General features: G+C 57.0%; 101 protein-coding genes (2 of these 101 cut by a window edge). 27 read left to right on the top strand and 74 right to left on the bottom strand.

Translation table 11 applies throughout. The features are described from left to right. Both AC6I8C_RS08235 and AC6I8C_RS08230 read left to right on the top strand, forming a co-directional pair. Positions 1–777 carry the 3' portion of an L-cystine transporter gene (locus AC6I8C_RS08235; RefSeq protein WP_497822145.1) on the top strand. Its footprint begins 615 nt before the window's first position, so the window shows 777 of its 1,392 coding nt (coding positions 616–1,392); its start codon lies beyond the left edge, outside the window; its stop codon occupies positions 775–777. A 188-nt stretch (positions 778–965) separates the two neighbouring features. Continuing rightward, complete coding sequence (locus AC6I8C_RS08230) at positions 966–1,355, top strand: DUF6515 family protein (protein ID WP_013357670.1); 390 nt, start codon at positions 966–968, stop codon at positions 1,353–1,355. A gap of 66 nt (positions 1,356–1,421) precedes the next feature. Here the strand turns inward: AC6I8C_RS08230 and osmE are convergent, their stop codons facing one another. Next, complete coding sequence (osmE, locus tag AC6I8C_RS08225) at positions 1,422–1,757, bottom strand: osmotically-inducible lipoprotein OsmE (RefSeq protein ID WP_010245718.1); 336 nt, start codon at positions 1,755–1,757, stop codon at positions 1,422–1,424. A gap of 303 nt (positions 1,758–2,060) precedes the next feature. On the opposite strand from osmE, the gene AC6I8C_RS08220 reads away from it, so the two are divergent. The 4 genes from AC6I8C_RS08220 to cho all read left to right on the top strand — a co-directional run bounded on the left by AC6I8C_RS08220 (position 2,061) and on the right by cho (position 6,085). After that, positions 2,061–3,263 (top strand): multidrug effflux MFS transporter, encoded by a 1,203-nt coding sequence (locus tag AC6I8C_RS08220; RefSeq protein WP_497822144.1) that lies wholly within the window; start codon positions 2,061–2,063, stop codon positions 3,261–3,263. A gap of 118 nt (positions 3,264–3,381) precedes the next feature. Next, positions 3,382–4,206, top strand: coding sequence for an NAD(+) synthase (gene nadE, locus AC6I8C_RS08215; protein ID WP_497822143.1), 825 nt, complete (start codon positions 3,382–3,384; stop codon positions 4,204–4,206). 60 nt (positions 4,207–4,266) lie between these two features. Beyond that, complete coding sequence (gene yddG, locus AC6I8C_RS08210; RefSeq protein ID WP_497822142.1) at positions 4,267–5,157, top strand: aromatic amino acid DMT transporter YddG; 891 nt, start codon at positions 4,267–4,269, stop codon at positions 5,155–5,157. A 67-nt stretch (positions 5,158–5,224) separates the two neighbouring features. Then, entirely contained in the window at positions 5,225–6,085 is an 861-nt protein-coding gene (gene cho / locus AC6I8C_RS08205) for an excinuclease Cho (protein WP_033782915.1), read from the top strand. Between the two features lie 72 nt (positions 6,086–6,157). Here the strand turns inward: cho and spy are convergent, their stop codons facing one another. From spy to AC6I8C_RS08175, 6 genes are all read right to left on the bottom strand, one after another. Next, a complete protein-coding gene (gene spy, locus AC6I8C_RS08200; RefSeq protein ID WP_098050769.1) occupies positions 6,158–6,652 on the bottom strand; it encodes an ATP-independent periplasmic protein-refolding chaperone Spy in 495 nt (164 codons plus the stop codon). A gap of 308 nt (positions 6,653–6,960) precedes the next feature. Beyond that, positions 6,961–7,956, bottom strand: a complete 996-nt coding sequence (astE, locus tag AC6I8C_RS08195; protein ID WP_497822141.1) for a succinylglutamate desuccinylase — start codon at positions 7,954–7,956, stop codon at positions 6,961–6,963. A 50-nt stretch (positions 7,957–8,006) separates the two neighbouring features. Continuing rightward, entirely contained in the window at positions 8,007–9,335 is a 1,329-nt protein-coding gene (gene astB / locus AC6I8C_RS08190; protein WP_497822140.1) for an N-succinylarginine dihydrolase, read from the bottom strand. Beyond that, positions 9,332–10,801: a succinylglutamate-semialdehyde dehydrogenase gene (gene astD, locus AC6I8C_RS08185; RefSeq protein WP_497822139.1), complete on the bottom strand. Its 1,470-nt coding sequence runs from the start codon at positions 10,799–10,801 to the stop codon at positions 9,332–9,334. The genes astB and astD overlap by 4 nt, the downstream gene beginning before the upstream one ends. Continuing rightward, complete coding sequence (astA, locus tag AC6I8C_RS08180) at positions 10,798–11,829, bottom strand: arginine N-succinyltransferase (protein ID WP_497822138.1); 1,032 nt, start codon at positions 11,827–11,829, stop codon at positions 10,798–10,800. The genes astD and astA overlap by 4 nt, the downstream gene beginning before the upstream one ends. Continuing rightward, entirely contained in the window at positions 11,826–13,046 is a 1,221-nt protein-coding gene (locus AC6I8C_RS08175) for an aspartate aminotransferase family protein (RefSeq protein ID WP_497822137.1), read from the bottom strand. The genes astA and AC6I8C_RS08175 overlap by 4 nt, the downstream gene beginning before the upstream one ends. A 930-nt stretch (positions 13,047–13,976) precedes the next feature. Between AC6I8C_RS08175 and AC6I8C_RS08170 the strand changes: the two genes are divergently transcribed. Beyond that, a complete protein-coding gene (locus AC6I8C_RS08170; protein ID WP_497822136.1) occupies positions 13,977–15,050 on the top strand; it encodes a porin in 1,074 nt (357 codons plus the stop codon). Between the two features lie 76 nt (positions 15,051–15,126). On the opposite strand, the gene AC6I8C_RS08165 is transcribed toward AC6I8C_RS08170, so the two are convergent. Then, complete coding sequence (locus AC6I8C_RS08165) at positions 15,127–16,683, bottom strand: putative bifunctional diguanylate cyclase/phosphodiesterase (RefSeq protein WP_497822135.1); 1,557 nt, start codon at positions 16,681–16,683, stop codon at positions 15,127–15,129. Between the two features lie 605 nt (positions 16,684–17,288). Between AC6I8C_RS08165 and AC6I8C_RS08160 the strand changes: the two genes are divergently transcribed. The 4 genes from AC6I8C_RS08160 to AC6I8C_RS08145 all read left to right on the top strand — a co-directional run bounded on the left by AC6I8C_RS08160 (position 17,289) and on the right by AC6I8C_RS08145 (position 20,265). Further along, a complete protein-coding gene (locus AC6I8C_RS08160; protein WP_497822134.1) occupies positions 17,289–18,833 on the top strand; it encodes a methyl-accepting chemotaxis protein in 1,545 nt (514 codons plus the stop codon). Continuing rightward, positions 18,830–19,141, top strand: a complete 312-nt coding sequence (locus tag AC6I8C_RS08155) for a hypothetical protein (protein ID WP_497822133.1) — start codon at positions 18,830–18,832, stop codon at positions 19,139–19,141. Before AC6I8C_RS08160 ends, AC6I8C_RS08155 begins: the two co-directional genes overlap by 4 nt. 335 nt (positions 19,142–19,476) lie before the next feature. Then, entirely contained in the window at positions 19,477–19,971 is a 495-nt protein-coding gene (locus AC6I8C_RS08150; RefSeq protein WP_013357655.1) for a MarR family winged helix-turn-helix transcriptional regulator, read from the top strand. Between the two features lie 93 nt (positions 19,972–20,064). Further along, complete coding sequence (locus AC6I8C_RS08145; RefSeq protein ID WP_226892928.1) at positions 20,065–20,265, top strand: hypothetical protein; 201 nt, start codon at positions 20,065–20,067, stop codon at positions 20,263–20,265. 153 nt (positions 20,266–20,418) lie between these two features. Here the strand turns inward: AC6I8C_RS08145 and AC6I8C_RS08140 are convergent, their stop codons facing one another. The 8 genes from AC6I8C_RS08140 to AC6I8C_RS08105 all read right to left on the bottom strand — a co-directional run bounded on the left by AC6I8C_RS08140 (position 20,419) and on the right by AC6I8C_RS08105 (position 29,508). Further along, on the bottom strand, positions 20,419–21,741 hold the full coding sequence (locus tag AC6I8C_RS08140) for a methyl-accepting chemotaxis protein (RefSeq protein WP_497822132.1): 1,323 nt from the start codon (positions 21,739–21,741) through the stop codon (positions 20,419–20,421). A 254-nt stretch (positions 21,742–21,995) separates the two neighbouring features. Beyond that, positions 21,996–23,429 (bottom strand): YchO/YchP family invasin, encoded by a 1,434-nt coding sequence (locus AC6I8C_RS08135; RefSeq protein ID WP_497822131.1) that lies wholly within the window; start codon positions 23,427–23,429, stop codon positions 21,996–21,998. A gap of 175 nt (positions 23,430–23,604) precedes the next feature. After that, positions 23,605–24,402: an SDR family oxidoreductase gene (locus AC6I8C_RS08130; RefSeq protein WP_497822130.1), complete on the bottom strand. Its 798-nt coding sequence runs from the start codon at positions 24,400–24,402 to the stop codon at positions 23,605–23,607. 11 nt (positions 24,403–24,413) lie between these two features. Then, a complete protein-coding gene (locus tag AC6I8C_RS08125) occupies positions 24,414–25,481 on the bottom strand; it encodes an ABC transporter permease (protein ID WP_497822129.1) in 1,068 nt (355 codons plus the stop codon). 38 nt (positions 25,482–25,519) lie between these two features. After that, positions 25,520–27,052, bottom strand: coding sequence for a sugar ABC transporter ATP-binding protein (locus tag AC6I8C_RS08120; RefSeq protein ID WP_095707295.1), 1,533 nt, complete (start codon positions 27,050–27,052; stop codon positions 25,520–25,522). Between the two features lie 10 nt (positions 27,053–27,062). After that, positions 27,063–27,674: a DUF2291 family protein gene (locus AC6I8C_RS08115; RefSeq protein ID WP_497822128.1), complete on the bottom strand. Its 612-nt coding sequence runs from the start codon at positions 27,672–27,674 to the stop codon at positions 27,063–27,065. 45 nt (positions 27,675–27,719) lie between these two features. Beyond that, positions 27,720–28,655 carry a D-ribose ABC transporter substrate-binding protein gene (locus AC6I8C_RS08110; RefSeq protein ID WP_497822127.1) on the bottom strand — a complete coding sequence of 312 codons (936 nt, stop codon included), beginning with the start codon at positions 28,653–28,655 and terminating at the stop codon, positions 27,720–27,722. Positions 28,656–28,710: 55 nt separating this feature from the next. Next, positions 28,711–29,508, bottom strand: a complete 798-nt coding sequence (locus AC6I8C_RS08105; RefSeq protein ID WP_497822126.1) for a GolD/DthD family dehydrogenase — start codon at positions 29,506–29,508, stop codon at positions 28,711–28,713. 351 nt (positions 29,509–29,859) lie between these two features. On the opposite strand from AC6I8C_RS08105, the gene AC6I8C_RS08100 reads away from it, so the two are divergent. Then, entirely contained in the window at positions 29,860–30,672 is an 813-nt protein-coding gene (locus tag AC6I8C_RS08100) for a DeoR/GlpR family DNA-binding transcription regulator (protein WP_033782898.1), read from the top strand. A 397-nt stretch (positions 30,673–31,069) separates the two neighbouring features. On the opposite strand, the gene cobA is transcribed toward AC6I8C_RS08100, so the two are convergent. The 7 genes from cobA to AC6I8C_RS08065 form a co-directional block, all read right to left on the bottom strand. Further along, complete coding sequence (gene cobA, locus AC6I8C_RS08095) at positions 31,070–31,951, bottom strand: uroporphyrinogen-III C-methyltransferase (RefSeq protein WP_497822125.1); 882 nt, start codon at positions 31,949–31,951, stop codon at positions 31,070–31,072. Further along, entirely contained in the window at positions 31,951–34,569 is a 2,619-nt protein-coding gene (locus AC6I8C_RS08090) for a nitrate reductase (protein ID WP_497822124.1), read from the bottom strand. The genes cobA and AC6I8C_RS08090 overlap by 1 nt, the downstream gene beginning before the upstream one ends. Then, positions 34,566–38,630 (bottom strand): nitrite reductase large subunit NirB, encoded by a 4,065-nt coding sequence (nirB, locus tag AC6I8C_RS08085; RefSeq protein ID WP_497822123.1) that lies wholly within the window; start codon positions 38,628–38,630, stop codon positions 34,566–34,568. Before nirB ends, AC6I8C_RS08090 begins: the two co-directional genes overlap by 4 nt. A gap of 10 nt (positions 38,631–38,640) precedes the next feature. Then, positions 38,641–39,432, bottom strand: coding sequence for an ABC transporter ATP-binding protein (locus AC6I8C_RS08080; RefSeq protein WP_003853115.1), 792 nt, complete (start codon positions 39,430–39,432; stop codon positions 38,641–38,643). Positions 39,433–39,442: 10 nt separating this feature from the next. Then, complete coding sequence (gene ntrB, locus AC6I8C_RS08075; protein ID WP_283545570.1) at positions 39,443–40,315, bottom strand: nitrate ABC transporter permease; 873 nt, start codon at positions 40,313–40,315, stop codon at positions 39,443–39,445. Between the two features lie 11 nt (positions 40,316–40,326). Further along, positions 40,327–41,577, bottom strand: coding sequence for a CmpA/NrtA family ABC transporter substrate-binding protein (locus tag AC6I8C_RS08070; RefSeq protein WP_497823320.1), 1,251 nt, complete (start codon positions 41,575–41,577; stop codon positions 40,327–40,329). A gap of 262 nt (positions 41,578–41,839) precedes the next feature. Next, positions 41,840–43,051: a nitrate- and nitrite sensing domain-containing protein gene (locus tag AC6I8C_RS08065; RefSeq protein ID WP_497822122.1), complete on the bottom strand. Its 1,212-nt coding sequence runs from the start codon at positions 43,049–43,051 to the stop codon at positions 41,840–41,842. Positions 43,052–43,538: 487 nt separating this feature from the next. On the opposite strand from AC6I8C_RS08065, the gene AC6I8C_RS08060 reads away from it, so the two are divergent. The 8 genes from AC6I8C_RS08060 (at position 43,539) to AC6I8C_RS08025 (ending at position 52,545) form a co-directional block, all read left to right on the top strand. Next, positions 43,539–44,030 carry a hypothetical protein gene (locus AC6I8C_RS08060; RefSeq protein ID WP_013357636.1) on the top strand — a complete coding sequence of 164 codons (492 nt, stop codon included), beginning with the start codon at positions 43,539–43,541 and terminating at the stop codon, positions 44,028–44,030. A gap of 85 nt (positions 44,031–44,115) precedes the next feature. Beyond that, positions 44,116–45,333, top strand: a complete 1,218-nt coding sequence (gene icmH, locus AC6I8C_RS08055) for a type IVB secretion system protein IcmH/DotU (RefSeq protein ID WP_135909072.1) — start codon at positions 44,116–44,118, stop codon at positions 45,331–45,333. Continuing rightward, positions 45,333–47,447, top strand: coding sequence for a type VI secretion system membrane subunit TssM (gene tssM / locus AC6I8C_RS08050; RefSeq protein ID WP_497822121.1), 2,115 nt, complete (start codon positions 45,333–45,335; stop codon positions 47,445–47,447). The genes icmH and tssM (AC6I8C_RS08050) overlap by 1 nt, the downstream gene beginning before the upstream one ends. Before the next feature lie 13 nt (positions 47,448–47,460). Then, on the top strand, positions 47,461–48,159 hold the full coding sequence (tagF, locus tag AC6I8C_RS08045; protein WP_013357633.1) for a type VI secretion system-associated protein TagF: 699 nt from the start codon (positions 47,461–47,463) through the stop codon (positions 48,157–48,159). Positions 48,160–48,195: 36 nt separating this feature from the next. Continuing rightward, positions 48,196–49,332, top strand: a complete 1,137-nt coding sequence (gene tagH, locus AC6I8C_RS08040) for a type VI secretion system-associated FHA domain protein TagH (protein ID WP_497822120.1) — start codon at positions 48,196–48,198, stop codon at positions 49,330–49,332. Beyond that, the gene (locus tag AC6I8C_RS08035) at positions 49,329–50,105 is read left to right on the top strand and encodes a PP2C family protein-serine/threonine phosphatase (RefSeq protein WP_497822119.1); all 777 of its coding nucleotides are present in this window, start codon (positions 49,329–49,331) and stop codon (positions 50,103–50,105) included. The genes tagH (AC6I8C_RS08040) and AC6I8C_RS08035 overlap by 4 nt, the downstream gene beginning before the upstream one ends. Before the next feature lie 14 nt (positions 50,106–50,119). Then, positions 50,120–51,073, top strand: coding sequence for a hypothetical protein (locus AC6I8C_RS08030; RefSeq protein ID WP_497822118.1), 954 nt, complete (start codon positions 50,120–50,122; stop codon positions 51,071–51,073). A 44-nt stretch (positions 51,074–51,117) separates the two neighbouring features. Beyond that, the gene (locus tag AC6I8C_RS08025; protein ID WP_497822117.1) at positions 51,118–52,545 is read left to right on the top strand and encodes a serine/threonine protein kinase; all 1,428 of its coding nucleotides are present in this window, start codon (positions 51,118–51,120) and stop codon (positions 52,543–52,545) included. 63 nt (positions 52,546–52,608) lie between these two features. On the opposite strand, the gene AC6I8C_RS08020 is transcribed toward AC6I8C_RS08025, so the two are convergent. Then, positions 52,609–53,283, bottom strand: a complete 675-nt coding sequence (locus tag AC6I8C_RS08020; protein WP_167493432.1) for a gamma-glutamylcyclotransferase — start codon at positions 53,281–53,283, stop codon at positions 52,609–52,611. A gap of 225 nt (positions 53,284–53,508) precedes the next feature. Further along, positions 53,509–53,739 (bottom strand): putative cation transport regulator ChaB, encoded by a 231-nt coding sequence (gene chaB / locus AC6I8C_RS08015; protein WP_135909083.1) that lies wholly within the window; start codon positions 53,737–53,739, stop codon positions 53,509–53,511. Between the two features lie 373 nt (positions 53,740–54,112). Here chaB and chaA point away from each other — a divergent pair, with 373 nt between their 5' ends. Next, positions 54,113–55,204 carry a sodium-potassium/proton antiporter ChaA gene (gene chaA, locus AC6I8C_RS08010; RefSeq protein WP_497822116.1) on the top strand — a complete coding sequence of 364 codons (1,092 nt, stop codon included), beginning with the start codon at positions 54,113–54,115 and terminating at the stop codon, positions 55,202–55,204. Between the two features lie 59 nt (positions 55,205–55,263). Here chaA and kdsA read toward each other — a convergent pair whose 3' ends face one another. Genes kdsA through hemA form a run of 6 tightly spaced genes read right to left on the bottom strand, consistent with a single transcriptional unit; the run spans position 55,264 to position 60,586 of the window. Then, complete coding sequence (gene kdsA / locus AC6I8C_RS08005) at positions 55,264–56,118, bottom strand: 3-deoxy-8-phosphooctulonate synthase (protein WP_033732390.1); 855 nt, start codon at positions 56,116–56,118, stop codon at positions 55,264–55,266. 25 nt (positions 56,119–56,143) lie between these two features. Further along, positions 56,144–56,953: an invasion regulator SirB1 gene (gene sirB1 / locus AC6I8C_RS08000; protein ID WP_033732389.1), complete on the bottom strand. Its 810-nt coding sequence runs from the start codon at positions 56,951–56,953 to the stop codon at positions 56,144–56,146. A 1-nt stretch (position 56,954) separates the two neighbouring features. After that, a complete protein-coding gene (locus AC6I8C_RS07995) occupies positions 56,955–57,347 on the bottom strand; it encodes a SirB2 family protein (protein ID WP_013357622.1) in 393 nt (130 codons plus the stop codon). A 23-nt stretch (positions 57,348–57,370) separates the two neighbouring features. Further along, positions 57,371–58,204, bottom strand: coding sequence for a peptide chain release factor N(5)-glutamine methyltransferase (gene prmC / locus AC6I8C_RS07990; RefSeq protein ID WP_497822115.1), 834 nt, complete (start codon positions 58,202–58,204; stop codon positions 57,371–57,373). After that, positions 58,204–59,286, bottom strand: coding sequence for a peptide chain release factor 1 (gene prfA, locus AC6I8C_RS07985; RefSeq protein WP_497822114.1), 1,083 nt, complete (start codon positions 59,284–59,286; stop codon positions 58,204–58,206). Before prfA ends, prmC begins: the two co-directional genes overlap by 1 nt. A gap of 43 nt (positions 59,287–59,329) precedes the next feature. Then, positions 59,330–60,586: a glutamyl-tRNA reductase gene (gene hemA, locus AC6I8C_RS07980; protein WP_497822113.1), complete on the bottom strand. Its 1,257-nt coding sequence runs from the start codon at positions 60,584–60,586 to the stop codon at positions 59,330–59,332. 216 nt (positions 60,587–60,802) lie between these two features. Between hemA and lolB the strand changes: the two genes are divergently transcribed. From lolB to AC6I8C_RS07960, 4 genes are all read left to right on the top strand, one after another. Beyond that, a complete protein-coding gene (lolB, locus tag AC6I8C_RS07975; protein WP_150015460.1) occupies positions 60,803–61,426 on the top strand; it encodes a lipoprotein insertase outer membrane protein LolB in 624 nt (207 codons plus the stop codon). After that, positions 61,423–62,280 carry a 4-(cytidine 5'-diphospho)-2-C-methyl-D-erythritol kinase gene (ispE, locus tag AC6I8C_RS07970; protein ID WP_497822112.1) on the top strand — a complete coding sequence of 286 codons (858 nt, stop codon included), beginning with the start codon at positions 61,423–61,425 and terminating at the stop codon, positions 62,278–62,280. Before lolB ends, ispE begins: the two co-directional genes overlap by 4 nt. A gap of 136 nt (positions 62,281–62,416) precedes the next feature. Continuing rightward, positions 62,417–63,364, top strand: a complete 948-nt coding sequence (gene prs / locus AC6I8C_RS07965) for a ribose-phosphate diphosphokinase (RefSeq protein ID WP_003850825.1) — start codon at positions 62,417–62,419, stop codon at positions 63,362–63,364. Between the two features lie 211 nt (positions 63,365–63,575). Further along, positions 63,576–64,727 (top strand): GGDEF domain-containing protein, encoded by a 1,152-nt coding sequence (locus AC6I8C_RS07960; RefSeq protein ID WP_497822111.1) that lies wholly within the window; start codon positions 63,576–63,578, stop codon positions 64,725–64,727. Here AC6I8C_RS07960 and ychH read toward each other — a convergent pair. After that, entirely contained in the window at positions 64,724–64,999 is a 276-nt protein-coding gene (ychH, locus tag AC6I8C_RS07955; protein ID WP_497822110.1) for a stress-induced protein YchH, read from the bottom strand. The genes AC6I8C_RS07960 and ychH overlap by 4 nt on opposite strands. A 255-nt stretch (positions 65,000–65,254) precedes the next feature. Between ychH and pth the strand changes: the two genes are divergently transcribed. Together pth and ychF are read left to right on the top strand one after the other, a co-directional pair. Then, positions 65,255–65,842, top strand: a complete 588-nt coding sequence (gene pth / locus AC6I8C_RS07950) for an aminoacyl-tRNA hydrolase (protein WP_135909094.1) — start codon at positions 65,255–65,257, stop codon at positions 65,840–65,842. A gap of 108 nt (positions 65,843–65,950) precedes the next feature. After that, entirely contained in the window at positions 65,951–67,042 is a 1,092-nt protein-coding gene (gene ychF, locus AC6I8C_RS07945) for a redox-regulated ATPase YchF (RefSeq protein WP_013357612.1), read from the top strand. 251 nt (positions 67,043–67,293) lie between these two features. On the opposite strand, the gene AC6I8C_RS07940 is transcribed toward ychF, so the two are convergent. The 42 genes from AC6I8C_RS07940 to tssM (AC6I8C_RS07735) all read right to left on the bottom strand — a co-directional run. Further along, a complete protein-coding gene (locus tag AC6I8C_RS07940; protein WP_497822109.1) occupies positions 67,294–68,202 on the bottom strand; it encodes a LysR family transcriptional regulator in 909 nt (302 codons plus the stop codon). 349 nt (positions 68,203–68,551) lie between these two features. Next, the gene (locus tag AC6I8C_RS07935; protein ID WP_497822108.1) at positions 68,552–69,373 is read right to left on the bottom strand and encodes a M55 family metallopeptidase; all 822 of its coding nucleotides are present in this window, start codon (positions 69,371–69,373) and stop codon (positions 68,552–68,554) included. Then, entirely contained in the window at positions 69,370–70,413 is a 1,044-nt protein-coding gene (locus AC6I8C_RS07930; RefSeq protein WP_497822107.1) for a DmpA family aminopeptidase, read from the bottom strand. Before AC6I8C_RS07930 ends, AC6I8C_RS07935 begins: the two co-directional genes overlap by 4 nt. Before the next feature lie 2 nt (positions 70,414–70,415). Then, positions 70,416–71,300, bottom strand: coding sequence for an ABC transporter permease subunit (locus AC6I8C_RS07925; protein ID WP_110331786.1), 885 nt, complete (start codon positions 71,298–71,300; stop codon positions 70,416–70,418). Beyond that, positions 71,297–72,229 carry an ABC transporter permease gene (locus AC6I8C_RS07920; protein ID WP_442796650.1) on the bottom strand — a complete coding sequence of 311 codons (933 nt, stop codon included), beginning with the start codon at positions 72,227–72,229 and terminating at the stop codon, positions 71,297–71,299. The genes AC6I8C_RS07925 and AC6I8C_RS07920 overlap by 4 nt, the downstream gene beginning before the upstream one ends. 82 nt (positions 72,230–72,311) lie before the next feature. Beyond that, positions 72,312–73,853, bottom strand: coding sequence for a glutathione ABC transporter substrate-binding protein (locus AC6I8C_RS07915; protein WP_497822106.1), 1,542 nt, complete (start codon positions 73,851–73,853; stop codon positions 72,312–72,314). A gap of 25 nt (positions 73,854–73,878) precedes the next feature. Beyond that, the gene (locus AC6I8C_RS07910; protein ID WP_497822105.1) at positions 73,879–75,741 is read right to left on the bottom strand and encodes an ABC transporter ATP-binding protein; all 1,863 of its coding nucleotides are present in this window, start codon (positions 75,739–75,741) and stop codon (positions 73,879–73,881) included. A gap of 15 nt (positions 75,742–75,756) precedes the next feature. Beyond that, complete coding sequence (dgcA, locus tag AC6I8C_RS07905) at positions 75,757–76,722, bottom strand: N-acetyl-D-Glu racemase DgcA (RefSeq protein WP_253421690.1); 966 nt, start codon at positions 76,720–76,722, stop codon at positions 75,757–75,759. A 1-nt stretch (position 76,723) separates the two neighbouring features. Next, positions 76,724–77,731, bottom strand: a complete 1,008-nt coding sequence (gene dgcN / locus AC6I8C_RS07900; protein WP_497822104.1) for an N-acetyltransferase DgcN — start codon at positions 77,729–77,731, stop codon at positions 76,724–76,726. 268 nt (positions 77,732–77,999) lie between these two features. Continuing rightward, positions 78,000–78,581 carry a hypothetical protein gene (locus AC6I8C_RS07895; protein ID WP_253421684.1) on the bottom strand — a complete coding sequence of 194 codons (582 nt, stop codon included), beginning with the start codon at positions 78,579–78,581 and terminating at the stop codon, positions 78,000–78,002. Beyond that, positions 78,581–79,543 (bottom strand): Ssp4 family T6SS effector, encoded by a 963-nt coding sequence (ssp4, locus tag AC6I8C_RS07890; RefSeq protein WP_013357595.1) that lies wholly within the window; start codon positions 79,541–79,543, stop codon positions 78,581–78,583. Before ssp4 ends, AC6I8C_RS07895 begins: the two co-directional genes overlap by 1 nt. Before the next feature lie 456 nt (positions 79,544–79,999). Further along, on the bottom strand, positions 80,000–80,473 hold the full coding sequence (locus AC6I8C_RS07885; RefSeq protein ID WP_497822103.1) for a hypothetical protein: 474 nt from the start codon (positions 80,471–80,473) through the stop codon (positions 80,000–80,002). Beyond that, positions 80,470–84,858 (bottom strand): RHS repeat-associated core domain-containing protein, encoded by a 4,389-nt coding sequence (locus AC6I8C_RS07880; RefSeq protein ID WP_497822102.1) that lies wholly within the window; start codon positions 84,856–84,858, stop codon positions 80,470–80,472. Before AC6I8C_RS07880 ends, AC6I8C_RS07885 begins: the two co-directional genes overlap by 4 nt. Before the next feature lie 3 nt (positions 84,859–84,861). Next, positions 84,862–85,302, bottom strand: coding sequence for a DcrB-related protein (locus tag AC6I8C_RS07875; protein WP_497822101.1), 441 nt, complete (start codon positions 85,300–85,302; stop codon positions 84,862–84,864). Between the two features lie 58 nt (positions 85,303–85,360). Beyond that, complete coding sequence (locus tag AC6I8C_RS07870; protein WP_497822100.1) at positions 85,361–85,723, bottom strand: hypothetical protein; 363 nt, start codon at positions 85,721–85,723, stop codon at positions 85,361–85,363. A gap of 77 nt (positions 85,724–85,800) precedes the next feature. Continuing rightward, positions 85,801–86,235, bottom strand: coding sequence for a hypothetical protein (locus AC6I8C_RS07865; RefSeq protein WP_497822099.1), 435 nt, complete (start codon positions 86,233–86,235; stop codon positions 85,801–85,803). Positions 86,236–86,492: 257 nt separating this feature from the next. Continuing rightward, a complete protein-coding gene (locus AC6I8C_RS07860; RefSeq protein ID WP_497822098.1) occupies positions 86,493–87,053 on the bottom strand; it encodes a hypothetical protein in 561 nt (186 codons plus the stop codon). Between the two features lie 13 nt (positions 87,054–87,066). Next, positions 87,067–89,784, bottom strand: a complete 2,718-nt coding sequence (gene tssI, locus AC6I8C_RS07855; protein ID WP_497822097.1) for a type VI secretion system tip protein TssI/VgrG — start codon at positions 89,782–89,784, stop codon at positions 87,067–87,069. A 192-nt stretch (positions 89,785–89,976) separates the two neighbouring features. Then, positions 89,977–91,041: a hypothetical protein gene (locus AC6I8C_RS07850; RefSeq protein WP_497822096.1), complete on the bottom strand. Its 1,065-nt coding sequence runs from the start codon at positions 91,039–91,041 to the stop codon at positions 89,977–89,979. Positions 91,042–91,061: 20 nt separating this feature from the next. After that, the gene (locus AC6I8C_RS07845) at positions 91,062–91,499 is read right to left on the bottom strand and encodes a hypothetical protein (protein ID WP_033757379.1); all 438 of its coding nucleotides are present in this window, start codon (positions 91,497–91,499) and stop codon (positions 91,062–91,064) included. Between the two features lie 23 nt (positions 91,500–91,522). After that, positions 91,523–92,581 (bottom strand): PAAR domain-containing protein, encoded by a 1,059-nt coding sequence (locus tag AC6I8C_RS07840; protein ID WP_497822095.1) that lies wholly within the window; start codon positions 92,579–92,581, stop codon positions 91,523–91,525. A gap of 24 nt (positions 92,582–92,605) precedes the next feature. Beyond that, complete coding sequence (locus AC6I8C_RS07835; RefSeq protein WP_497822094.1) at positions 92,606–94,576, bottom strand: type VI secretion system Vgr family protein; 1,971 nt, start codon at positions 94,574–94,576, stop codon at positions 92,606–92,608. Positions 94,577–94,592: 16 nt separating this feature from the next. Continuing rightward, complete coding sequence (locus tag AC6I8C_RS07830; RefSeq protein ID WP_497822093.1) at positions 94,593–96,098, bottom strand: serine/threonine protein kinase; 1,506 nt, start codon at positions 96,096–96,098, stop codon at positions 94,593–94,595. A 27-nt stretch (positions 96,099–96,125) separates the two neighbouring features. Next, positions 96,126–98,732, bottom strand: a complete 2,607-nt coding sequence (gene tssH, locus AC6I8C_RS07825) for a type VI secretion system ATPase TssH (RefSeq protein ID WP_497822092.1) — start codon at positions 98,730–98,732, stop codon at positions 96,126–96,128. Between the two features lie 54 nt (positions 98,733–98,786). Continuing rightward, positions 98,787–99,833, bottom strand: a complete 1,047-nt coding sequence (gene tssG, locus AC6I8C_RS07820) for a type VI secretion system baseplate subunit TssG (protein WP_497822091.1) — start codon at positions 99,831–99,833, stop codon at positions 98,787–98,789. Next, a complete protein-coding gene (gene tssF / locus AC6I8C_RS07815; protein WP_497822090.1) occupies positions 99,830–101,701 on the bottom strand; it encodes a type VI secretion system baseplate subunit TssF in 1,872 nt (623 codons plus the stop codon). The genes tssG and tssF overlap by 4 nt, the downstream gene beginning before the upstream one ends. Positions 101,702–101,703: 2 nt before the next feature. After that, positions 101,704–102,279, bottom strand: coding sequence for a type VI secretion system baseplate subunit TssE (gene tssE / locus AC6I8C_RS07810; RefSeq protein ID WP_377794727.1), 576 nt, complete (start codon positions 102,277–102,279; stop codon positions 101,704–101,706). Further along, positions 102,269–103,096 (bottom strand): type VI secretion system accessory protein TagJ, encoded by an 828-nt coding sequence (locus tag AC6I8C_RS07805; RefSeq protein WP_497822089.1) that lies wholly within the window; start codon positions 103,094–103,096, stop codon positions 102,269–102,271. The genes tssE and AC6I8C_RS07805 overlap by 11 nt, the downstream gene beginning before the upstream one ends. Before the next feature lie 16 nt (positions 103,097–103,112). Continuing rightward, complete coding sequence (locus AC6I8C_RS07800) at positions 103,113–104,090, bottom strand: hypothetical protein (RefSeq protein ID WP_497822088.1); 978 nt, start codon at positions 104,088–104,090, stop codon at positions 103,113–103,115. A gap of 10 nt (positions 104,091–104,100) precedes the next feature. Beyond that, positions 104,101–104,892 (bottom strand): PP2C family protein-serine/threonine phosphatase, encoded by a 792-nt coding sequence (locus tag AC6I8C_RS07795; protein ID WP_013357582.1) that lies wholly within the window; start codon positions 104,890–104,892, stop codon positions 104,101–104,103. Next, a complete protein-coding gene (tagH, locus tag AC6I8C_RS07790; RefSeq protein ID WP_497822087.1) occupies positions 104,889–106,751 on the bottom strand; it encodes a type VI secretion system-associated FHA domain protein TagH in 1,863 nt (620 codons plus the stop codon). The genes AC6I8C_RS07795 and tagH (AC6I8C_RS07790) overlap by 4 nt, the downstream gene beginning before the upstream one ends. A gap of 298 nt (positions 106,752–107,049) precedes the next feature. After that, the gene (locus AC6I8C_RS07785) at positions 107,050–107,442 is read right to left on the bottom strand and encodes a lysozyme inhibitor LprI family protein (protein WP_497822086.1); all 393 of its coding nucleotides are present in this window, start codon (positions 107,440–107,442) and stop codon (positions 107,050–107,052) included. Positions 107,443–107,461: 19 nt separating this feature from the next. Beyond that, on the bottom strand, positions 107,462–107,827 hold the full coding sequence (locus tag AC6I8C_RS07780; RefSeq protein ID WP_497822085.1) for a T6SS amidase immunity protein Tai4 family protein: 366 nt from the start codon (positions 107,825–107,827) through the stop codon (positions 107,462–107,464). 153 nt (positions 107,828–107,980) lie between these two features. Further along, positions 107,981–108,394 (bottom strand): hypothetical protein, encoded by a 414-nt coding sequence (locus AC6I8C_RS07775; protein ID WP_497822084.1) that lies wholly within the window; start codon positions 108,392–108,394, stop codon positions 107,981–107,983. 18 nt (positions 108,395–108,412) lie between these two features. Beyond that, positions 108,413–108,826 carry a hypothetical protein gene (locus tag AC6I8C_RS07770; RefSeq protein ID WP_497822083.1) on the bottom strand — a complete coding sequence of 138 codons (414 nt, stop codon included), beginning with the start codon at positions 108,824–108,826 and terminating at the stop codon, positions 108,413–108,415. Continuing rightward, complete coding sequence (locus AC6I8C_RS07765) at positions 108,823–109,815, bottom strand: hypothetical protein (RefSeq protein WP_497822082.1); 993 nt, start codon at positions 109,813–109,815, stop codon at positions 108,823–108,825. Before AC6I8C_RS07765 ends, AC6I8C_RS07770 begins: the two co-directional genes overlap by 4 nt. Positions 109,816–109,916: 101 nt before the next feature. Beyond that, positions 109,917–110,399: an Hcp family type VI secretion system effector gene (locus tag AC6I8C_RS07760; RefSeq protein ID WP_013357577.1), complete on the bottom strand. Its 483-nt coding sequence runs from the start codon at positions 110,397–110,399 to the stop codon at positions 109,917–109,919. Between the two features lie 542 nt (positions 110,400–110,941). Then, the gene (gene tssC, locus AC6I8C_RS07755) at positions 110,942–112,441 is read right to left on the bottom strand and encodes a type VI secretion system contractile sheath large subunit (RefSeq protein ID WP_095707337.1); all 1,500 of its coding nucleotides are present in this window, start codon (positions 112,439–112,441) and stop codon (positions 110,942–110,944) included. Beyond that, positions 112,438–112,971: a type VI secretion system contractile sheath small subunit gene (gene tssB, locus AC6I8C_RS07750; RefSeq protein WP_013357574.1), complete on the bottom strand. Its 534-nt coding sequence runs from the start codon at positions 112,969–112,971 to the stop codon at positions 112,438–112,440. Before tssB ends, tssC begins: the two co-directional genes overlap by 4 nt. Before the next feature lie 79 nt (positions 112,972–113,050). Then, the gene (gene tssA / locus AC6I8C_RS07745) at positions 113,051–114,067 is read right to left on the bottom strand and encodes a type VI secretion system protein TssA (RefSeq protein ID WP_497823319.1); all 1,017 of its coding nucleotides are present in this window, start codon (positions 114,065–114,067) and stop codon (positions 113,051–113,053) included. Between the two features lie 16 nt (positions 114,068–114,083). Then, entirely contained in the window at positions 114,084–114,800 is a 717-nt protein-coding gene (gene tagF, locus AC6I8C_RS07740; RefSeq protein ID WP_098050882.1) for a type VI secretion system-associated protein TagF, read from the bottom strand. Positions 114,801–114,814: 14 nt separating this feature from the next. Further along, positions 114,815–115,343, bottom strand: partial view of a type VI secretion system membrane subunit TssM gene (gene tssM, locus AC6I8C_RS07735; RefSeq protein WP_497822081.1) — the final stretch only. The gene runs 3,101 nt beyond the window's last position; the window shows 529 of its 3,630 coding nt (coding positions 3,102–3,630); its start codon lies beyond the right edge, outside the window; its stop codon occupies positions 114,815–114,817.

The following is a 115,343-nucleotide window of genomic DNA, read 5'->3' as shown; positions in this document are numbered from 1 at the left end:
AAAGATGATGAAGTGAAAGGTCAGCGCGTGCTGGTCGCAATCGACACGCTGCAGTCGTGGGTTATGAAGCTGGTGCGTTTAGTGATGAAACTGACGCCCTATGGTGTGCTGGCGCTGATGACCAAAGTGGTTGCCGGTTCAAACCTGCAGGACATCATCAAGCTGGGCAGCTTTGTGGTCGCCTCTTATCTCGGTCTGGCCATCATGTTCGGTGTCCATGCCCTGCTGCTGTCGGTGAATGGCATCAACCCGCTGCGCTTCTTCCGTAAAGTGTGGCCGGTTATCACCTTCGCCTTCACCAGCCGTTCCAGCGCAGCGAGCATTCCGCTGAGCGTAGAGACGCAGACCCGTCGTCTTGGCGTGCCGGAGTCGATTGCCAGCTTCGCGGCATCCTTTGGTGCCACTATCGGCCAGAACGGCTGTGCCGGTCTCTATCCGACCATGCTGGCCGTGATGGTTGCGCCAACCGTCGGGATCAACCCGTTTGACCCGCTGTGGATTGCAACCCTGGTCGGGATCGTCACGCTGAGCTCTGCAGGTGTGGCGGGTGTCGGTGGCGGTGCCACCTTTGCCGCCCTGATTGTTCTGCCTGCGATGGGCCTGCCTGTCACCCTGGTGGCGCTGCTGATCTCTATTGAGCCGCTGATTGATATGGGTCGTACGGCACTGAACGTCAATGGTTCGATGACCGCCGGTTCTCTGACCAGCCGCTGGTTAGGTCTGACCGATAAGCGCGTACTGGAAAGTGACGACAACGCCGAGCTGGCGCACCGTTAATCTGCTGTAAACCTGGCGCGCCCGCGCCAGGTTATTTCCGCCCTTCCTCTCCATAATCCTCTCCATTGATGGCGACGCCGTTAAGAAAGCGTTAAGCATGGTAAACAGGCGAAAAATCGCCGCTTTAGTGCTTGTCTTTACCCGGTAAAAAGCGAATTCTGCATCCAGTCTTATGAGGAGGACATCCGATGAAAAAAATTATTGCCTCGCTTCTGACGCTGGCGCTGTTGACGCCCGCGCTGGCTTTCGCCCACCCTGGCGACTGGGGCCCGGGTGGATGGGGTCGACATGGCGGACCCGGCCCCCACTGGGGCGGTCCTGGCCCGGTGCGTTTTTTACCTGAAGCCGCTACCGCGGTGCTGATTGGCGGACTGACCTACTACCTGCTGAACGGCAGTTATTATCAGCGTCATGGCGAAGAGTATGTGGTGGTCGAGCCGCCAGCAGAGTCGCGGGTCAGCAGTGAAATGCGGGTACTCGACTTTAATGGTAAACGTTTCTATGTGCAGGACGGCCACTACTACCAGCGGCAGATAGACGGCGATTATGTTGAGGTGCCGCGTCCGGCGGGATTGTAGTCCGCGCCGCAACGAAAAACGGCCCGTCATGACGACGGGCCGTTTGCTATTCAGGGGTGCTACGTATTACTGCTGAACCTGCGGATCGGTGTCATATTCCGCACAGCTCTGGAAGCCGTAGTTCATCACACGGCCAGTGTCGTTATAGCTCACGAAGTAAGTCTGTGCTTTACCGTCGCGCTGACCCAGTACGTAAGTCTGGCAGGTGCCGCGCGCGTGAACCATGGTGATTTCAGTAGACGGCGTACCGGCGATCTGACGAACCTGATCGCGGGTCATACCTTTTTTAACATCCTTAACGACTGGCTTAGTCACGTAGCTTTCAGCACGATCGTAAGTCGTACAACCAGAAAGTGCAGCCAGCGTCAGCGCCGCAGCGATACATCCCATCACTTTATTCATCTTGTTGTTCCTCATTGATTGTCCATGTGGAAACAAGCCTGGAACATAAATGCTGATTTATCAAGTTAATGAGCAATAATTCGTGGCATGGCAAATGTCAGGATATCGTAAAGAAAGCTGTTTTGCTGTCAACGCAGACGTATACTTCCTCGCAAAACAGACACCCCGTAACGATTCGTTGTCAGACTCATCGGCCATCATCAGCGAGGGCGTTGATCAGTGTGATAGCGGCGTTACGGGTCTCTGAAATTTACTGCCTTGCCCGCTTTCTTTTCACCCCACCGCTGACGACTCCGAGGATAAATGACCCCTGTACATTCTAACCGCCTGGTTTACGCCATTACGCTCGGCCTGCTGGCCGCACTGGGTCCGCTCTGCATTGACCTCTATCTGCCTGCACTGCCACAAATGGCGCAGGATCTTCACACTGAAACCGCAACCGCGCAGCTGAGTCTGACCGCCGGTCTGCTGGGTCTGGGCGTTGGCCAGCTGCTGTTTGGCCCGATGAGCGATAAGTTTGGTCGCCTGCGCCCGCTGACCCTGTCACTGGTGCTACTGTTTATCGCCTCGATGGGCTGTGCGCTGGCGCAGGATATTAACCAGCTGCTGCTGGCACGACTGTTTGAAGGGTTAGCAGGTGCGGGCGGCGCCGTGCTGTCACGGGCGATTGCGCGTGACCTGTATAGCGGTCATGAGCTGACGCGCTTCTTCGCGCTGCTGATGCTGGTCAACGGTCTGGCGCCGATTGGTGCACCAGTACTGGGCGGTGTGCTGATGACGATAGTCAACTGGCGCGGCATCTTTATGGTGCTGGGCGGCATTGCCATTCTGCTGATCCTGCTGGCTCGCTGGAAGCTGCATGAAACGCTGCCAGAAGAACGGCGCAGTAAAGGATCGATTTTCTCCGCTTACGCCGCGCTGGGTCAGGTGATAACCCATCGCCCCTTTATGGGCTTCTGCCTGACGCAGGGCTTTATGATGTCCGGGATGTTCGCCTATATCGGTGCCTCACCGTTCGTGCTGCAGCAGATTTATGGCCTGTCGCCTCAGGCCTTCAGCTTCTGCTTTGCGGCCAACGGATTTGGTCTGATCATTGCCTCGCAGACCAGCGCCCGTCTCTGTCCGCTTTGGGGCGAGTATCGGGTGCTGAAAGGCGGGCTGACGCTGGCCTTTGTCGCCTCCAGCCTGCTACTGTTGACTGCGCTGCTCCATGCACCGCTGGCACTGCTGCTGGTCGCACTGTTCTTTACCATCGCCAGTAATGGCGTGATCGCCACCACCGCCTCATCACTGGCGATGCAGAGTCAGGGCCACCGCGCGGGCAGCGCCTCTGCCGTGATTGGCGTCACCATGTTCACGCTGGGCGCGATTACCGTGCCGATCACCGGCATCGGCGGCACCTCGGTACTGAGCATGTGTGCCACCATTTTCGGCTGCTTTATGATGGCAATTCTGATGTTCAGCGTGCTGGCGAAAAAACCGCTGCCGCAGGTAAAAACTCACTGATTTCGCAATGTTAAGGCTTAATCAGTTGCCGCTTAAGCTTGTTGTTTTGGCGAAGGCACGTTAGCTTTATTAAAACGTTCGCATCGAGCCGACAAGCCACTGACCTGAGGAGAAGTTCATGTCACTGCAGCAGGAAATTATTGAAGCACTGGGTGTGAAACCCGCTATCGACGCCGACCAGGAAGTGCGCGTCAGCGTCGATTTTCTAAAAGCCTACCTGAAACGTCACAGCGGACTGAAAACGCTGGTGCTGGGGATCAGCGGCGGTCAGGATTCAACGCTGGCGGGTAAGCTGGCGCAAACAGCGATCAGCGAGTTGCGTCAGGAGAGCGGTGACAACGACTATACCTTCATTGCCGTGCGTCTGCCCTATGGTGTGCAGGCGGATGAGCAGGATTGCCAGGACGCGCTGGCTTTCATCAAGCCTGACCGTTCGCTGGTGGTCAATATCAAAGAGTCGGTGCTGGCCAGTGAGCGTGCGCTGAAAGACGCGGGCATCACGCTTTCCGACTTCGTGCGCGGCAATGAAAAAGCGCGCGAGCGAATGAAAGCGCAATACAGCATTGCCGGCATGACCAAAGGGGTAGTGGTTGGGACCGATCACGCGGCGGAAGCGGTCACCGGATTCTTCACCAAGTATGGCGATGGCGGCACTGACATCAACCCGCTTTTCCGCCTGAACAAGCGCCAGGGCAAACAGCTGCTGAAGCATCTTGGCTGTCCGGAACATCTCTACCTGAAGAAGCCGACTGCCGATCTGGAAGATGATCGTCCAGGCCTGCAGGATGAAGTGGCGCTGGGTGTCACCTACGAGATGATCGATGATTATCTGGAAGGGAAAGCCATCAATCCTGATAACGCCCGCATCATCGAAGGCTGGTATCTGAAAACTGAGCACAAACGTCGCCCGCCGATCACGGTATTTGACGACTTCTGGAAGTAATCCCGCGCCTCCTTTGCCCCGGCAAGGGAGGCTTCTCTCACTCACCTTGTTGATCGCTGTATGCCTGCCACCGTTTCGCGCGCCACCCTTATCGGGCTCATCGCCATTCTGCTCTGGAGCACCACCGTTGGCCTGCTGCGCAGCGTCAGTGAAGCCTTTGGTGCCACTGGCGGCGCGGCACTGATCTACAGCACTACCGCCATGCTACTCTGCCTGACGCGCGGCCTGCCAAAGCCCGGCGCAATGCCTGCAATCTATTTATGGCTGGGCGGCATCCTCTTCGTGGGCTACGAAATTTCTCTGGCGCTGGCTATCGGGCTGGCCAGCGATCGCAGTCAGTCGCTGGAGCTGGGGATGATTAACTATCTCTGGCCCTGCCTCACCATCGTGCTGGCGATCCCATTTAATCAGCAACGTTTCCGCGTCTGGCTCTGGCCCGGACTGCTGCTGTCGCTGCTGGGTATCGTCTGGGTGATGAAAGGCAGCGGCAGCGGCTCGCCTGCGCTGCTATGGCAGAACATGCTGCGTAATCCTGTCGCCTATGCACTCGCCTTTATCGCCGCCCTGGCCTGGGCGCTCTACAACAACGTTACCCGCCGCTTTGCCCGGGGTTCGAACGGCGTTACGCTGTTTTTTATCCTGACCGCGCTGGCGCTGTGGATCAAATATGCCTTCAGCGGTCATTCTGCGCCGATGACCTTTGCACTGGTACCGCTGCTGGAGGTGCTGTTTGTTGGCCTCTCTACCGCCATCGCCTACTCCGCCTGGAACTACGGGATTCAGCAGGGCAACCTGACGCTGCTGGCCACTGCCTCGTATTTCACACCCGTGCTGTCGGCCCTGCTGGGATCGCTATGGCTCGGCCTGAAACCGCCGCTGGTCTTCTGGCAGGGGGTCGCGATGATTACGCTGGGTTCGCTGATCTGCTGGCTGGCGACACGGCGTCTTTAACCAGACGGCTGGCGATCATTTCACCTGCCTGTTATGCTGTATGGACAACCAGTAAATGGAGTCCATTTTGGCCAGACGTGCTGCCATTCTTCGCCCCGAACCCGACGCGAATACAATTTATCAATATCCTGAACACCTGCGTGAATGGCTGGAAGGCCTGCCGAATCATCCTGGCGTCTATACCTTTCACGGCGAGAGTGAGTCACTGCCGCTCTATATCGGTAAAAGTGTCAATCTGCGTTCGCGGGTGATGTCCCATTTCCGCACCCCTGATGAGGCGAAAATGCTGCGTCAGTCGCGGCGAGTCAGCTGGATCCCTACCGCAGGCGATCTCGGCGCACTGCTGCTGGAAGCGCAGATGATCAAAACTCAGCAACCGCTATTTAATAAGCGACTGCGCAAAAACCGGCAGCTCTGCTCGCTGCAGATTACCGATGGCAAACCAAATGTGGTTTACGCAAAAGATCTCGATTTCAGTCAGTCTCCCAACCTGTTTGGCCTCTATCGCAGCCGCTTTGCCGCCCTTGAACGACTGAAGCAGCTTGCGGATGAGTATCAGCTCTGTCATGGCCTGCTGGGTCTGGAAGCGCTGAGTGCGGGACGAGGCTGCTTCCGTTCAGCACTGCGCCGCTGCGCCGGTGCCTGCTGCGGTAAAGAGCCGGTCAGCGATCATCAGGATCGTCTGCTGGAAGCGCTGGAAAATGTGCGGGTCTTTTGCTGGCCGTGGCAGGGTGCCGTAGGTCTGGTGGAGGAAGGCAAAGAGATGACGCAGATACACGTCATCGACCACTGGTTCTATCTCGGTTCGGTCAGCAGCATGGATGAAGCCAGAAAACTGCAGCGGCCCAAAGGCGGTTTTGACCACGACGGCTACAAAATCCTCTGCCGCCCGATTCTGTCGGGTGCCTACCCTATTCTTCCGCTATAAAAAAACCGCCGATGCTGCCCACTCATTTCAGTGGACAGCATCGGCGGTCTCAAACCGTTGGCTTAATTAAGGTTATTCAGCCGGTTCTGCTGGCGGTGCCATTTTTCCTTCGTGCGGGCCTTTCTCAGTCAGACGCTTTTCAAAGTTCGCGTTGTACTGTTTTTTCTGCTCCGGCGTCAGCACGTTATAGAGCTTGTTCTGCGTTTGCAGCATCTTCAGCGCATGCTCTTTTGCATTGGCGGACATTTTTTCTGCCTGCGCTTCTGCTTTGCTCTGGTCAAAGCTGTCAGAGGCAATGATGCTGTGGGCTGCGCGACGCTCATCCAGCGACGGACGCTGCATATCTTTGTGGCTCTCTTTCATGATGTCGCGCATCTGCGTTTTCTGCGCGTCGGTCAGGTTCAGACCTTTAAACATCATCTCCGGGCCGTGGCGCATTGGCGGTTTGTGCATCGCTTTTTCGCTGCCTGCTGGCGGTGGAGTCAGGTTATCTGCTGCTGCATGGACGGCGGTGGCTGCACCAAACGCCAGCGAAGAAGCCAGTAAAAGGGAAGTCAGTTTGCGCATAATCGTGTCCTTATAATTCATGATAATGACGACAGCACTCTGTCGCGTCTTCGGAAACAAGCATACGACGCTGAACGTCAACTACTCAGAGCCTGAGTAAAGCCGTGAAAGCATAAAAGATAAAAATCGGGCAATCATGAAGAGAATAAGAAGAAAGGCGTGAGGAATTGAAAACGTTTATGAATTTACAGCGAATTTCGCAGAAATCATGGAGGAGTGTAATGGTTACGACAGGAAAGCGGAAGGCTCTCTCCCGCTTTTCCTGCCGATTTTTTAGCACCGATGAACGGCGCCGGTAACTTCAGGTATCAGACCGGCAGTGCCTGGGTCTGTTCGCCCTCTTCTATCAGCATCAGCCCGGCACGCAATCCGGCTGCTACGTTGGGATTCGGGAATAGCACATATTCCCGTGCCTGCTGCACGTAATAGCGGGTGTTGCCATCTTCCGCCAGCAACGTCCCCTGTGGAAAGGCGGTAAAGTTCAGCGTTTCCGGTGACATATGCAGCGTAAAGTGCTCACTCAGCCGGGTGATCTGCTGCGCGACCCGATAATGGCGCGGCTTAACCGTAGTGACGGGCATGGCTTCACCATAGAGTAATGATGCCAGCGCCTGCTGTGCCGCACTGAACTGACTGAGATCGTTCTCGCCAAACGGCAACGCTTTGCCCAGCTCCAGGGTGCAGCTGGCCGCACCGAAGTGCTCGCAGCTGAAATGAGTAAAGGTGCCACCCGGCGCACGATGAAATACCAGCGCTTCCAGACCGGCTGCGGCCAGCCAGTCGAGAAACCCGGGCGGCCAGGGGCGCTCGTTGTGCGGCATCACGCCGAACTGAGGATGGTAAGAGCCGCGAATCGCCGTGTGCATGTCGAGATGCCAGCGCGTCTCATCGCACTCGCCCAGCTGCCAGAACGTTTCCAGCGTCTGCTCCAGCCGCAGCACGCGGCGGGCCTCATCGCCATCATCAATCTGCTGCCAGCGTCCGCCAAACAGCCGGTTAATGTCATAGCGCACATAGCGCTTGCCGGCCCGCAACGCTGACGGATTACCCAGAATCACCAGCATGCGCTGATGCAACGGTTTTTCGCCGCGCAGCAGGGGATTAATCAGCTGGTTCACGATTTCAACCGGGGCGGTTTCATTACCGTGGATCCCGGCGGAAAGCACCAGCGCCTGTTTAACCGGCACCGTTGGCTCCATTAACAGTATGCCGTGATACAACCACTGCCAGCGAAGATGCGCCGTTTCACCACTACGCTTACGCGGTACTTCGCCGGAGAGCGTTTGCTGTAAAAAGTCCTGCATCGTTCCTCCTTTTCGCTCTGCCCAGGCAGCAGCCTGAGCTGCCCCCTCCTTCACTGCTGAAATGCATATACATTTCCTAAGTCTAGCAGCTTCGTCAGTTCATCCAGCGCGTCACGTCCCTCACGCAGCAACTGCGGGTCGACCAGGTCGGCCTGGGTCAGGCGATCGCGGTAGTGACGGTCAACCCAGTGATTCAGCGTATTGAAGAGCCTGTCGTTCATCAGCACCGCCGGATTGACTGCCTGCTGCTCATGAGGCGTCAGCACCACCCGCAAACGCAGGCAGGCCGGGCCTCCCCCGTTATACATGCTTTCGCGCAGATCAAACACCTTCAGGGCTTTCAGTGGCGTGTCACCTTCGACCTGTTCGCACAGATAGCGCCAGACACCCGGATGCTGACGCGACTCTTCCGGCAGCACCAGCATCATGCTGCCGTCGGGACGGCTGAGCAGCTGGCTGTTAAACAGATAGGTCTCTACCGCCTCTTTTACCGAGACCCGATCTGCTGGTACTTCCAGTGCCACAAAGCCGGGCACGCTCGCCCGAAGCTGCGCCAGCAGCTCAGGCTGATTAACAAAGGCGTGCTGATGACAGAACAGCATCTGCTGGTTGCTGACCGCAATCACATCGTTATGAAACACGCCCTGATCGATCACCGCAGGATTCTGCTGCGCGAACAGCACGCTTTCGGGTGAAAGATGATGCAGACGGGCCACCGCCTCGCTGGCCTCACGGGTCTGCCGCGCCGGATAACGTTGCGGAGCGTTGCCCTCATGGCTGCTGTCGCGGCCATAGACAAACAGCTGCACGCCGCGCTCGCCATAGGCGCCGCCGAGCCGGTTGTGGTTAGCCGCCCCTTCATCGCCAAACATCGCCACCTGCGGTAGCGCATCGTGCACCGCAAAATGGCGATCGTCGCGAAAGATGGAACGCAGCAGCCAGGCCGTTTCCGGCGCTTCCATCGCCCGGTGGAATTTGTTGTTAAGGTTTGCCACCGTCAAGTGAACCCGGCCATCCAGGCTGTCTGCGGACGGCGAAACCGTAGCGGCATTGGCCACCCACATCGCCGACGCGGAGCTGCAGGCGGAGAGTAATCCCGGCGCAGTTTTCCCGGCTGCCGCCAGCACCTGCTCATCGCTGCCGCTGAATCCGAGCTGACGCAGCGCCGCAATATTGGGCCGTTCATGTGGCGGGATCACGCCCTGCACGTAGCCCATGTCGGCCAGCGCTTTCATCTTCAGCAGCCCCTGCTTTGCCGCCAGACGGGGATTCGAGGGCTGCAGCTGGTTGCGAGTTGAAGCTTCGTTACCAAACGACAGCCCGGCATAGTGGTGCGTTAATCCCACCAGTCCATCAAAGTTGGCTTCGGTTGCCTTCATGATGTTTTCTCCGTCGCGGAGAAATCCAGGCCCGGCGACAGCGTGGCGGGCAGCGTCAGGTCCGGCGTCTCCAGTGAGGCCATCGGCCAGGCGCAGTAATCCGCCGCATACCAGGCGCTGGCGCGATGGTTACCCGACGCCCCAATGCCGCCAAACGGCGCGGTACTGGCTGCGCCCGTCAGCGGTTTGTTCCAGTTGACGATACCGGCACGCGCTTCCAGCAGCAGCTGATCAAACTGCTGGCGCGAAGGCGAGATTAATCCGCACGACAGGCCGTAACGGGTCTGGTTCGCCAGCGTAATCGCCTCATCAAAGGTGTCATAGCGGACGACGCTCAGCAGCGGGCCAAAGACCTCTTCATCCGGGATGCCCTGCACACCAGTTAAATCGATAATGCCTGGCGTCAGTATGGCGCTGTGGCGATCCGGCCAGCGCATCGCCAGCAGCACTTCGCCACCCGCCTCCACCCGATGTTGCCACTCACCCATAATTTTCTCTGCCGCGCCGGTGGAGATCACACTGCCCATAAAGGGTTGCGGCTCAGCATTCCAGGCGGCCGGTTGCAGTCGCCCTGCCACCTCAGCCAGCCGCTGCAGGAACGCATCTCCCGCCTCGCCACGTTTAACCAGCAGACGCCGGGCGCAGGTGCAGCGCTGACCGGCGGTAATAAAGGCGGACTGCAACGTGATGTTGACGGCCGCATCCAGGTCAGCAGGGTCTTCTACAATCAGAGCATTATTGCCGCCCATCTCCAGCGCCAGCATCTTCTCAGGCTGACCGGCAAACTGGCGATGCAGCTGATAGCCGGTGTGGGCACTGCCGGTAAACAGCAGGCCATCAATCTGGCTACAGGTGGCCAGCACCTGACCGGTTTCACGTCCGCCCTGTAACAGCGCCAGCACGCCAGCTGGCAGGCCCGCGGCCAGCCAGATCTCAACCGTTTTCTCGGCGGTCAGCGGCGTCAGTTCACTGGGTTTAAAGACCACGCAGTTGCCTGCCAGCAGCGCCGGAACGATATGCCCGTTTGGCAGATGACCGGGGAAGTTATAGGGACCAAATACCGCCAGTACCCCGTGCGGACGATGGCGCAGCGAGCTTTCGCCTTCATGATGCTCACCGGTGCGGCTATGGTAGGCCTTCACCGAAAAGCCGATTTTATTGATCATTGCGCCGACTTCAGTCAGCGCTTCCCAGCGCGGCTTACCGGTTTCACGGGCGATGGTTTCTGCCATGTCTGTTTTATGCGCTTCAAGCCCGGCGGCAAATTTCTCTATGATCGCCTGCCGTTCCGCCAGCGGGCGTCTGGCCCAGGCCGGAAAGGCGGCGCGCGCCGCGTCACAGGCCGTCGTGACCTGCGCGGCCGATGCCGCCTGGCCCTGCCATAGCGTCTCGCCGCTGACCGGATCCGCTTTGGTCAGGATCTCCGCGTCGCCGCTCAGCCATTCTCCCTTTATCAGGTGCGTCATGCTGTTTTCTCCTCTTTGCAGAGCGTCACCACGCGCAGGCTGTCGCCCGGCTGGCAGTGGAGCGCCCGCATCTGTTCATCCGTGAGTTGCACGCTGTCGCCGTCGGCATGGGCCGGGATCAGCGCCACACGGAACTGGCGGTAATGGTTATTGGCAACCAGACAGAGCGGCGCATCCGTCGGGTTTTCACCCCGTTCTGCGCGGCGCAGACGGCTTTTGCGCACGGCGCGGATGTGGTCGATATCGCACTCCAGCGTCGGGCCGCCATCAAAGATGTCAACATAGTTAAGGTAGCGGAAGCCCTCCGCCTCCAGCACGGCACGGGCCGGGGCGGTGTGTGGATGCACCTGTCCGATGACGGCCTGCGCCTCTGGCGTCAGGTAGTCGATATAGAGTGGATGCTTCGGCATCAGCTCCGCGATAAACGACTTCTGGCCGGTGCCGCTGAGAAAATCGGCTTTACTGAACTCCATTGAGAAGAAACGGCTGCCGACGCTCTCCCAGAACGGTGAATGACCCTGTTCATCGCTGACGCCACGCATCTCGGCCACCACCCGGTTGGTAAAACGCTCACGGAAACTGGCCATAAACAGGAAGCGTGACTTCGACAGCAGATAGCCGTTTTTGCCATCACGGTAATCGGGATCGAGAAACAGCGTGCAGAGCTCACTGCTGCCGGTGTGATCGTTACTCAGCGACAGGGTTGGCAGCGCGGCATAGACATTCAGTTCTTTCGAAGCGTGCACCTGGGTGCCGACGCGAAAGTTGTACCAGGGATCCTGCAGGCCGACCGCTACCTCAATGGCGCAGATGCCCACGGCGCGGTTATCTTCACTGTCCGCCAGCACAAAGACATAGCCCTGCTCAGCGCGCGGCAGCGACTCCTCCCAGGTCTGCAGCGATCGATCGATACGCGCCTGTAACGTGGCGCTATCAACGGGCAGAGAGGTCAGCCCGCCGCCGGTTTTACCGGCCAGCGCCATCAGCTGGCTTAAATCATCGCGTTCAACCGGACGGATTATCATCATGATGCGGACCCTCGTACCAGGCGTTCACATACCTCGGCAAAGCGTGCCATGCCGAGCTTTACCTCCTGCTCACTGATATTCAGCGCGGGGGCAAAACGGACCACGTTAGCCCCCGCAATCAGCACCATCACGCCCATCTCGGCGGCGGCCAGATTGATCTCTTTGGCTTTACCGGCAAAGTCATCGCTGAGCACCGCGCCAATCAGCAGACCCAGACCGCGCACCTCTTTAAACAGATGCAGGCGCTGATTGATCTCATCCAGGGCCGCGACAATCCACTCGTGACGCTGCGTGACACCCGCCATCATGTCAGGCTGGTTGATCAGCTCCATCACTTTACCCGCGACCGCGCCCGCCAGCGGATTGCCGCCATAGGTGGTGCCATGGGTGCCGACGCCCATCACCAGCGCCAGATCGTCGCGGGTCAGCATCGCCCCTATCGGGAAGCCGCCGCCCAGCGCTTTGGCGCTGGTGAGGACATCCGGCGTGACGCCATAATGCATATAGGCGTAGAGCGAACCAGTACGACCCACGCCGCTCTGCACCTCATCAAAAATCAGCACCGCCTGATGCTTATCACAGAGTTCACGCAGTCCACGCAGGAACGCCGGATCGGCAGGCAGCACGCCGCCCTCACCCTGGATCGGTTCAACAATGACGGCGCAGGTATGGTCATTAATCAGTTCAGCGGCTGCAGCCAGATCGTTAAACGGTGCATGCTGGATCTCAGGCGGTAGCGGCGCAAAATCTTTTGAGTAGGCGGGCTGACCACCGGCTGACACGGTAAACAGGGTGCGACCGTGAAACGCATTCTTAAACGCCACGATGCCACTTTTATGCGGGCCGACACGGTCATGTGCCACTTTACGGGCCAGCTTCAGCGCCGCTTCGTTCGCTTCCGCCCCGGAGTTACAGAAGAACACCCGGTCAGCGAAGGTGGCGTCGATCAACTGCTTCGCCAGACGCAGGATCGGTTCGTTAGTGTAGCCATTACCGGTGTGCCATAACCGTGCGGCCTGTTCCTGCAACGCCTGCTGCAATGCCGGATGCGCATGCCCTAACGCATTAACAGCGATGCCACCGGCAAAGTCGATATAGTCTTTACCGTTTTGATCCCAGACGGTGGAGCCTTCTGCGCGAACCGGTATAAAGGTCGCAGGTGCATAAACCGGCATCATCCATTGATCGAAATCGTGACGTGAAACGTGCAGTGCCATAACCCACTCTCCTGCTTTACTTTACCGGCCAGGTAAAGCTTATGTTTTAAAATTGTTAAAGGATGTTGTAGTGCAGCCCTACTGTAGAGTGCAGTTAACGTGCCAGCCAGACAATTAATGCATAAAATGGTCATCACAACGGAATATCAATGAGTTATACGCTGACAATATTCACTTAATTTGCATATATAGTGAATAATTGTCTGATTGCAACGGCAAAGCCGGGTTTTAAAGAGCAGAATTATGCATTCGCGGGATGAAATATCGCTTTTGTGATCGCTGATAAATTATCTCTCCATTAAAACCCATTTCCTGCCCTGTTTTAGCGCAGTTTGCCTCTCACTGGTGCAGCGGTTGTCGCCGGATTTCGCCTGAACTAAGAGCGCTAAATAGCAAAACTTAACAAACTATTTTCATTTATCGCCCCGGGCGGATTAATTCCCCCGCCTTTTTTTCGATTAATTAATGAACAATGTGATGACACTTTAATCAGTGTCGCGCAGATTATTTCTGACGTGATTATCGGGCGGGAAATAATATTTCTGACAAGATGAACAGATATTAATATGCTGACTAATGATTAGAAGGAAATCTTTATGGAATTATCACTTTCATAAATCTCACTATAATTAATGCAGGGAGTGATGTGATTTAATTATATACAGTTAACTTATGGATTACAGTGTGCCCTTTGCAAGCTAATTCATTGATTGTAATGCAATTATATACCACACCTCCTGAGGGTTTTATTAGAAGAAAATCTTATTACCTTGTCATTTAATCTTCTGTTTCCCGCTGTTATTCATTAGCTGAATATAGACATCACATTTTGTTACTTTTATTGCGCTTTGTAATTTTAACTTTTTGTGTCATTTTCATTTCACCCCGAAACAGGGGAATAATAATTAATGAATACAGGGTAATAATTAAATGATGAAGCGCACTTTACTGACGGCTATTATGCCGTTACTGATCGGTCTTTCTTCCGCACAGGCCGCAGAAATTTATAACAAGGATGGCAATAAGCTGGACCTGGTCGGCAAGATTAACGTGTCACACCTCTTTTCTGACGACAATAACAACAACGGTGATACCTCTTCTTATGCCCGTTTTGGTTTCAAGGGCGAGACGAAGATTACCGATCAACTCACCGGTTATGGCTTCTGGCAGTATCAGTACAGCCTTCACAACTCCGAAGGCAGTGACGCACAGGCCACCAACCGTACCCGTCTGGGCTATGCTGGCCTGAAATTTGGTAAGGCCGGTGCGCTGGATTACGGACGTAACTATGGCCTGGTCTATGACGCGCTGAGTTACACCGATATGCTGCCGTTCTTCGGCGGCGATTCCGGTTATACCGACGCCTTCCTCTCTGGCCGCTCAACCGGTGTGCTGACCTGGCGTAACAGTGATTTCTTTGGTCTGGTAGACGGGTTAAACCTTGCTGCACAGTATCAGGGTAAAAACGAGCGCAGCAGTAACATCGACGGCGTGCGTCGTTCGAATGGCGATGGTTTTGCCCTCTCCGCATCTTATGACTTTGATTTCGGCCTGAGCTTCGCTGGCGCGTTTGCCAGCCTGGATCGCACCACGGCGCAGAACACTGCCGCACGCGGTGAAGGCGAAAAAGCCCAGCACTGGGCAACCTCAGTCAAATATGATGCGAACCAGGTTTATCTGGCCGCAATGTACGGCGAAACGCTGAACGCCACGCCGATCAGCGGCGGCTTCGCCAACAAAGCGCAAAACTTTGAAGCCGTGGCGCAATATCAGTTCCTGAACGGCTTCCGTCCATCCGTGGGTTACGTCTCATCAAAGGGCAAAGAGATTGAAAACATCGGCGATGCCGACATTGTTAAGTACACCGCCGTGGGTGCCACTTACTACTTCAATAAGAACATGTCGGTCTATGGTGAATACCGTATCAACCTGTTGAAAGATAACAATCCGCTCGGCCTGGCAACCGACGACATCACCGCGCTGGGTCTGATTTACCAGTTCTGATGAGACAGCAGGTCCGGCGCTTCCTGCCGGGCCTGTTCACTGACTTAGTCCAGGCAAAATCAGTTTTCACATCGCTTCAGCCCAGCGATCGGACTAAGTTAACCGCTACGGCCTCTTCCTGCATCAGCTCTTCCACATTGGCCGATGCCAGCAGCGTGGTTGCCTGCCCGGCAGGAATCGGACGACTGAAAAGATAACCCTGACCATAATCACAGCCGCGTTTTCTCAGCCACCGCAGCGTGGCGACATCCTCGATGCCTTCTGCCGTTATCACCACATTCAGTCCCTGACAGAGCGCCAGCAGCGTTTCCACGACTTTCCGCTGCTCCGATCCGGTCACAATTCCGGCAATAAACGTCTGATCAATTTTGATTTTGGTAATACCCAGCCCCAGCAATACGGAGAGATTGGAATAGCCGGTGCCGAAATCGTCCAGTACCACGCCAATCCCGGCCTCTTTCAGCAGACGAATCGCCTCGCGGGCATCATCAGAGATGGCCATGACGTTCTGTTCCGTGATCTCCAGCTCCAGCATGACGGGTCCGGCTTGCTGCATAATGCGGGACAGACAAGTCGTTAGTGACGGCCTCAGCAGTTGCTCCGGGGTAATATTCAGCGACAGACAGAGCCCGGCAGGCCATGCCCGTGTTGCACTGACCGCATCCTGCAACAGCGCTACGGTCATGCTGTCCATCAACCCCAGCCGCTCCACCACCGGCAGAAACTCGGCGGGCGAAACCGTCTGACCCGACGCCGTAATCCAGCGTGCCAGTATTTCAAAACCGGTAATGTTTCCGGTACGCAGCGACACCAGCGGTTGCAGAAAGGGAACGATGGCGTGGCCGCTGACGGCAGCAACGACCTCCTGCTCCAGCCTTTCCCGCTGGCGAAAGCGCAGCTCCATGTCTGGTGTGAATCGCGCCAGATGAGAACGCGTGTTCTGTTTAGCCTCGTACAGCGCCAGATCCGCTGCCCGCACCACATCGGACTGCCCGGTGCAGGCTGAACTGGCAATGCCTGCAGAGAGACTGAGGAAGGTATGCGGACCGGTCCGGATGGATGCCGCATGCTCACAAAGACTTTCCGCGGCGGCCAGCGCCTGCTCAGCCTGCGACGTCGCGGTTACGATAGCAAACTCATCCCCACCAATGCGAAACACCTGGCTCTGCGTGTCCGCCGAAGTGGTCAGCAGCCCGGCCAGCGCAACCAGCGTGGCATCGCCCTGACGATGACCGTTCAGGTCATTAATACTTTTGAAATCATTGATGTCGAGCAGCGTCAGGGTATAAGGCACCTCGCCGTTATTCAGCGCAGCAAGATGTGCGGTGAATGATCGGCGATTCATCACACCGGTCAGCGCATCCGTGCCGGCCAGCCTGAGTGCATTTTTCTCCGCAACCAGCGTCTTACGAATCAGATCCGTGATAAGTAATGCCGGAATAATCATTGCCAGCCCGGCAAATGCCGTCGCAGTCAGGATAAACCGCACCCGTTCACTGGTTTCGAAATCGGGATCGTAGCCCAGGCCCAGCAGGCTGGAGATACGCGCCTCAAGCCCGTATTCCCACAGCGTGGAGAGTAATATGATGGTCGCAATATTCAGCACTGCGAGCCAGAAAAGTTTCAGGCGCATGCGTTCATTCCCGGTGATGGAGAGTGTCAGAGTGTTGTTTTAATTATCAGTAAAAAACCGGGGTGAATTTCTCATAGCCTGTCAGCTTAACTGCCGACGATAATCACCCCTCCGCTATTTCTGCTCATAGAAATCACGCGTTTTCACCCGCCTCGCGCCAGCACAACAGAAGACCTGCTCTGCGCGGCGCGTGCCGGTGACGTCATCAATATCGATGAGTGTTCTATCGGCAGCGGCGGCCAGATTAACAGGCCGGTCCGGTTATATTTATGCATTACGACGGTTTCGACAGGTTATGCGACCGGGAAGGCGGGACACCGCACAGCGCGTCAGGGTGTACTAAGTAAGGGACGTTAACTTAATAATTAACAAGAGATTGCCCGGTCATCGCTGCCGTATGTCGTTGCGCAAATTTGCGTGACAAAGCCTGGAAGCACGACACTTTTTTATTTATTACCGGCGATCTGATTGCATGGGAGACATTCCGGCAGATCGTAATTTTGTCGCAAAAAATTAAATAGCGCTCAATTTAGTTAAGCACAACCCTATAGAACCCTCTCCGGCTGCCGATACCGGGTTACACAACGAACGCTTCTGGAAGATCGATGAAAATCTCAACGCGCCTTAGCGCAGGTTTTGGCCTGCTGATTTTGCTGTTTATTATTTGTGCCGGTACCGCGATTCAGGCGCTGAACAGCACCCGTAATAGCATGGACGAGGTGGTCAATGTCCGGCTGAAAAAGTACCAGACCGTGCTGGATATGCGTGGCGGAGTGCGGGATATGGCCATTGCGGTGCGTAACCTGGCCCTGATGACCGATCCTGTTGCGATGAAGCCAGAATGGGAACGTCTGCAAAAACAGCGGGCGCTTTACATCAGCAATCGTGAAGCGCTGTCGCGCATGATGCAGACTGACGTCGGCCCCGCGGGACGCGAGGCGATGAGCAGAATTGAATCTGCCGAAGAGGCCGCGCTATCCACCCTGATGAATGCCGGGAAACTCGGGCTGGAAAACCGTCAGCAGGAGGTCACCGACTATCTGTTAACCGTAGCGCGTCCTGCGCAGCAGACTCTGCTTAAAGCGATCAACGATCTGACTGAGCTTGAGATGCGCAACAGCCGGGATGCGGTGGTGGAAAACGGGAATACTATCGCCCGCACCACCTGGATACTGATCATCCTGGCAGCGATCTCCGTGCTGGCTGCGGTCGCCACCTGCGCGTTTATTGTGCGTATGCTGATGCGTCAACTGGGCGGCGAACCTGTTCAGGCACAGGCGCTGGCTGCCGCGATCGCGGCTGGCGATCTCACCTCCGCGGTTACGCTGCGCGGTGGCGACAGCACCAGCCTGCTTGCTTCGTTAAGCGGTATGCAGACCAATCTGCGCGGGCTGGTAACGCAAATCAAAGATGCTTCCGCTTCGGTGGCGCTGGCGGCCGATGAGATTTCCCAGGGCAACAGTGAGCTGTCATCCCGTACCGAGCAGCAGGCTGCTGCGCTGCAGGAAACCGCAGCCAGCATGGAGCAGCTTACTGCCACGGTAAAAAGCAATGCGGCAGGCGCGCAGCAGACGGCGGGTTCAGCACGCGAGGCCGCCACACTGGCTCATGCAGGCGAAGCGGATGTTCAGCGCCTGTCAGAAACCATGCATGACATTTCGCTGAGTGCCGTGCGGGTGCGTGACATTACGTCGGTGATTGAGGGCATCGCTTTCCAGACCAATATTCTGGCGCTTAACGCCGCAGTAGAAGCAGCACGTGCCGGGGAAGACGGTCGCGGATTTGCCGTGGTCGCGGGTGAAGTCCGGTCGCTGGCCCAGCGCAGCGCCACTGCGGCACGCGACATCAAGCAGCTGATTGAGCAGGCGGTGACGCAGGTCGAGGAAGGTGTCACGGTGGCCGCAGGAACGGGTGAGCGCATCCTGAAAATTGTCAGCCGCGTAGGTGAACTGGCCGATGCCATGGACAACCTTTCACTCTCCTCCGGTGAGCAGATGCAGGGCATCTCCCAGGTCAGCATTGCGGTGAGTCAGATGGACGGCGTTACGCAAAATAACGCCGCGCTGGTAGAAGAGTCCTCTTCTGCGTCACAGTCCCTGCTGGCGCAGGCGCGCGACCTGCGTGGCATGGTTGGGACCTTCACCGTATGAACCCTCCCGGCGGACACCGTTCCGCCGATACGGCTGACCTTATCAGCCGCATCGGCGGGCTAAAGCAGGACGTGGATATTCTGTTGCAGCAACTCAGCGAAGGGGAGTATCTGAGCGTGGATACCTTCGCCAATAACTGGATACATCTGACCGAGCTTTACAGCCGGATTCAGGCGCACATGAGTGACCGCGCTCTGATGGATAAACTGGTGCGCAGCGACCTGCTACTGGCCGCTGACCTGCTGGCAGTGGGAAGAATGATTGCGGTCATGGATAACTTTCTGCGCTGCGCGGTCATCTCCCGATGACCGGATCGTGGCGCTGACAGTATGCGACATTCGCTTCGGCGTTAAACGCTGAAATGATGCGGCAAATCTCAGCCGTTTTGCCCCTGACACACGTTGTGTGCCAGGGGCTACGCCCGGTTATGTTGACTTCAATTTAATTTGACTCAATACTGAGCCACCTTTCAACTGGAGGCGCAGCCAACGGCTTTTCCTCTCGCCGCGAAAGCGCCTGTAAGTTGGATGTCTGACACCCGAAAAGAGATGCTGCCGCAGTCCGCATCTTCCTGATACACGCTTAGCAAGACTTCAGGGCTGACAAGCCGCCGGTGGTCTGGCTCTACTGCCCCGGACTCAGAATGAGTAAAGATATGAATGATGAAACCGCGGGGATCGCTGATACCTCTCCCGCCAGTGCAGCGCCTGAAACCATCGACCAGTTTCTCTGCTTTGCGCTCTACTCCGCATCGCTCGCCATGACAAAGCTCTATCAGTCTCGGCTGAAACCGCTGGGGCTGACCTATCCGCAGTATCTGGTACTCCTGGTGCTGTGGGAAAAAGATGGCCTGACCGTCTCAGATATTGGCGCACGCGTCCGGCTGGATTCCGGCACGCTCAGTCAGCTTCTGAAGCGGCTGGAGAGCGCAGGCATCATCTGTCGGCAGCGTGACACCGGAAAGGATGAGCGCCGGGTTGTGGTCTCCCTGACGGAACAGGGGCACCAGCTCAAAGTCGCGGCGGCGGGCGTCCCGGCCGATATGATCTCCGTAATGGATACCGCCTGCAGTGAGCTTGGTGAACTGACGACCCAGGTTGCCACGCTGCGGGAAAAACTGCTTAAGGCCCTGCCATGAAGCTGGCTTTTGATAGACGTGCGGGCAGGCTGAATCACCGAAGCGTTGTCCGTTCAGATGCTTTTCAGCAGAATTGCTGCACTGGAGTTTCTTTTGAGCACCGATAAACCGGCGGATATGGATGATGTCCATGCCGTGGTAGGACAGGCTGTTTCCAGCCTGCTGAAGTCAGGCAAGACGGCAGGCATACAGGAAATCATCGCGTTCCTGAAACAACAGGAGGCGCGGTCAGTCAACGGCCAGAGAGAAGTCTACGCCAGAGCCGTTCGTGTCGTGACGAAACTGGTTAACTGACCCTGCCGGGCTGAGCGGCGCTTTTAAGATAAGCGTCACACCCGCCGTTCCTTATTCTCCTGTTCGCACAAGCGCCGGACCTGGCCCAATGAATTCCTGTTCTTCAGGGCCACGCGTTCACCGGCCCTGTATATCCGGCCGGTTCAGACATCGTTATTCGCTATGCGCCGCCCGGGCAACGTCTCTGACGGCGCTTTCAACCCGCTCTGAATCTTTCTGAATGCTGGCTATCACGTCTCCCGCCTCACGCATCAGCAGTACCCCCTGACCGGTGTTCGCCAGCGAAGTTTCAATTCCCCGCAGCACCTCTCTGGCCAGTTGATTATTCCCTGCTACCACCCGCTCAATTTCTTCGGTCGCACTGCTGACGCTGGCCGCCAGGCTGCGGACCTCTGCCGCCACAACGGCAAAGCTGCGGCCCGACGTGCCTGCCCGCGCCGCTTCAATGGCGGCATTCAGTGCAATAAGGCGTGTCTGCATGGCAAAGCGCCGGATGGTTTCAACCATGCCATCAATGCTGTCAGACTGGCTGTTCAGACGCGTGACATCTGCCGACACCACGCTCATCTCTTCAGCAATCCGGCTGATCATCTGAATGCTGTTGTCGATAACATCCGCGCCCGCCTGTGCACTTCCCCGCGTCTGAACAGCCATGTTCCAGGCATTTAACGCCGCGTCATATTCCTGCTGATTACGCAGCACCTGTTCCGTCACATCGGTGGCGAATTTAACAATCTTAGTAAGCTGTCCATCGCTGTTGAATACCGGATTGTAAGTGGCCCTGAGCCAGAGCGGTTCGCCACGCCGGTTAAGACGGGGAAACTGGCCTGAAAAGAACTCGCCCTGATTCAGCCTCAACCAGAACTGCCGGTACTCCTCACTCTGAGAGAGCGCATCCGAACAGAAAAGTCGGTGATGCTTTCCTATCACCTCAGCAGCCTGATAGCCGGTAGTCTCAAGGAAGTTATCATTTGCCTCCAGCACGTGGCCGTCAGGACTAAAGGCAATTACGGCCATGGAGCGGCTGATCGCATTGATAATCGACTCCTGCTCCAGTGATGACTGCATTCTCTCTGAAATATCAGCGGCTATTTTCACGATCTTGAATACCCGTCCGCGCTGGTCAGTCACCGGAATATAGCTCGCTTCCAGCCAGACTGGCCGCATGCCGTTAGCCAGCCGCAGATATTTATCACTGAAGCTTTCGCCTGCCGCCAGACGCTGCCAGAAACGGCGATATTCCGGCGAGTTCACCAGCGCGGGCGGACAGAACATGCTGTGGTGCTGACCGACAATTTCGTCCGTCCGGTATCCCATGGCTGCCAGAAATAGCGGGCTGGCTTTCTGAATAATGCCCTCAGGCGTGAACTCAATCACGGGCATAGCGCGCCCCAGCGATCGGAATGACGCGGCGGCGTGCAGGCCACGATGACGGAGAAAAGAAGGGACAAGATATTTCAGTAAACTCAGGCGCATCAGCAGGACCAGTAAGCGGTGGAATTACTTCTGTTATCGGCATTTTGCCGGCGTCCCTTACGCATCGCTGCGATAGTTGCGGCTGATGATTGCAACATGATGTTACTACTGACACATAAGCCTGACGTTAGCCTGTCATCAGCACGACCCTGTGATCACATCGGGTGGACGTGCCATGCACCGCGCCAGCCGGATTTACCTGCCAGCGCCGAGCTGGCAGGTGTCCGCCAGAGCCCCGTGCCGGCAGGCTCCCGTTACAGCGCTGTGCCGGTAGGTGCCATTAAATCGTAACGATCGTTCTGTGGGGATGCATCCATGGCCATCGGCGGCTCAATTTTCAGGGTGATCCAGTTAGAGGTGACACGCTGCTGCTTGCTGTCCTCCAGTGTCACCGACAGCCGGTATTCGTTGCTGGCGTCTGGCGACGGATCCCACTGCGGTAAGATCACACTCCAGCCCTGCGGATCGGCGTTATTGGCCGGTGGCGTCAGGCTCAGCGCCTGCGTGTCACCCTGCCAGCTCACTGCCTTGATGTCATTGCTGGCCCGCACCTGCAGCTTCAGCGCCAGACTCTCACCACTGCTTAACTGCCAGGGGGGGGTCGCCAGGAACACCGACAGCGTTTTGCGCTGACGGAATGAGAGCACAGGCGTATCGCTGCGGGTCACGGTATCGTAACGGCTGCCGCGCAGGGAGCGCGCTTCCGCGACGTTACCGGCATCAAGCTGACGGCTCAGCGCCACGCCAAAGCGGTAGTTCAGTTTCAGCCCCAGCTGATCCTGGCTTTCACCGGCACTGCTGGTTTTGTGGGTGGCAGACAGCGTCACCAGCGGCACCGGCGTGTAAGAGAGGCCAAACGACATGGCGGAGGGATTGTGATAGCGATTGCCGCTGTTAAACAGAACGACATTCTCACCCAGATATTGCTGATAGCTCACCGAGACGCCCAGTTGACGATAAAAGGGCAGATAGCTCTGGCTGGTGATGTCATAGCCGCGCGCCATGCGCTGCTGCTGCGAGTTGCCCAGATTTTTCCAGCCGGAAAGCGGCTGATAGTAGTTGGCAGAGAAACGCATCGAATCACTCCAGGCCTCAGTCCCCACCGAGGCGCGCTGCAGGCCGCTGCTGAAGACGTGATCGACAAAGCCGTTGTAGCCCAGCAGCCAGTTACCGGCGTCCCAGCGTTGTCCCAGTCCCGCATTGCCGACCAGACCCTCGCCGGTATCATGCAAACCAAGCTGGCTGAAGGTAAGCAGGCTGTTCTCGTCGGCCAGTGCGCTGAAGAGATCGCCGCCCGTGCCGGCAAAGTTGCCGTTCATGTCGACTTTCAGATCGAGCTGCGCGGTGCCGTAAGGGGAAAGCAGCGACTGCCCTTCACTCTCGACCCGGTCGGCCACTTCATCGCGCAGATGATTGAAGGCCCAGACGCCCGCCTGCTGGCCGAACGTCACATTACTGTCGCTGTTATTACTCGCTTCACCGATGCTTTTCGCCACGGCTGCCAGCTTTTTGCTCCACGCTTCATCCTCGTCGCGGGTGCTGCCAAGCGTCGGCAGCGACTCACTGTAGCGCGCAGGATTGTCGAACGGCGTTTCTGACACTGCCGTTTCAGTCTGAAACGCGCGGGCGCTCTGCAAGGCAGAGAGCGACAGCGCAATCAAAGAGAGAACCCCTGTTTTCCGTATCATGTCACCCGGCACGTTAATTAATTTGTTGCTGCGATAAAGTCAAATTCATTGACAGTTACCTTACCATATTGTGACGGCGATGCAGGACAGCAGAGACAAATTGTGCATATACCAGAAAAGTCTGGCACAAAAAAAGGCCTGCTGTGCAGCAGGCCCGGGGTTATCTCTGGCGTCTTCAGGAGAAGATTAAGCCGCCATCCACGTTAATGGTCTGTCCGGTGATATAGCGCGCATCCTCTGAAGCCAGAAACGCCACCAGCCCGGCCACATCCTCCGGCTGACCGGCACGCGTCAGCGGAATGTTTTTCACCCACTCCGCCATCAGCTCACCTTTGCCGTAGGTTTTCTCCTCGCTGCTGAGGATTTCGCCCCAGACGCGATCGTTGTAATCCCACATCTCACTCTCAATGATGCCGGGACAGAAGGCGTTGACCGTAATGTTCCACGGTGCCAGCTCCAGCGCCAGACTCTGGGTAATGCCGATGACACCCATTTTGCTGGCGGCATAGTGCGGCGTGTAAATAAAGCCCTGTCGTCCCTGCCCCGATGAGGTGTTAATCAGACTGCCGCTACCCTGCTTCACCATATATTTCGCCGCTTCACGACAGCAGAGCCAGACGGCAGTGGTGTTCACGGCCAGAATCCGTTCAAAGTCGCTTTTCGGCATGGTGTCAAAGCGGTCAATGGTAATCACGCCCGCATTCTGAATCGAGACGTCAATCTGACCAAACCGTTCAAAGGCCTGCTGATAGAGCTGCTGCACCGCCGCTTCATCCGTCACATCGACCTGCAGCGCCAGAATCTCACTGCCATACTGCTGCGAAAGCTGGTCAGCGGTGGCAAAGACCCGATCGGCATTCGACACCATCACCAGCCTGGCCCCATCGCGGGCGAAACGCGCCGCGATCCCGGCACCGATGCCGCGACAGGCACCGGTAATCACCACTGTTTTTCCACGTTGTTCGCGGCTCATAATCGCTCCTGTTAACTGTGACGAACATCAGTGAAAGGCACTGCCTGCTGCTTTTTTTCATGGCGACGCAGCAGCACCACTTTGCTTTGCAGACGTTGCTGGAACTGGTCGATCACGACGGCTGTGACAATCACCAGACCTTTAATCACCATCTGCCAGAAATCGCTGACGCCCATCATCACCATGCCATCCGCCAGGAAGACGATCACGAACGCGCCAATAATCGAGCCGGATACCCGGCCACGTCCGCCCGCCAGCGCCGTGCCGCCCAGCACCGTGGCGCCGATGGCGTCCATCTCAAACATGTTGCCGGTCATCGGGTGTGCGGTCTGCAACTGAGACGCCACCACCAGCCCGACCAGACCGGCGCAGAGGCCGGAAAAGGCGTAGACAAAAATTTTCACTTTGATAATCGGCACGCCCGCCAGTCGCGCGGCGGACTCATTGCCGCCAATCGCGTAGATGTAACGGCCCAGCGGGGTTTTGCGCGTCAGGTAGAGGCCAAGCAGTAAGAAGCCGAGCATCAGCCAGATCGGCAGATACACGCCCAGCACGGTGCCGGAACCCAGCAGGGCAAAACCGGTGTTGCCCAGCGCGGGCATCCCGACCAGATTGGCGTAGGTGCCGCCGTCGTTGAACAGCAGTGCCGCCCCGCGCGCCACATACATCATGCCCAGGGTGCAGATAAAGGGGGCCACGCCCAGTCGGGTGATCACCGTGCCGTTAATCAGCCCCACCAGCACGCCAAAGATCGCCACCACCAGAATCACTTCAGGCACGTTGAGAAACAGCGTATTGCCGCCCCATAACGGAATGCCACTGGTCAGCAGCGCGCCCGCCACCATGCCGCAAATCCCGGCGACCGCACCCACCGAGAGATCGATACCGCCGGTGAGGATCACCAGCGTCATCCCTATCGCCAGCAGCCCGGTTATGGCGACGTGCTGCGTCATAATCAGCAGGTTAGAGGGAGTCAGAAAGTTCGGCACCATCACGCTGAAGAAGCCGACCACAATCAGCAACGCAATAAAGGTGCGCGCCTTGAGCAGGTACATATAGAGCAGATATTTTTGGTTCATGACGTTCTCCGGCCAGCTTAGCCCAATGGGCCAGGCGCTTAATCCTGCGGGGTTGATGCCGCGATCAGATGTTCTCTCGTTGCCGCTGCGCGGGGCAGATCGGCCGTTATCCGGCCATCGGCCATCACTAAAATGCGGTCCGCCAGCGCCATCACCTCATCCAGCTCGGACGACGAAAACATCACGGCCAGCCCCTGTTGCGCCAGATTGCCAATCAGGTGATAAACGTCGGTTTTGGCACCGACATCGATGCCGCGCGTCGGCTCATCCAGCAATACCACCTGCGGCCCGGTCATCAGCGCCTTACCCAGCACCACCTTCTGCTGATTACCGCCACTCAGCGCCGTGACCGGCAGATCGGGATCGCTGACTTTAATCGCCAGATGGCCGATCATCTCACTGACCCGCTGCTGCTCCCGGCCCGGATTCAGCAGCCCCAGCGCCCGACGAAAACCGCGCAGGCTGAAGTCAGAAAGCGTCATGTTGGCAGTAACCGACATCAGTTCAATCACCCCTTCGCCTTTACGATCTTCGGGCACCAGCGCGATGCCGCTTTTCAGCCGCTGCTGAAAACTGCGTTTCGCCAGATCCTTACCTGACAGCCGGACCCGGCCCGACTGACAGGGCATCAGCCCAATCAGCCCCTTAAACAGCTCCGTGCGTCCCGCGCCCAGCAGGCCATAAATGCCGATCACCTCGCCTTTGCGCAGGCTGAAACTGACCTCATTAAGCTTATAGCCGCCGTTCTGATGCAGCGCGGTCAGCCCCTCAACCTCCAGCACCGTTTCCCCTTGTGGCGCAGGCTGATAGTCGAACTGTTTTTTCTTATCGCCCACCATCTGGGCGATAATCCACGGCACGCTGGCGTCGCGCACCTCGCGCTCACTGATAAAGCGCCCGTCGCGAAAAATGGTGATGTGATCGCCTATCTCCATCAGCTCTTCCAGCCGGTGTGAGATATAGATAATGGTGACGCCGCGCCGCTTCAGCTGGTCGATGACATTGAACAGCACTTTCACTTCCGACTGGCTCAGAGCGCTGGTAGGTTCATCCATGATCAACACCCGGGTATCCTTCGACAGCGCCCTGGCAATCTCCACCAGCTGCTGATGCCCGATGCCCAGCTCGCCCAGCGGCGCATAGGGATCGACATCGAGCTGCAGCCGCTGCAGTAGCGACTTCGCCAGCGCGTACTGATACTTTTCATTGATGACGCCGCGCTGGAAAAACTCGTTGGCGATAAAAATGTTGTCCATCACGTTCATGTTGGGAAACAGATTCAGCTCCTGGAAAATGATGCTGATCCCCTGCTTCTCCGCCTGATGGGTGGAGTTCAGCGACACCACCTGGCCATCCAGCAGGATCTCGCCCGACGACGGCGTTTCCACCCCGGCCAGCATCTTCATCATGGTGGACTTGCCGGCCCCGTTCTCCCCGATCAGGACATTCACTTTGTTGCGATAAACGCGATAGCTGACCTGATCGAGCGCGGTCACACCAGGATAGAGACGCGACACGTTGCGTGTTTCGATAATCACGTCGCCGGACGTTTGCGGTTGTGGATTTTGCATCTGCCGCTCCTTATTGCCGGGTGATGGCAGCCGGAGTGATATCCGGTAGCTGTTGCAGAATGTCCCAGCTGCTGAACACGCCAGTAACACTCACTTTGTCGCCCACTTTAGGTGCGAACTGCCGCATCAGGGCTGAGGCGTGCTGGTTGATCGCCTTGCCGTAATCACCAAACAGCACCTGATCGTTGAAGTCCTGATAGCTCGCGCCTTTATAGACATCGCGCAACGCCGTGCCACGAATGATTGGCCCGACCTGAATAGTGACACTGTCACCTGATTCATCTTTCACGGTCATCTTTCCGCTGCGCGAAGTGGTATTGACAGCCGTTACCTCACCGCGAACGGAAACGCTGAAAACACAGGGATTCTCAGCCTGACTGCGATAGCCGTAGGTCTGGCAGGCACTGTCAAAGTCTTTGGCAGATTGCAGCGACGACATCAGCGTCGCCAGCGGTTTAGCCTCGGCCTGGACCTGCGGCACCAGCTTCTGCTGCCAGAGCTGGTCGATGTTGGCCATCTTCGGATTGGGGGGATTCTTCAGGTCAGCCAGCTCCTGCTGCGACACAATTTTGCAGCCACCTGACAGCATGACCACCAGCGTCAGCCAGACTCTTCGTGACATCTTCTTCTCCCTGGCGCCCGCTCGCGCAGGCGCGGCAGCGGTTAATTACGACTTGTAGTTAAAGTCCTGGACGCCTTTAGCGTTTTCCGGGGTAATCAGAATGCCGCGGAACATCACCCGCTGTTTTTCCGGCTTCACGCCCTTCTGAATAAAGTTATCGAGATCGGTCACGCCTTCAGCGGCGATCGCCTGCGCCTGCAGCATCACCGTGGCTTGCAGCGTGCCCGCTTTTACTGCATCGCGTTCATCATTGCTGCCATCAATCCCCACCACGATCACATCGTTGCGACCGGCGGCTTTGAGCGCCGCAATCGCGCCCAGCGCGACCGGACCGTTACCGCAGATCACCCCTTTCACATCCGGGTGCGCCTGCAGGATGCTGTCCATAATACGCTTGCCGTCGATCAGGGTGCCTTTGGCATCCTGACGCGCCACGCTCTGCATATCGGGATATTGATCCAGCACCTGATGGAACGATTTTGAACGGGTCACACAGTTGTTGTCGGCCAGGTTACAGGCGAGTTCGGCGTATTTACCCTTTTCACCCATCTTCTCGACAAAGACGTTGGCCACATCTGAACCCGCCTGGAAGTTGTTGTGGGTGATCTGCGCCAGCGCCACGTCATCCACCGGAATTTCACGGTTGATCAGCACCACCGGAATTCCGGCATCTTTGGCTTTTTTGATTGCCGCCACGCTGGCGGTGGAGTCGGCGTTATCCAGCACGATACCCTGCACTTTCTTACCGATAGCGGCGTCGATCAGTTCGCTCTGCTTCTTCACATCTTCGCCGTGCGACAGCACCGTGGTTTTGTACCCCAGCGCCTGTGCTTTGAGATTGGCGCCTTTGGCTTCAGAGGCGTAGTAAGGATTATCGAGTGAGTTAACCAGAATCATAATGGTGCCTTTTTCGGCGGCCAACGCCGCCTGAGAAACCAGACAGGCAGCCACGGCAGTGTACAGCAGGGTACGGTTTTTCATGATGTTCTCTCTTATCGTTATGGCAGGGTATGAAGTCCCGGGTGTTGGGTTGGCCTTACCAGATGGTGAAGCCACCATCGATCATCAAATCTGCGCCGGTAATCATGTCGCTGCCGTTGCTGGCGAAGAACAGTACGGCGGCGGCGATCTCATCGGTATAGGCAAAGCGACCGAGCGGAATCAGTTTTTTCATCTGCTCGCCCTTCTCGCCGCGCCAGGCTTTCTCGCCCATCGGCGTCAGTACCACGGTAGGCGACAGGGTATTCACGTTGATGCGGTGCGGGGCAAACTCTTTGGCCATCACTTTGGTCATGCCCAGCAGGCCCGCTTTGGCGGAGGTATAGGCGACATGGTTGTCGATCGCGATGGACGCCGCCTGGGAGGCGATATTAATAATCTTGCCGCCCGCACCGGCACGAATCATCAGCCGTGCGGCCGCCTGCGAGCAGAGGAAAGGTCCGGTGAGATTCACCGCGATCTGCTTCTGCCACTCGGCAAAATCGGTCTCAATCACCGGCTGCAGCATCACGTAGCCTGCGCAGTTGACCAGGATATCGATCCGGCCATAGTGGGAAACCACCGCGTCAAACGCCTCTTCCACCGAGGCGGGATCGGTGACGTCACAGCAGATAAACTGCACCCGATCGGCCGCGAAGTCCGCCTGCAGACTGGCAACTTTCTCCGCTTCAAATGGCGGATAGAGCAGTGCCAGACGCGCGCCCTTCTCCAGCAGCATGCCATTGGTCGCCATCGCGATGCCGCCCAGCCCGCCGGTCACCACCGCCACCTTACCGGCCAGGTTCATTGCGGTATCCACGCCGTAGCGCAGGTTTACGTCATATTCACCACTCATCCCACTCTTCCCCCTGATTTTTGCTGATACGAACGATTCAATCATTTTCGAACAAAAATATAAGCTATCGAAAAGAAATGATATGTGGGGCAGATCAAATTTCGACCATCTGCCGTTCAAAGCGGCTTATCTGATTGAAAAGACGTGATCTGGCTTCCAGTCCCGAAATAAAGCCTGCTGCCTGCAATCCGGAAACCCTGAGAGATTCAATAACCTGCGGATTACTTGTTTTCGTTCGAAAATCAAAGGTAATTCAGGTCATCTCGCATTCATAAAAATGGCGCGTTAAACTCAGCCACAGAGACCTTGTTCGCCCGAGCCATCAGGTTACTGGAAAAGGGAGCATTTCGATTGAAAAGCAAAAGTGAGCAGTTCGCTGACATGCAGCAACGCCGCGAGAAAATTCTGGAGATGATCCGTGAAGATGGTACGGTCACGGTCAAAGCGCTGACCGAGACCTTTGGACTGACCGAAGCCACATTACGCAGCGACCTGCGCATGCTGCAAAAACAGGGGTTTGTGCAGCGCTACCACGGTGGCGCAACGTTGATGACGGGCAAGCAGAATACCGGCGCGATGCTGCTGGAGCGGCAAACCCATCTGGAAGAGAAAGAGGCGATTGGCCGACTGGCGGCGCAGCATATTGAAAATGGCGACACGGTGATTTTCGATTCCGGTACCACCACCACCGCGATTACCGATGCCATCAGCCATATCCGCCGTTTATCGGTGGTGACCACGGCGGTCAATATCGCCCTAAAACTGGGCGGAGAGCCGGGCATCAATATCCTGCTGACCGGCGGCACCTTTAAGTTCCCGACGCTCTCCACCTCGGGCGAGAAAGCGGCCAGTTTTTTCGAAAATGTGCTGGCCGAAAAACTCTTTCTGGCCACCGCCTGCATCTCACCGCGTCTGGGCCTGAGCTTTCCCAGCGAAACTGACATCAAGGTCAAACTGGCGATGATCAAATCTGCCAGTACGGTTTACGTGGTGGCGGACTCCAGCAAAATCGACAAGGTGTCGATGTTCGCGCTGCCCTGTGACTGGAGCAACATCCACTACCTGATCACCGACAGCGGCATCAGCACCGCGCAGGTTAAAGCGTTTGAAGCCTTAGGCGTGAAAGTGCTGGTGGCCCCGCTGCCGCTGAAGCGGGCGATGTAATTGAGCATGCGTACCGAAGTGCCGTGAGTGATTCCAGAACACTGAGAAACGAGAATTTCAGGCCCAGGAAAGCGCGGGCATTGCAGCAAACCCGCACCAATGCTAACCGTGCAGGAATGGCCTGCCTGAAAAGCAAAGTGTGCGAGCCAGGGAGGGCGAGCTCAATCCGCAGGGATGCGGGATCCCTTTGCGATCAGGCAGGCTTTTCCTGCACGACGCACCGGCTCTTCAAACCCTTCCTGCCTTCTCACCCAGACCTACCTGCACCTGATTCCCGACCAGCTCACGCAAAACCCCGCACTATTGCCAACAGTGCAGGAATGGCCTGCCTGAAGAGCAAAGTGTGCGAGCCAGGGAGGGCGAGCCCAGTCCGCAGGGATGCGGGATTCCTTTGCGATCAGGCAGGCCTTTCCTGCACGACGCACCGTACTTCCTGCACGACACACCCGACTTCCTGCACATCGCATCGGCTCACCGTCACATCATCCCGCACCTGCAAATCCGCCCGATAAAACCGCACGACCTCACCCACCACCAGCAGCGACGGCGACACCGGCTTCTCCTGCGCTACCGTCTCCGCCAGGCCACCCAGCGTGGTGATCAACACCCGCTGATCCGGCCGGGTTCCGTTCTCAATAATCGCTACCGGCGTCTCCGGATCACGCCCCTGCGCCTGCAACTGCGTACTGATCGACGCACTCCAGCTCAATCCCATATAGAACACCAGCGTCTGATTCACCGCCGCCAGCGCAGCTGCATCCAGCTGCGGCTCGCCACTCCGTCCATGCCCGGTAATCAACCGCAGCGACTGCGCACAATCCCGATGCGTCAGCGGAATTCCGCTGGCGGCTGCACAGCCCACCGCCGCCGTAATCCCCGGTACCACCTCACAGCGGATCCCGGCCTGCTGCAGACTCACCATCTCCTCGCCACCGCGACCAAAAATAAACGGATCGCCTCCCTTCAGCCGGATCACATTGCGCCCGCTGCGCGCCAGATCCACCAGCAGCTGATTAATCTGCGCCTGCTTCAGCCCGTGCTGCCCCGGCTGCTTACCTACGTCAACGCATAACGCGCTCTCCGGTACTTCCGCCATCACCGCTTCACTCACCAGCCGGTCATACACCACCACGTCAGCCCGTTGCAGCAACCGCAACGCCTTCACCGTCAGCAACTCCACATCGCCAGGGCCTGCGCCCACCAGCCACACCGCACCCTGCGGATTTGCCACACCGGCCGGGGCCAGTAACTTATCCAGAGAATCAATTGCTCGCGTCATCATTCCTCCACAACCACGTCGGACAACAAAAGCTGCTTCAGCTCCGGAATACAGGAGCCACACTGCGTGCCGCACTTCAGCTTCCGGCCCAGTGCCTGAGTGGTTCGACACCCCTGCGCTATCGCCTGCAAAATCGTCTGCTCACCCACCGCCATACAGCTACAGATAATCCGGCCTGCCGCGCTGCGCTGCACCGACTGGCCTGCCAGCACGCTGTGCCGCCCGGCAGCATCCTGCGGCGCATCCGCAAAGGCCGCCGCGACAAATGCACTATCAATCGACGGCAACATGGATCCGGCATAAAACGCCAGCTGTAACTCACCGCCTCGCCATGCCAGCAGCCGGTAATCATTGCCGCTGCCAGTGGCGACCTGTACTTCACATCCTGACAGATCAACCTGCCCGGCCAGCCACGCCTGCGGCGATCCCTCGCCCGCTACCGCATAACGCTGCACCGCCGCATAGGGCGCACGCGACCAGTAACGCAAACCTGCGGGCGGCGTAATTGCGCGCTGCCACAACCAGCCCTGCCAGCTCACCGCCAGCGGCAGAATCCGGACCGGCGTCTGCTTCAGCGCAGGCTGCCCTGAAAACGGACAGGCGCGGGCGGCGAACAGCATATCGACGTGACTCTGCTGACTGAACTGCCGGTTCCAGTGCATCGGCACAAACAGCTCACCGCGCCGCATCCCGGCATCAGCGCGCACCCGCGCGCTAATCCAGCCCTGCACCGACTGCACCCGCGCCAGACCGCCCGCCGTCACGCCATACTGCGCAGCGTCAGCCGGATGAAGCGCCACAAAAGGCTCATCACAATGCTGCAGCAGACGCGGCACCAGCCCGGTGCGCGTCATGGTATGCCATTGATCGCGCACCCGACCGCTGTTCATTAATAGCGGATAAGCCGCATCACGCCGGGTTAAGGCGGGCGTGGCCGGGACAAGCAGCCGGGCTTTACCGTCCGGGTGAAAAAAGCGGCGATCGCCAAACAACCGCGCACAACCCTGCGGATGAGCAGCATTTACCGGCCACTGAACCGGACGCAGCGCATCCCATTCGGCCTGGCTCAACTGCGCCAGCCCGCTGATATCAAACGCCCGCTGACCGTCATTCTCAAAGCCCGACAGCGCCGCGTGCTCGCGGAAAATCTCCGACGGATGCTGCCAGTTGAATCCCTCACGGAACCCCAACCGCTGCGCCACCTGCGCCAGCAGCCACCAGTCAGGCCGGGTATCACCTGGTGCGGCGGCAAAGGCGCGCTGCCGCGAAATACGTCGCTCTGAATTGGTGACGGTGCCGTTCTTCTCGCCCCAGCCCTGGGCGGGCAGCAGAATATCGGCAAAAGCGCTGGTATCGGTCTGCGCCATCACATCTGAGACAATGACCAGCGGACAGGCCGCCAGCGCCTGCGCCACACGATTGCCTTCCGGCATCGACACCGCCGGATTAGTGCCCATAATCCACACGGCTTTCACTTCACCTTCGGCAATCGCCCTGAAGAGATCCAGCGCCATCAGCCCCGGCTGGCGGGCCATCAACGGGCTGCGCCAGAAACGCTGCACCCGGTCGCAATCCTCGTCAGTAAAACTCATATGCGCCGCCAGCTGGTTCGCCAGACCGCCCACTTCGCGACCGCCCATCGCATTTGGCTGTCCGGTCAGCGAAAAAGGCCCGCAGCCCGCACGGCCTATTTTGCCCGTCAGCAGATGCAGGTTAAGAATCGCCTGGTTATTGTCGCTGCCGGTGGCGGACTGATTAATCCCCATGCACCACAGCGTCAGCACCCGATCGTGCTGGCTGACCAGCCGGAAAAAGTGCGTCACCTGCTGTTCCGTTAAATCACAGGTCTCTGCGACCCGCGCGACATCCCACTGCGCGACGGCGGCCAGGGTTTCACTCACGCCATTCAGGTGCGGCAGCATGCTGGCATCAAGGCCATCGTTCTGCGCCAGCCAGTGCAGCAGACCGGAAAACAACGCCGAATCGCTGCCGGGACGCAGTGGCAGATGCAGATCGGCCTGATCACAACTGGCCGTGCGGCGCGGATCGATAACGACTATGCACATCGCCGGTCGCTGCTGCTTCGCCTGCATCAGCCGCTGCCAGACCACCGGATGCGCCCAGGCAGCATTGGACCCCACCAGCAAAACCAGATCGGTCTGCTCCAGATCCTCATAACAGCAGGGCACCGCGTCGGCCCCCAGCGCCCGCTTATAACCGACTACGGCTGATGCCATACAGAGCCGTGAATTGGTATCGATATTGGCGGCACCGATATAGCCCTTCATCAGCTTATTGGCGACGTAGTAATCCTCAGTCAGCAACTGGCCGGAGCCGTAAAACGCCACCGCCTGCGGACCATGCTGATCGATCACCGCGCGCAATCCTGCCGCTGCCGCATCCAGCGCCGCATCAAGGCTGACCTGCTGGCCGTTAACCTGAGCGGTAAGAAGACGCCCCTGTGGCGTCAGCGTCTCGCCCAGCGCCGCGCCCTTAACGCACAACCGACCTGCGTTAGCGGGATGGTGCGGATCGCCGATCACCGTTGCCTGATGATTGCCCTGCGGCGTGACGCAGACGCCACAGCCGACGCCGCAATAGGGACAGGTGCTGTTCATGATGCCTGCGCCAGCGGACTTTGCGGGCGGTTTGCCAGCCAGATCTGCCCCGCTTCCAGCTTCACCGGCCAGCAGCGCAGCTGGTGCTGCGGATTATCCAGACTCTGTCCGTCACGCAGCCGCACCCGCTGCTTGTAGAGCGGAGAGATCACCACCGGCTCGCCGCCGACGTCACCCAGAATCCCGCGAGAGAGCACGCTGGCATCGCTGCCAGGCTCACGATCCTCCAGCGCATAGAACGCGTCGCCAAAGCGGAACAGCGCAACACGCTCGCTGCCGAGTCGCGCCCCGATCCCTGCTTCAGGCGGAATCGCCTCCAGTGCGCAGACGGCGCTCCACGGCTCGGCGGGCAGCTGCAGCAGAGGACGCGCAGCCACGGCTTCAGGCTGCCGCTGACCGCGTACCCGGCTGTAGTGCAGGGTTTCATCGGGCTGCTCGCTATTGATCGTCGGCGTAAACAGCGCGAGCCGCGACGGGTCCGCCAGCGTGGTCTGCCACTCGCACTGCCAGGCGTCAACCACCCGCTGCATCTCCTGCTCCAGTGTCTCACCCAGCCCAAGGCTGTCCTCAATCACCACCTGCCGCAGGTAATCCAGACCACCTTCCAGATTGTCCAGCCAGACGCTGGTGCGCTGCAGACGATTAGCCGTACGGATATAGAACATCAGCAGGCGATCGACATAGCGCAGCAGCGTGGCGTCGTCGAGGTCGCTGGCGAACAGATCGGCGTGGCGCGGCTTCATGCCGCCATTGCCGCAGACATAGAGGTTCCAGCCCTTTTCGGTGGCGATCACGCCGATATCTTTGCTCTGCGCTTCCGCACACTCGCGGGTACAGCCCGAAACCGCCATCTTGATTTTATGTGGGGCGCGAAGTCCCTTGTAACGGTTCTCCAGCGCGATGGCGAAGGCGGTCGAATCCTGCACGCCGTAGCGGCACCAGGTCGATCCGACACAGGACTTCACGGTCCGCAGCGATTTACCGTAGGCGTGGCCGGTTTCAAAACCGGCCTCAAGCAGCGTCTGCCAGATAGCGGGCAGCTGATCGAGCCGCGCGCCAAACAGGTCGATACGCTGCCCGCCGGTGATTTTGGTGTAGAGGTCATAACGCGCGGCCACTTCACCAATGGCGATCAGCCCCTGTGGCGTGATTTCGCCTGCCGGGACACGCGGCACCACCGAATAGGTGCCATCTTTCTGGATGTTGGCGAAGTAGCGGTCGTTGGTATCCTGTAACGGCAGGTGCGCCGGTTTCAGCAGATAGTCGTTCCAGCAGGAGGCAAGAATCGACCCCACCAGCGGCTTGCACACTTCACAGCCCTGACCCCTGCCGTGTGAGGCCAGCAGCGCCTCAAAGGTTCTGAACTCACCGGCCCGCACCAGGTGATAAAGCTCCTGGCGTGAATAGCTGAAGTGGTCGCAGACATCTTTTTTCACCTCGACGCCGAGCGTTTCCAGCTGAAACTCCATCACCTGTTTCACCAGGGCCGCACAGCCGCCGCAGCCGGTGGCCGCTCTGGTGCAGCTTTTGATGCTGCTCATCTCACCGCATCCGCCTTTCACCGCCGCGCAGATATCGCCCTTGCTGACGTTGTGACAGGAGCAGACCTGGGCGCTGTCGGGCAACGCTGCGACGCCCGGCGCTTTCGGCGCACCGGCCAGCGCAGGCAGGATCAGGCTCTCCGGCGCGGCAGGCAAGGGTAAATCGTTGAGCATCATCTGCAGCAGCGTGGCGTAATCGCTGCTGTCCCCGACCAGCACGCCGCCCAGCAGTCGGGTGCCCTCCGCAGAGACCACGATTTTCTTGTAGATGCCTTTTGGCCCGTCGGTCCAGTGATAGTGCTGGCTGCCCGGCGTGCGACCATGCGCATCACCGAACGACGCGACCTCCACGCCCAGCAGTTTCAGTTTGGTGCTCATATCCGCGCCGCTGAAGGCGGCAGGTTCAGCCGCCAGATGTCCGGCCAGTACCCGTGCCATCTGATAGCCCGGCGCGACCAGGCCAAATATCTGGCCGTTCCACAGCGCGCATTCACCAATGGCAAACACGTCGTCATCACTGGTCTGACAGCGATCGTTAATCTCAATGCCGCCGCGCGGCCCGAGCGTCAGGCCCGCCTCACGCGCCAGCTCATCGCGCGGACGGATACCGGCGGAGAACAGCACCAGATCGCCAGGTAAATGGCTGCCATCAGCAAAGCGCAGCACCACGCTGCCATCGGGCTGACGCTCAATCAGCTCGGTCTGTTTTGAGGTGTGAACGGTGACGCCCAGCGCATCGATCTTCTGGCGCAGCATCAGCGCCCCGCCCTCATCAAGCTGTACCGCCATCAGGCGCGGCGCGAACTCCACGACGTGCGTCTCCAGCCCGAGCTGCCGCAGCGCATTCGCCGCTTCCAGACCCAGCAGGCCGCCACCAATCACGATACCGCGCTGGCTATGACGGGCGCAGGTGGCAATGGCATCAAGGTCATCCAGCGTGCGGTAGACAAAGCAGCGTTCGCCGTCATGGCCCGGCACCGGCGGGACAAAAGCGCGTGAGCCGGTCGCCAGCACCAGCTTATCCCACGCCAGCTCACTGCCCGCGCTGTCACGCAGGCTGCGCTGCTGGCGATCAATGGCTACAACCGTGCAGCCACTGCGCAGTTCGATACCGTGCAGGGCAAAAAAGTCCGCGCCGACCAGCGACAGATCGCTGGCCGTTTTGCCGTTGAAATAGTCCGACAGGTGCACGCGATCGTAAGCCTGCTGACGCTCCTCGCCGTAAACCACGATGTGATAGTGCTGATGCAGTTCACGGGCAACCAGCTGTTCAAGAAAGTGGTGACTGACCATGCCGTGACCAATGACGGCTAAAACCGGTTTACTCATCTCAGGACTCTCTGCAGCCTGTGGCTGCGGTTCAGGTTGATCGTGATCGAACAGGGCATCGAGCGTGACAGCGTCGGCGCGCTGCAGACGTTCCAGCAGCGACGCGCCCTGCCGGGTATCGCCGGAGAGCAGCACGCCACAGAGGCGGCCCTGACGGAGAAAAAGTCGGCGATAGTCGCCGGAGATCGGATCAAAACTGCGGATGGACGGCGCCTCGCTGACATCCCCGGCGCTGAACAGCGAAATGCCGCTGACTTTGAGCCGCGTCGCCAGCGGCTCACTGACGAAATCCGCCAGCGGCGATCCCGCCAGCTGCGCCGCCAGAATCTGTGCCTGCGCCAGGCAGGGCGCGACCAGGCCAAAAGTTTCACCCGCGATTTCACAGCACTCGCCCACCGCGTAAACATCAGGAATGGCGCTGCGCAGCTGACCATCAACAATAATCCCGCGCTGACACGGCAAACCCGCCGCCAGCGCCAGCGTCACCTCAGGCTGAACACCGATGGCAATCACTACCTGCGTGGCGGCGCAGCGACGCCCGCAGGTCAGCGTCACGCCCGCTTCGTCAATCGCCGTGATGCCACTGTTCAGTTCGCAGTGGATACCGCGCTGCGCTAATGCCGTCAGTAGCAGCTCGCCCGCTTTGGCATCCAGCTGGCGGTCCAGCAGCCAGGGTTTGTGATGCACCAGCGTGACCTTGCGGCCACGGGCGCAGAGTGCCGCCGCGGCTTCAATGCCAAGAAAGCCGCCGCCCAGGATCACCACCGGTCCCTGACCCGCCAGCAGTTGCCGGACGTCGGCGATGCTGCGAAAACCGAGTACGTGACCGGCATCAATACCGGGAATCGCAGGCAGACGGGGCTGTGAACCGGTGGCAAACACCAGCCGATCCCAGCCGAGCTGGCGCTGATCGGTCTGAACCGTCCGCGCGGCCAGATCGACCTGCTGCACGGTTTCACCGGTCAGCAGTGTCACGCCGTGCCGCTGATACCAGTCGCGATCGTGGATGACGGTGTCACTGAAGGACTTTTCACCCGCCAGCACAGGCGACAGCAGCACGCGATTGTAGTTGCCGTGCGGCTCACGGCCAATGACCGTGATGGCGTAACGCAGCGGCGCACGCTGCAGCAGGCTCTCCACCATCTGCATGCCCGCCATGCCATTACCTATCACCAGCAACCGTTGCTTCATAATGTGTTCCTTAGGCTGCCGTGGTCTGTTTTTCATAGAGGAAATGCAGCACTTTCTGGCGCAGCTGGTGGTAGCGCGGCTCATCCGCCAGCGCGACCCGCGACCGCGGACGCGGCAGGTCGACCGTAAGTATTTCGCCGACCTGCGCCGCCGGGCCGTTGGTCATCATCAACACCCGATCGGAGAGCAGCACCGCTTCATCCACGTCATGGGTGATCAGCACAATGGTGGTGTTCAGCTCCTGCTGGATGCGCATCACACTGTCCTGCAGGTGAGCGCGGGTTAAGGCATCCAGCGCGCCAAATGGCTCATCCAGCAGCAGCACGCGCGGCTTCATCGCCAGCGCCCGGGCAATGCCGACGCGCTGCTTCATGCCGCCGGAAATTTCGCCAGGCCGCTTGTGCATGGCGTGGCTCATCTGCACCCGATTAAGGTTGTGTTCGATCCAGTCGCGCATCTCCGCTTTGCTGAAGCGCCCTTTAAACACCTGCTGCACCGCCAGTTCGACGTTCTGAAACGCCGTCAGCCACGGCAGCAGCGAATGGTTCTGAAACACCACCGCACGTTCCGGGCCAGGTCCGGTGATTTCGCGGTTATCACACAGCAGCACGCCGCTGCTGGGACGGGTTAATCCGGCAATCAGGTTGAGCAGCGTCGATTTGCCGCAGCCGGAGTGGCCAATCAGGCTCAGGGTTTCGCCTTCGTGGATATCAAAGCTGACGTTGTCCAGCGCCAGAAACTCGCCGCTGGCGGTGTTAAAACGCTGACTCACCTGCTGAACGCGAATAATGTGTTGCTGCATAATGTTCTCCTTATTTTTCCCAGCTGAAACGACGCGCCAGCAGCATCAGACCCTGCTCCAGCAGCAGCCCGACGACGCCGATAATCAGGATGGCAATCAGAATGTTTGCCACGTTGAGGTTGTTCCACTCGTTCCAGATCCAGAAGCCAATGCCCAGCCCGCCCGTCAGCATTTCGGCGGCCACAATCACCAGCCACGCGATGCCGATAGAGAGACGCACTCCGGTGAGCACCGCAGGCAGCACGGCGGGCAGCAGAATCCGGCGCATCACCGTCCATTCCGAGAGCTGTAACACCCGCGCCACGTTGAGGTAGTCCTGCGGGATGCGCTGCACCCCTTCAGCGGTATTGATGATCATCGGCCAGATGGAACAGATGAAAATGGTCCAGCTGGCGGCCGGTTCGGCGCGCTGAAACAGCAGCAGTCCAATCGGCAGCCAGGCCAGCGGACTGACCGGACGCAGTAAGGCAATAATCGGATTAAACATGCGCGCCATAAAGGTGAAACGCCCCAGCAGAAAACCGGCCGGAATGCCCACCAGCGCAGCCAGGCCGAAGCCGATGGCGACGCGCTGCAGCGAGGCCAGCACGTTCCAGCCGATGCCCTGATCGTTGGGGCCATTGCTGTAGAACGGGTCAGCGAACAGCACCTGCGCGGCCTGCCAGGTCGCATAAGGCGAAGGAAACGAGGGTTCGGACAGGGCGGCGATCTGCCACACCAGCAGCATCAGCAGCAGGCCGCCTGCAGCCGGTATGCAGCGCTGCAAAAACGGACGCAGCCGCGCCGGACGAACGGCGGCTTTGGGGGTGACCTGTAACGGAATAACGGTGGCACTGCCGGGGGTTTGCACTGGCTGTGCCAGCGCGCGCGCGTCAGTTTTCATAACGACCTCTCTTAACGTTTGATAGCGAAACTGGCGGCGTAGGCGGCAGGATTGCTGCCATCCCAGACTTTGCCGTCGATCAGGGTGCTGCTGCGCATCTCACTGGCGGGCAAGGCAATCTGCCCGACGGCGCTGGCGGCCTGTTTATAGATGTCGATGCGGTTGATCTGGCGGGCCACGGCGAGGTAATCGGGATCGCTGGTGAGCAGTCCCCAGCGTTTCATCTGGGTCAGGAACCACATGCCATCCGAGAGCCACGGAAAACTAACGTTGCCGTTGTCGAAGAAGCGCATCGGATGCGCGTCCTGCCACGACTGTCCCAGCCCGTTCTCGTACTGGCCGAGCATCCGCCCCTGCAGCGTCTCCACTTTGGTGTTGATCCAGGCGCGACCGGCTAACACCTGCGCGGTTTCACGGCGGTTATCGTCTGAAGCATCAATCCAGCGCGCCGCCTCCAGCACCGCGGCAGTCAGCGCGCGGGCCGTATTGGGATTCTCTTTCACCCACTGTGCACGGGTGCCCAGCACCTTTTCCGGATGCTCAGGCCATATCTGCTGGCTGGTCGCAGCGGTAAAACCGATGTTGTCGCTGATGGCACGCTGGTTCCACGGCTCGCCGACGCAGTAGCCGCTCATGTTGCCAATCTTCATGTTCATCACCATCTGCGGCGGCGGCACGACCACGGTGCGCACATCGTCAAACGGATGAATGCCGGCATTAGCCAGCCAGTAGTAGAGCCACATGGCGTGCGTACTGGTGGGAAAGGTGTGGGCGAAAGTCAGGCTGCCTTTGGGGCGGCTATCAACGGCTTTTTTCAGGCTGGCCGCATCGGTAACGCCACTGGCTTTCAGCTGGTTCGACAGGGTAATGGCCTGCCCGTTGTGATTGAGCGTCATCAGGTTCGCCATGTCGTGCTGCGGCCCCGCTACGCCAAGCTGCAGCGCGTAGATCATGCCGTAAAGCACATGGGCCGCATCCAGCTCGCCGGAGGTCAGCTTGTCGCGCACCGCCGCCCAGCTCGCCTCTTTGCTGACCTGCAATGTCAGGCCATACTTTTTGTCGAAGCCTTTTACCGATGCCATGACGACCGGTGCGCAGTCGGTGAGCGGGATAAAGCCGACCCGCACCTGCGCCTTTTCTGGCGCATCGGAGCCTGCTGCCCAGACTGCATTTCGTAATCCCGGCACGATCCAGGCCGCACTCAGCGCTGCACCGGAGATCAGCGCCTGACGTCGTGTCAGTGAAAATGGCGTTTTGCTCATCATGTTGCCCCTGAACAGAAATAAAAAAAGGCGTCCTCCGACAAGCCTAAGCCTGCGGATGGACGCCTTTATCCAAAGCACTGACCCCACCGCCATTGGCGGGAGCAATGCGTACTCTCTGTAAGGTTAAAGCAAAGGGTGTGCCAGATCGCTGAAGTCGCGTTAAAGCCGACGCGCGTTGATGCACTGCTGAATAATTAACCTTTTTTGCACGTTTCTGACGCACATCACGCACAAAGGTTGTGCAGCTACCTCGTCCGGGTTAGTTGTTCAGGGTTTTCGCGACTGCCAGTACCGCCTGCGCGATCTCCAGTACGCGCTTATTCTGATTCATCGCACTTTTGCGCAGCGCCTGCCAGGCTGCCTCTTCGGTGAATCCCTGTTGCTGCATCAGCCAGTGTTTGGCCTGATCGATTACCCGTCGCTCGTCGAGTGAAGCGCGCATCGATGCCAGCTCATCCGCCTGCCGCTGCAGGCGCTGCGACTGTTCACCAATCAGCGACAGCACCGAGCGCCCGAGCTGCGGGGCCAGCCCGTCACTGCTAAGTGTTGACGCGCCGGGCAGCCAGTCAGCTCCGCAGACGTAGAGCGAGAAGTTGCTGTCACCCTGCACGACCGGCGATGCCGCCTGTTGCTGCGCCTGCTCAATCGCCTCACGACAGCGCTGCATCAGCGTGGCCGTCAGGGCATCCTCCAGCGTTTTCATCTGGTCCAGACGCTCGGAGAGCAGGGAAAACCACTCCAGCGCGCCGGTTTCATCATACTGGCTACCGGTGCAGGCGATGCGCCGCAGCCGTTCGATATCCCGGCTGGCCTGAGACAATGGCTGCCAGCTTTCACAGGCGGCGCTGTCCGCAAACTCCCGAAAGGTGGTAAAGCTCTGCTCCTGAGCCGCAATCAGCGCCACCATCTGGCTGCGCTGCTCAGGCGTGAACTGCCGCGCCGCAAAGCCGGCTGAGCCGATCGCCCGCTCCTGTCCTGCCAGCTCTTTGCCCTGCATAAAACTGAACAGCGCGATCAGTGCACGCGAGATATCGGGATCGCTGGCGGTGTCGGCTGCCTCGAAAACCAGATTAAGTAAGGTGCGGATAACCTGATTAAATGCCGCCATCGCCGCAGCCTGATCCCGCTCATGCTGGCTGATTTGCTGACGCAGCAGCGGTAATCCCGCCAGCGCCTGCAGGGCAGCCGCAATCAGGTTGCAGAAACGACTGAAACCAGGTTGTGCGGTGGCGGGCGGCAGGGCCTGATAAAAATGGTGCACGCCAGCGCTGACCTCCTGCTGGCGGGCGTGACGCTCGGCGCTGAACAGCGTGCCACCGGAGCAGATCCAGAGATTGTTTGCGCCACGTTCCCGCTGCAGCCGATGAACCAGCTCACTGACGGCAGCCATCAGTTCGCCGGTCTTAAGCAGCCGTTGCAGGCTGGCAATATCGCTGTCACGCGATGCCTGCAGCCAGATCAGGGCATCCATGGTTCACCTCTCCGCCGTTAAAACTTTTCTGAAGCAAAAGGCGTGCCGCTTTCCGGAAAAAAGGCGGGCATATCCGGCGCGTAAATTCTGATTTTGATAAGATTCTTTGGGTGAAGAGATAAATTTTATCGGTAACGAACGATTAGAAAGGCTTAATAGTTTCCAATCGGATCCATTGCATGTCAGAATGCGCGGCACTGTTCTCAACCAGTTTGTCACTGCGATAATACAGTTCGCTTTAACTATCACATTGTCTGGCGCTTTTCTTATGTCGCAGCCCGCCCCGAAAGCACCTGCTATCACGCATCGCCAGTGGGTGCAATGGTTTGAATTCTCAAAAGTCTTAGGTAGACTAAACGCGTAACTATCCTGATGTAATCTGAACTTTTTTTGAAAAACAGACTTTCGGCACGATGCGGCGCGAAAAACAGCGCCTCCTGCATCGGGCCTGGCAATATGCAGATACTTTGATGAGATCACGAGGAACATGGTGAAAAAGAGTCTTGCGTTAACGCTGCTGGCGGTGCTTACCCTGGCAGGCTGTAAGGCCCCGCCGCCGCCCGTCACTGACGATACGCTGGTCACCAGCGAAATTAACGGCGTCAAACTGGTCCATCGACACGCTGTCGCGGCACCGACTGAATTTGAGCCGGTCAATCAGACCTGGCGGGCACTCTATGGTGCCTCAGTTATGACCTCGCCAGATTACGGCGGCAAAGTCGTTCGCTATCTCGAAACGGGTAAACCGTTTGAAGTATTAGGTAATGTGGAACACAGCTGGCTGGCAATTGCTGACCAGGCTGATGGCCCGTTAATTGGTTATGTACCGTTAAAAGCGGGCGTAGAGAGCAGTCGTTACGATGCCACGCTGCAGAGCGATCGTCCCCGTCCGCGGAAAGCGAAACAGGTCTGTGTGGCCGTCGGCGGCGCGAGTAAAGCCTGTCGGACTAACGATACCGCGACCTGGATCTTAGACTGAATATGAAATCCGGCGCATATTGCCCGCAGCACCGTCCTGTGCTGCGGGTACAGGGATTTGCCATTGGCTGGAAGATCACGAATTAATGACTGTGGAATCCCCTGCGCGTGAGGCAACCCCCTCAGGCAATGAGAATCTATTACTTCAGGCTGCGGCGCCACTGCTGAATGCGGTGGTGCAGATTCGTCGGGCAGCCACCCATGACGACCCTGCGGGTCTGCGCCAGTCTCTGATCGATGAAATCCGCCAGTTTGAACAACGCTGTAAACAGGCAGGGCTGCCGTTTGAGATGATTATCGGCGCGCGTTACTGCATCTGCAGCGCGCTGGACGAAGCCGCAGCGCAAACCCCCTGGGGCACGCGTGGCGTCTGGTCGGGCAACGGCATGCTGGTGACCTTTCACAATGAAAGCTGGGGCGGCGAGAAATTCTTTCAGCTGCTGTCACGCATTTCACAAAGCCCGCAACAACATCTCTGGCTGCTGGAAGTGGTGCAATATTGCCTGCTGCTGGGCTATGAAGGCCGCTATCGCGGCAGTGAAAATGGCCGCGCCCAGTGCGACGGTATCCGTAAGCGCCTGAAAAGCCTGATTGACGAGACGCGCGCCCAGCGCCAGACGCCGCAACCCCCGCTGGTCGAGGTGCATCCGCTGGTCAGTACCCTCGCCCGCCCGATGGTGCCGCTCTGGGCCTGCGCCATGCTGGTCGCCCTCATCGGCTGCCTGATCTACAGCGGCCTGAACTGGCGGCTCGGCAACGCTGCCGAACCGCTGCTGCGCACCATCTATCAGACTCCGCTGCCGCAGATTACTGCGGGCCGCCGTCCCTCTTCTCCGCAGGCGCTGCTCGATCTGCGTCAGCGACTGAACGATGTGATCGCTGCCGGACAGCTCGAAGTCAGCGATGGTGCCTTTGGCAGTAAAGTGATTATTCCCGCTGACAAACTGTTTGCCGAGCAAGGCACGGTGATTAACCCGGTGGGCCGCGCGCTGCTGGCCCGCGTCTCAACCGCGATGAAAGATGTCAAAGGCACCATTCTGGTGTCCGTGTTTACCGACGATCATCCGGTGGATAACAGCCGTTTTGCCTCCAGCTACGAGTTCTCATTCGCTCGCGCCCGTGCCATCACCCAGCTGTTGCAGCTGCAGCTGGAGGACGGTCATACGGTACGCTCTGAAGGCCGTGGTGACAGCGACCCGCTGCTGCCCAACGACAGCAGCGAAAACCGGACCCGCAACCGCCGCGTTGAGATCACCCTGTTTGCCGCGCCTGAAACGCTCAGTAATCATCAAGGAGCACAATAATGCGCGCTTCCCTTCGCCTGCTGTTAACGCATCGCCTGCTGTGGAGCTTTATTGGCGTCACGGCGCTGAGCTGTCTGGTCTGGATGCTGGGGCCGTTCTGGACATGGAACGAGTCGCGTCCCCTGGAACCGGTGCTGCCTCGCCAGCTCACCGTGAGCGCTCTCTATTTTCTCTGGATCCTGTTCCAGCTGATCCCGTCACTTTATCGTGCCTGGTTTAACAGCCGCTTACTCACCCAGCTTCAGCTGGCGGGCAACGACGATCCGGCGGAGCGTCAGATGACTGAAGAGCGGCTTAATCAGCGCTTCAGCGAAGCAGCGATGCAGCTAAAACGCACCCAGTTTGGCCGGCGTCACAGCGGCAATCTGCTTGCGCGCTTTAATGCCAATTATCTCTACCAGCTGCCCTGGTATCTGGTGATGGGTGCGCCCGGTGCGGGTAAAACCACTGCGCTGTTTAATGCGGGCCTCGATTTCCCGCTGACCGATACGCTGGGTAAACAGGCGATTCGTGGCGTCGGCGGCACCCGCAACTGCGACTGGTGGTTTACCGACAGCGCAGTGCTGATTGATACCGCGGGGCGTTATGCGCTGCAGGAGAGCCAGCGTGTGCGCGATGCCGCGGAGTGGCACAGTTTTATCAATCTGCTGAAACGCTATCGCACCCGCCAGCCGATTAACGGTGTCATCATGACGATCAGCGTGGCCGATCTGCTGAGCGATTCCGCCGAAGCGCGTTTTGCCCAGGCCAGCGCGCTGCGCGAGCGCATGGCGGAACTGCATCAGCAGACGGGGATTCACTTCCCGGTCTATGTGATGGTCACCAAAACCGATTTGCTGAAAGGCTTCATGAGCTACTTTGGCAACATCGATAAAGCGCGGCGTGACGCTATCTGGGGCTTTACGTTTAACCGTGAGACGGGCAAGCCGCACAAAGATGACTGGCATCGTCATTTTGGCCAGCAGTTCCAGCGGCTGGAAGAGCAGCTACAGCAGCAGCTGGCGGAGCAGATGACCCAGGAGCGCGATCTGAATGAGCGCGCTGAATGCTTCCTCTTCCCGCAGGAGTTCGCCTCACTGCGCCCGCTGCTGAACGAGTATCTCGATATCGTCTTTTCTGATCATCAGGATGCCGTTGCCTGGAGCCCGCGCGGCCTCTTCTTTACCAGCGGCACGCAGGAAGGCCTGCCGTTTGATCGGGTGATGGGTGAACTGAGCCGCAAACTGCAGTTACGTCAGGCGGGCGAACATTCGATTGCCGCCTGGGACAGCGTTAATCGCAACAGTCCGATTCCCGGCAACAAAGGCCAGAGCTTCTTTATTCGTGACCTGCTGAGCGATCTGATCTTTAAAGAGAGCGGACTGGCGGGCAGTAATCGCCGCTGGGAGTATCGCAATCAGCTGTTCCACTGGATTGGCTACGGCGTGCTGGCAGGCGCGCTGCTGATTGCCTCCAGCCTGTGGAGTATCAGCTACTACCAGAATCAGCACTATCTGCAGCAGGTGGCCGCACGGGTGCCGGCCATTCGTGAGCAGAGTCAGCAGGTGATTCATCAGCCTGCTGATAATATTTTTGATCTGCTACCCTTTCTGAACAACCTGGTGAAGCTGCCGCTGTCGGAACGTTTTTCTCTCGATAATCCACCGCTTACTATGCGGGCTGGCTTATATCGCGGCAGTCAGGTCAGCGACGCCGCCTGGGTGCTTTATCAAAATGCGCTTAAGTCTTTGCTGCTGCCGCGCGTGGCGCAGCAGATCACTAACATTCTGCGCAACGATCCGGGTGATGATAACGCCTACAGCCGCAATGCGCTGCGCGCCTATCAGATGCTCTATCAGCCGCGCAATTACGATGGCGAATTTTTACGGGCCTGGCTGCTGCAAAACTTACAGCGCTCGCTGCCCGATACGGTCAGTGCCCGCGATCTGCAGCAGCTCGACTGGCACCTGAGCCAGCTGCTGGATCAGCAGATTCAGTCATCGCCTTATGCGCGTGACAATGCACTGATGATGCGCAAGCTGGCAGACAATCTTAAAATCGCGGGCCAGGCGGGCAGCGTGCTGGCGGCAGCACCGCTGCACCCGGCCGCGCGATCACACTCGCAAAGCGAGTAATGGTGAGGTGAACATGGCTGCTTACACCGCCCCCGGCTGGTACGGCAAGCTGCCGTCGACCGGTGACTTTCTGCACCGTCGTCTGAGTGAGCAACAGATTAGCCCGTGGAATCACTGGTTTCAGCAGGGATTAATGCACTGGCATCAGCAGGCCTGGTCATACAGCGCGAACTTTCTTCACGCGCCGGTATGGAACTTTGTCCTGCCGGTGACCGCGACCCGGCCACACGTACAGATGGGCTGTCTGCTGCCCTCCTGTGACCGCGTCGGGCGCGCCTGGCCGCTACTGGCACTGCACAGCTTTCCGCTGGCACAGTGGCATCCGGCTCAGCTGACCATCTCCGGTGACTGGTTTCAGGATCTGGGCGCAACCCTGTTACGGGCGGTTCAGACGCCGCTGGACGGCGAGCAGTTAGAGCAGCAGATACAGGCGCTGCCGCCGCTGCTGGTGCCCGCCCGCAAGCCCTCTGAGATTATGGATGTGATCGGTTTTCAGGATCTGCCCTGCACGCTGAGCTGGCGTGAAGTGGCCGAACGTTTCGACCCTCAGCAGCATATGAGCTACTGGTGGAGTAATCGCAGTGATGGTTTTGCCCATGCGACCCACAAGCACAGCGGCAACCTCACGGCGCAACTGTTTTCGTTACTGTTTAACCCGGCGGCAGGTGCACAGCCGGGACGTAATGGCCTCTATCCTCCGATGTTCGAGTGAGGCCGGATGCGTTTGCCGTTCAATCTGGGATAACTCATGCAATTTACCATCGTGCAATGCACTACGGATGTTCCGGTCAGAAGCGTCGCGTTTCAACCGCCTGGCGGCACCATTGGCCGCAGTCAGGATAACGATCTGGTGCTGCCGGATGAGACGCGGGCTATTTCGCGCCTGCAGGCGCTGGTTCACCTGTCGCATGACGGCGAGTGCCGTCTGACCAACCAGGGCAGCGTCACGCCGGTCGAACATAACGGCATTACGCTGGGTCGCGGCATGCAGGTGCTGCTGAAGCACGGCGACGCATTGCGCATCGGTGATTATGCGCTGGAAGTGCGCGATCCCGCCTGCCAGAACGCGCAGAGCGATCCCCTGGCGCTGTTTGCCGGTGACAGCGCCCAGCCCGCGAATCCTTTGGGCATTCACGAACATCATGAGGTTGAGGATCGGCTGCTGGTCAACGACGTGCCGCCTTCACGTCACGAGCGTCACAGTGATGCGCGGCTGGCGATCGATCCGCAGGCCAGTGAGCCGCGCCGGGCGCTGGCGGCACAGCCGGTGGATCAGGATCGGCTCATCACCGCCCTGCTGGACGGCATGGGGCTGAGCAACGGTCACGCCACGCCGGTTGACGAAGAGCAGATGCGCATTACCGGCCGGATGCTGAGCCTCTTTTCTCAGGGCACCGTGGCGCTGCTCTCATCACGTTCCATTCTCAAACGGGGCGTGAAAGCGGACATGACCATGATTCTGAATGAGGCCAACAACCCGTTCAAGATCCTGCCCTCCGGCAAAACCGTGCTGATGCAGATGTATCAGAGCCAGATGCCCGGCTTTATGCCGCCGGAGCAGGCAGTGCGGGATGCGCTGGTCGATCTGCAGGCCCACCAGCTGGGCATGATTGCCGGCATTCGCGCCATTATCGCGGCGATGCTGCAATCTTTTAATCCGCAGCGACTGGAGGAGCAGGCGCGCGCCGATGGCCTGGTGTCAAAACTGCCGTTTTCCACCGCGAAGAAAGCGGCGTTGTGGGACTACTTCATGCGGAATTACCAGCGTACGGCCGGTGAGATAGAAGATGATTTCCATACGCTGTTTGGCGAAGCTTTCCTTCATGCCTATGACATGGAAGTGAATCAGTATAAAGATTCTCAGACGCGGGTGGACGACGCATGAAAATCGTTTTTGCCAGCCGCTGCCAGCAGGGGCTACGCGATGAGAATCAGGATCGCACCGGTGCCGGGCTGGATGAGCGAAAAGCCTGTTTTGTGGTCTGCGATGGCGTGGCCGGGCTGCCCGGCGGCGAGATGGCGGCACAGCTGGTGCGCGACACGCTGCTGAGCCAGATAGAGGCGAACACCGACTTTACGCCGGAAATCACCCACCAGGCGATCGAACAGTGCCGCTTAGCGCTGCATGAGGCACAGGGTAAAAATCCGAAATATTCCCGCATGAGCACCACGCTGGCAGCCCTGTTTATCGACCGCCAGAAACAGCGTGCATGGTGGGCGCATGCCGGTGACAGCCGGGTTTACCACTTCCGGCGGGGCGTGCTTCACGAGGTGACCCGGGACCACAGTCTGGCCCAGCAGCTGAAAGAAGCGGGCTATGAAAATACCGGCATTAACAGTAATTTACTCTATAATGCGCTCGGCGCTGAGCCGCCTCGCTTAGTCAGCTTTTCTCAGGAGATTGCGCTGGAGGATGGGGACGCTTTTCTGGTCTGCACCGATGGCTTCTGGCTGAATCTGAACAGTAGTGAAATGGAACAGGCGCTGCGCATGGTGAATGCCTGCGAAGAGTGGCTGGCTCTGATGGAACAGGCGGTAAGCCGCAACGTTAAGAAAGATAATCTCAGCGCACTGGCGGTCTGGATTGGTGAGCCGGAGGAGGCAACACTGCTCTATTCACTGGCTGATTCGGCGCGCTTTCTGCCGCCTCGTTTTTGATTCCAAGGATCCTTATGAAACTGTGGTTGCCCGGCATCATCACTCTGCTGATTGCCTTTAACGCCCAGGCTGAAAATTATCGTGTGGTCTACTCCCCCAGCCTGGCGCTGGAGGTTTATATCGATAATGTGGTGAGTAAAGCGCCTGACGACTGGTGTAAAGAGACGCTGCCGCTGCGTATCGTCTCTGGCAAAAGCAAGGATTCGGCCGTGCTGACCACCTTTTTACCGCGCGTGGGCACCCTGCTCGCGAATCAGTGCGGCTTACTGGACGAACTGCCGTGGCAGATGACCAACAAAGAGGGTGGCGTCCTGGCCAGCGGCAGCGCCAGCAAGTTGCAGAACTGGCGGCCGATTGTGATGGCGGATGCAACCGCCAGCGCCAGTGACAGCAATGCCGCCCCGCTCGACCTGTCACGGCCCGCCAACAGCACGCCGCTGCAACATTTTGATCTCCCCAGCGGCTGCCATTTCCGCACCGCCTGGGATGAGAATGCGCAGACCCTGTTTGTTCCGGATGTCAGCAAGCAGCAGTGCTCGCCTGACGGCTGGGCAGAAGGCAAAAGTGAACTGACGCTGGCGACGGCGGATCACCCGACGCCGGTTGCGGTCACCTTTTATCAGGGTTACCCCATCACCAATCTGACCATTCCGGACAGCAAGCTGGAAGTCATTGCCGCGAATAATCAGCGCATGATTGTGACACACCCGGATACGCCGGATAGCTGGCTGGTGCTGCCCTTTGATGCCCGGCAGCATGTCTGGCGCTTCAATGGTGCGCTGTTAATAAAGATGGATAAGAATGCTGCGCAGCAGGATGCTGACGCTGTGAAATCGCGAGTTGATACGTTGCGCAGCCAGTGGGCGCCCTATTTCATGCCACAGCAAAAAGTGAATGTGTTACTCATCGACACCCTGCACGCGGATCTGGTTGATCCTGCCATTGGTGCCTGGCGTAACATCAATTAATTACCGCGCAGCCTGGCGAGCAGGCCGTGTACAGAGAGTTCACTATGTCGGCAAATGATAATCCGAAAACCGTTCCGAATGCCCTGCCTGACGGATACCGTTTCAATGAGTTTGAGATCAAGGAAGTGATCGGAGGCGGCGGCTTCGGCATCGTCTATCGCGCGTGGGATCACCAGCTTGAACGTACTATTGCCATTAAAGAGTATATGCCCGTGTCGCTGGCTGTCCGTGCCGCCGACTTAACGCTTGAGCTGCGCGGTGAACGTTTCCAGAAGCTGTTTAATGCCGGGCTGACCAGCTTTATTCAGGAAGCGCGTCTGCTGGCCCGCTTCAATCATCCCGGTCTGCTGCACGTGCTGCGCTTCTGGGAGCAGAACGGCACCGCCTATATGGGCACGCTTTACTACAGCGGAATGACGCTGAAAGAGTGGCAACTGACCAGCCCGGCCTCGATCTCTGAAGCCTGGATCCGTCGCCTGCTGCCGCCGCTGCTGGGAGCTATCAGCACCATCCATCAGGCCGGCTATCTGCATCGCGACATCTCGCTCGACAATATCCAGATTCAGGAAAACCAGCTGCCGGTGCTGCTGGATTTCGGCTCGGCGCGTAAAGAGATTGGCAACCTCTCTGACGAAACCGAAATCATGCTTAAACCGGGTTTTGCACCGATTGAGCAGTACAGCGAAGAAGGCGAAGTCGAACAGGGTCCATGGACCGATATCTACGCGCTGGGCGCGGTGCTGCACAGCCTGATCACCGGTAATCCACCGCCAGTCAGTGTAGTGCGCTGTATTGAAGATAATTATCAGCCGCTGGTGGAACGTCAGCCAGAAGGCTACTCGCTGCCGCTGCTGCATGCCATTGACTGCGCGCTGGCCATGAAACCCGGCGATCGTCCGCAAACGATTGACGCCTTTGCGGCGCTGATTGATCTGCCGGTCAGTGATGTGGAAGCCGTGGTAAACAGCTTCCCGGTACCGGGCGAGCCGCCTGTGCTGCCCGTCGAGGAGCCGGTTGAAGCGGCTCCGCCGGTGGTGATGGCGATGAATCACGCTGCGGCGTCAGCGGAGCCGGTAACGCCGCGCACGGTGCGGCGGCTGTCGCCAGGCTTACTGGGGCTGGCTGCCGTGGCGCTTCTGGCCGTGGTCGTCACCGTCTGGCTGTCTAATCGCCACAGTCCCACGCCGGATGTCGTTAACAACCCGGCAGCCGCGACGCAGGCACCCGCATCAGCTCCGCCGCCAGCCGCCGTGCCTGCTGCACTGGCAACGGTTTATCTTAAGCTGGAAAGCGGTGAAAGCGTGGTGCTGAATGGACAGCCGGTTGAGGTTAAACCCGGCAGCAGCGGCTTTGCCGCGCTGAATCTGGCGGCAGGACAGTATAAAATTGACGTTAAAAATGGCAGTGAGATGCACACGCAATCCCTGACGATCGATAAGCCCGGCACCTGGCTGATTAATCCGGGTAACTAATCTCCGGATCGATCGTAAAAGGGCGCGACATTGTCGCGCCCTTTTCTTTGCGGCAGACCCTGCTCAGGCCTGCCTGAGGCAGGATTGCTGCAGCGTCCGCACCTGATGCGCCAGCCGGCTCAGACTCTCTTCTTCCATGCCGCGCCGGGTCAGTTCTTCTTCCAGCGCAAACAGATACTGCGCATTCGAGCCCAGCGGGCCGCTGGCGGCGGCAATTAAAGGCGCAATCGCCTCCGGGCAGGAGTCCGATTCATAGAGCGGATGGCGCGGGTCCATAATAAAGGTCAGCGCAGTAACGCTGCGGCCATCCTCCAGCTGTAACTCACACCATGTCGGTAAATAACAGCCGGTGATCATCTCCCGCTTCCACAGCAGCGCCAGCTCTTCATGTAACCGCGCTTCCGGCAGACGAAATGCCAGTCCCGTCGTGCGGCCACCCTGCTTCAGCGCCAGCATGCGGCCAGGATGCGTTGCGGTGCCACGTCCGGCAATCAGCCGCAGACAGAAAGCGCGATGCCAGCCTTCCAGCGAACCAGATGCGACTTCGTCTGCCTCAAAAATCGGGTTCCACATCAGCGAACCGTAACCAAAGATCCAGACCGGGCTGTGATCGGGACGGCAGGCCAGCGTGGCTGCCAGCGAAGCCGCACGCTGCTCGCAACTCCAGAGCAGCGTCTCATCGATATCCCCGAATGACGTCTTACAATCCGCTTTTAACAGAAATTCCCGGGTAAGCAATGCGACCTCCTCAACTTCAACAGCGTCCTGCAGAATGGCTCCTGTAACATGACGCCAAAACGGCACTGCGTTTCGATCATCAAATTGACATTAATCTATTTACGCGCGGGGTTTCAAGCGTGATTCCGGTCGCAGGTTAAAAAAAACCAGATAAACCTGATAGCGCAGATGAAAAAAAGGACCAGATACTCCTGGCCCTTTACCGCAAACCGGCTAGCCGCCGGGTTAACGTTTAGGGTGCCACTTATCATCATCGCCTTTTTCGTACTCTTTCTTCACGGCGGCCCAGGCGACTTTATGCGCGACCTCTTCCCGTGAGTCATCGCCGCGGCGATCTTCAGCCTCTTTATACTGATCCCATGCGCTGTTAAAGGCCTGCTGATAGATATCCTGCGCGTGCGCAGGAAGCACATGTTTTACATTGTCAGGTAAGTCGGCTCGGTTAGCGTAAGGCATAACGGCTCCTCAGTTTATGGATTCATACTAAGCCTGGCGCAGGACAGCAAAAATACAAACATCGACTTATTAGCGCTTCAGATGAAAAATCAGATGCTGACCCTGCAAATCATAATGATAAGCCGATTTTCCGGCAGAATGAGACCAGATAGGTGCATAAGTCATAATTGTTGTAGACTGATTACTATTGCAATATTTGAGATAATGTCAGGTTAATACCCCTTCGGCACTTTATTGCATTTAAGTAAAAAGCAGTAAATTTTTCCCGCCCGGGCCGGTGAAAAGATAAACTGCGCCCTGCCTTAAAACTGATTATATTTCTAACAGCAGCATCCGCTGCGTCCGGATAATCATTAACCAGAGAGGATGGTGAATGCCTTCACATGAAAAAACACGTCACAAGGAATTCTCGCTGATATTTCCCATTATCACGCTGGGTATACTCTATTTTTTTGGTGCAAATACCTCATTTCCGGTCGTAGTCGGTATTAACTTACTGGCGCTGGTTGCCATTCTGAGCAGCGCATTCAGCGTTGTGCGTCACGCTGACGTCCTGGCCCACCGACTGGGTGAGCCTTATGGCTCGCTGATCCTGAGTCTGTCGGTGGTGATTCTGGAAGTGAGCCTGATCTCCGCGCTGATGGCGACCGGCGATGCCGCACCCGGGCTGATGCGCGATACGCTTTATTCGATAGTGATGATTGTGACCGGCGGGCTGGTGGGTTTTGCGCTGCTGCTGGGCGGTAACAAATTTGCGACGCAGTACGTTAATCTGGCGGGCGTAAAGCAATATCTCATCGCTATCTTCCCGCTGGCGATTCTGGTACTGGTGTTTCCCAACGCGCTGCCGGGCGGAAATTTCTCGGTGACTCAGGCGCTGCTGATTGCGGCGATTTCCGCGGCGATGTATGGCGTTTTCCTGCTGATTCAGACCAAAACGCATCAGAGCCTGTTTGTCTATGAGCATGAAGATGATAGCGATGATGGTGATCCGCACCATGGTAAGCCGTCGGCGCATAGCAGCGTCTGGCACACCGTCTGGCTGATTGTGCATCTGATTGCGGTGATTGCCGTGACCAAAATGAACGCCAACACGCTGGAAACCCTGCTGACGGAGATGAATGCACCGGCACAGTTCACCGGTTTCCTGGTGGCCCTGCTGATCCTCTCCCCTGAAGGCCTGGGCGCGATTAAGGCCGTGCTGATGAATCAGGTGCAGCGTGCCATGAACCTGTTCTTTGGTTCGGTGCTGGCGACCATCTCCCTGACGGTGCCTGCGGTGACCATTATCGCCACGCTGACCGGACAGGAGCTGATATTCGGGCTGGAGCCGCCGCAGATGGTGATTATGATGGCATCGCTGATCCTCTGTCAGATCTCCTTCTCAACCGGCCGCACCAATGTTCTGAACGGTGCTGCGCATCTGGCGCTGTTTATTGGCTATCTGATGACCATCATGCTGTAACGTCACCGGAGTTCAGGCGAAAAAAAAGAGCGATTAATCGCTCTTTTTTTGCAGCAAACTTACTTGCTGGTATCGAGTTCCGGGAAGCTCTTCACCAGATCGTCAATCGCTTTCATCTGCACCAGGAACGGCTCCAGCTTATCCAGCGGCAGCGCGGATGGGCCGTCACACAGGGCGTGCTCCGGATCCGGGTGCGCTTCGATAAACAGACCGGCAATGCCGACCGCCATACCGGCACGCGCCAGCTCTGCCACCTGCGCACGACGACCGCCGGATGCTGCGCCAAACGGATCGCGCGTCTGCAGCGCATGGGTCACGTCGAAAATTACCGGGCTGTTTTTGGTGACTTTCTTCATCACGTTAAAGCCGAGCATGTCGACGACCAGATTGTCATAGCCAAAGTTGCTGCCGCGATCGCACAGGATAACCTGCTCGTTGCCGCCTTCCGCGAACTTATCCACGATGTTGCCCATCTGACCCGGGCTGACGAACTGTGGCTTCTTCACGTTGATGACCGCACCAGTTTTCGCCATCGCTTCCACCAGATCAGTCTGACGCGCCAGGAAGGCCGGCAGCTGGATCACATCCACCACTTCAGAGACGGGCTGCGCCTGTGCCGCTTCATGGACATCAGTGATAATCTTCACGCCAAATGTCTGCTTCAGCTCCTGGAAAATCTTCATCCCCTCTTCAAGGCCTGGGCCACGGTAAGAGTGAATTGAGGAGCGGTTCGCTTTATCAAAGGACGCCTTAAACACGTAAGGAATACCGAGTTTATTTGTCACAGTGACATAGTGCTCGCAGATGCGCATCGCCAGATCGCGCGACTCCAGCACGTTCATCCCGCCAAACAGTACAAATGGCAGATCGTTTGCAACGTTGATATCGCCAATACTCACGACTTTCTGTGTCATGCCCTTTCCTTTTCAGTGGGTCCGCTTAGTGCAGCGTGACCTGTTTTTGTTCGATTGCGTGAATCTGAACTTTAATCATTTCGCTGACCGGGTCTTCAGGACACTGCTCAACGAAATAGTTTAAATCACTCAGGGCGATATGTTCGCACTCCAGCTGCGCGTAGATCAAACCGCGATCGCGGATTTCATAGGGATCATCCGGATCGATACGCAACAGCACCTGACTGACGTTCAGCGCCAGCTCCATCTTCTGCTCTTCCATCAACGCCGCTTTCAGCGTGTCGAGCATCTTGCGCATCACGGTGACGGTTTTGGCTTCGTCGAGATCATCGTCATACAGACGCGCGGTGGGGCTGATATTGCCTTTCAGCCACACTTCCAGCGTATGCCGGTCAAGGGTTTCACCATTGAACGGGTTGATCATCCACTTGTCGCCATCAATCCAGTCGGCGCGCAGAATCAGCTGCGTCGGGAAGATCACCGGCATCAGCGGCAGTTCCAGCTCGGCGGCGATGTGCAGCAGAATCACGCCCAGTGACACGGCGGTGCCCTGACGGGTCTTTAAGACATTGTCGATCCAGAGCGCATCAGAAAGTTTGTAGACGCCGCTGGCGCCGCAAAATCCCCACTGGCGATAGAACAACTCCAGCAGCTTTTCCAGCTGCATGTCAGCATCTTCGATGTCGCTGACATAGTCACGTGCTTCGGCGACTAACGCCGCAAGCTGCGCTTCCACCGATACCGCCGGGAAATCGGCGCGGATGGCAAGCGTGGCACCAATCACCGCTTCACACAGCGGTGTCTGGCTGAAATCTAATTGTTCGGTCGAGGTCATGCTATCCCCATAACGGCATTTTGGTCAGCGCCAGCGTAATGATGGTCACCAGGGCGATTAACGCCACCAGAAAAGCGATCCAGCGGGTGCGATCAGTGCGTGGACGGCGACTCAATGCCACAAATCCTAAGGCGATGTAGATGATAACCGCTAAAAGCTTCTCCGTCAGCCAGCTTCCTTGCGGCGTGAAGGGATAGAAGTGGGTAATCACCACCAGCAGGACGCCGGTCACCAGTAACAGGGTGTCATTAACGTGCGGCAGAATACGGACCCAGCGTTTTGTCATCATCGCCGAACCACGGCGCAGCCAGTAAAACCGCAGCAGGAACAGCGTCACGGTCAGCACGACCGTTAAGATATGCAGATTTTTAATCAGGGGATAAAAAGCAAACATCATGAATCCTTTTCAAAGCGCTTTTATGAAGGGAACTGACCCAGCGTCACACGCGGATTACCGCCGTAATCCCTGACGGTTTCAACGGCGTGATAGCCATTATTCCGCATCAGCGTGGCCACTGCCTCACCCTGCTGCCAGCCATGTTCCAGCAGCAGCCAGCCACCCGGCAGCAGCCAAGCGGGCGCCTGCTCAATCAGCGTGCGCAGATCGGCCAGTCCCGCTTCATCCGCCACCAGCGCGCTGCGCGGTTCGAAACGCACGTCGCCCTGGTCCAGATGGGTGTCGCTGGCATCAATATAGGGTGGATTGCTGACGATGAGCGTAAAGTGCTGCGGCGTCAGCGCCTGAAACCAGTGACTGAGCAGAAAGGTGGTATTAGTGAGGTTGAGCTGTTCTGCATTGCTGCCTGCCAGCTCAACGGCGGCTTCAATGCGATCCACGCCGGTCACCTGACAGTCGGGCCGCTCGCTGGCCAGCGCCAGCGCAATCGCCCCGGTGCCGGTGCCCATATCCAGAATGGTCGAGGGAGTCGCGGGCAGATGCGCCAGCGCCTGCTCAACCAGCAGTTCGGTATCCGGGCGCGGGATCAGCGTGGCGTCACTGACACGTAACGGCAGCGACCAGAACTCGCGTTCGCCTACCAGATGCGCCACCGGTTCACCCCGGGCGCGACGCGCCAGCAGGTTATCCAGCTGTGCGAGTTGCACATCGCTGAGCATCGTTTCATCGAAGGCAATTAACCAGCTGCGCGATTTGCCGGTCACGAAACCTAACAGGATCTCTGCGTCACGCTTCGGACTGTCACCCCCGCACAGCGTGGCGACAGCCTGTTTCAGCCAGTGACGAATATCCATTAATCCTGACCAGCCAGTGCCGCCAGCTGATCCGCCTGGTACTCCTGCACAATTGGCTCAATCAGGCTGTCGAGTTTGCCTTCCATCACTTCATCCAGACGGTAGATCGTCAGGTTGATGCGATGGTCAGTCACGCGGCCCTGCGGGAAGTTATAGGTACGGTTACGGTCAGAACGATCGCCGCTGCCCAGCAGGTTGCGGCGAGTACTGGCTTCGGCTGCGTGACGGCGGGCCATCTCTGCCGCGTGAATACGGGAACCCAGCACCGCCAGCGCTTTGGCTTTGTTTTTATGCTGTGAACGTTCGTCCTGACACTCCACCACAATGCCGGTTGGCAGGTGGGTAATACGGATCGCAGAGTCGGTGGTGTTAACGTGCTGACCGCCTGCGCCGGATGAGCGAAAGGTATCGATCTTCAGGTCACCAGCGTTGATTTCCGGCAGCTCCGCTTCCGGAATTTCCGGCATCACGGCAACGGTGCAGGCTGAGGTATGAATGCGGCCCTGGGATTCGGTCTCCGGCACACGCTGTACGCGGTGTCCACCTGATTCGAACTTCATGCGGCCATAGGCACCGTCGCCGGTGACGCGGGCAATCACTTCTTTGTAACCGCCATGCTCACCTTCGTTGGCGCTGACGATCTCCACCCGCCAGCGACGCGCTTCGGCATAGCGGCTGTACATGCGGAACAGATCGCCGGCGAAGATCGCGGCTTCATCACCGCCCGTTCCGGCGCGCACTTCAATAAAACAGGCGCGCTCATCGTCGGGATCTTTCGGCAGTAAGAGAACCTGCAGCTGCTGCTCCAGCACGTCACTCTTCTCACGCGCTACCTGCAACTCTTCCTGCGCCATATCACGCATTTCAGGATCGTCGAGCATCTGCTGCGCCGTTTCGATATCGTCCTGAACCTGCTGCCAGTCGCGGAAGCAACGGGTCACATCGGTCAGTTGAGCATATTCGCGTGACAGCGCACGGAAACGCTCCTGATCGGCGATCACGCCAGCATCGCCCAGCATCGCTTCCACTTCTTCGTGGCGCTCCTGCAGGGCTTCCAGTTTGGCAACTATAGAGGTTTTCATTTAAATGTGGGATTCCCGTAAACAGGTGGCGACAGCGGTGCGCCTAATCGAGACCCAGGCTGTCGCGTAAAATCTGCAGGCGTTCATTATCGCCGTCGCGCGCGGCCTGCTGAAGTGATTTGGTTGGAGCGTGTATTAAACGGTTGGTCAGCTTGTGCGCCAGTTCCTGCATGACTTTCTGCGGATCGGCACCCTGCTGCAGCGCCTGCAGCGCACGGCCTTCCAGCTCAGCACGGATATCCTCCGCCTGAGAACGATATTCACGGATGGTATTCACCGCGCCCTGTGAGCGCAGCCACGCCATGAACTCGCTGCTTTCCTGAACTACGATGCTTTCGGCCTGAACCGCGGCCGCTTTGCGCTGCGCCAGATTCTGCTCGATGATCGCCTGCAGGTCATCCACGCTGTAGAGATAGGCGTTAGGCAGATCGCCGACTTCCGGCTCCACGTCGCGTGGCACCGCAATATCGACCAGCAGCATGGGTTTGTTACGTCGCGCTTTCAGCGCGCGTTCCATCATCCCCTTGCCGATAATCGGTAGCGGACTGGAGGTTGAGGAGATAATAATGTCGGCTTCGGACAGGCGGGCATCAATCTCCGCCAGCGTAATCACCTCTGCCCCCACTTCCGACGCCAGCGCTTCGGCACGCTCGCGGGTGCGGTTCGCGATGATCAGATTTTTGACCTGATGTTCACGCAGATGACGTGCCACCAGCTCAATGGTTTCACCCGCGCCAACCAGCAGCACATTAACGGAGGAGAGGGATTCGAAGATCTGACGGGCCAGCGTACAGGCGGCAAACGCCACCGAGACCGCATTGGCACCGATATCGGTTTCCGTGCGTACGCGTTTGGCGACAGAGAAGGTTTTCTGGAACATGCGTTCCAGTTCACTGCTCAGCGCATGACCACGTGAGGAGTCGGCAAACGCTTTTTTTACCTGACCGAGGATCTGAGGTTCGCCCAGCACCAGTGAATCGAGTCCGCTGGCGACGCGCATCAGGTGGCTGACCGCCTCATTATCCTGATGCCAGTAGAGGCTGTTACGCACATCCTCTTCATCCAGCTGATGATAATTGCATAACCAGCTCACCAGACGCGCCTGTAAATCGGCCTGCTGCTCTACACTCAGGTAGAGTTCCGTCCGGTTACAGGTGGACAACACCACGCCGCTCTGCACCATTGGCTGTGATAACAGGCTGTTCAGCGCCTGCTCAAGCGTCTCCGGCCCGAACGAAACGCGTTCGCGCAGAGCAATGGGGGCAGTCTTGTGGTTGATTCCGAGAGCGAGCAGCGTCATGGCGGTTTTGGTTGGGATGTCCCAATAATGTCAGGGTTTTGTGAGGCGCATTCTACAAGATGCGGCAGATCAAGAAAAGCCATACAAAGGCTATGACTGTAATAAGATTAACCTGTTCGTGCTCAATTTGCTGCATAACAGCATTGACGGTTAAAACCGGGACGGTTAGCGTTATCCGTTACGAATAATAAATGTGTCCGAGGAGATGACCACTTGATGCTTAATTCACCACGCAATCTGTTGCGCCTTTTGCCCCTTGCCAGCGTGCTGCTGGCGGCCTGTAGCGTCAACAAACCGCAAGGTCCCGGCCCCAGCGTTACCGCGCCACAGTGGCAACAGCATCAGCAGGCGGTCTCAAAGGTCACGCACTACCAGACCCGCGGCGCCTTTGCCTACCTCTCTGACAAACAGAAAGTCTATGCCCGCTTCAACTGGCAGCAGACCGCGCCCGATCGCTATCGCCTGCTGCTGACCAATCCGCTTGGCAGCACTGAACTGCAGCTCGATGCACAGGGCTCGGTGGTGCAGATCGTCGATAATAAAGGCAAGCGCTACGTCAGCAACGATGCGCAGAAAATGATCTCGCAGCTGACCGGCATGAACATTCCGCTGGCCAATCTGCGTCAGTGGATGATGGGTCTGCCAGGCGATGCCACGGATTATCAGCTCAATGATAGCTATCAGCTGAGCAGCCTCAACTACAGCCGCGACGGTCAGAACTGGCAGGTTTCGATTGCGGGCTACGACAGCAAGGTTACGCCGCCGCTGCCGTCCAGCCTGGAGCTGAAAGAGGGTGACCAGCGGATTAAACTGCGTATGGACGGCTGGACCGTTCAATGATCACCCACTGGCCTGCCCCGGCAAAACTGAATCTTTTTCTCTATATCACTGGCCGTCGTCCCGACGGCTATCACAACCTGCAGACGCTGTTTCAGTTTCTGGATTACGGTGATGAACTGCAGATTAGCGTCGATGACAGCGATTCGATTCAGCTGTTAACGCCGGTGCCGGGCGTCGCAGATGCGGACAACCTGATTGTGCGCGCCGCGAACATGCTGAAGAAGGCGGCACAGGATAACCATCGCCTGCCCGCACGCGCGGGCGCGCAGATTGCTATCGAGAAAAGGCTGCCTATGGGCGGCGGCATTGGTGGCGGCTCTTCTGATGCGGCAACCGTGCTGGTGGCGCTGAATCATCTGTGGCAAACCGGCTTCACATCGGATGAGCTGGCGGCAATCGGCGTGAAGCTGGGCGCGGATGTACCGGTCTTTGTGCATGGCTTTGCCGCCTTTGCAGAGGGCGTGGGTGAACAACTTCAGCCCGCAGCGCCGGAAGAAAAGTGGTATCTTGTCGCCCATCCCGGTGTGAATATCAGCACACCTGTGGTATTCAACGACCCCGGGCTGACGCGGGATACGCCATCGCGCAGTTTATCGACGCTTTTAGCCTTACCCTTCACCAATGATTGTGAAGCAGTAGTAAGAAAACGTTTTCGTGAGGTTGATGCGCTTGTTTCCTGGCTGCTAGAATACGCGCCGTCACGCCTGACTGGCACAGGCGCTTGTGTGTTTGCTGAATTTGACACCGAGTCCGCCGCCCGCCAGGTGCTGGAGCTTGCCCCGAATGGGGTACGCGGATTTGTAGCCCGGGGCGTTAACGTTTCGCCGCTACAGCGTACCCTGCGAGGCGATTAGCGAATGCGTGACAGTGTCACCCCGTTCCAGACACTGCACGTTTCGCATTAACACACCCGTGTGAACGACTATGACCGTACGCGCCGGTTACAGTCATACCGTTCATTCTCTGGACGCAAAGCCTGAGGTTCTTCTCGTGCCTGATATGAAGCTATTTGCTGGTAACGCCACCCCGGAACTAGCACAACGTATTGCCAACCGCCTTTACACCAGCCTGGGAGACGCCGCTGTAGGCCGTTTCAGTGATGGTGAAGTGAGCGTACAGATTAATGAAAATGTACGCGGTGGTGATATTTTCATCATCCAGTCCACCTGTGCTCCCACCAACGATAATCTGATGGAACTGGTTGTGATGGTCGACGCGCTGCGTCGTGCTTCTGCTGGTCGTATTACCGCAGTCATCCCCTACTTTGGTTATGCCCGTCAGGACCGCCGCGTGCGTTCCGCGCGTGTGCCTATTACCGCTAAAGTAGTGGCAGACTTCCTTTCCAGCGTCGGTGTTGACCGTGTTCTTACGGTTGACCTGCACGCCGAGCAGATCCAGGGCTTCTTCGACGTCCCGGTTGATAACGTATTTGGCAGCCCGATCCTGCTGGAAGATATGATGCAGATCGGTCTGGAAAACCCGATTGTTGTTTCTCCCGATATTGGTGGCGTAGTACGTGCCCGTGCTATCGCTAAACTGCTGAACGACACCGACATGGCTATCATCGATAAACGTCGCCCTCGCGCGAACGTTTCTCAGGTGATGCACATCATTGGTGACGTTGCTGGCCGCGACTGCGTGCTGGTCGACGATATGATCGACACCGGCGGCACGCTGTGCAAAGCGGCTGAAGCGCTGAAAGAACGTGGTGCCAAACGCGTGTTTGCTTACGCGACGCATCCGATCTTCTCCGGCAATGCGGTCGAAAACCTGCGTAAATCTGTACTCGACCAGGTCATCGTCTGCGATACCATCCCGCTTTCAGACGAGATTAAGTCACTGCCGAATGTGCGCACACTGACCTTATCTGGCATGCTGGCCGAAGCGATTCGCCGCATCAGTAACGAAGAATCTATCTCGGCGATGTTCGAGCATTAATCTTCGCGGAACCGGGCCCTGTGCCCGGTTTTTTTATCTCTGCCGTCTGGATTAACGCGCTTTTTTTTCTGATTTTTCCCCGATAAATTTCCTTTTAATCCCCTATTTTCAACGCCACCCACTTTTTTACTAAAACGCAGTGCTCCCCCGCTTCTGCCCTTTAGCATTAAATGGTAATTTGCTGCGCATTTCCCATCAGAATTCAGCCACCATGAGCCTCGATATCTACACATTATTTGTCTGCGAGCTCTATGTGCTGGGGTTTCTGAGCATTATTATGGTTTTTGCCTGGGTCGGGTCGCACTATGACCGCGTTCTTGGCTTCACCTGCCTGTCACTGGTTTTCACCCTGATTGCCGTATTCTTAAGCAGCCTGCGCAGCAGCGGCCTGCATTTCCTGCCGGTTGCGGTCGGCAATGTGTTAGTGATGCTCGCTTATGGCGGATTATTAAATGCGTTCCGGCGCTTCTGCGGTAAACCTATCGGCACGCACTGGCTACTGGGTGCGCTGCTCTGGGCACTCCTCTGCTGCTTTCCGGCGTTTTATCACAGCTTACCCAAACGGGTACTGGTATTGTGCATCGCCTGCGTCGCCTATACCGCCGCACTGATCCAACTGGTCTGGCTGGCGCGTGACACGCTGAAAGCCACTTTCTGGCCTGCCCAGTTGCTGCTGTGGATCCACCTGCTGTTTCATCTGGCGCGCATGTTTCTGGATAGCGCCATTCCCAGCACGCAACCCGGGGCGATTGGCGGGTCAGACTTTTCGGTTTACGTGATTCTGGAATCCATTCTGTTTGTCATCGGCCTGACGTTTACCATTCTGGCCATGGTAAATGAGCGGATGCAGATAGCGTTAAAACACACTTCCCTGCACGATCCGCTGACCAGCGTCTGGAATCGCCGCGCCTTATTTACTGAAGCCACAAAAATTGTGGCGCGCTGCCGCCGTCAGAACCGACCGTTCAGCGCAATACTGTTCGACCTCGATCATTTTAAAAGCATCAATGATCGATATGGCCATCATCAGGGCGACCAGATTTTAATTCACTTTTGCGAAATAGTCAGAGAATTGATACCGGCTGAGGGGCGTTTTGCACGACTGGGCGGAGAAGAGTTTGCGGCCATCGTTCCGGCTGGAGCACGGGATGCAGAGGCGTGGTGTGAGGCGATCCGGCTGGCGGTCTGTACATCGCAACCCAATGACATAGCTTATTCAGTCAGCATTGGCTTTGCCACGGTCACGCAGGGCCAGCAGGATTTTGAGAGTTTACTGGCGCTGGCAGATGCAGCGCTCTATCACGCGAAAGCCAGTGGCCGGAACTGCACTGCGCAGCATCCGGTCCCGGCAGCCATCAGTTAGTGGTGGGAATTGGGTGTCCGGCGGCAGCGCTTGTCATAGTGACGCAGCCAGTAATAGCGATCTTCAATTTTTTCACGGCCACTGATACGCGCGCCCACCAGCCACATCAGTGCGCCAATAAAGATGCTCAGAATGGCGCCCTGCGCCAGAAACTGCGGCAAATCGAGTGTCGGCAGCTGGTTCATGATTGAAAACCCAACACCCAGCACCATTGTGACTAATCCCAGTACCATCAAGCTGTTACCCGCTACGCGGCAGTGTTGATGTTTCATGCTGCACCTCCATCCATATGAGTTAATAACCGCACACAATGTTAAGTGCCATAAGTTTAGGCAATGGCTGAAGTCCACGTTGCGGACTGGATCACACATCAGCTATAAAGAATGACCTGGCCCTGAATGCAGCCTGTTGATTCAGATGGAAAATGATTAATCACCGTTCTGAACCATTTCAATGCTTGTGCTTTGTCATCTCGCCTGTGGCGAAGTAAACTAACGCCCTTTCGCGATAACAGCAGGATAATCATTGTGAGCAGCATTAAACTGATTGTGGGACTGGCCAATCCGGGCGCTGAATATGCCGCCACACGCCACAATGCGGGTGCCTGGTATCTGGATCTACTGGCTGAACGCCACAATCAGTCACTGAAAGAGGAAAGCAAATTCTATGGCTACACCGCCCGCCTGGCGATAGCCGGCGAGGATGTGCGCCTGCTGGTGCCGACCACCTTTATGAACCTGAGCGGTAAAGCGGTGGCGGCGATGGCGACCTTTTATCGCATCGCACCAGAAGAGATTCTGGTGGCGCATGATGAACTCGATTTGCCACCCGGTGTGGCGAAGTTCAAGCAGGGCGGCGGCCATGGCGGCCATAACGGCCTGAAAGACATCATCAGCAAGCTGGGCAACAACAACAATTTCCATCGGCTGCGCATCGGGATCGGGCATCCCGGCGATCGCAACAAGGTGACCGGATTTGTGCTGGGCAAACCGCCCGCCAGCGAGCAGAAGCTGATTGATGATGCCATTGATGAGGCGGCGCGCTGCACCGAACTGTGGCTGAAAGAGGATCGCATCAAGGCAATGAACCGGCTGCACGCCTTCAGGCCTGCTTAAACGCCCGAATCGTCGTGATTCCGTGTATAATGCGCGAAATTTTTCCATTCGTCTCCGACAGTCCGCCCTCTGGCGCGCTGTCCATCCAGTTATAAAGGGTATTAAACCATGGGATTCAAATGCGGTATCGTGGGCCTGCCGAACGTCGGTAAATCCACTCTGTTTAACGCGCTGACTAAAGCGGGCATCGAAGCGGCTAACTTCCCGTTCTGTACCATTGAGCCAAACACCGGCGTGGTACCCATGCCTGACCTGCGTCTGGACCAGCTTTCTGAGATTGTTAAGCCACAGCGCGTGGTGCCGACTACCATGGAATTCGTCGATATCGCGGGCCTGGTGAAAGGGGCGTCCAAAGGTGAAGGCCTGGGTAACCAGTTCCTGACCAACATCCGCGAAACCGAAGCGATCGGCCACGTAGTGCGCTGCTTTGAAAACGACAACATCATCCACGTTGCGGGCAAAGTGAACCCGGCGGAAGATATTGACGTCATCAACACCGAACTGGCGCTGTCCGATCTGGAAACCTGTGAACGTGCGATTCAGCGTGTGCAGAAGAAAGCCAAAGGCGGCGACAAAGATGCCAAAGCCGAGCTGGCTGCGCTGGAGAAGTGCCTGCCGCATCTTTCTGAAGCGGGCATGCTGCGTTCACTGGATCTGGATGCCGACGACAAAGCGGCCATCCGCTATCTGAGCTTCCTGACCCTGAAACCAACGATGTACATTGCCAACGTCAATGAAGATGGTTTCGAGAACAACCCGTACCTGGATCAGGTGCGTGCGATTGCCGAAGCAGAAGGTTCAGTCGTCGTGCCGGTGTGCGCCGCCGTTGAGTCGGACATTGCCGAGCTGGAAGATGAAGATCGTGAAGAGTTCATGGCGGAGCTGGGACTGGAAGAGCCGGGCCTGAACCGCGTTATCCGCGCCGGTTACTCGCTGCTGAACCTGCAGACCTATTTCACCGCTGGCGTGAAAGAAGTACGTGCATGGACTATCCCGGTCGGCGCAACCGCTCCACAGGCAGCCGGTAAAATCCATACCGACTTCGAGAAAGGCTTTATCCGCGCCCAGACCATCGCGTTTGAAGACTTCATCGCTTACAAAGGCGAACAAGGTGCAAAAGAAGCCGGCAAGATGCGTTCAGAAGGTAAAGAGTACATTGTGAAAGATGGCGATGTGATGAACTTCCTGTTTAACGTCTGATTGGGTTGTTGTTTCATGAGGTTTTAGCAACCTCATGAAATCTGACAGACACCTTAAAACCCACGCAACTGCGTGGGTTTTTTTAATGCCGTATCAATATTGCCTGTCTGCACATTCCGGCAACGCCGTAATGAGTATCTTAAAAAAATATTGTTCCAGCCCCGCTCATTCTTCGCACAAGTCAGCAAACGAACCCGTTGCAACCTAAGCGCCATACTCTCACCTGCTCTTCACCCGAAATCGGCACGTATTCAGCCCCCCATGAACTGCGTTTCACACTGCCGTGCTATCTCCCACAGTCTGTTACGGATCACCTGCTTCAGTTGCAGCGTAGACTGCGACTGTGGCTGGTCACGACGGCTGATCAGCATCACTTCAAACGGCAGAGGTTGCGCAATGGGCAGCAGCTTTAGCTGTTCGGCATAGCGACAGGCGGTGAAGAGATCCACAACGCCCACGCCGCCGCCTGCCAGCACCATATCGGCAATGACCGAGTAGGTTTTGATCGACAACGAAACGGCGGGATTCAGTTTCTTATCACGCAGCGCACGATGCAGGACGCGTCCAAGGGGATCCTGAGCCTGCATCATCAGTAAATTATTGTCGCATAACCATTGCAGCGTAACGGGTTCATGCCGGGGATGATGGCGCGGTAGCAGCGCCACCATGGAAGACTGAAACAGAGGTTCAGCCAGCAGATCCGCATCGACCTGCTGACCGAAGACCAGCGCGAAATCGAGCTGATTTTCCAGAATCATCTGGCATAAGGTACTGAAGTGCTCGGTGACCAGTTCGACACTGACCGAGGCCATCTGTTGCCGCCACGTGACCAGCGCCGGGGCCATCACCATCTGACCAAAGGCGTGCGCCGCGCCAACGCGCACTAACTGCCCTTCACCACGCCGCAGCTGTTCAGTGAGCTGGGTAATGGATTGCAGACGCTGGCAGAGATCGTCGATTTCAGGCAATAGGCGTCGCCCTTCTGCCGTCACACTCATTCCCTGGATACGTCGCTCAAACAGCGCAAATCCCAGTTGCTGTTCAGCGTGATTCAGCACACGGCTGATATTCGGTTGCGACACATTCAGCAGGCGCGCCGCTGCGCTGATGCTGCCGGTCTGTACGATGGCCTGAAAGACCTCTATATGGCGGAGCCGCATGATGATTTATCCTGGATGGAATACCGGACCCGGAGGCCTCTCCGACAGGCTGCACCGGCGGAGAGTGAAAGTAATTGTTCCCCTGTTGCAAAAACTGTACCGCAAAACCAGCGCAGGCTCAGCGACCTGTCACGCACCTGTTCGCATCCGGCAGTCCCGTCTGAAGCCTCTACAGAGAGCGGGGCTCGCGCTGCCATGGTGCAGCTTTGGTTCAGAAGTGTGGGTTCATCGTGCTGAAGCCAGCAGCGATCCTGTCTCGTCCGGGGGATGAGGCATATGTACAGATATCAGGCGAACAGAAAGGCGGTTTAAACGGGCTGACGTTGCAGGCAGCCCTGGGATAATGTCGCTACGACTGGGTACTCGCCAGATAGGAGAAGGCACTGAGTAAGCTGATTAACGTCTCCATCTTCTCCACCTGATAACCCACGGTAACGGCATCCAGGCGCGTGACGCCGGGGATCAGGCTGAACAGATCGGCCAGCACCGGTTTAGTGGTCTGAAGCCGCATAGCGTAAGGCGCTGTGAGGCGAGTCGTGTTCACCTGGGAAGGATGCTGCAGTGCAGCGCTTGCCGCGGCGGTGATTGCACGCTGGGCCACCTGCGGACTGATCGATTCAGCGCAGGTATGAGAAATAGCGCGTTTTACACAGACGTAATCGACTGAGGGGTAGTGTTGCGCTATCCAGCTCTGTAACTGATCGTCGCCGGTGACCAGCAGCAATGGCGTGCCCTGTTCAGCGGCGGCGGCGGCATAAATATCGGTTTCGCCCATCACCAGGCCATTGATGTGTATACGCCAGAACGCACGTCCATTGATGGTATGCGCCAGTACGCCGGGTTCACCCGCTGCACTGTGAAATCCCACCAGAAACAGCCCGTCGAACCGCTGCTGTTCTATCCCCTCCACCATCGACAGGCAGCGGGGTTTGCCCTGCACCAGTCGGGCGCGGGGATCGATATTTTCCGCACGTAAATTGGTCATCTGCGCATGGCTGTCTGCCACCACTACTTCCGTTGCCCCGCCGGCGAATGCTCCCTCAATCGCGGCATTCACTTCCTGCTCCATCAGACCACGGGCGATCTGATGCTCCGGGTGACCGGGTGTACACTGCTCCGGACGCATGACGCCCGCAATACCTTCAATGTCGGCCGAGATAAAAATTTTCATGAGGTTAACCTGTCCAGAATCTGCGTCAGTGAGGGGCGATGGTGACCGCGAAAGCCGGTAACGGCCTCTGCGCTCAGCAAGGCATCCAGTACCGCCTGTTCAGTGGCATCTGCGGCGGCGGCAAGCAGCGGCTCCAGCGTGTCGTCCTGCGGCGGCTGCGGCAGCGGTTGTGTTGAAAACGCCACCGCAATATCCCCTGAGCCGTGGCCCCAGTAACTGCCCAGCCGTCCCAGACCGGCACCGGCTCGCTTCGCGATGCGCTTCAGCTGACGGGCATCCAGCGGCGCATCTGTCGCCATGATGATGATGACAGAACCGGCATCCAGCTGCGGCGCATTCCCCGCCAGCAGCGGCGCGATCATCTCACCCGCCCGCACACCATCGATCGTTAAGGCTTCCTGTGCGCCGAAATTGGCCAGCACCAGCACGCCAAGCGTGGCGTTAAGCGAGGGAATAACCCGCGAGGCGGTGCCGATGCCCCCTTTAAGGCTGAAACAGCTCATCCCGCGTCCCGCGCCGACGCTGCCACGCGCGAAGTCAGCGGAGGCCGTCTGCAGCGCCGCCTGCGCCATCGCCTCACTGATGGCCAGCGCCTGAATATCATTCAGCCAGCCATCGTTGCACTCCAGCACCAGCGGGTTGACCGTAGGCAACGTTCGGCCCAATTCCGGGTTACGACGGATAGCCTCCCGCACCAGCGCGGTAAACAGCGTGCCGACCGCCAGCGTATTACTGAGCAGAATCGGCGTCTGAAGCACGCCAAGTTCCTCTATCTGCACCAGTCCGACGGGTTTTGCAAAGCCGTTCAGCACCTCAACCCCACACGGCAGCGGTGTGATAAACAGATTGTCGCCCGGCGGTACGATAGCGGTGACGCCCGTCTGCGTTTCGCCTTCATTCAGCGTGTCATGTCCGACACGCACACCCGCAACATCGCTGATGCGATTAGTGGGGCCGCATGCGCTTCGCGATTGCCCAAGCTGACGCAGGTCACGCCAGCGTTTCAGCAGCAGGTCGCGCTGCAGTTGTTGGAAATCCATCTTCAGCCCTTGAGTTTGGGATCGAGCGTGTCACGCAACGCATCGCCAAGCAGATTGAATGCCAGCACGGTAATAAAGATCGCCAGCCCCGGGAATACGCTCATGTGCCAGGCCCCGGCCATCATCATGCTACGGCTCATCGCCAGAATATTGCCCCATTCCGGCACGTCTGGCTCCGGACCCAGTCCGATAAAACTCAGGCCAGCCGCCGTCAGAATACTGGTGCCGATGCGCATAGTGAAATAGACAATCACGCTGGAGAGCGTGCCGGGCAGAATATGCCGCAGAATAATCACGCGGTCTGGCGCACCGGCACAGCGCACGGCTTCAACATAGGCAGCCTGCTTCAGAGAGAGCGTCGACGCCCGCACGATACGGGCAAATACCGGCACGCTGAATACCGCGACCGCGATAATCACATTGTTCAGGCCGGTTCCCAGCAGCGCCACCACCGCAATGGCCAGCAACATGCCGGGAAACGCGAATAGGACGTCGGCACCGCGCATGATCAGCATATCGACCCAACCGCCGTAATAGCCCGCCAGTAAGCCCAGTATCACCCCGACCAGCATGCCCATCGTCACCGACAGCACGCCGATATAGAGCGAGATACGCGCGCCATAGATAATGCGGCTGAGCAGGTCGCGCCCCAGCTCGTCGGTCCCCATCCAGTGTGCCGTGGAAGGCGGCGACGACAGCGCCATCCAGTCAGGGACCATGGGATCCCAGGGTGCCAGCCAGGGGGCAAAAATCGCCACCACAATTAACAGCAGCACAAAACCACCAGAGACCAGCGCCAGCGGGTTACGCACAAAGGCATGCAGGAAATCACGCCACGGCGAACGAATGATCTGAGGCGGATTTTCAGTCAGCGATTGACTACTCATTTCGGCTCCTGTCGCAGACGAATGGCCGGATTGACCACCGCGTAAAGCAAATCGACCAGCAGGTTAATCACAATAAACTCAAACACGAACAGCATCACCAGCGCCTGAATCACCGGCTGATCCTGCGCTTTGATCGACTCAATCAGTAACCAGCCTAATCCCGGCCAGTTGAAAACACTCTCCACGACGATGGATCCGCCCAGCAGAAAACCGAACTGCAGACCCAGCATGGTGATCACCGGGATGAGCGCATTACGCATCACATGTTTCCACGTCACCAGGCGATTGCGCAGCCCTTTGGCTTTTGCGGTACGCACGTAATCTTCCTGCGCCACCTCCAGGAAGGCCGAACGGGTAAAGCGCGCCATGACCGCCGCCACCGACGAACCCAGCGTAATGGCGGGCAGAACAATATCGCTGGCCCTGTTAAAGCCGCTGACGGAGAACAGCCCGAAAGGCATCGCGACGAACTGGATGAGCAACAGCCCCAGCCAGAAAGCGGGCATCGAAATGCCGCCTACCGCCACGCTCATCAGCGTCCAGTCCTGCCATTTTCCCCGCTTCAGAGCCGCCATCACACCAAATAACAACCCGAGAATGACGGACCAGGTGAAACCCGCTAAGGCGAGCCACAGCGTCGGCATAAAGCCCTGCCCAATCACCTCCCGCACCGGTTGCTGGGTGCGATAGGTGATGCCCAGATCGCCCTGCAACAGGCTGCCGATCCAGTGGAGATACTGCTGCGGCAGCGGATCGTTCAGCCCGAGATGCTGACGCGCCGCTTCGACCGCCTCAATGGGTGCATCCGGTCCGGCATAAATACGCGCCGGGTCGCCCGGCATGAGCTTGATAAAACCGAAAACCAGCAGCGAGACCACCAGCAAAACCGGGATCATCTCCAGCAATCGGCGAAGGATGTATGCAAACATGCCATTCCCTGAAATGAGGTGCGACAGGCCTCCTCACGTCCCCGACCCGTTCCGGACAGGGGACGAGAAAGAAGAAACCGTCTTATTTAAAGGACGCCTGAGTGAACAGCAAATTGCCATCAGGCAGCATCGAAACGCCGCTCAGGGTGTTGCGCTTGCCCACCAGATTGTCTGGCGTGCCAAGGAACGCCACCGGGGCTTCTTTCCAGAGCACCTTTTGCGCCTGCGCATAAGCGATGCCGCGCTTTGCCGGATCGGCGGTCGCCAGCCCGGCCGCAATCGCTTTGTCTGCATCCGGATTGCTGAAGTAGGAGACGTTGTAGGAGGTCGGCACCCAGGATTCGGTGGCAAACAGCGGACGCAGCGCCCAGTCGGCGTCGCCTGTTGAGGTCGACCAGCCGCCATAATAGAGGTCAAACTCCGCCATTTTCGGATCCTTCACGCCCCACAATTTAGCGTTGCGCGTGCCGGAATCCATCGGTGTGACCGTGGCACGAATACCCACCGCAGCCAGCTGTGCCTTCAGCACCTGACCGGCTCGTACGGCGGCCGTGGCATTGGTGACCCAGAGTTTAAGATCCAGACCATTCGGATAGCCCGCGGCTTTCAGCAACGCTTTAGCCTCGTCAGGTGCATAACGGTAGTCGGGAGCGGTTTGTTTTTGATAGAACTGCCCCCCTTCCGGCATGGCGGAGGTGGCCGGTTTGCCCAGACCGGCAAAGGCTACTTTCAGCCACAGATTACGGTCAATCGCATAGTTGATGGCCTGACGAACCCGCACATCGGCCAGCGGCTTGTGCTGCGTGTTGATCGCCATGTAATAGAGATAAATGCTCGGATCGCGCTGAATCGAAAGGTGGCTGTCCTGCTTCACGGCCGCAATCAGGTCTGACGGCAATGGCCAGATGGCATCCACCTGCCCCGATTTTAATGCGGCGACGCGGGTCGCATCCTCCGGGCTCGGCGAGAAGATCACCTTGTCGACTTTAGGCCATCCCTGCTGCCAGTAACCATCATACTTCGCCAGCGTGACCGCTTTTCCCGGTGTCCAGTTGACGAATTTAAACGGACCGGTTCCGACCGGATGCAGTCGCAATTGCGCTTCGTCCGGATATTGCTTAAGAACGGACGGGCTCCACATTACCGCCGAAGGATGCGCCAGCGTGTTGATAAAAGCCCCGAACGACTGATTGAGATCGATTTTTACCTGGTCAGGTGCCAGCACCGTAACCTTATCGATCATCTTGTAGAGGCTGTTACGCTTCAGCCCTTTTTTCTGGTCTGCCAGCCGATCAAGGTTAGCTTTGACAGCGTCCGCATCAAACGGGGTACCGTCCTGGAAGGTGACGCCTTTGCGCAGCGTCAGCGTAAATTCGGTGGCACTGTCATTGGAGGTATAACCGGTCGCCAGCCAGGGCTGCAGCTTCATCTGAGGATCAAACTGGAACAGGCGCTCAAAGATGCCGCTCTGCACCGAGTAGCTGACATTATCCGAGGTGTCGTGCGGATCCAGTCCCGTAATATCGGCATACATGGAGATGCGCAGATCCTGTGCCTGCGCAGTCATGACCAGCGTCGTCGTCAATGCGAGGGCTAGCGAAGTACGGCGAAACAGCGTTTTCATACATTCTCCTGGTCGTTGAGGATAATTACAATGCAATGCCGTCAGCGACCCAGTGCTGGGGCGCAACCTGGCGATAACGGGTTTTCGTGACCGTTTCGCCCACCTTACGTAACGGCGAAGGAATTTCGCTGTCATCGAAAAGACGGGGCTGACGGTTCTCAGGATCGGCGACCGGCACTGAGGCCAGCAGACGCCGGGTATAGGGATGTTGCGGCTGATTAAAGACCGACTGGCGCGGTCCAAGCTCGACAATCTGACCGAGGTACATCACCGCGACGCGATTCGCAATGCGCTCGACGACCGCCATGTCGTGAGAGATGAAGATCCATGCCACGCCCGTCTGCTGCTGCAGGTCCATCATCAGGTTCACCACCTGCGCCTGAATCGACACATCCAGGGCTGATACCGCCTCATCCGCAATAATCACTTTCGGTTTCAGCGCCATGGCGCGGGCGATGGCAATACGCTGACGCTGACCGCCAGAAAATTCGTGCGGATAACGACGCGCGTGCTCCGGCAGGAGACCGACGCTCTTGAGCAGCGCATCGATCTGTGGGGAAGCCTGTTCAAGCGAAGAGACCATGCCATGTAGCAGCAACGGCTCGGCAATGGTGAACCCAACTGTCAGACGGGGATTCAGAGACGCATAGGGATCCTGAAACACCATCTGGATTTCACGGCGCAGCGGCTGAAACTCTGCCTCTTTCAGGTCAGAGATCTCCTTTCCTTCAAAATGAATGCTTTCAGCGTCACTGTTGATGAGGCGCATCAGCGCCCGTCCGGTTGTCGATTTGCCGCAGCCGCTTTCACCCACGATGGCCAGGGTTTCACCCGGCCACAGACTGAAATCAATCTGCTCCACCGCATGCACATGATGCGTCAGGCCCGATAAAATGCCGCTGCGAATCGGGTAATAGACTTTCAGCCCACGCACATCCAGCAGCGGTGCAACGTCATAGCGAGCGGTTTGCTGTTCGCTTTGCGCCGCGTCCCGCGCACCAGGCAGAGGAAAGCGTTGCGGCCATGCGTGTTCCCGCATATCGCCGAGTCTGGGTACGGCCGCCAGTAACGCTTTGGTATAAGCGTGCTGCGGGGCGGCAAAAATCTCAGATACGCTTCCCTGCTCAACGACTTCGCCACGCAACATGACTACTACGCGATCGGCGATTTCCGCGACCACGCCCATATCATGGGTAATAAACAGCACCGCCATCTGTTTCTCGCGTTGCAGCTCACGCAGAATATGGAGAATGCGCGCCTGCACGGTGACATCCAGCGCAGTGGTAGGCTCGTCGGCAATCAGGAGCTGCGGATCACAGGCCAGCGCCTGCGCAATCATCACACGCTGCCGCATGCCGCCTGACAGCGAGTGCGGATAGCTTTTCATCACGCGATCCACATCCGCGATACGTACCTGTCGCAGCAGTTCACGCGCACGCGAATGGGCCTGTTTTCTGTCGCACAGATGATGATCGCGTAATGCCTCGGTGAGTTGATCGTCAATGCGCAAGACCGGATTCAGCGAGGTCATTGGCTCCTGAAAGATCATCGCCATTTCACGGCCACGCAGTGTGCGGCGCTGTGCATCGTTAAGGGTTTCTAACGCGTGCAGGTTTCCGCTGCGATCGCGAAACTGGATGCTGCCGCGATCGACACGTCCATTGCTGGACAGCAGGCCCATCACCGCCAGCGATGTAACCGATTTACCGGAGCCGCTTTCACCCACCACGGCGACAATTTCACCCGGATTAATGGCAAAACTGATGCCTTTGAGTGCCTGATTCTCACCGCTGCGTCCATGGAATGAGACGCTGAGATCCTCAATCGCCAGCACGGGAGATGGCGAGGCCGCGCGGGTAACAGCAGAAGTACGTTGTGTGTCCGTCATCGTCGCCTCGCAGAGTTATAGCCAGATCCGGCCTTCGGAGTAGCTCAGGAAAGGAGAACTGTCGGCGGCAAGCCAGATGGGGCCGTCCAGATCGACGAACTCTGCATTTACCGCGACGGGCAATGCAGCTTCCATCGCCAGAGACGAGCCCAGCATGCAACCGACCATGATGCGCATATTGAGCGTCCGGGCTTCTTCCACCATCGCCAGCGCTTCGGTCAAGCCACCGCACTTGTCCAGTTTGATGTTGATCATCTCGTAGCGGTCGCGTAATCCGGCAATATCCGCCCGCGTATGGCAACTCTCATCGGCACAGACCGGTATGGGATGTTTAAAACGTTGCAGGTCATGATCCTGCCCCGCGGGAAGGGGTTGCTCCACCATCGCGATGTTGAAGGTTTTCAGTGCCACCAGCAGGCTTTCCAGTTCCAGCCCCGACCAGGCTTCATTGGCATCGATAATGAGCGTGGCGTGCGGTGCCGCCGCGCGGATCGCCGCCACCTTTTCCAGAATCTCACTGCGGTCGAGCTTAATTTTGAGCAGGATGGCTCCACGTGAGACGGCATCTGCCGCCGCGATAGCCATGTTCTTCTCCGAATCAAGGCTAAGGGTTTCTGCGGTAACGATTGAAGCTGGCTGAGAGCACGTGCTCTTTTGCCACAGCGTCTCATGAGCGCGTGCGGCATCAAGTCGCCATAGCGCACAGTCCAGCACGTTGCGCGCCGAACCGGCGGGTAAGTGGTTTTGCAGATCGTGACGGCTCAGGCCCGCCTCCACGTCAGTGCGTACGGCTTCGAGCAGGGCCTGAACGCTGTCGGGCGTCTCATCGTAGCGGGCCGTCGGGGTACATTCGCCCTGCCCGATGAATCCGTTTTGTTCCAGCGTGACCCGGATGACCGTCACGGCAGTACGGGTACCGCGTGCGATTGCAAAGGGTCGCGCCAGCGGCAGCTCCACCACCTCAATCTGCAACTGTCTCATTTCAGCCACGCTCCTGAAGCAGTGCAGCGATCTCATCAATACCAAAACGCACAGGATCCGTAGCCGGTAAGCCGAACTCAGCGCGGACTTCGGCGCAATAAGCGAGCGCCTCTTCTTCACTGTAATTTGAGGTGTTGATAGCAAAGCCCGCCAGTTGAACCGACTCACTGGTCACCTGCGCGGCACGCAGATTGGCTTCAACGCATTCCTTCAGGCTGACCATCGGCTGGTGGGGCAGATGACGCATATGGGGGCGTCCCATTTCATGGCACATCACCAGCCAGTGCGGTTGCGCACCGTGCATCAGCCCCATACTCACGCCCGCATAAGAGGGATGGAACAGTGAGCCCTGACCTTCGACGATATCCCAGTGGTCCGCGTCATTCTCCGGTGACAGCGCTTCTGCTGCACCGGCAATAAAATCCGCGATGACCGCATCCACAGCAATACCCTCCCCTGCGACCAGAATGCCGGTCTGCCCCGTGGCGCGAAAATCAGCCTTCATGCCGCGCGCACGCATCGCCGCTTCCAGCGCCAGTGAGGTATACATCTTGCCCACTGAGCAGTCCGTACCCACCGTCAGTATCCGCTTACCTGAACGCTTCTTGCCGCTGCCAACATTTAGCGCCGGACGCATATGACGCAGGTCAAACAGCTCAACGCCAGAAGCCTGCGCAAGCGCCACCAGTTCCGGCTCATCCACCAGCCGATGGTGCAGACCACTGGCAACATTCATACCTGCCTGGATGGCACTTTTCACCGTATCCAGCCAGTGAGCTGGCAGATAGCCGCCGGCATTGGCCGTGCCAAGCACCAGCGTTTTCGCGCCGCGCGCTTTAGCACCGGGAATATCCAGTTCATCCAGGCCCAGACTGACCGTGCAGCCCGGCAGTTTAATTTCGCCAACGCACTGCTCAGGCCGCCAGATATGAATACCGCGCGCCGTTTTTGCCGCGAGGGGATCGGTTACATCGCCAAGAAAGAGTAAATAGGGTTGTGGGATTAGCATGTTGTCTCTCGTTTCAGCCAAAAGATCAGGTTCTGAAACCACTATTTCATGCGTTCTGAAAGGTGACGAATGCTTGTTTAGCAGGAGGGTATAACGGCAGGTTATAGCCAGAGGTAATTGTGATGATGGGTGGGGTTTTCAGGGGGTTGGGACAAGGAATGAAGTAAATGGAGGGGTGGGTCATAGGAAAAAGATTGTGTTGAGAGAAAAACAGAAGAGAGTCGCGGAATGGGTATTCCGCGATAACCGCACTAAAGACCATTACGGGTTACTTCATGCGACGCTGCCGGGCGACACTGGCGAGGCGTTGTGTCCGGCAGTAAATGGCAAACAGGATGAAAGCCTGCCCATTCATTAACCAGCGAGCACCCACCAAAGCCGCGAGTGCCAGAAGTAGCCACAGACCCGAGTGGCTACCCGTAACAACGCTGTAGATCAGGAGTAAAACAGTCGATATCAGCAACATCGCCCAGAGGTAAGCCAGCCCCTCCACACCGGATGTATGGCCTCGCGCAAGCAGATAACTGGCAGTGAGAATCGCGCCAAGAACGACGATTGAGGGAACAAAAAAACTCAACGCGTGTATCTGTGGCGTAAGCGGAGGTAAAACGTGCAGAAACGTCAGCAAGTTAAATGCAAATGCGACCAGTAACAGCATCAGCACTAGTGCAACCGGGAAGCCGTTTTGCCGGGGAAGCGACTCAGAAGGCTGTTTAAAATACCGTTCAAGCTCTGTGGTGGAACGGGCAACAATGGAATCATCCTGCCGTGCGATGACCTGATCTATTTCGCGACCCTGTTGCAGCAGTTCAGTGAGATTACGCCCAATAAGCCATGATAAAAATTGCATTAAAATACCGCCAGTGACTGGATTGTTCCTACTACATAACGCCCGGTGCGCGGCACGTTACCCGGAGCAGCAATAATACCACTGACAGCACTGCCAGCCACAGCAGCTGCACTCGTGACGACCTGCGCGAGTTGCTTAACAAGTTCTTTTTGCACCGGCTCTACAGGGAACCGCTTTGGATAAAGTCCTGCTCGGATGGCGGCCTTAAGCTCTTTATTACTTATACCAGGGTTTTGTGCCTTAATGATTAATTCGGTAAGGCGTGCCCGGTCCTGCCTTGGATAGTTCCTGAGCCACTCCGTTGCTTTTAGAGAAGAGACTGATTTCATCGCTCGCCATGTTGCCAGGGCTTCTTTTAACGCTCCGCCCACGCTGGCTAGTGAAATAAGGTCAAGGGACGTTGAAGTAGCAACGTACCAATCCTGAGAGTCCAGCCACGCGACGTTTTGACCACCGTTTTCGACGAGATCATAAACGCGGTAAATACCATTGACACATTGCACGCCTGTTGCGGCAGCGCCAGCATAACCAATAGCAACAAGCACGCCGCTACTGCCAGCAGTTATTGGCGTTGCTGAAGCGCCGATAACCGCCACGCCAGCAGTGATAATCATTGCACCACAGGAAAGCACGGTCGAGGCAATCTCCGTTCCCATTGAGGTTGCGCTTACTGCTTCACTAAGTGACTTGCCCGTATCAGACGCTGTGGCTTGCTTAGGCGTTTTGGTCACAATAAGATGTGTGACGATACCACTTTGGCCATTAGGATGACGCTGACCAGATCGAACGAGAAAACGCTGTGCGCCATCTGCATAGATGATGCCAGCCTGATAAAACTCTCGAGTGCAATCCATTGCTGCACCCAGCGCTTTGAAATCAAAATCTGGTGCCCCATAACCGGTCATTCTCGCGATGTCATAACCCGGTAAGTTATTTTCGGGATTCATTCCTGGCAGGTTCATTTTATCTCCTTATAAGGTTAAACTGATGAATAGAGAGTTCTTAAACATTGAAATCCGGAATGGAGATCCGATCATTACCGCAACGAGATTACATATCACTAAGCATATAATACACTAAAAAAACCATCATTTTTTATCATACAAAAAAACAATAGTTATTCCATTCAACCTTTTACCAATGACATGTAATAGCAGAGCTACACTCCATCAGAAAAACAAAATTTTAAAATAAATACACCTCAGAAATAAGATTATTAAGGCAGAGCTCATCATAGTAGCAATATCACTAGCAGGTATGTCCATCATCGTTCTTAATGGTTCGGCCTTTAAAACCGTAGTGCTTACAGGTATTTATAATCTTTACCAAAATTAATAGTGAAACATTACCGCCCTTCATTAAAATTTCCTGCAGCAGCACTGCACATTAATATAATGAGAGGATGATTAATTTTAAATTCAGTCCCACTCAATATATATACCACAATTAAATGATCTCTCTTCCGACTGTACTGTTATCTCCCCCCATTCAAAACTCCAAACATGGCCATAAGGAGGGTCTTTTAATTCACCCTTATAATTATTGGGATATATATTTAGCATCCATTCAAACATTCTTTTTTCTTCTTCTTTCAAAGCCTTCACATTGGCTCTTTTTTCCCAATTAGATAGACTTTTATAAAAATCACCTGTTTTGCTGGTGAGGAAAACAAGCGCCTTAAAAGAAAAAACAGCTGGATTGAATTCCACAGTAAATGGTTCATCGTGCCAACTGACGTCTTTTGAAAAAAAACGATATTTTCCAATTGGTGTCAGATCATCAACTGAATTAAAAAAAAAGGACTTAGTAAAAGCTTCATAAGAGGAAAGATCTATTTCACTCCCATCAATGTGTAAAGCTCCATTTGACTCGTCTAAATTCAATATTTTCATATGTCAATTACTTTTCCAGGTTTCAGTTTAAGCCGAGCGTCTTCCGGTATATAGAACTGCAGCCCTCCCCCTTCTCCATGTTTGGGATTAGCTTCAGCACGCCCTCTGGCCACAAATATGTCCTCTGTGACGTAATAAGCTCTCACCTTTGAACGCATTGGATATGCTGGGTTCAACTCAACTTGCAAAGCTTCATGATAGCCAAGTGGATCACCTTTATGTTGTCTGACTGTAGGATGACTTACAGTATATGCAGGTAACTGATCTCCATTAGGGTGAAGAGCATAAAGTATCGTCCCTTTTTTTATAACTGTATTCTCATAAACATCAATGCCTGGATAAGACTTATTCCCTGGTCCCTGCCACTTCGTTGCTTCTTTCGCAGGGTTTTTACACTTCATCAGCCCCCACGGATCCACCCACCCCAGCGCATTCGGCGCATACTGGTAAAGATTGATCCCACCCGCCAGCCCTATCGGGTCCTGCTGGGTAAACCGTCCGCTGTCCGGGTCATAATATCGAAACAGATTGTAGTGCAGTCCGGTTTCCCGGTCCAGGTACTGGCCCTGCATACGCAGGTTCTGCTGAATGACTGGCATCCGCTGGCTGGACTCGCGCAGCAGTTTGCCCCACGGGCTGTTGATCCCTTCCCAGGCTTTTTGCCCTTCAGCGTCAGTCAGCAGTTCCGGCATTCCGTTGGCCGCATTATGGAACCAGTAAATCTCCGGACTTTCCACGCCATCAATACGCGCCAGCGGTTCATAGCTCTGGCTGTCGCTGTAAACGTAGGTCAGCGGAGTGCCGTCGTGGATCTCCTGCAGCAGACGGTAACCTTCCCAGACAAAGCGCGTCGTTACGGCGTTCCCCGACGGCCTGCCCTGTAACAGCTGCTGGCTGGTTTTACTGATACGGCGTCCCAGCGGATCGTAACGGAAACTCACCTTAGTGCGCGGCTTGTTACGGTCCCGCGGCTCGCTGATGACGTCCATCAGGCGATGCTCACCATCGTAACGGTAGCGCCAGCGGGTATGCCCGTCATCTTTCTCGGTAGTGCGGCCATGAATATCGTACTGCCAGCGGATACCGTTCAGTTCAGTGACACGGTTGTGCAGGACATGGGCGTTACTATGGCGATCCAGCGGGTTGCCTGCGCCATCCCAGCGCCACTGTTCATTACCCGGCTGCGCACCGTCCTGAGACAACAGCCGGCCGGCGTTATCGTAGTTCCATAATGTCTGGCTGAACGGATTATCGTCACGCTCTTCACGAATCAGGTTGTTGCCGTAATCGAAGTCGCGCCGACGGGACCAGACGCGCGGTGCAGGACGCTGCGAGTCGCCTTTGAACACGTCACGGCGGCGCAGTCTGCCTAACCGGTCATATTCACTGCGCATGGTCAGGCTGCCCTGCGTCCGGCTCAGTTCCCGGTGCAGCGTGTCACGGGTAAAATCCGTGACCGGCAGGTTATCTAACGCGATGCTCAGCAGATGGCCGCTACCGTAATAAAGCTGCTTCAGGTTGCGACCATCGGGCAGGGTTAAGGCAGTACAGTTACCCAGCGCGTCATACTCCCACGCCAGTTCGCCCTGCTCCCCCTGTTCAGCAACAATGCGGCCCAGCGCATCATACTTAAAGGTAATCTCCTGCTCGGCCTGCTGGCTCCACTCGGTGTCAGACAGCGGCAGATGCTGCGACACTTTACCCAGCTGGCCGCCACCGCTGTAGTGATAGCGCGTCTGGCCTTCCGGCGTGGTCCGCGCCAGTAATTGCCCCGCACGGCTCCAGTGGTAACGATGGGTAATGGACTGAGGATGTCCGGCGGCAAAGGTACGTGATACCGTGCGGCCCGCCGCGTCATAGTCGTATCGTGTGGCAACGCCATCCAGCCCAACCTGAGCCAGTAACAGAGAATCTGCGCCCCACTCGAATTGATACTGCTCACCGTTCTCGTTTTGCAGCGCCGTCAACCGGCCACGGCTGTCCCAGCTTCGCTGAACCGTCTCACCCTGCGCATTGCGGTTGGCGATCAATCGCCCGACATTGTCGTAACGGAATTCACTGCGCTTGCCATCAGCCGACTCATAGGCCAGCGGCAGTCCGTTTTCACTCCAGTGCAACCGCTCTTCCCATCCCTCTGCACGTTCCAGCTGAAGAGGACGTCCTGCGGCATCATAGTGATAACGGGTTTCTTCACCATCCGGCGCGGTGACAGAGCTGAGCCAGCCCAGAGGATGATAACGGTAGCGCGTGGTCAGCCCTGAACAGTCGGTTTCACGGATAACCTGTCCGGCATCATTAAACTCACGGCGGTAGCTGTTACCTGCTGCGTCGATCTCCTCGACAACCAGCCCGGACTCATCCCGCTTATAGATCGTGCTTTGCCCGAGCGCATCAACCACGCGCTCAAGGCCATGATGAGGATCGTAATAGTATTTCGTTGTGGAACCATCAGCTCCGGCAACCACCGTGGGCAGCGAACGGTGTGACAACCATTGCACCGCCTGCACACCGCCGTCAGCATCTTTCTCTTCAACGCGATTACCCAGCTCGTCATAGGCGAAGCTCACCGCATTGCCCAGCGGATCGATGCGACGCGTCAGGAGTTCGTTTTCATCCCACTCATAGCGCCACTTCTCACCCCGCTCATCAATAAAACAGGTGATGAGGCCCGCGGCATTCCAGTGGTGTTCGCGCTGCTGACCGTCATAGGTTGAAACGCGCGTGATGCCCGCCTCAAGATCGTAATGCATATGGCAGCCGTCACCGGTATTGGTCCGGTTCTCAACCACGCGCCAGTGATCCAGCTTCTGCCAGCGATATTCGCTTTCCAGCCCGCCGGGCAGCTGATGCCAGACCATCAACCCGTCGTCGTTGTAACGGAAGCGCCGGGAGACAACGCCTGCGGCATCGGTGACGCTGGCAAGCTGGCCCTGTTGATTGTAGGTCCAGCGCGTCAAGGGCCAGTCCTGATCGCCATCAAAATGGCTGGCTGACGTCGGGCGCCGTGCGTGCTGTTTGTCGTCGTAGTGCAGCGTGACATCAATCGCCAGCGGCGCGTCATGGATACGCACCAGACGAGCCTGTTCATCCCAGCCCATCTCCAGCGCATTACCGTACTCGTCGCTGAGTGAAGCCAGCCGCAGCACCTGCGGATCGGCAGCCGTGCGCCGGTAAAGACGCCATACCGCACCGTCGTCATCGGCAATGGCGATATCGCCTGACTCGTTGCGCCGCACCATCAGCCCTTCGCTGATGCTGTAGAGCACCTCTTTTTCACCGGGAACGTCAAAGCTCAGTTCACGCCCGTTGTCATCAAACCAGGTCGCCCGGTTCCCTTCCAGCGTGAGATAGCTGTCAAACACCGTGGCCCAGCCCTGACCAAACAAACCGGCGCGCTGAGTCAGGCTGTTATAGCTGCGCTGAAAACTAAGCGGGAAACGTCCTGGAAGGGAGAAATCGCGCTCGGCGTCATCATTAAGGACCTTAACGCCGGTCGCTGCATGAACCGGGAACAGCGACGAGAAGGCCGCGTTGATCGACATATCTGCCAGCATCCCGCCGCCCGCCATTGCCAGCGCGCAGGGCATGTTTTTGAGGATCTCACAGGGACGACCACGAAGGAGAGAAAGGCCGATCATCATCACGGCCAGACCCGGGACCTTGCCGCTTTTGATCTCTCTGACCGTGACGGTTTCACCACCAATGATGACATTGGGGGAAACATCGTCACTCACGGTGGCATCACAGGTGGTTTTATCCTTTGCGCGCACCGCAGGCTGGCCATTGATAAAGACGCTTTTCGATCCCTGAGCCAGATATTGCGGGGCACTGTGTTTTTCACAGGCCACTTTGTCCTGCTCCAGCGGAGAGGTGCCCGCATCGGCAGAGGCGACCGTGGGCTGCCACATTGCACTGCCAAACTGGCCGACCGCAGACAGCAGCATGCCGCCATAGTCCGCAAAACTCTGCGGCGATTGCGGTTCGGGCGGTGGTGTCTCGCCGGGCGTGAGCATCCCGGCCGCGCGTGCAGCTAAAAGACCATTAACACAGACATTCTCTGACCCACTGGATATCACACCGGCTGGTGACGGCGGGAATATCATGTTACCCAGACCATCGGCTGCTTTGCTGATCTCCTGTGACAGACCCACGGCATTGGCCAGTACACCACCCAGAATACCGCTGAGCAGACAACTGTTACCCACGGCGGCTACACTGGCCGCTGCTACCCCTGTACCCAACAGGGGCGCTGCCGAGACGATAGCGGCACCTACTGCGGCACCAATAACGGCATAGGCCGCACCTTCAGCCACAATGCTCGTGATATCAGCGAAAATGCTGGAGTGAATGATCTCGTCGCCCACGCGGGCCGCATGGTTATCCATAGGTTATGCTTTCCGTGGAGTGTTCAGACTCAGGCTTTGTTTAAAAGCACTCCAGCGCTGTCCGTCTTCTTCATTGAATGGGCGCATCGCGGAGAGCGTAAAAATCATAAATATGTTCGAATCAGGCACCAGTGTAGCCAGCTGTTTCTGCCACACCTCTTGCCCGTTACGGTCAAACAGGGTTTCAACTTCAATTGCGTGCAGGGTGTTATCCACACCAGCCATCACGCGCGCAAATTCACTCTGCTGGATATGACCCATCTGACTCCGCAACGTGTCCCACTGACGCTGGAATTCCTTTTCGGCATCACTGCCCTCAGAAATAACACCACGGCTCACAACCCATGCCAGCCCACTGGCTTCGTCGCGGAGAATATTCATGGTGGTGTCCTGCCAGGCAGCAGGAAAAAGCGCAAAGGCGCCCTCATTGAATTGGTAATTCATAATAGATATCCATATGGGGGAAGTGAAAATGGGGTGATACTAAGAGCAGAAGGACTAACTATTTATTCGCATTATGATCGGGTGCGATACCTGCGTGTGTTTCAACTAATCTGAATTTTTCGACCCAGCCATTGGCCTGATTTCCGTCATTAGCCACATACATTACGCTGTAATATTTTCCATATTCTACGTAAGCATATAATTTATCGCCAGGCACCACAAAAACGTCTTTCTCTACACACTGGCCATCAGGTGCAGAATAAAATTGCAGCCGTCCTGACCCGGCAACCCTGTAGACATTATCTGTATTATCGAAACGAACACCTTTTGCGTTGGCGTTACTCGCTGTCTTTTGACAAAAATCATTGGCAGATGTCATTAATGGAAATAAAACTACAGAAATGCATAAAATCCTAATCATTTTAACCTGCTATGAACTTTGACGAAGATATCAATACCACGCGATTAACGATTAAAGTCTATATGCTGAATAGCAGACTATTTATTATCAAATCGCTTAGACCAGAGTGCAATATCTTCCTGAATTTTATTACCTTCAGGAGCGTTAGTGATATAATGAATTTTGTTGTCTTTAGGCAACTTCCATGCAGCATAGACTCTGCCATCAGGTTGTATAACGAATACGGATGCTTGCACTAGATAGAGATCGTCTAACCAGCCCTCAACGAATATACCGCCACCCTCTGTTTTATGGGGCTCGCCAAAAACATCAAAGTTCTGGCTGAAATTATTATACTCATTACCTAAAACAGATTTTAAACTGGAGACAACCCCCTGGTCCTGAAAAATCTTTGAAACGTTGTCTAAGCTATTATACTGAGAAAAAGAAACCTTTTCTCCTGAAGCTGTCGCGACGCCTGCCGGGTAAACTATAAATATCACCAAGAGCATCATGTTAATAAATAACTTCATAGCTTTACCTGATAAATTAATTAGCACTCTCTTATCACATTAACCGATCTATTCTTTTAAATAATCATTCAACTCGCCAGATGACATGCTGTTGTATACATCCAACCTGGTCTTGAGGGAGTGTGGCATTTATTTTACTGACTCACACTTCTCCGGAGCAGGAAATTAAACCTGATGGCGTATTTTCATTCTCTACATCAGGGATTAATATTGAAAAATTAATAAAATCCTGCGTGACGTTTCACGCAGGATTTTTTTCAATCATCCGTATTAATCGTCATCATAATATGACTGATTTTTTTATGCTCTAGCTGAAATGAGATGCGTTTGTTATCAGCGTCATAATATAACCAGTGTTGATTATCACTGTCATCCACTTTGCCCTGACCATATTTACTGACCAGCACATCCTGGCTATCGCCAGGTCCTACGCTTCTTGCTGTTTTGATCGCAGGCGTGTTGATGGTGATCTGTGCAATAAGGTAACTGTCGATATCACGCTGCTCTTTTTGCCAGAACAGGTTCGCAGTGTAGATTTCAAAACCATCATATTTGTGCTGGTAATACTTATAGCTGATGTCACCGGCAGGCACATCGCCAACAAAGTTTTCACTAATCTGCGCGCCCGCCTGCTTCTGAGTTTCATCGCTCCATTTATCACCTAATGTAAAAGGATGATTATTGATCTTCACGCTAAAGTCAGCGGCTGTTAAGGCTGCAGGGGCTGTAAGGCTTGCCGCCGCAGTAGCCAGATTTACCTGAACGGCAGGGAACAGTAGCGCAAACAACAACACTGCCTTTCTCATAGAAAAAATCATTTTTATCAGTCCCTTATTTAAACTCAGGTATGTCATAAGAAAGATTCGCATTCGGAAAACTATCGAACATTTTCTTCATGCTGGTTGTCTGAGCAGAAGCCCAGTTAACATCTGTCGCATACTGATGTGTACCCGGTGAGGCCGGATTCCAGCGCATTTTATACAAAGTATTCTGACCAGGGCCAACAAACTTATCAGATATCCACTTAGCCCCACCATCAATGGCCTTAGCGGGTGTTGTCCAGCCCTGTTTATAAGCGTAGTTAGCGCCAGTTTTCACCGCATTGCCATCCAACGCGCCTATGCCGTACATATTATAAACTTTGGTTCCATTGACCATGACGCCTTTGGCTAACTCGCTGGTGCCATTTCCCGTCTCCAGCGCGGAATGGGCGGCCAGATAAGCTTCATTGACGTTATACTTTTTAGCCGCATCCAGATAAGTCTGTTCCTGACCGGAGAGTGTGCCCTTATCCTTAAGGAAAGTGCTCATATCCTCTTTGCTGATCCCGGATGAGGAGGAAAGATCTACAAACTGATATTTGTCTTTGCCTTCCATGTGGTTGGCAGGATCGACATATTTTTTGATATCGTCCTCGGTAGCATCTACGAAACCTTTCTTAGTTTTATCCCATTTCACTGGCGTGGCTTTAAGGCCTTTTTGTTTTTTGACCATCTCATCTACCGAGTAGTCATATGTGCTCTTCTTATCGCCAGAGGCAGAATTGGCTAACGGCCCAGTCGCACCTTTCGCCGGGGCCGCCGCAGCCTTTGGTGTAGCGGGTGCAGCCTGTCCTTTCTGCTTCGGCGGGAACAGGTTATCTACGGCCTGACTGATGTTCTGTTTATGACTGGATCCCGGAGCACTCGTGCCCGGTTTCGCACCATCCGTGTTCAGGTTCAGTTTGCCGCCAGAGGTGGTGATATGACCATCGCCCTGCACGAAAATATTGAACCCCTTGCCGACGATATTAATCTGACCATTCGCATTGAGTTCGATAGCACTCTCTCCGCATTCAAAACGAAGCTTAGTGCCCGACCCCACGACGTAAGTATCAACCACCGCATCGAGTTTGCCCTTACCGGTCAGCCGCTCTTCGCCCCCTTTCACTCCGTGGACGCGGTTAGTTTCGACACGGTAGAGCTCATTGCCGCCCGCGTAATGGCTGTGATTGTTGGCAACTGAATGGCTGGCGTCATTTTTAACATGCGTATCCATGTTCTTCTGCGCCTGAATCCACAGGTGTTCCTCACCCGCCTTATCCTCAAACCTCAGCGCGTTCGCGGTGTCCGCAGTCCCATCCTTCGACCGGCTCAGAAAGCCCATCTGCGTTGCTGCCGCCGGTAGCGCCCACGGCGGCATGCTCGCCTCGTTATACACGCGGCCGATGATCAGCGGACGATCCGGGTCGCCGTTAATAAAGTCCACCACCACTTCGTCATTAACCCGCGGGATCTGCACCCCGCCGAACCCCTGACCGGCCCAGGCGCTGGAGACGCGCACCCAGCAGGAGCTGGTGTCGTCGCCCTTCGCCAGCCGGTCCCAGTGAAACTTCACCTTCACCCGACCGTAGCGGTCGGTCCAGATGGACTCGCCTTTGGGTCCCACCACCTTCGCGGTCTGCGGGCCGTGCGTTTTCGGCCACGGCGTCTCCGGCGGCGTGCGGTACGTCACCGACGACGGCAGCACTGAGAAGCTGATGTTGTGGCGGCTGTCGCCGGTGTCGCCGCTGGCGTAGGAGTTCTCGGCGAAGTCATAGGTCGCTGAGGTCACCAGGTACTCGCCGTTGTCGCTGAAGTGCGGCGCGTTGATGATGGAGAAGGTAAAGCCCGGCGCGATGCCGGTGGCCGTGCCCGACCCGCTGACGCTGTGGTGCTCGGCCTGCCATACTTCCTGACGGATGCGCGCGTAGGACTCGCCGTGGCTGTGGTCGACAAAATGGCCCGGCCAGTCGTAAACGTCCACCGAGCCCGGCACCGGCGACGCCGGGTTCTGCCGCGCCTGCAGCATCCAGGCATTCGGCTTGCGGAAGTCGTAGTCGTCGGTGCTGTAGATGCCCGGCGTCACGCTCTCCGCCAGCGACCACTGGCTGATGCCCTCCTCAGTGACCACGCCGCCCGACGGGGTGACGTGATAGGCGATGGTCTCATAGCCCGGAAACGCCTGATGCTGGTCCGGCGAGTCGCACAGCACCAGCGTATGTTTGTCCGCCTCGTGGCGGAAGAAGTAGTAAATCCCCTCCAGCTCCATCAGGCGGCTGATAAAGTCCAGGCTGCTCTCCTGATACTGCACGCAGTACTCCCACACCCGGTAGTTGCCCGACAGGCGCGTCTCGACGTTGACCGCATACTCCTTCAGCAGCGTCTGCACAATCTGCGGCACCGTCTGGCTCTGGAAGATGCGCAGGTTGCGGTCGCGCCGCATCGGCCACAGGTCCGGCTCGACCGTCAGCTGGTAGACCGCGTAGCGCGTGCCGCTCAGCTCCTGGCTGCGCACCGCCACCCGGGTGATTTTCCCGTTGAGGTAGCGCGGACTCAGCGCGCTCATCAGGCCATCGGTCGGCAGCGAAAAGGTGACCGGCTTGCCCAGCAGGGCGTGGCGGTCGATGCGCGCGTCGGTGGCCAGCAGTTCAGCGGTGAGCACAAACGGGCGGGACAGCGTCTCGGTGCCCGTGAGCGTGTGGAACAGCAGGCCGTCCGCCGGTAGAAGGACGGTGATACGATCAAACATAGTGATTTCCCGGACAGATGGTAATCGGTGAATTAACCCGTGTATTGCCCGAGATCAGGCAATACCAGAGGGTCAGACAAGCGTCTTTTATTGTTGCAGCGGATCACATGACGAGTTAAAAACAGGTGCCGTTATACTCATTGCTACGAGGCGGAATGCCAGCTAGAAGATGATTAACTGGCAGGATTACTATTATTTCACGTTGATATTCAGGGTCGCCAGAATAATTTCCAGGCAGCGTTTATTCGCTTCGAAGTGATAGCTTTTATCATTCCTGTGCTGCCCTACCAGTTCAACGTAGCACCACAAGCCTGAACAATTGAATATGTAACTCTGGTAAAAGGCGCGCATTTTCTCTTCGTCGCTGTAGAGTTCACCTGTACAGGTCGATAATGAACCCAGCGCAGCATTAATATCATTAGGAATGGGTTCCAGCTCGTTTGCCACCAGCGTGACCGAATGCTCATGCTCCCGGAAACGTAGCGTCGACTTTTCAAAAGCATCCTCTGCGGAATGGCATACGGTACCGGAATAAAAGTAAAAATTAATGACCCCGTAATTCACACCACCTATCGTGTGATCGACGATAAGTCTGTTCTCAGCAATAACGTTGGCATGCCATGAAACCGGTATTTTAAAAGCGTTTTCCCCATCCAGGTTAACTGAGGTCAGCAACTCCACCATGGCTAAGTTACTGCGATGCAGCAGATTCCAGTTAACCACTGTAAAATAGATGTCATTGGCAAGCGAAGGATAGTCGCGTGCCGCACAGGACGCTTTTAATAAGAGGTAGTTCCCACCGCCGCTGTCCCGGTTGTAATCTTTTTGAACAGTGTATCGTGAGATCACATCGTCACCGGAAGCGTGCGTTTTTAGGGTCAATACATCTGCAAAAACACCGTTTTCCGAGGCCTTACCGACAAGACGGCGGTGCAGGATTTTTTCGCCCATAATGGCAAGTTTTTTAAACAGCCAGTCAGACGCATTCATCTCCCACTGGCAGCGTTCATACGCGGCCCAAACTTCCAGATAGGGTGAGTCATCCGTAGTTAAGTAGCGTCCGATATTGGTTAAACCGACATCAGGGAAGGCAACAGGTTCAAGTTCCGCAGGTTTGAGGCTTTTAGGCAGCACAACCCAGTAATGCAGCATTTCTTCTTTGGCCGAAGTATAAAGGCATTTCCAGAAGCGTTGTTCGATTTCTTCTTTAGAGAAACCCGGCGTAAGGGGAAAAGTATAGTCCGTTTCAAAATTCATAGCCTGTTTCCCTTCTTAATTTAATTCGCTAGCCAGATGCCGTAATAAATCACTATAGAGCCAAGAGAAACCACGCATTTTGCAAAGATGAGCATGCCAGGCACTAACTTACTGGCAGCAGGTGAAATTCGGGCATAATTATCAGCATTATATTTTTTTTGAAAACCCACAATGCCACTAAATAAAGTGCAAATCATTATAATCATAAACTTTATGCCAAGAATAAATATGAAAGAAATGCCTATTTCTTCCATTAAATCTCCAGCAAGGTCATTGCTAAATCCGGGAATAGCTAACACTAAGCCTTTGAGCGCAAAAGCAAGTACTACAATACCAACCAGCACACCTACAAACTTCTTACCAAATCCTGCCCATTCTTTTTTATTATAAAAATCCTTTCCGTTCCAGACATAATAAACCGTTACAATCCAGAAAAATAAAAATGCTATAAATTTCATGTTAGAATCAACCCTATCTTTATTTAACCGCCAACTAAAACCGTTGCGCAACCGTTGATGATAGCACCATCTGCACCGCCATTGCTTCCAGATTTTTCTGTACTATCCCTTTCACCAAAAAACAGGTCGCGGAGGGGTTTTAATGCAATTTTTACATTAATTTCGCCTGTTATCCCCAGTATAAAAGCTAACCTACCTGAGAGCTTTACTGTAGCTGAGTAATCGGTTTCATCCGCATAGGCAGTTAAACCTCCTGCTGCACCTACTGCGCCTAAATGTACTCCGCCTTTAGCATCAGCTACCACAATACCGTACAAGCTTACTTTCCCTGTAACGCTCTCTTTCACTGCCGCTGCACCTGCGCCACCCTCAACGCTGAACCCATATCTTCCTTTATTGCCGGTATATACTTCTGCAACCGCTTTTGCATCAGCAGTGCCAAGCGTCACATCGCCGGTAGCGATGGCATACAATGTGTTCTCTGTTCCTATGGAGCCCGTCGCGCCATATTGCATACCCGCCGCTGCGGCTTTGCCATTAATGCCATAGATTCCGCTATCACCGGTATAAAGTGAGCCAGTTGCATTGGCATCCGCTATTTTATTCCGCAACTCACCTTTCAAAAGGGCGTCACTTTTCATATTCGCTAATGTGAGGTTTTCAAGCGAAAATCCTGCCGACACAGTGTCATAACTGCCATCATTGGTGCTGTCTTTCAGGCTGGCATACGCCCCTAAAATTCGCGCATCGTAGTGCTCGCCATGCAACATCCCATCATCACCAGCCTTCTTCGCCAGCGAGCCTCCCCAGTATTGAGGCGGTGCAGGTTTACATTTCGCGGGAGCCGACGCCCCACCTGCATGACACTGCGTCTTATCACCCTGACGGGCCAGCGCCATACCGTTAACGAATACGCTGCCGGAGCCACTGACGATAATACCGCCACCGTGTTGCTTACACGAAAATTCATCACCTTTTCGGGCGGCGGGAAATCCGCCAATGATAACGTCAGGACTGCCGCATTGAATGGGGCCATCATGAGCCGCTTTATCCACAGAAGCTCTGGCCGCAGGCATACCCATACTGATGTTCCTTCCAATAAGCGATTAACTGTTAATATTGACGACCGCGCCTTTGATGTCGGTGATGTTCGTGCCGGTAATGCTTACCTTGTCATTCGCCTTTAATTCAGCATTTTTACCGGTACCTAAAGTGGTCAACTCATTGCCTTTAAACAGTGCCTGCAACTCGCTCTCAGCATGGATACTTCCTGTTTTCACCTGGATTTGAATGGCGTCAGGGGTGATCAGGATGTAATTCTCTTTCACCTTTAATTTGATACTGGTATTGGCTTCAAGCAGCGCATTGCCCTCTTTATCCATGGTCAGCACCGTTTCGCCTTCGCCAACATTAATAACGTGCTGGATGCCCGTATTGCTCACCGCATGTTCACCCACGCTGGCCTGACGATTGCGCTTTATAGTGACCTTTTCGTCACGGCCTATGGTTTTCTGCCGATCAACACCGACATGGTGCGTCTCACAGCTTTCCACTTCCGTATCCATATTTTTTTCGGCGTGGATCCAAATCTGCTCATGTCCTGCTTTGTCTTCAAAACGCAACGCATTAGCAGTATCGCTGTTGCCATCCTTCGACCGGCTTAAAAACCCCATCTGCGTCGCTGCTGCCGGCAGCGCCCACGGCGGCATGCTCGCCTCGTTATACACGCGGCCGATGATCAGCGGACGGTCCGGATCGCCGTTGATGAAGTCCACCACCACTTCGTCGTTAACACGCGGGATCTGCACCCCGCCGAAGCCCTGACCCGCCCACGCGCTGGAGACGCGCACCCAGCACGAACTCGTGTCGTCGCCCTTCGCCAGCCGGTCCCAGTGAAACTTCACCTTCACCCGGCCGTAGCGGTCGGTCCAGATGGACTCGCCTTTCGGCCCGACCACCTTCGCGGTCTGCGGGCCGTGCGTTTTCGGCCACGGCGTCTCCGGCGGCGTGCGGTAGGTCACCGACGACGGCAGCACTGAGAAGCTGATGTTGTGGCGGCTGTCGCCGGTGTCGCCGCTGGCGTAGGAGTTTTCAGCAAAGTCATAGGTCGCCGAGGTCACCAGATACTCGCCGTTGTCGCTGAAGTGCGGCGCGTTGATAATCGAGAAGGTGAAGCCCGGCGCGATGCCGGTGGCCGTGCCCGACCCGCTGACGCGGTGGTGCTCGGCCTGCCACACCTCCTGACGGATGCGCGCATAGGACTCACCGTGGCTGTGGTCGACAAAATGGCCCGGCCAGTCGTAAACGTCCACCGAGCCCGGCACCGGCGACGCCGGGTTCTGGCGGGCCTGCAGCATCCACGCGTTTGGCTTGCGGAAGTCGTAGTCGTCGGTGCTGTAGATGCCCGGCGTTACGCTCTCCGCCAGCGACCACTGGCTGATGCCCTCCTCCGTGACGACACCTCCCGACGGGGTGACGTGATAGGCGATGGTCTCATAGCCCGGAAACGCCTGATGCTGGTCCGGCGCGTCGCACAGCACCAGCGTATGTTTGTCCGCCTCGTGGCGGAAGAAGTAGTAAATCCCCTCCAGCTCCATCAGGCGGCTGATAAAGTCCAGGCTGCTCTCCTGATACTGCACGCAGTACTCCCACACCCGGTAGTTGCCCGCCAGGCACGTCTCCACGTTGACCGCGTACTCCTTCAGCAGCGTCTGCACAATCTGCGGCACCGTCTGGCTCTGGAAGATGCGCAGGTTGCGGTCGCGCCGCATCGGCCACAGGTCCGGCTCCACCGTCAGCTGGTAGACCGCGTAGCGCGTGCCGCTCAGCTCCTGGCTGCGCACCGCCACCCGGGTGATTTTCCCGTTGAGGTAGCGCGGACTCAGCGCGCTCATCAGGCCATCGGTCGGCAGCGAAAAGGTGACCGGCTTGCCCAGCAGGGCGTGACGGTCGATGCGCGCGTCGGTGGCCAGCAGTTCGGCGGTGAGCACAAACGGACGGGACAGCGTCTCGTTGCCCGTGAGCGTGTGGAACAGCAGGCCGTCCGCCGGCAGCTGTGCAGTAATGCGTGAGAACATAAGTAATCCCTGACTATTAACTGTGTGGATCGAGCAACCAGACACCTTCTTCGCTGATGTTCAGCGTCTGATGGCGGGTGCCACTCTGGCCGCTGATGGCAAAGGTGTAGTTACCCGGTGCCAGCTGCAGTGTGGCGAAGCCATTCACCGCCGGGACCAGCGCCTGCGGCTGACCGTTGACCTGAACGCGTTCACCCTGCTGCAGACGGATATAGACCTGGGCGACTGGTGCGGGTGGCGGCGGTGCCGGTTGAGGATCGGGTTCACGTGCGGCGGTCTGCGCAGGCTCAGCAGTCTGAGCCGGCGCGCTGGCAACGGTATCTGGCGGGGTGTCAGGCTGCGTCGGTGGCGCAGCAACCGGCTGATTAACCGGCGCGACGGTGACGGCAGGCGCGCTGTTTTGCGCGGTCTCAGCCGACGTTGTCTGGTCATCACCACGCGACATCAGCAGACCGGCGCACAGGCCGACCAGCACGCTCGCGGCCACCAGACCCGGCAGTGCAAAGCGGTGTCCCAGCAGCGTTTTCAGCGGCGAGGCGGGCGGGATGACCTCTTCTTCTTCGATCGGCACCAGCATGGTGCCCGGCCCGCTCATTTTTGCGCTGAGCAGCGGTTCCGGTTCACGTTCCGGCAGCGCCATCAGCACCGCAAAATCATCAATGCTCTGCGGACGGTCTTCCGGTTTAAGCGCCAGCGCGCGGTCGACGGCGCTGAGCAGCGCGGTGGAGTAGCCCGCCAGACGACGCTGCACCAGCGGCTGATAGTTATCTTCGATGCTGCGCACCACGCTCACCGGCGGTGGCGCACCGGTAATCAGCGTATGCAGCACCGCGCCCAGCGCGTAGATATCGGTCCACGCGCCCTGCTCACTCTCGTCGTTGTCGCTGTACTGCTCAATCGGCGCATAGCCGGGACGCAGCATGGTCTCGCTCTCATCCGACAGGTTGCCGATGGTTTTACGCGCCGACCCGAAGTCCAGCAGAATCGGCTCGCCGCTGCTCTGGATCTGGATGTTATCCAGCGAGATATCGCGATGCAGATAACCCGCTTCATGGATGGTTTTAATCGCCCCCAGCAGCGGCGGCAGCATGCGACGGATCCAGGCCTCATTCACCGACTGCGGATTACGTTCGCGGAAGTTCGAGAGCGTGGTGCCGCTGTAGAACACCGTGCCCATATAGGCGGTGTCGTTCTGAACCCAGAAACGCAGCACGTGCAGCAGGTTCGGATGGTTAAAGCGCGCCAGCAGCCGCGCCTCCTGAATAAAGCTGTTCAGTCCGGCGTGAAAGGTTTTGCTGAAGCGCTCACTGCGCAGCACCAGATTGAGGTCATCGCTGCGCACCGCCAGCGAGGCAGGCATGAACTCTTTAATGGCGATATCACGCTCAAGCTGGTGATCCCAGGCGCGATAGACGATGCCAAAGCCGCCACCGCCGATGACCTCTTTGATTTCAAACTCATTGAAGCGGTAACCCAGCGGCAGGGCGTTGGGGACATTCAGGGGTTGATCATGTTCCGACATATTCGAAAACTCTCTGATGACTGGGCTTTAAACAGCGAACTGGCAGACAAATTCGCCCTGCTCACAACGCACCTCAACGCGGCGATAGCGTTCATCGCGGGCGTGGGCGCTCAGCAGTATCTGGCTCATCTGCGGCAACAGCGTGTTGGTGAGGATGGCGTCGACCATGCGACCACCCGACTCTACTTCTGTACAGCGCTGGACGATCTGGCTCACTACCGACTCGTCAATCTGCGCCTCAATGCCGTGGTTGTCGGCCAGACGACGCACAATGCGCGCCAGCTGCAGCCGCACAATCTCCGCCAGCATGTCATCGCTGAGCGGGTAATAGGGCACCACCAGCAGACGGCCCAGCAGCGCAGGCGGGAATACCTCCAGCAGCGGCTTACGCAGTGCGGTACTCAGGGCATCGGGATCCGGCATCAGTTCAGGATCGGCGCACATGGCGCTGATCAACTGCGTGCCGACGTTCGAGGTCAGAATGATGATGGTGTTGCGGAAATCGATGTGGCGGCCTTCGCCATCCTCCATCCAGCCTTTGTCGAACACCTGGAAGAACAGCTCATGCACATCCGGATGCGCTTTCTCAATCTCATCCAGCAGCACCACGCTATAGGGACGACGGCGAACGGCTTCGGTCAGCACGCCACCTTCGCCGTAGCCGACGTAGCCCGGCGGGGCACCTTTCAGCGTCGAGACGGTGTGCGCCTCCTGAAACTCGCTCATGTTAATGGTGATGATGTTCTGCTCGCCGCCATACAGCGACTCGGCCAGCGCCAGCGCGGTCTCGGTTTTCCCGACACCGGACGGCCCGCACAGCATAAAGACGCCTGCGGGCTTGTTGGGGTTGTCGAGGCGCGCGCGCGTGGTGCGAACCCGTTTCGCGATCAGCTCCAGACCGTGACGCTGACCGATGACGCGCTGGTTCAGGGTATCCGCCAGATTCAGGACGGCGTCGATCTCATTCTTCACCATCCGGCCCAGCGGAATACCGGTCCAGTCCGACACCACGGCCGCTACCACGCCCGCATCGACGGCGGCAAACAGTAGCGGCGTGTCGCCCTGCAGCGCAGTGAGTTGCTGCTGCGTTGCATCACGCTGTTCATGCAGCGCCGCATCCTCTTCGGTAACACAGCGGGCACGCAGCGCAATCAGGGTCTCGACCAGTTCGCGCTCCTGCAGCCAGCGCTGTTGCAGCGCATCGCGTTCAGCTTCCAGGGCAGTGCGCTCTGCAGCAATCGCCTGCTGGCGGGTGACGTCACCGAGGCCGACCTTAATTTCGCGTTCAATGATCTCCGCTTCAATCTCCAGCGCGGCCAGACGGTGCAGGCAATCTTCCAGCGCCGCAGGCTGTGCGCCCTGACTGACAGCCACGCGGGCGCAGGCGGTATCCAGCAGCGCCACGGCTTTGTCCGGCAACTGACGCGCCGGGATGTAGCGATGGGAGAGTTTCACCGCCGCACTGACCGCATCATCCAGCAGCAGCACCCGATGATGTTTCTCTAGTGCGCTGACGGTGCTACGCAGCATCAGAATCGCTTTGGCTTCATCCGGCTCCTGCACCTGCACGGTCTGGAAGCGACGGGTCAGCGCCGGGTCTTTCTCAATGTACTTTTTGTATTCGGCCCAGGTGGTCGCGCCGATGGTGCGCAGCTGGCCGCGCGCCAGCGCCGGTTTCAGCAGGTTGGCGGCATCGCCGGTGCCCTGCTGACCGCCTGCGCCGACCAGGGTGTGGATCTCATCCACAAACAACACAATCGGCGTCGGGCTGGACTGCACCTCATTGATCAGCGCCTGCAGTCGCGCCTCGAACTCTCCTTTCATCCCGGCACCGGCCTGCAGCAGGCCGATATCCAGCAGCCAGAGCTGCACATCGCGCAGCGGCGCAGGCACATCGCCCGCCGCGATACGCAGCGCGAGACCTTCGACCACCGCGGTTTTGCCGACACCTGCTTCGCCGGTCAGCAGCGGGTTGTTCTGACGACGACGCATCAGGATATCGACCATCTGGCGGATCTCATCGTCACGGCCGGTCACCGGATCGATGCGGCCTTCACGGGCGCGTGCGGTCAGATCCTGACCGTACTGCTCCAGCGTGCTGCCGCTGGCCGCAGGCGGTGCGCCCGCATCCGCCGGTGCGCTCAGCGCCTGCTGCGCTTCTTTGCTGTTGCTGAGCAGCGTGTCGAACTGCTCCAGCAGGGCATCGGCGTTGACGCGGCTGAACTGACCGGAGATGCCTTTCAGCACGCTGGCCAGGTTGAAGGTTTTCAGCATGCCGATCAGCAGATGGCCACCGCGAATGCGGGTCGCGCCATATTTCAGCGAGGCGTAAACCCACGCCCGCTCCACGGCGCTGTCGATATGCTCAGAGAGGTCAGAGACCGCACTGGCACCGCGCGGCAGACGATCCAGCGCAGCAACGATGTCCTGAGTCAGGGCCTTTTCATCCAGTGAAAAATGTGTGATGACCTGCTGTAAGTCGCCATCCTGCTGCTGCATCAGCTGATGCAGCCAGTGCACCAGCTCAACATAGGGATTGCCGCGCAGTTTGCAAAAGGCGGTGGCGCTTTCCAGCGAGGTAAATAACAGCGTATCCAGTTTGCCGAATAGCACGGCACGGCTGATTTCTGACATAGGGGGCTCTCTTCAATCAAAGACGCAGGCTGTGTAACAGGGAAAGCGGCTGGGCTAGCGCGAAGCTGCCTCAACCTCAAATATAAAATCTTCGCGATCCTGCGGCTGCGGCATCTGCCCCAGCCAGCTGGTGTAACCAAGCCGGGCAGCGCCGCCCAGCGCCACACCCTGCACCGCGTCTGCAGCCAGGATCAGGCTGAGATCCCACTGCATTTCGATGCCGAGGTAGTGACGTACCCAGTCGCGCACTTCCTGCGCGCCGGGGGCATCGGGCAGGAAATGTGCATACTGCGCGGCGCTGAGCGGCCCCAGATGCAGGCGGAAACGGTGCTGCACGTCGCGTACCGCCACGCCGAGAAAAGCAGAGGCACCCAGCCGGGGCATATGGCGTCCCGCGCCCAGCCGGGCCTGATCGCGGCTGTCCAGCGTCAGCCAGTGCGGCAGGTTCTGCGTCAGCCGCACCGGCACGCCAAAGTAGTGGCGCAGAATGCGGACAAGCCCTTCAGCATCATGACCGTGACGGCTGAGATGCCCCACCAGCATCAGCCGGGCATGGAGGCTCAGCGAGCTGGCCTGCTGCTGCGCCGGTAAACCGATGCCTCCCAGGCAGGCGAGATAGTTCAGGAAGCGGCTGTCGTCGGGGCGATCCAGTGACACGGTCGGCTGCGCATCCGCCCAGGCGCGATAGAACAGCAGCGTGGCGCGATGATGAAACAGGTCAGCAAATGCCGACAGGCTGTGATCCTGATGATGCACAATCCGTTCATGCACATATTCAGTCAGATGGGTCGGCAGCGGGCCGTTGGGACCAAACAGGCCAAAGCTGTAAATCGACAGCTCATGCCGTCCCGACTCTTCACGTGGCGTGGCACTGGCGACGGTGGCGGGCGCAAACGCCAGTGACGGCGTCTGACCAATGCGCACCGATTCGAACTTCGGCAGCGGCGCACGGCCCAGTGGATAACGCTGACCGCCCTGCGCATCCAGCCGCCGCAGCAGCTGGAACAGATCGTAGCGCCACGGCGCGGCCATCACTTTTTGCCAGAAATCATCCGGCAGTCGGGTCAGCCGCGGCAGCGTAATGACTTTTTCGCCAATCATATCAGCGCTTTCCGGCCCATGCGCGGTGGCCAGTAGCCTACTTCGCCGCGCTGCTGGCTGTTCAGGGTGAACTCCGTAAAGCTGTTGAGCGCCACAAGGCGGCCACAGACCCGCTCCAGCACGCTGCCGAACAGCCACGGGCTGGCACCCGAAAACGCCTGCTCATCCACTTCCAGCGTGATGCTGACGCCGCGCGCAAACACCACCGGACCCGGCTCCGGCACGCGGCGGTTGACCGCACTGAGCGTACAGTGGCGGATGCCGTCAATCTGGCGGGCAACTGGCGCTTCCGCCAGGTTGGCGTAGAGGCTCAGCAGCTGGCGAAGCGCCGCCGCGCCTTCTCCGTCGCTGCTGTCCATCAGGCTGAGGTAGTTCATCTGCAGATGGCTGATTAGTCGCCACGCAGAAAGGCCTTCCGCCAGCGCCGGACGCGGTGGCGTCGGCCCTTTGCACAGTTTCAACTCCGACACCGGAATCGAGTCCGGCATCACGAAGTTGCCCTGATCCTGCTGCAGCATCAGCGGCAGATCGCGGCTGGTGCACATCACCTCGGCGGAGAGATAGCGCACGTCGTCGCGCCACGGCGCGTGATGCTCATCCACCAGCGACAGAAAGACTTCGGAACCAATATAGCCGGTGCGCGTGCCGTAGCGCTGGGCCTGCTCTGACAGGGTGCGCTGTTCACGCCGCAGTGAGAAGTAAGCACCGTAATCACCCTGGTCACCGCTGAAGGTGCTCCAGAACGGACGGAAAACCTGCTCTTCCCGCTGGCCTTCCACGGTGGCGAACAGCCGCTGCACCGAATGCACCTCATAATCCAGTGGCCGGATGTTATCCACCACCAGATGATATTCATGCTGGCTGTCGCTGACCTTCAGGCGCTCGGCGGTTTTCGGGAACAGATTGATGACCGGCGTGCAGTGCAGCGCCAGATGGCTGTGATCGACCACGCTTTCCAGCGCGCTGTCCGCTTTATCGAGCAGAATGATGATGTCGAATGCGGTGGCGTTGTCACAGCGACGCAGGAACGGGCCGAGCTGACTCAGGCTGATAAACTGGAAGCGCGCCGGAAATGCAAAATACTCCTGCAACAGACGATAACCGTCGAAGTTGCGCAGATCGTCCGGCAGCAGCGCCTGCTCCGGTGCAAAGCCCTCCTGCTGCAGGGCCTCATCCGTCAGCACCTGACGCTGTGGCCGCTGCTCTGCGGACTGCAGGACGATGCCGACCCGGTGCTGCATCAGCAGCTCCAGCAGCTTCAGCGCCTGGATATCGGACCCGCTCAGGAACAGCATCAGGTCATCCACACTGAGCTGACTCAATGAGGAGATCCCTTCGCAGCTGATGCGGATGCGCAGCGCACTGGCCGCGCCCAGGCCACCCAGTTTTAGTTCGCCAGAGGGCAGATCGCCGGGCACGCCGCCGAGAGTGACTTCGCTGATGCGCAGCGGATGCAGCACCACATCGTGTGCGGTGGTGTAGCTGCAGGTCACCCCGGTTTTTTTCAGGTTCTGGCTCTCCATCATGGTGCCGCGCGGCACGCGAAAGCCCTGGGTGATGTCACCCTTGCGGCTGTCCGGCGTCAGCTGCGCGATCGCCATTGATGGCGTTGGCGAGAGATAGGATGGCGCAATCATCTCCAGCAGGCGCTGCGAGAAGCGCGGAAACTCCGCATCCATCTTAAGCTGCACACGCGACGTCAGGAAGGCGAATCCCTCCATCAGCCGCTCGACATAGGGATCGGCCACGTCGATGCCATGCATGCCAAGACGTCCCGCCACTTTCGGGTAACGCGTCGCGAACTCTGCTCCCATCTCGCGCAGGTAAGCCAGTTCACGGTTGTAATAGTCGAGCAGATTGCTGTCCATGATTACCCTGCATCCTGAAGTTCGAAATGGCCGCTCTCCAGATCAACCTGAGTGCGGAACAGAAACGCCAGCGGATAAGGCACGCACCAGAGCCGCCCTTTGATCTCAATCGACAACACGTTGTGCAGACTAAGCGAGCCGAGATCGCTGACGCATCGCACCTGGAGTCCCTGCGGCAGAATGCGCGGCTCAAAGTGCAGAATGGCGTTGGTCATTTTGCGCTGCATATCCTGCCATTCGATATCCGAGACGTTCTGTCCGGCCAGCGGCGCTACGCCGAAGTTCCAGACCGAGCGCTGTACCTGATCGAAACCGCCCAGATCCTGCTGCGCTTCGTTATTGATGGTGTTAAACAGCCACTGCAGATCGCGCAGTACGTGGCGGCGCAGCGTACTGTGGCTGATGAGCATGCTGTTCTCCGGCTCCTGCTGCCTGTCCGGCGCGTTGTCGGTCAGGCGGTCCAGCAGCGAGGATTGCAGCTTGTCTCGGGCGGTCAGCGCATCGCGCTTTTTGCGCGCACGAAAGCCGCCATGCAGCTGGGCATAGCCGTCGTTGTGCGCGCCTGAATCATGGCTCATCGGCGGACTCAACGTTATCAAACGCGACCTGCTGCAGGCTCAGCAGCGAGAACTCCGCGCTGTCGCTGAGCCACATTTTTTGTCCCTGGCCGATAAACTGGTCCGGATCGTCGCCCAGCGGCTGCCATTCGGTGACGCTGGCGCGCAGAAAACGCTCGTCCGCACCCGCCAGCAGCGGATAGCGCGCCGGGATCTGACACACCTGTTCGCTGCCATCCACCAATTGCACCCGCGTATGACGCCACACCAGATCGGTGACGCTGGCGGGTGCCTGGAACTGCATCTCACAAATAGCGGCGAACGGGATCCAGTAATAACGACCCTGATTGATCACTTCACACACCGGCCCGAAACGGCTGTCGCCATCCATCAGCCAGCTGAAGGCGGTCGGCTGATCCTGCCCGGTCGCGGTGCCGGGATTGGCGGCCGCAAGATCCAGCGCGTCGGCACGCAGTGCGCTGCCGCGCGCGACATCACCCGCGGTTTCGGCCTGTAATGCGGCCAGCAGTGTGTCGCACCAGTGCCAGGCGCTGCCCGGCAGCACGGGTTGTGCCTCACCACGCAGCACGGCATCACGCTGCAGCTCACCGGCAATCGCCTGCTGCAACAGATTAACCGTTGGTTGCGCCTGCGGGCTTAACGCCAGCCAGGATTGCAGCTGCGTCTGCGCGCGCGTCCAGTTGCCCGCCAGACAGAGTAATTGTACAAAGGCGGCGCGCAGATCGGCGTTCGCCGGATTCGCCTGAATCTGGCGGGTAACGTCAGCCAGCGTCTCGCTGAGCGTGGCGTTCGCAAGATGATGTTGTAAGGATTCCATGCAAACTCCTTTTGCGTCAGTTAAGGGTGCGGTAGACCGCAGCGGCGGGATCTTTCAGTTCAGGGTGCAGTTTTTCCACCAGCTGTACGCTCAGCGTGGTATTGCCGCTGACCCACGGTGACCAGACTTTGCGGACTTCCTGCAGACGTGCCTGCAAAGCACTCTCATCAGCGGCTTCACTGGCGGGCATCAGCACCACCACCTGACGGGCCGCCTGCCAGCCGTTAAAGCGGTTGCTGAAGGGCAGAACCAGCCAGCTGTCCGGGGATTTCTCGTTACTCAGCACCATGCGCTCGCTGTTAACCGTGGTGATGTGCAGTTCAGCGGTAGACGACTGACTGCTCAGTCCCATCACCGGGAAGCCCTGCAGGAAGGTCACGCCGACGGCTGCCGGCGCGCCGTTACCCTGCTGCGTCAGGCGGCTGTGTCCGCTGAGCCAGCCATCGGAACCGCAGACCAGCCCCTGCTTAGCTGGCACAAACAGCGCACTGCCCTGCGCCGGATGCTGCCACCAGGTGCGGAAATGGCAGCCGTCGAGCAGGCTGAACTGCAGCCATGGCGAGGTATCCGCCTGGGCGGCATTGACCAATGGGTCCGCAGGCACGGCAGCCGTGGCTGGCTGTTGCTGTGCAGGCGGCGCGGGTGGCGTCACCACGGTCTTCCACTGCTGCGCGCGGGCGGCGCTGCCGGTAGCGATTTCACTGCCCGCTGTATCGGTCAGCTGCCAGTGCAGCTGCTGCAGCGGTTTACACTGCGACGCCATTAGGCCAGCCACCCGTGGCAGAAACTCTTTCAGCACCGACGCGTTTTTCTCACCCAGGGTGACGATGCGCAGGTTAATGGTGCTGTTACACCAGCTCGACAGCTGATTGTTTTTGACGTCATCAATCCAGACATCCAGTTTCTGTGCCGGGGACTGAACGATGCGATAGTTTTCAGCATAAGCGTGCGTGCTGAGCAGCAGCGCAGCCAGACCCAGTAATCCATATTTCATGTTGGCGTTCTCAATCTCGCAGAGGGAAGAACTGCGCCGCTTCAGAGAGCGAGTGCAGCAAAGTGGTGTCCTGTGGCGATCCAATCCAGACGGCCAGTGCGCTGAAATTATCCTGCTGCCCCTGATCTGACTGATCGTTTTTGATGATTTGCTGCATCAGCGTCAGCCACTCTTCCGGCGTATTCACCATGTGCAGTGACTGCTGCATCTGCTCCAGCGTCACACCGTGCCAGAAACCATCGGTGCAGAGCAGAAAGGCATCGCCATCCTCAATCCCGACCACGTCGCTGTAGCTGGCGTCGCGCTGCTCATCACCCATCCCCAGCGCAAAATAGAGCAGGTTGCTGTTGATGCCTTCGGTGCGATGTCCGGCATCTTTCATCTGCTGCACCAGGCTGTGGTCGGTGGTGACCAGATAGAGATAGCCGCGGCGGAACAGATAAAGGCGGCTGTCACCGGCATGCGCCCAGCAGGCAAGGTGGTAGTCGCGGTCAATGAACAGGCTGACCAGCGTGGTGCCCATCCGGCTGTGCTCGCTGCTGGCTTTCTGCTGCTGCCGGATGGCGTGATTTGCGTGATTAACGTAGTTGCGAATCGACTGCGCATTGAGGTGCGCATCCCCATCGAACGCTTCCAGCAGGCTGCTGCGGGCGATGGCGGCCGCCCTGTCACCGCCGGGAAACCCGGCCACACCGTCGCACACCACAAAACAGGCGGAGCGCTTACCGATGACATCACCGATCTGATCCTGATTACTGGCGCGATCGCCCTGATTCGACGTCGAGGCAATAGTGATATTCATGCGTCATCCGTGTGGGTTTGTGAGTCTTTGTACTGATTAACTTCCAGGTCATAGGCGTGCAGAAACGCTTCGCCAAACAGGGTGTGGAAATCGTCTTCGATCTCGCCCGCCGTCTCGCCGTAGCGCTCAACAAAATGCTCCCACAGCGCCGCTTTACGGCTGCCCGGCAGGCCGATACGGGAAACCGATCCTGCCTGACGCGCCTCCTCTTCCAGCTGCTCGGGATTAAAGGATTGCAGCATCGAGGCGATGATGGCGCGGATACCGGCGATCATGCCCAGCTGGTGCGCCTGCAAATCAATCAGCGCATCCCGCACCGCCTGACGCGGTGGCATAAAGCCCGGCATCCGGCTGCCGAACATCTGCATCAGAACGGTTTTGCCCGATGGCAGCAGCTTGAACGGGTTATTGGCGTCGTCGAGGATCACCGTCATGTCGGCCTTAACGCCGCGCTTAAGTATCGAGCGCGATGACAGCAGCGCGACCGTGCCCTGCGAGAACATGCTGAGCATCTGACCAAACTGCAGCATCTGCTCGCGGTCAAACTGCGGCGTTGGCTGCAGATCGCGCAGACCCATGCCTTCCAGCAGCGCGTCCAGCAGTTCACCTTTCAGCGCATCGCCGCTGCTCTGGCTGGATGTGGAGGGCTGCACGGCGGCGGCATGCTGGTGACCCGAGGCAACCGGATCGATGCGCAGCCGCCCTTTCGGCGTCGGTGAGGGAGCACGCTGCACCGCCTGGGGTGTCGGCAGCGTAATGCCGCCGTAGTCGTTTTGCGGATTAACCGCGTCTGTCTGACCAGATTCCGCCTCCTCATCCGCCAGCAGCGTCTGGCGCGGGGCTTCACTATGAGGCTGGTCATCAACGGGTAAGTCGATGCCGCTGAACAGCGGTGAGTGATCCATTTCGTTCAGGCTGATGGAAGCCTGCTCAGGTGAGCGTGCGGCAACCGGCTCAGGCTTTGTCTCTGGCTGAGGCGGCACATGCAGCGTCGCCGGTTTCGCTGGCTCCGGCTGCGCCAGCGGCACCGCGTTCCCCATCATCAGTCCTAAGGGATCATCATGGTTGCGCACATCCGCACTGCTCTCGCCGTCGAACAGGCTCAGCGGATCCAGTTCAGCGGCGGGCGCTTGAGACTGCTTTGGCGCGCTGGGCTGCTGAGCCGCCAGCGTGCTCGGCGTACGGTCGTCAAAAATGCTCTGCTGCGCAAAGAGCGCATCGCCGTCGTCAAACAGGCTGCTGTTTTTGGGCTGCTGACCATAATCCAGCGGCGCATCGTTGATCAGCTGTGCCAGCGGATCTTCCGGATTCCGGTCTGGCATGGCGGGCGCGGTCAGCGGATGGGCATCCGGCATTTCCGGCGCGGCTTTGCGTTTAGAGAGATCGTCGGAAATCGAAAACTCTTTCGCCAGGCTGTCCCAGATTTCGCTGGGGATGGCGGCGGTGGTGCTGGCTTTTTCGGCTACCGGTTCACGAGGAGCCGCGGCAGGCTGGACCGGATCCGGACGCGGAACCGCCCTTTCAGTCTGCGGCTGCTGTGCACTGCTGAGATCGCTGACCAGCAGCTGATAATCATCGATGCCCAGAATGTCCCCATCCTGCAGCTCAACCTGACGACCGCGTTCCAGCGGAATATCGTTGAGCAGCACGCGCGTCACATTGCCACGGTTAGTCAGACGACATTCACCGTTTGCGGTGATGTGCACAATGGCCTGCAGCCGGGAGAGCGTTCGGTCGTCATCCGGCAGCACCAGATTGTTATCCACGCCGCGACCAATGGTGCCGCCGGGCGGGAAGAAATCACAATGAGTTTGCGGCGGCTGTTGGCCGGGTTTAGTCGTTATTATCGTAAAGCGCATAACGGATTCCTGCGGTTAGCGGTTCGGCATCTATACCGCGCACCTCTCGGGGAAAGGCGCGGGGTATAGGGAGCGGGAAAGTTTAATTTTGGGGTTGGGGTTTATTTAAATTAGTGACGCCGGATACGTTACTTAAACTGACAGAGTTACTGGTTAATAAATTAAATCCACTGCGACGGGAATTAATTCTTACTTAAAGAAGCGAGCAGCATAACTCCGAATCCGAAAAGACAGCATATCAGAGACCAATAAGAGTGATTTTTTTGAATTTTAAACAGACATAAATCTTTCTGGGTAATCAGTAAGGCAGTTGCTTCAGAATTGCAGTGCGTTCCTTATCGAGACGATCAATACAGAAATTCATGACGCTCACATAAGCATCGCTGCCCTCTTCAGCGGCATAGGCTTCCAGCCTGCACTGACTATCACGGTATTTAAGCCAGTTGCGCTGAGTATCAATGAAGGCGCTTCGGTACTGGCTGGACTCCTGATCATGGCCTCTATAAAGGTGCTCGATTCGGATTTTCGCCGCTTTATACTCTTTATTTAAATCCAGCTCTGACTCTGTTTTATTTTTTTCTGCACATTCGTTAACTTCCTGAGTGTTATTCCCGCTTGAACAATCACTCATCGCCTGGACGGAGGAAACATAAGAAGCTAAAAAACATAGCAGTAAATAAAAATATTTCATCAGAAACTCACCATTGATATTAACTTTTATTTTTATATCTTTCGTAAAGCATCTGAGCATCCTGGCTTTGCGAAAGTAATGTGCATTTCATCATATTGAAGTTACCTGATACCGAGCCGGTCAGGTTCATCTCCAGATACGCATTAATCAACTTATCACCATCACTGAAGGCTTCAACAGGGAGGTGGCTTACCTCTAACCAGGCTGATGCGCTTTTAAAGGCATCATCGGTGAAGGCCTTGTCAGTCGAAGCCTTACCTGCACAGCGGTTCAGAAGCCAGTTCCTGAAAATCTGCGGTTGCTTGAAGGCGTCTGGGGCCGGAGGCGTTATCGCCAGCACTGCAGGAGATAACGTCAGAACGAATAACATCAGGACTTTTTTCATTTCAGTATCCACAGAGAGGCAACATCAGGGACACACTGCCATAATCTGCGCCTTCAGGAAGTGACAGGTATCAGAACAGATGTTGCTTTTTCAGGGTGCCACATGCACTCGGGTATTAATGAAGCCATCTCCATGATCATAGTTAAGCACATACTAGTTATAAAAATGACGCCAGATAATAAAACCTAAACCTCCGCCAATCATCATTACCGCAGTCACCATATTTAAAGTATGAAGGCGTGTTAGCCAGCCTATTTCTTTTTCAGGTAACGATTGAATAAAATGATAAGTCTCCTGGCTAACGCTCTCCTTACCTCTACGCTGAAGTTTCACACCTTTATATAAGCGTGCAAACCAGGAAATTTTCACAGGATGGAATGATGGACTGAAAAATGAGCTAACCTGAGTGCTGAAATCAAGATCCAATCTTCTTTTACGAAACTCGCCAATTAATGATTCATAGTTTTGAACATTTTTTCTGAATATTATGTAGCCTACAATTTGCAAAGCAATCGAACTCAGAAAAGACATCACTGACACAGCAATCAAAATGCAAGGCCAGGTCATAAAGTCTTATCCATAGCTTCAGTTAAATACATAAACAAAAATAGCCATAAAAACAGCCCAGACAACTGTCAGAAAAAAAGTAAGCTGGTAAAGATAGAGCGTCTTTTCCATCCAAACCATTTTGTCTTTAGGTTGTTTTTGTACAAATTCATAAGCCTTTATGCTGACATTTTCAGATTTAGAAAAGCGCATTTTCCGCCCTTTCCTGAGATTCATGAAAAAGGCTAACTTCTGATAATTAGCATAGAACCCCAAATGATTTGCAACTTTCGTGGTTAAGTCTAATTGCAAGCCAGCATTTTGATAAAGATCGATAAAATCCTGATATGCTTTTCGATTAACTCTAAAGAACCACGCAGCATAGACATGCAGAAGAATGACCAAAACAGATAAAATCACACTGCCATACATAAAAAAATCATACGAACTCATAAAATCTTATCCATCAAAATACCTGCCCCTTTTTCACCCAGTTTAGCAGCACCAAAACCCCCTGCAGCGGATCCGACTATTCCACAAGCTAACGCACCTATGCCTCCGGTTGCAACACCCAGTGCTACGCAGGCGGAAGTTGTGATTGCACCTGCCGCCGCGCCGCCCAGGATACCTGCAGTCGTGCTTGCTGCAAACTGAGAATACCCTTTCACCGCTACTTTAGAGCATTCATCTTCTCTTTCAGTGGTACAGCTGTGATAAACCTCATTCGTTGTATTCACAGCACTAAATCCTATCGAAACCCATCCACCCATTTTCATAAATTTCGCTGCTTTTGCTGCACTATCTACATAGGTCGAATAACCGCGTATTACTCCTGTGCCAGCAGTTTGCCAGTCATGAATAATAGATGAGCTGGAAAGGTTTAAAGCATGCTTAATCTTTTCATAGGGGCGCAAGTTCAACATAAATCGGGATAAACGATTCAGTAATACTTCAAGTTCACCAAACAGGCGTTTACGCTCGATAAAAAACTGCTGCCCGAACAATGTTCCTGACGTCAGATATTGGTTACGGTAGGCATTCTCAATAGCGACAAGTTTCTTGCCAATTTCATTGAAATAGCGCTCTCCCGCATCGCCGATGATACCTGATGCTTTATCCATAAAATTGGTAATAGCAGCAATGGAAGCATAATGGCGGTTAAAGAAATCAGCCTCATCAACGGTCAGATGAGTGACACTATTATTGGTTCTGGATTTAGCTTCTTCCAGCGTGCGCATGGCAGCCGGGTGATTATTACCATTCGGATCGGCAACGATTAAAATCTGGCCGGGTTTAGCCCATGCAACATCAGCATTTAATTGCAAAAAATAGTTCGCGGCAGACATATTGCGCGTGCCATAAAGCCACATTGCCTGCTCAGTCAGTCTTCCTGGACGCTGAACAACACAAAATCCCGGCTCAATTGAATTTCTCTCTGCCATAACAACCTCCTTTTGCAATTAAATGTTCGAAACGTATAACTATTGCATCTGATTCCTTGAATTTTAATGAAGATACGCCCCCTTTTCGGAGGCGTATTATATTACGCTTCTTTATTGCCTTTGATGTCCCAGCCGGCGCTGCTTTCTGCGCCTTTGCCGCCGGAAGAGCTCTGCTCCCAGTACTGCTGCTTCACTTTAGAAGCCTGGAAGGAGTAGGTCATTCCCAGGGTATCGCCGTTGTCGGAGCCATTGTAATTCACAGCGGTCACCAGAACGTCTTCCAGGGTGATGCGCGCATACTCAACCTGAGAACCGCCCGCTTTACAGATAGAGAGTTCAACTTTAGTGAGATGCTTACCGCTTGCGCAGTTCTTCAGCAGCGCCGTAGTGGATTTGTCGATCAGTGCATTCACGTGCAGGTCGTTGAAGTTAACTTTGCCCGCACCGCCGCCGCCGCCCACAGACATGTTGCCTGGCTGAGAAGCACCCCATGAGAAAGAGGTAATATCAGTCCAGCCAGTGTGGTTAGAGTCTTTAGATTCGCCGGTGACACCGTCGACCTTCATAAACATATCAATAGCCATTATCTTTCACTCTTTATTGGTTGAGATTATTGCTTTCAAAAAAAGCAAGGATATGGCAAAAAGAAAAGCATGGGGCTGAATAAAACAGTCCATATTTTACCTTTGCCTTGCTTCTGAAATATCGTCATAAACCATATTTCAGATAGTGCATTGCCGGGCACCAGACCGGGCAATGTATTAAATTCCCATGACGAAAATCGGAATACTGAACACGGAGTCAGGGAACACAAAAGCAATTAATCTCTTTCCCTTAGCTTGTGCCCGGCCCAGTAAAAACTTAATGACGCAGTGACTGAAAGAGTAATCAGGATGCCGTTAATTATTTTCCCCATCATCGTGACATTCCAGTCAAAGAGGAAGAGGTAATAACCTGCGCATGTGAATAAAATCAGGGCTGAAATAAAAACCAGCAGATAACGGAGTCAATACAGAGCTAATTTTTTAACCATTCTTTTATCCTCCCTGACATTCACCTCAGCAATCTTTCTGTGAGGCATCAGGCGCAATACCCTTTCGCGCCTGATAACCTTACGACTCAGCCCTTAAGCATTATCATTTTTCAGTGACGGCAGCTTAGAGACCAGTCGCAGCGAAACGGTCAGGCCTTCCAGCTGGTAGTGCGGACGCAGGAAGAACTTCGCGGCGTAATAGCCTGGGTTATCTTCCTGCTCTTCCACATTCACCTCGGCAGCGGCCAGCGGCTTGCGAGACTTGGTCTCCTGCGAGGAGTTAGCCGGATCGCCATCAACGTAGTTCATCACCCAGTCGTTCAGCCAGCGTTCCATTTCATCACGCTCGCGGAAGGAGCCGATCTTGTCGCGCACGATGCACTTCAGGTAATGCGCGAAGCGGCAGCAGGCGAACAGATAAGGCAGACGCGCGGCCAGACGGGCATTGGCGGTGGCATCGGCGTCGTGATATTCCGTCGGCTTCTGCAGTGACTGTGCGCCAATAAAGGCGGCGAAGTCAGAGTTTTTGCGATGCACCAGCGGCATAAAGCCGTTTTTCGCCAGTTCGGCTTCGCGGCGATCGCTGATGGCGATTTCGGTCGGACACTTCATGTCCACGCCGCCGTCGTCGCTCGGGAAGGTGTGGCACGGCAGGTTCTCAACCGCCCCGCCCGATTCCACGCCGCGGATTGCGGTACACCAGCCATACTCCTTAAAGGAGCGGTTGATGTTGGCGGCCATTGCATACGCCGCATTGCTCCAGGTGTAGTTGCCGTGATCGGAACCGTCGGTCTGCTCTTCAAAATCGAAGCTGTCGACCGGGTTGGTACGAATGCCATATGGCAGACGTGCCAGGAAACGCGGCATCACCAGACCGAGATAGCGTGCATCTTCCGATTCACGCAGACTGCGCCAGGCAGCATATTCGGTGTTCTGGAAGATTTTGGTCAGATCGCGTGGATTCGCCAGCTCCTGCCAGGACTCCATCTGCATCACTTCCGGCGCGGTGCCGGTGATAAACGGACAGTGTGCCGCCGAACCGATGCGCGCCATCTCACCCAGCAGCTCAACATCCTGCGGGCTGTGGTCGAAGTAGTAGTCACCCACCAGACAGCCAAACGGCTCGCCGCCGAACTGACCATACTCCTGCTCGTAAATCTTCTTGAACAGCGGGCTTTGGTCCCAGCCAGCACCTTTATAGCGCTTAAGCGTACGACCCAGCTCCTGCTTGGAGATGCTCATAAAGCGGATTTTCAGCATCTCATCCGTTTCGGTGTTGTTCACCAGATAGCTCAGGCCGCGCCAGGCGCTTTCCAGCGACTGGAACTCCGGATGGTGAATAATCTGGTTAACCTGCTGCGACAGCTTTTCGTCGATCTCCGCGATCAGCGCCTGAATGGTGCGATAGGCGTCGCTGGAAACGGTGACGGTGTTCTCCAGCGCCTGCTGCGCCAAAGTTTTTACCGCGCTTTCGACCGCGGCGCGTGCCTGGTCGCTTTTCGGCCGGAACTCTTTGTTCAGCAGCGCGCTGAACTCATCCTGGCTGAAACTGGCCGCGCCCTGCGCCTGGGGTTGTTGTGAAGTCTGCGTCATGCCTGCGGCTCCTTACCTTCAGTGGCCTCATCCTGCTTAGGCAGATGGGTCAGAGCCTGCAGCAGCGTTGGATCCTGCAGCACTTTACCAATCAGCTCTTCCGCACCGTTTTTGCCGTCCATATAGGTCAGCAGATTTGCCAGCTGGGTACGGGCTTCCAGCAGCTTGCTCAGCGGCTCGACGTTGCGGGCCACGGCATCCGGCGAAAAGTCGTCCATGCTGTCGAAAGTGAGATCGATGTTCAGCTTACCTTCGCCATTCAGGGTGTTGTCTACCTGGAACGCGGCGCGTGGCTTCAGCGCTTTCATGCGCTCATCGAAGTTGTCGATGTCGATCTCAAGGAATTTGCGGTCGTCGATGCCCGGCTGCGGCTCCAGCGGTTTACCCACCAGATCCGCCAGCACGCCCATCACAAACGGCAGCTGGATTTTGCGTTCCGCGCCATAAATTTCCACGTCATATTCAATCTGAACGCGAGGCGCGCGATTGCGGGCAATGAACTTCTGCCCACTGGATTTGCTTGTTGCCATGGTTTTCTCCATCAATGATGCGCGGATAATGTGTCACAGCAGGCGCGCAGGTCCCGCTGTGTGAGTGGGTCACGCCTGCTTAGTCGCGACGTCCGAAAATGGTTTCCAGCTGATGCACGCCATCGGGTGCCAGCTCGCGGATGATTTCCAGGAAGTCGCGCTCGATTAAGCGCTGTACCCGGTCGATCATCAGCGGAGCCGGATGGCTCGGCTCATGCTGGGTGAAGTAGAGCTTCACTTTCTCCAGCATCAGCTGGGCATCGGCGCGGGAACTGATCTGTACCGTGCGCCAGTCCGCGGCCGCGCGCGGCGCCGTTGCGACCGCCGCCGGGGCCGCCACTTCTGCGGGTTGTTCCGCCGCTGCGGCAGGAATCAGCTGGCTGAGGTCCGTGGCCTGGCAGCGTTCGGCGATCAGCGCAATCTGTCTGCGCAGCAGGGCCAGTTCCGGCACCGCCGCATCGCCAAGCCGTTCGGCCACGGTTTCGCAGATGGTCTGTAGCCGCTCATGAATCTGCAGCACCGCCTCAATACCGGGCTGGTCGCCGCGCGCCAGTTCATCGATCAGACGCGGCAGGCCGCCAGGGTAGTCCGCCACCTCGGTTTTGCTGCCGTCGCACAGGGCGGCCGCATCGCGCAGTGAGATACCGTCGGACGGATAGCGCAGCAGCCAGCACTGACGCACCGCGCCACTGAGTTCCGTCTTGTCACCCAGCAGCGCCAGGGCATTAATGCGGTAGAACGGGTCCTGCTCGCCGTACTCTTCCAGCCGGGGCCACAGCGGCTCCCAGTAGAGCAGCAGCGCCTGTTCAATCAGCTTCAGGCCCTGGGCATAGCCCGGCAGTCCTTTCAGCTCCGTCCAGGCGTGGGTCAGCGCCAGCATCACCCGTAAATCTTTACTGCGGGCCAGCAGCGCTATCGCCAGCTTCTCAACTTTGTTCCAGTCGGCGGGTTCGGCCGGAATGATGGTGTTGCCGAACTGCTGTTCGGCTTTACCGGCACTGGCCTGCTCCATCGCCTGAAAATCAGCGTCGTACTCCAGGTTATCGCCACCGGGATTGTCATCACTGACCGGAGCCAGCAAAGCCTCTGTATTCATCGTCATGGGTATCGCCTCAGGATTCAAACATCGGGGGATAAAGTCCGTTTCGTCCCGGCTTTGCCCCACCGGCCGGATCAAACAGCAATGAAAAAAGCTGCGCGGTGAAGTTACCGCTATGGACCTGGGTATAAAGCGGGAACCCGTCGCTCTGATTGGTCCACCAGAAACTGGTGTAAAACTGCGGGTCGAAGTTCTCGCCCGGCAGCGTCCAGTTCAGCGTTGAAGGCGTATCGCCATGGCCAATGACGTTGAGGATATCTGACGGCTCGTCCGTCTCCTGCGGCGGTTGCGGCTGCGGAATGCTGATCAGTGCCTGATCCAGCTGCTCCGGCGACCCGCCGCCCTGCACCACCCGCAGCAGCGTATTGCCTACCTGCTGATACCACTCGCCGGAGCGTGCCAGCAGCGCTGGCGACCACTCGGCGGGGGTGAAGTGACGCAGCGCGCAGAGCGGATAGTTACGTCCCACGCTGTCCCGTGCCGCAATCAGGCAGCCCATCTGGATCAGCTGACTGCCCAGCATCGGCGGCACCACAAAATTCCAGACCGGCGCGTTGAGGAACGGGCGCGACGGCGCGTTATCCCCCTCCTGACTGCTCTGCCAGTGATGCAGGCCCACCTGAAACCAGCTGGACCATTGGCGATAGAGGACGTCAGGAAAGCGGCGCTTCACAAAGTCACCCGCGCTGGGCAATTTGCCGTACCAGCAGGGTGCAGCGTAATGAGTCATTGTCGGGTCCTGTTTCAGGGGCAGCTAAAGCCGGGAAGCTGGAACGGGTTACGAATGCTGCCAGGGGTGAACGACAGCGTGACCTGATGCCCCTCCACGCTGAACGTGGCTTCGCGGGTCAGGCCGCCGGCCGCGGTCACACGGGCGCGATCGAAGAAACGATTGAGTGCCCAGGGCCCACTGGTGACCAGCGTTGAGGTGGTGCCGTTGGTCAGGCCAAGCTGCATCCGTACCTGGCTGGTGCCGCCCGGACCGGGCCAGCTGACCATCTGTACTGCCTGCGGCCCGTGGCTGTAACGCAATTGCTGTCCATCCACATCCAGCGTCAGGTTAAGAATGTCGTTGTCCATTTTTACGGTGCGCAGCGTGACGCGGAAGCCTGGCGTAGTCGCACCATTGGCAAAGAACGCATCACGAATTGACTGCGCCTGCTGGAACGGACGCAGCAGCGCTTCGCCGCCCGGCAGCGTTTTGCCGTCAATACCCGGCGTAAAGCGCCATGAGGCGTTGGTGGTGTCGACTTTGCTGGCCAGGTTGTCGCGG

The organism is Pantoea sp. X-Soil-YNGN-844 (assembly GCF_059730595.1).
Note: the sequence above shows the minus strand (reverse complement) of the source record. Positions and strands in the feature narration are given on the sequence as shown.

Coding starts and splice junctions, on each gene's coding strand:
- AC6I8C_RS08165 (WP_497822135.1), bottom strand. CDS start 16,683: ATGCGCCTGAAACTTTTCTGGCTCGCAGTGCTGAATATTGCGACCATC.
- AC6I8C_RS08080 (WP_003853115.1), bottom strand. CDS start 39,432: ATGCAGCAACACATTATTCGCGTTCAGCAGGTGAGTCAGCGTTTTAAC.
- AC6I8C_RS08170 (WP_497822136.1), top strand. CDS start 13,977: ATGATGAAGCGCACTTTACTGACGGCTATTATGCCGTTACTGATCGGT.
- nirB (WP_497822123.1), bottom strand. CDS start 38,630: ATGAAGCAACGGTTGCTGGTGATAGGTAATGGCATGGCGGGCATGCAG.
- osmE (WP_010245718.1), bottom strand. CDS start 1,757: ATGAATAAAGTGATGGGATGTATCGCTGCGGCGCTGACGCTGGCTGCA.
- AC6I8C_RS07865 (WP_497822099.1), bottom strand. CDS start 86,235: ATGAAGTTATTTATTAACATGATGCTCTTGGTGATATTTATAGTTTAC.
- tssF (WP_497822090.1), bottom strand. CDS start 101,701: ATGGACAGCAATCTGCTCGACTATTACAACCGTGAACTGGCTTACCTG.
- AC6I8C_RS08060 (WP_013357636.1), top strand. CDS start 43,539: ATGGTGAAAAAGAGTCTTGCGTTAACGCTGCTGGCGGTGCTTACCCTG.
- AC6I8C_RS07895 (WP_253421684.1), bottom strand. CDS start 78,581: ATGCAATTTTTATCATGGCTTATTGGGCGTAATCTCACTGAACTGCTG.
- ychH (WP_497822110.1), bottom strand. CDS start 64,999: ATGAAACATCAACACTGCCGCGTAGCGGGTAACAGCTTGATGGTACTG.
- kdsA (WP_033732390.1), bottom strand. CDS start 56,118: ATGACACAGAAAGTCGTGAGTATTGGCGATATCAACGTTGCAAACGAT.
- AC6I8C_RS08035 (WP_497822119.1), top strand. CDS start 49,329: ATGAAAATCGTTTTTGCCAGCCGCTGCCAGCAGGGGCTACGCGATGAG.
- AC6I8C_RS07930 (WP_497822107.1), bottom strand. CDS start 70,413: ATGGATTTCCAACAACTGCAGCGCGACCTGCTGCTGAAACGCTGGCGT.
- ssp4 (WP_013357595.1), bottom strand. CDS start 79,543: ATGAACCTGCCAGGAATGAATCCCGAAAATAACTTACCGGGTTATGAC.
- AC6I8C_RS08150 (WP_013357655.1), top strand. CDS start 19,477: ATGAGTAAAGATATGAATGATGAAACCGCGGGGATCGCTGATACCTCT.
- astA (WP_497822138.1), bottom strand. CDS start 11,829: ATGATGATAATCCGTCCGGTTGAACGCGATGATTTAAGCCAGCTGATG.
- AC6I8C_RS07840 (WP_497822095.1), bottom strand. CDS start 92,581: ATGGGTATGCCTGCGGCCAGAGCTTCTGTGGATAAAGCGGCTCATGAT.
- AC6I8C_RS08105 (WP_497822126.1), bottom strand. CDS start 29,508: ATGAGTGGTGAATATGACGTAAACCTGCGCTACGGCGTGGATACCGCA.
- AC6I8C_RS08135 (WP_497822131.1), bottom strand. CDS start 23,429: ATGATACGGAAAACAGGGGTTCTCTCTTTGATTGCGCTGTCGCTCTCT.
- AC6I8C_RS08175 (WP_497822137.1), bottom strand. CDS start 13,046: ATGGCACTGCACGTTTCACGTCACGATTTCGATCAATGGATGATGCCG.
- tagF (WP_098050882.1), bottom strand. CDS start 114,800: ATGACTCATTACGCTGCACCCTGCTGGTACGGCAAATTGCCCAGCGCG.
- AC6I8C_RS08220 (WP_497822144.1), top strand. CDS start 2,061: ATGACCCCTGTACATTCTAACCGCCTGGTTTACGCCATTACGCTCGGC.
- AC6I8C_RS07760 (WP_013357577.1), bottom strand. CDS start 110,399: ATGGCTATTGATATGTTTATGAAGGTCGACGGTGTCACCGGCGAATCT.
- AC6I8C_RS08090 (WP_497822124.1), bottom strand. CDS start 34,569: ATGAACAGCACCTGTCCCTATTGCGGCGTCGGCTGTGGCGTCTGCGTC.
- AC6I8C_RS07875 (WP_497822101.1), bottom strand. CDS start 85,302: ATGAATTACCAATTCAATGAGGGCGCCTTTGCGCTTTTTCCTGCTGCC.
- AC6I8C_RS08125 (WP_497822129.1), bottom strand. CDS start 25,481: ATGAACCAAAAATATCTGCTCTATATGTACCTGCTCAAGGCGCGCACC.
- astE (WP_497822141.1), bottom strand. CDS start 7,956: ATGCAGGACTTTTTACAGCAAACGCTCTCCGGCGAAGTACCGCGTAAG.
- AC6I8C_RS07920 (WP_442796650.1), bottom strand. CDS start 72,229: ATGTTTGCATACATCCTTCGCCGATTGCTGGAGATGATCCCGGTTTTG.
- dgcA (WP_253421690.1), bottom strand. CDS start 76,722: ATGAGACAGTTGCAGATTGAGGTGGTGGAGCTGCCGCTGGCGCGACCC.
- hemA (WP_497822113.1), bottom strand. CDS start 60,586: ATGACGCTGCTCGCTCTCGGAATCAACCACAAGACTGCCCCCATTGCT.
- AC6I8C_RS07845 (WP_033757379.1), bottom strand. CDS start 91,499: ATGAAATTTATAGCATTTTTATTTTTCTGGATTGTAACGGTTTATTAT.
- AC6I8C_RS07910 (WP_497822105.1), bottom strand. CDS start 75,741: ATGACGGACACACAACGTACTTCTGCTGTTACCCGCGCGGCCTCGCCA.
- AC6I8C_RS08230 (WP_013357670.1), top strand. CDS start 966: ATGAAAAAAATTATTGCCTCGCTTCTGACGCTGGCGCTGTTGACGCCC.
- tssM (WP_497822121.1), top strand. CDS start 45,333: ATGCGCGCTTCCCTTCGCCTGCTGTTAACGCATCGCCTGCTGTGGAGC.
- AC6I8C_RS07915 (WP_497822106.1), bottom strand. CDS start 73,853: ATGAAAACGCTGTTTCGCCGTACTTCGCTAGCCCTCGCATTGACGACG.
- chaB (WP_135909083.1), bottom strand. CDS start 53,739: ATGCCTTACGCTAACCGAGCCGACTTACCTGACAATGTAAAACATGTG.
- tagH (WP_497822087.1), bottom strand. CDS start 106,751: ATGCGCTTTACGATAATAACGACTAAACCCGGCCAACAGCCGCCGCAA.
- icmH (WP_135909072.1), top strand. CDS start 44,116: ATGACTGTGGAATCCCCTGCGCGTGAGGCAACCCCCTCAGGCAATGAG.
- nadE (WP_497822143.1), top strand. CDS start 3,382: ATGTCACTGCAGCAGGAAATTATTGAAGCACTGGGTGTGAAACCCGCT.
- AC6I8C_RS07805 (WP_497822089.1), bottom strand. CDS start 103,096: ATGGAATCCTTACAACATCATCTTGCGAACGCCACGCTCAGCGAGACG.
- astB (WP_497822140.1), bottom strand. CDS start 9,335: ATGAAGGCAACCGAAGCCAACTTTGATGGACTGGTGGGATTAACGCAC.
- AC6I8C_RS07885 (WP_497822103.1), bottom strand. CDS start 80,473: ATGAAAATATTGAATTTAGACGAGTCAAATGGAGCTTTACACATTGAT.
- AC6I8C_RS07960 (WP_497822111.1), top strand. CDS start 63,576: ATGAGCCTCGATATCTACACATTATTTGTCTGCGAGCTCTATGTGCTG.
- tagF (WP_013357633.1), top strand. CDS start 47,461: ATGGCTGCTTACACCGCCCCCGGCTGGTACGGCAAGCTGCCGTCGACC.
- ychF (WP_013357612.1), top strand. CDS start 65,951: ATGGGATTCAAATGCGGTATCGTGGGCCTGCCGAACGTCGGTAAATCC.
- lolB (WP_150015460.1), top strand. CDS start 60,803: ATGCTTAATTCACCACGCAATCTGTTGCGCCTTTTGCCCCTTGCCAGC.
- yddG (WP_497822142.1), top strand. CDS start 4,267: ATGCCTGCCACCGTTTCGCGCGCCACCCTTATCGGGCTCATCGCCATT.
- AC6I8C_RS08160 (WP_497822134.1), top strand. CDS start 17,289: ATGAAAATCTCAACGCGCCTTAGCGCAGGTTTTGGCCTGCTGATTTTG.
- sirB1 (WP_033732389.1), bottom strand. CDS start 56,953: ATGACCTCGACCGAACAATTAGATTTCAGCCAGACACCGCTGTGTGAA.
- AC6I8C_RS07925 (WP_110331786.1), bottom strand. CDS start 71,300: ATGAGTAGTCAATCGCTGACTGAAAATCCGCCTCAGATCATTCGTTCG.
- tssG (WP_497822091.1), bottom strand. CDS start 99,833: ATGATTGGCGAAAAAGTCATTACGCTGCCGCGGCTGACCCGACTGCCG.
- AC6I8C_RS07800 (WP_497822088.1), bottom strand. CDS start 104,090: ATGAAATATGGATTACTGGGTCTGGCTGCGCTGCTGCTCAGCACGCAC.
- AC6I8C_RS08025 (WP_497822117.1), top strand. CDS start 51,118: ATGTCGGCAAATGATAATCCGAAAACCGTTCCGAATGCCCTGCCTGAC.
- astD (WP_497822139.1), bottom strand. CDS start 10,801: ATGACGCACCTGATAAAGGGAGAATGGCTGAGCGGCGACGCGGAGATC.
- AC6I8C_RS08130 (WP_497822130.1), bottom strand. CDS start 24,402: ATGAGCCGCGAACAACGTGGAAAAACAGTGGTGATTACCGGTGCCTGT.
- dgcN (WP_497822104.1), bottom strand. CDS start 77,731: ATGCTAATCCCACAACCCTATTTACTCTTTCTTGGCGATGTAACCGAT.
- ntrB (WP_283545570.1), bottom strand. CDS start 40,315: ATGAAAACTGACGCGCGCGCGCTGGCACAGCCAGTGCAAACCCCCGGC.
- AC6I8C_RS08115 (WP_497822128.1), bottom strand. CDS start 27,674: ATGTCACGAAGAGTCTGGCTGACGCTGGTGGTCATGCTGTCAGGTGGC.
- AC6I8C_RS07940 (WP_497822109.1), bottom strand. CDS start 68,202: ATGCGGCTCCGCCATATAGAGGTCTTTCAGGCCATCGTACAGACCGGC.
- AC6I8C_RS07830 (WP_497822093.1), bottom strand. CDS start 96,098: ATGTCGGAACATGATCAACCCCTGAATGTCCCCAACGCCCTGCCGCTG.
- AC6I8C_RS07995 (WP_013357622.1), bottom strand. CDS start 57,347: ATGTTTGCTTTTTATCCCCTGATTAAAAATCTGCATATCTTAACGGTC.
- AC6I8C_RS07770 (WP_497822083.1), bottom strand. CDS start 108,826: ATGAGTTCGTATGATTTTTTTATGTATGGCAGTGTGATTTTATCTGTT.
- spy (WP_098050769.1), bottom strand. CDS start 6,652: ATGCGCAAACTGACTTCCCTTTTACTGGCTTCTTCGCTGGCGTTTGGT.
- AC6I8C_RS08140 (WP_497822132.1), bottom strand. CDS start 21,741: ATGCGCCTGAGTTTACTGAAATATCTTGTCCCTTCTTTTCTCCGTCAT.
- AC6I8C_RS07870 (WP_497822100.1), bottom strand. CDS start 85,723: ATGATTAGGATTTTATGCATTTCTGTAGTTTTATTTCCATTAATGACA.
- tssC (WP_095707337.1), bottom strand. CDS start 112,441: ATGACGCAGACTTCACAACAACCCCAGGCGCAGGGCGCGGCCAGTTTC.
- prfA (WP_497822114.1), bottom strand. CDS start 59,286: ATGAAAACCTCTATAGTTGCCAAACTGGAAGCCCTGCAGGAGCGCCAC.
- AC6I8C_RS08120 (WP_095707295.1), bottom strand. CDS start 27,052: ATGCAAAATCCACAACCGCAAACGTCCGGCGACGTGATTATCGAAACA.
- AC6I8C_RS07880 (WP_497822102.1), bottom strand. CDS start 84,858: ATGGATAACCATGCGGCCCGCGTGGGCGACGAGATCATTCACTCCAGC.
- tssE (WP_377794727.1), bottom strand. CDS start 102,279: ATGAGCCATGATTCAGGCGCGCACAACGACGGCTATGCCCAGCTGCAT.
- AC6I8C_RS07795 (WP_013357582.1), bottom strand. CDS start 104,892: ATGAATATCACTATTGCCTCGACGTCGAATCAGGGCGATCGCGCCAGT.
- AC6I8C_RS07835 (WP_497822094.1), bottom strand. CDS start 94,576: ATGTTCTCACGCATTACTGCACAGCTGCCGGCGGACGGCCTGCTGTTC.
- tssH (WP_497822092.1), bottom strand. CDS start 98,732: ATGTCAGAAATCAGCCGTGCCGTGCTATTCGGCAAACTGGATACGCTG.
- tagH (WP_497822120.1), top strand. CDS start 48,196: ATGCAATTTACCATCGTGCAATGCACTACGGATGTTCCGGTCAGAAGC.
- AC6I8C_RS07850 (WP_497822096.1), bottom strand. CDS start 91,041: ATGAATTTTGAAACGGACTATACTTTTCCCCTTACGCCGGGTTTCTCT.
- prmC (WP_497822115.1), bottom strand. CDS start 58,204: ATGGATATTCGTCACTGGCTGAAACAGGCTGTCGCCACGCTGTGCGGG.
- AC6I8C_RS07860 (WP_497822098.1), bottom strand. CDS start 87,053: ATGATTTTTTCTATGAGAAAGGCAGTGTTGTTGTTTGCGCTACTGTTC.
- AC6I8C_RS08155 (WP_497822133.1), top strand. CDS start 18,830: ATGAACCCTCCCGGCGGACACCGTTCCGCCGATACGGCTGACCTTATC.
- ispE (WP_497822112.1), top strand. CDS start 61,423: ATGATCACCCACTGGCCTGCCCCGGCAAAACTGAATCTTTTTCTCTAT.
- AC6I8C_RS07775 (WP_497822084.1), bottom strand. CDS start 108,394: ATGACCTGGCCTTGCATTTTGATTGCTGTGTCAGTGATGTCTTTTCTG.
- AC6I8C_RS07780 (WP_497822085.1), bottom strand. CDS start 107,827: ATGAAAAAAGTCCTGATGTTATTCGTTCTGACGTTATCTCCTGCAGTG.
- tssB (WP_013357574.1), bottom strand. CDS start 112,971: ATGGCAACAAGCAAATCCAGTGGGCAGAAGTTCATTGCCCGCAATCGC.
- AC6I8C_RS08065 (WP_497822122.1), bottom strand. CDS start 43,051: ATGGATGCCCTGATCTGGCTGCAGGCATCGCGTGACAGCGATATTGCC.
- AC6I8C_RS08030 (WP_497822118.1), top strand. CDS start 50,120: ATGAAACTGTGGTTGCCCGGCATCATCACTCTGCTGATTGCCTTTAAC.
- AC6I8C_RS07765 (WP_497822082.1), bottom strand. CDS start 109,815: ATGGCAGAGAGAAATTCAATTGAGCCGGGATTTTGTGTTGTTCAGCGT.
- AC6I8C_RS07935 (WP_497822108.1), bottom strand. CDS start 69,373: ATGAAAATTTTTATCTCGGCCGACATTGAAGGTATTGCGGGCGTCATG.
- tssA (WP_497823319.1), bottom strand. CDS start 114,067: ATGAATACAGAGGCTTTGCTGGCTCCGGTCAGTGATGACAATCCCGGT.
- chaA (WP_497822116.1), top strand. CDS start 54,113: ATGCCTTCACATGAAAAAACACGTCACAAGGAATTCTCGCTGATATTT.
- AC6I8C_RS08110 (WP_497822127.1), bottom strand. CDS start 28,655: ATGAAAAACCGTACCCTGCTGTACACTGCCGTGGCTGCCTGTCTGGTT.
- cobA (WP_497822125.1), bottom strand. CDS start 31,951: ATGACGCGAGCAATTGATTCTCTGGATAAGTTACTGGCCCCGGCCGGT.
- AC6I8C_RS07785 (WP_497822086.1), bottom strand. CDS start 107,442: ATGAAATATTTTTATTTACTGCTATGTTTTTTAGCTTCTTATGTTTCC.
- tssI (WP_497822097.1), bottom strand. CDS start 89,784: ATGTTTGATCGTATCACCGTCCTTCTACCGGCGGACGGCCTGCTGTTC.
- AC6I8C_RS08070 (WP_497823320.1), bottom strand. CDS start 41,577: ATGAGCAAAACGCCATTTTCACTGACACGACGTCAGGCGCTGATCTCC.